The following is a 112,629-nucleotide window of genomic DNA, read 5'->3' on the forward strand; positions in this document are numbered from 1 at the left end:
ATGCGGTAGTCGGGTGGTCTGCCGCGGCTTGTCGTGAGTGGTATTTAGGGTTAGAACCCTAAATACCACTCACGACAAGCCGCCGAACAGCGCACCCGCTAGTCGACCAGGGCGCCGCAGCTGACGTTGACTGTCGCCGCCGTCATCGAGGCCGCCCGGTCCGACGCCACGAAGGCCGCCACCGCGCCCACGTCGGCCAGCGTGGCCGTGCGGCCGAGCATCGTCTTGGCCGCGATGCTCTCCTCGATGGCGTCGCGGCCCGGGAAGCCCGCCGGGAGCGTCTCCGGGATGCCGCCCGTGCGGAGCGTCACCGTGCGGATCCCGTGCGGGCCGAGCTCGGCCGCGAGCTGGCGGCGCATCGCCTCCAGGGCGTGGAACGCCACCTGCAGCCCACCCACCGCGAACTCGCGCACCGGCTCGCCCGCTCCCCCGAAGAACAGGATCGCCCCGGACCGCCGCCCGATCATGTGGCGGGCCGCCGCGCGGGCGGTCAGGAACTGGGTGCGCACGGCCGTCACCACCGGGCGTTCGTAGTCCGCGAGCGCCATGTCCACCAGCGGCGTGCCCTGGACGTCGCCGTGGCCGATCAGGTTGAACGAGACGTCGATCCCGCCCTCGGCGGCCACCGCGGCGGCGTGCTCGTCCACCGCTCGCTCGTCGAGGGCGTCGACCTCGGCCGTGTCGGCCCGGCCGCCGGCCTCGCGGATGCGGGCCGCCACCTCGTCGAGCCGGGCGCCGGTCCGGCCGGCGAGGAACACCCGCGCGCCTTCCTCGGCGAAAGCGGTGGCGACGGCCGTGCCGATCCGGCCCGCGGCGCCGTAGACGATCGCGTTCTTGCCGGCGAGCAACGTCATGAAATCCTCCGATGTCCGGGTGCGTTCACCGGTGCGTCGAACGGCCGCACCCGGAATCGACACCTCACGGACGCGGGACGCCCACCGGGTTCGGCATGGTGACCAGCCCGCGGTCGATCACCGCCCGGCTCAGCGGCACCGCCAGCTCCAGCAGCCGCTCGACGTCGGCGCCCAGTGCCTCGGCCGGCGCCGCCGCCAGGCGGTCCGTGTCGTCTTCGATCCCGCGGCGCAGCTCGCGGCCCGCGTCGGTCAGGACGCCGTCCGCGTCGAGGATGCCGCGGGCCCGCAACCGGTCCACCGCCGCGTCCCACTGGGCGTCCGACCAGCCGCGGTGGGGCTGGATGTCCGCGCGGGCGAGCACCCCGTCACCGATGTGGGTGAGCGTCGTCTCCAAGCCGCTCAACCCCGCGTGGACGGCCGCCAGGACGTGGCCGTCGCCGCGGTGCTCACGCAGGATCGTCGCCGCCAGCCACAGCCGCGACAGCGGGTCCGCCGGCTCCGGCACCGCCGCCCACGCCGCCGCGAGCGGACGCCCGCCGAACTCGCACGCGTCCACCGCCCGCCACAGCAGCGCGCTCAGCTCCGAGACGTCGGCCGCGACCGGGCGCAAGGCCGACGCGACCGCCTCGATCCGCGAGCCGACGACGGCCTCGGGCGCGGCGAACGACCACGCATCCGGCAACGCCCGGGCCACCATCGACGGCGCGAAGCCGAACAGCATCGCCGTCGCCGGCACGGGGCCGATCGGGCCCAAGGGCGCCAGGCGCCCCGCGAAGTAGCCCATCCAGTAGCCGCGCAGGCCGGCCGCCTTCGCCGCTTCGGCCGTCTGGGGTGCGAAGTAGACGACGGCGTGCAGCGGTTCCACGGCCGCCCACAGGCGACGAGCGGTCACGAGCCCTCCTCACGGGGTCAGCCGGTGCAGGTCGCGCGGGAACAGCGTGACCTCCCGGACGTTCGCGGCGCCGAGCAGCCGCGCCGTCCAGCGTTCCAGACCGATCGCGAAACCGCCGTGGGGTGGCATGCCGTGCGCGAACGCCTGCAGGTAGCCGGCGTACTCGGGCGCGGCTTCGCCCAGCACCGCGAGGTAGTCGGCGTGCCGGTGCAGGCGCTGGCCGCCGGTCACCAGCTCCACGCCGCGGAAGAGCAGGTCGAAGCTGTTCGAGTAGCCGGGCCGCGCCGGGTCCGGGTGCGTGTAGAACGGCCGTTTCGCCATCGGGTAGCCGGTCACGAACAGGAAGTCCGACCCGTGCTCGCGCCGCGCCCACTCCGACAGCACCCGCTCGTGCGCGGGGGCAAGGTCCGGCTCGTCCGCCGGGGCGCCCACCAGGTCCAGCGCCGCCGCGAAGTGGATCTCCGGGATCTCGGCGGGGACGGTGACCAGCGCCGGGTCCGCCATCCCGGCCAGGACGTCGCGCAGCACGGCCATGACGTCGTGGTGGTCGCGGATGAACCCGAGCTCGACGTCGAGGCTGGTGTACTGCGCGAGGTGCCGGGCGGTGTCGTGCGGCTCGGCGCGGAAGACCGGGCCGACCTCGTAGACGCGTTCGAACACGCCGACGAGCGCCTGCTTGAAGAGCTGCGGCGACTGCGCGAGGTAGGCGGGGCGGCCGAAGTAGTCGATACCGAAAACGTTCGCGCCGGACTCGGTCGCCGACGCCACGATCTTGGGCGTGTGCACCTCGGTGAAGCCGAGTGCGTCCAAAGTGGACCGGAAGCCGCGCACGGCGGCCGCGGCCACGGCGAAGCGCTCCTTCAGCGCGGGATGCCGCAGGGCGACCGGCGCATGGTCGAGGATCGTGGGCAGCGAAGCCGTGACGGCCGGGCGGTGCAGGTCGAACGGCGGTTTCGCCGCTTCCGCCAGTACCTCCACCACGGGTTCGATCAGCTCGACACCGCCGGGCGCGCGCGGGTTCGCCGACACGGTGGCCAGCACCTCGACGACGGTTTCCTCCGGTGGCCCGGCACCGCGCAGCACGACCTGCGCGAGCCCGGAGCGGTCCCGGACCACGACGAACGTGACGGACTTGAGGCGGCGCCGGCGGTGCACCCAGCCGGCGACGCGGACGCGGTCGCCGGCGTACCGGGGCAGGTCGGCGGCCAGAACACGAGAACTCATCACCCTCCCAACGCAATCCCTCGGGAGTGCGGGCGATCAGGGAAATCGCGGTGCCACCGCACTTTCACCGCCCGGAGGCGGCCTCTTCGCGGCCCGGTGACGGGGGCCGGCCGGCGGGGCATCGGGCGCGGACGCCGTTCCTCCCCGCACTCCGGAGGGTCTTCGCCGCCCGGGCACGGGACCGCCTTCCCAGCTACCGGCGGCTCTCTGGACCCGTGCGATCCGGGGACTACTCGTCTCCATCAGCGCGTTGCCGACCACGGTAACCGGCGGGCCGCGAAGAAGCCTCCGCATTTTGGGCTCGCGCGCTCAGCCCCAGGCGACCGGCAGCTCCCGGACCCCGTACACGAGCGTGTTGTGCTTGTACGCCAGCTCCTCGCGCGGCACCGCCAGCCGCAGATCGGGCACCCGCCGGAACAACCCGGTCACCGCCTCCTGCAGTTCCACCCGCGCGAGCTGCTGGCCGACACACTGGTGCGCCCCGAACCCGAAGGCCACGTGCGTCCGCGGCGACTCGCGGTCGAAGTCGAGCTTGTCCGCGCCCGGGAACACCGACTCGTCTCGGTTGGCCGAGTTCACCGCGGCCACCAGCCACTCGCCCGCGCGAACCGGATGGGAGCCGACCCGGGCGTCCGCCGTCGCGTACCGCAGCACGCCCCACTGCACGACCGACAGGTACCGCAGCAGTTCCTCCACCGCCCGCTCCGGCGCGGCGAGCACCACGTCACGCTGCCCGGGGTGCTCCAGCAGGACCAGCGTGCTCAACGCGATCATGTTGGCCGTCGTCTCGTGGCCGGCCACCAGGAGGCTCAGCCCGAGCACGACCAGCTCCTCCATCGTCAGCGGGTCATCGCCGCCGGCCACCGAAAGCCTGCTGAACAGATCGTCCTGCGGATTCCGCTGCTTTTCGGTGAACAACTCCGCCAGATAACCCGAAAGCGCGTCGTACGCCTGCTCGCCGTCCTCGCGCGTCGCGTCCGTGCTGACCAGCGTCGTGCTCTGCCGCTGGAAGTGCGACCGGTCGGCGTACGGGACGCCGAGCAGCTCGCAGATCACCAGCGACGGGATCGGCAACGCGAAGTCCTGCACCAGATCCGCGTGGCCCGGCTTCGCGAGCATCGCGTCGAGGTGGCTCGCCACCAGCTCCTTCACGTACTCGCGCAGCGCCTCCACGCGCCGCACGGTGAACTCCGCGATCACCTTCTTGCGCAGCCGCGCATGCGCCGCGCCGTCGAGCTGGATGATCGAACCGGGGCTGACCTCGAAGTCGAGGTCGGCGTTCGGGTTCGCGTGCACCGAGGACGCGCCGCGCGAGCTCATCGTGCGGTCGGCGAGCACCGCCCGGACGTCGGCGTACCGCGTCACCAGGAGCGCGTCCATGCCCGCCGGGCACCGCACCTTCGACGTGGGCGCGGTTTCCCGGAGGGTGGCGTAAACACTGGGCGGGTCGAACGGGCAGCCGGCCGGCCGGGTCGTCGGGAGGGCCGGGGTTGCGGGTACGGCCGTCACGGCGGATCACCTCTCTCTTCCGGTGGTATCGACACTTCCACCATGGAGAGGACGGCGGCCGCCGTGGGCCGCCCGCCGCTTTTGCGACCCGGATGGCCTAGCGAGCGCCGTACGCGCCGCCGTTCACGTGCACGACCTGACCCGTGAGGTGCGCGGCTTCCGGAGCGGCCAGGAAGAACACGGTGCCGGCGATCTCCTCCGGACGGCCGGCCCGCTCGTTGAACGCCACGGAAATCCGCGAGCTCAGCCACTCTTCGGTGAGCGTGCCGTGGAAGAACTCCGTGTCGAGGACGACGCCCGGCGCGACGACGTTGGCCGTGCCCCCGGCCCCCAGCTGCCGCGCGAGATCGGTGTTCCACGCCTCGATCGCCGCCTTCGCCGCGCCGTACGAGCCTGAGCCCTGCTTCGCTGCGATGGAGCCGAGAGTCATGACACGTACGTTGTCCGCGAAGCGCGGCTTCAGCGCCGCGGTGACGAGCACGGCGGAGAGCACGTTGGCTTCGAAGTTCGCCTGCCACGCGTCGGCGAGGCCTTTCAGGTCGCCGGCGGCGGGCGCCTCCCGGACCCGGTCGGTGTTGCCGCCGGCGTTGTTGACCAGGACGTCCACCCGCGAAGGCAGGTCCGCCAGCGCGGCCTGCACCGCCGCCGGGTCGCTCGCGTCGAAGGCCACCGCCCGCGCGCCGATCCGCTCCGCCGCCGCTTCGAGGACGTCCTTGCGCCGCCCGGTGACGGTCACCCGCTCGCCCGCCGCCGCGAACCGGGCGGCGATCGCCAGCCCGATCCCGGTGCCGCCGCCGGTGACCACGATTTCCCGCTGTTCGCTCATGCCGCCATCTTCGCCGAGGAGAGCCCGTTCCCACCGGGTTTTCCCGCCGAGCGGGACACGAAACCCAGTTCGTTAGGAAACTTTACGAATAGGTCTTGACGGCGGCTCCCCGTCCGGCGAACCTGGACCCACGCCGCAGTCATCGTCCGCCCAGTCCTCTCGGAGGCAGCATGACCCGGCGCGCGCTCGTGCTCGTCGTGACCCTGTTCCTCGCACTGGCCGCCGCGCTCGCCGGCGCCCCGGCGGCGAGCGCGGCCACCACCCAGCCGACCTTCCTCACCTTCTACGGCTGGTGGGACAACACCCCGCCGGGCGGGGACATCGCCTACCCGCAGATCCACAGCACGGCCGGCGGCAAGGGCACCTACGCCGACCCGATCACCTTCGCCACCAGCAGCGACGAACTGAAGCCCGGCACCAAGGTCTGGGTCCCGCGGGTGAAGAAGTACTTCATCATGGAAGACGGCTGCGACGAGTGTTCCGACGACTGGAACAGCCAGGGCCCGAACGGCGGTCCCGGCCTGCGCCACATCGACCTCTGGCTCGGCGGCAAGGGCGGCAGCGCCTTCGACGCGATCGACTGCGAAGACGCGCTCACGCACTACAACCCCGACAACACGCCGGTGCTGGAACCGGTCGTCGTCGACCCGCCGTCGGACGAGCTCTACGACGCCACACCGATCTTCAACACCAGCACCGGTGAGTGCTGGGGCGGCGCGCAGCCGAACACCACGGTCGGCCAATACCGCAACACCTCCACCGGCACCTGCCTGGCCGCGCCGAGCAGCGGCAGCACGCTGAAAGTGGCCGCCTGCACCGGAGGCGCCGAGCAGCGGTTCACCTTCCACGGCGCGTTCCTCGTGAGCAACGACAAGTGCGCGGGCATCTCCGGCAGCTCGATCGTGCTCCAGACCTGCACCGGCGGCCCGGCCCAGCAGTGGTCGATCAACCCCGACGGCACCATCTCCGACATCCAGACGAGCAAGAAGTGCTTCCGCGCCTCGGGCACCACGCTCACCGCGGGCAGTTGCTCCGGCACCGCCGCCCGCTGGACGTTCACCGCGGCAAGCACCTCGGGCCTGAGCGTCACGCCGTCGTCGGTGTCGGTCGCGCCGGGCGCGTCGGCGACGGCCACCGCGACCTCCACCGACGCCGTCACGCTCTCCGCGAGCGGCGCTCCGGCGGGCGTGACCGTGTCCTTCTCCCCCGCGTCGGTGCCGGCCGGCGGGACCTCGACCGTCACAGTCGCCGCCGCGGCCACCGCGACCCCCGGCTCGGCGACGATCACCCTCACCGGCGGGACGAAGACGGCCTCGCTCGGCGTCACGGTCACCGGCACCGGCGGTCCGGAAACCCTGCTGTCGCAGGGCAAAGCCGCGACGGCGTCCTCGACCGAATCGTCGTCGTACCCGGCGGGCGCGGCCTTCGACGGCAACCTGACCAGCACGCGCTGGGCGTCCAAGGAAGGCAGCAACGCCGAGTGGCTGCGCGTCGACCTCGGCGCCACGAAGTCCGTCACGCACGTCAAGCTGACCTGGGAAGCCGCCTACGGGAAGGCGTACAGCATCCAGACGTCGGCCGACGGCACCACCTGGACGACGATCTACAGCACCACGACCGGCAACGGCGGCACGGACGACCTCGCCGGCCTGGCCGGCACCGGCCGGTACGTGCGGATGAACGGCGTCACGCGGGGCACTTCGTACGGCTACTCGCTGTACGAGCTGCAGGTGTACGGAACGGCCTGAGTTGCCAGATCGGCAACAGAGTTTGCCTTCTCGGGGACGTTGTCCGCATGCTCGGAGGACGTCCTTGAGGAGGAACCATGCCGCACGAGCACCCGATGACCGTCGACGCCATGCTCAAGCAGGAGTTCTGGGAAGCGCTGTACCAGCGTGACGAGCACCGGATCTGGAGCGGGAACGTCAACGTCAACCTGCGCACCGAGGCCGAGGGCCTGAAACCGGGGCACGCGCTCGACCTCGGCAGCGGCGAGGGCGGCGACGCGATCTGGCTGGCGAAGCAGGGCTGGACGGTCGACGGCGTCGACATCTCGACCACCGCGCTCGCCCGCGCGGAAGAAGCCGGCGCCGAGGCGGGCGTGACGGTGAACTGGCTGCACCGCAACATCCTCGAGTGGCGGCCGGAGGCGCAGTACGACCTGGTCTCGGCGCAGTACATGCACCTCCCGCCGGACCTCCGCCGCGACGTCTTCACGGCGGCCGCGGCGGCGATCCGGCCGGGCGGCTCGCTGCTCGTCGTCGGGCACTCGCCGAAGGCCATGCGGCAGTTCGACGGCGAGCGGCCGCCGGAGGAGCTGTTCTTCGAGCCCGAGGAGATCACCGGCTACCTCGGCGACCCCTGGACGTGGGTGGTCGAGACGTGCGAGACGCGCGGCGAGGGCCACCACACCGACGCCGTCTACCGCGCGCGCCGCCTCGCGGCCCAAAGCGGCACTTTCACGTGAAAGCTACGCTTTGCGGCCCAAAGCGGCACTTTCACGTGAAAGTGCCGCTTTGGGGTCAGGCGAGCTCGAGGCCGTAGGCCTGGAGCTCGAGGGTGAGCGGATAGAAGTAGCTGGTCACGGTGTCGCCGCCGGACAGCGTGCCGAGACCCTTGGAGCCGTCGTACGCCGGGCCGCCGGAGTCACCGTGGTCGGTGTGCGCGGTGGTGCCGAACTCGTGGTTGAGCACGCCGACGTCGAAGTTGACCGACTCGTCGACCGAGGTCACCTCACCGCTGCCGCCGCCGGTGGTCGAGCCCTGCTTCTGCATCTGCTCGCCGACGGTCGGGGTGGCCGCGCTCGTGATCTGCTGGCCGGTGTTGACCTCGCCGGGTCCGGTGCCGTTCGGGCGGGTCAGCAGGCCCGAGTCGGCTCCGGGGCAGTCGCTCTCGACGACCTGCGCGCCGGAGACGTCACCGCCGGACCAGGTGCCGCCGAGGTTGGTGCAGTGGCCCGCGGTGAGCAGGAACGGCGAGCCGCCGCGCGTCACGTTGAAGCCGAGCGAACAGCGGCCCTGGCTGTTCTGGATCGCGTCGCCGTCCTTGATGTAGAGCTCCAGCTTGCCGGTGCGGTGCTCGACGCGGACGCTGTCGCCGTACTGCGCGGCGGCCGCGGCGACCTTTCCGGCGGTCTCCTTGCTGGCCGCGTCGTAGACCTTCACCACGACCTGGTTGGTCTTGGTGTCGATCCCCCAGGCCGTCTGCGGCACGTTCTTCACCGCGTCCAGCCGGTTCTTGACGCCGGTGAGCGCGGCGAAGGTGTGCTTGACCTTCTTCGCGGTGAAGCCGGCGGCCTGCACCCGCTGCATCGCGGCGTCGTCGACGACGTTCACGACGGCCTTGCCGTTTTCCAGGTAGATGCCGCCGGACGCCGCACCGAGCGCGTTCGCCACCTGGGTGGCGCCGGTGATCGCGTGGGCCTGCAGTTCGGCGAAGGCCAGCGGGGACGCAGTGGCCGCCGAGGCGCAAACGCCGCTGGTCAGCGCGGCGGCCGACAAGACGGCGAGGGTCTTGAGGGCGGTCTTCCGGGGAGTCATCAAGTTCCTCCAGGGTGGGCGTTCGAAGCCGGTGCCGACACTTTCGTTGCCGGGCAACCAACGCACCACCGACGAAGGTTGGTTAATAACCAAGGGAACCGGACATACCACTCAGACCACCCCGAACGGCGTAACCCCGCAGCCCTTCCGGCCTACTCGCGAGGCCAGCGGACGTGGTCCTCGTACCCGGGGTGCTTCCTCAGGTACCCGGCGATGAACGGGCAGACCGGCACGATCGTCCGGCCGTGGGCGACGACGTCGTCGAGCGCGCCGGCGGCCAGCACCTTGCCCAGCCCCTGCCCGGCGAAGGCGTCGTCGATCTCGGTGTGGGTGAACACGGTGAGGTCGCCGCGGCGGTCGTACTGCGCGATGCCCGCCAGCTTTTCGCCCTGCCACAGCTCGTAGCGGTCCTCGTCCGGGTTGTCGACCACCCGGTTTTCGTCGGTCATCAGCTCTCCTCTCGGGGACACCATCGTGCGACGGCCCGCCACCGCGCGCCGATCGGGCCGGGCACGCCGCTGGGCCGGCCGGGCGATGCGCCCGTCCCGTTCGTGTGCTTCGCGGCTGTTCCCCTTGGCGGACACCGCGGCCGGCTGGTTGCCTCGCGGGGTGCCCGATCAGCCGTTCGTCCTCCCCGAGTTCTACCTGCCCTACCCGGCGCGCCTGAATCCGCACCTCGACCGGGCGCGCGAACACAGCAAGGCGTGGGCCCGCGAGCTGGACATCATCGACGTGCCGCAGCACGGCACGGTGATCTGGACCGAGCACGACCTCGACTCCCACGACTACGCGCTGCTCTGCGCGTACACCCACCCCGACGCCGGCGCCGAAGAGCTCGACCTGATCACCGACTGGTACGTCTGGGTGTTCTACTTCGACGACCACTTCCTCGAGCTGTACAAGCGCACCGGCGACATCGACAGCGCCCGCGGCTACCTCGACCGGCTCGAGCTGTTCATGCCCGCCGAAGGCGAAATCACCGCGACGCCGGAAAACCCGGTCGAACGCGGCCTCGCCGACCTGTGGAACCGGACGGTCCCGCACCGCTCGGCCGGCTGGCGGCGCCGGTTCGTCGAGAGCACGAAGGCGCTGCTGGACGAGTCGCTGTGGGAGCTCGCCAACATCAACGAAGGCCGGCTCGCGAACCCGATCGAGTACGTCGAGATGCGCCGGAAGGTCGGCGGCGCGCCGTGGTCGGCGAACCTGGTCGAGCACTCGGTGCACGCCGAAGTGCCCGACGCGATCGCCGCGTCCCGGCCGATGGAGGTCCTGCGCGACTGCTTCGCCGACAGCGTCCACCTCCGCAACGACCTGTTCTCCTACCAGCGCGAAGTGCAGGACGAAGGCGAGCTGTCCAACGGCGTGCTGGTGTTCGAGAAGTTCCTCGGCCTGGGCACCCAGCAGGCGGCCGACGCGGTCAACGACCTGATCACCTCGCGGCTGCACCAGTTCGAGCACACCGCGCTCACCGAGGTGCCCGCGCTGTTCGACGACCCGCTGTCGGAGAAGCACTGCCTGTCGGAGAAGCACTGCGTCGACCCGGCCGCGCGCGCGGCGACGTTCGCCTACGTCAAGGGCCTGCAGGACTGGCAGTCCGGCGGGCACGAATGGCACCTGCGGTCCAGCCGGTACATGAACGAAGGCGCGCTGGCCGCCCGCGGCGGCCCCGAACTCGGCGGGGCCGCCGACCTCGGGATGTCCGCGGCGCGCATCTTCGCCTCGGTGCTCGCCACCGCGCCGCAACGCCTCCGCGCCCACAGCTCGACGCCGTTCCGCGCGGTCGACGTGCCCCGGCCGTCGGTCGACGTGCCGTTCCCGCTGCGGCTCAGCCCGCACCTCGACGCGTGCCGGGTCCGCAACGTGGACTGGGCGCGGCGGACGGGCATCCTCGACGGCGTGGTGTGGGACGAGCGGAAGCTGCGGGCCGCCGACCTGCCGCTGTGCGCGGCCGGCATCCACCCGGACGCGACGGCCGACGGGCTCGACGTCACGAGCGACTGGCTGACCTGGGGCACCTACGCCGACGACTACTACCCGGCGGTGTTCGGCGCGACGCGCGACCTCGCGGGCGCGAAGGCGGCCACCCTCCGCCTGTCCGCGTTCATGCCGGTGGACGGCTCGCCGATGCCGGCACCGTCGACCGCGCTGGAGGCGGGCCTGGCCGACCTCTGGCCGCGGACCACGGCCGAGCTGGCCCCGGAAAACCGGCGGGCGGTGCGCCGGGCCGTGGAGACGATGACGTCGAGCTGGCTCTGGGAGCTGGCGAACCAGGCGCAGAACCGGATCCCGGATCCGATCGACTACCTCGAGATGCGGCGCCGGACGTTCGGTTCGGACCTGACGATGAGCCTTTCGCGGTTCTCGCATGGCCGCGCGGTGCCGCCCGCGCTGTACCGGACCCGGCCGGTGCAGGCGATCGAGCACACGGCGACCGACGTCGCCTGCCTGATCAACGACCTGTACTCCTACCGCAAGGAAATCCAGTACGAGGGCGAGCTGCACAACGCGGTGCTGGTGGTGCGCAATTTCCTGGACTGCCCGGAGGAGCGCGCGTTCCAAGTGGTGACCGACCTGGTCCACGCCCGCGCGGCGGAGTTCGAGCACGCGGCGGCGATCGAGCTGCCGACCCTGTTCCGCGACTACGCGATCGAGCCGGAGGTGCAGGAGATGCTGCTGGAGTACGTCCAGGAGTTCCGCGACTGGATGGCCGGCATCCTGAACTGGCACGAGAAGGTCGGCCGCTACACCGAGCCGGAGCTCGGCTACCACCCGACGCCGGTTCCGGTCTTCGGCGGCCCGAACGGCATCGGGACGTCGTCGCTGCGCATCTCGTCCCTGCTGCCCGCGGGGCACTGAACCGCGGTCCCGGCGACGGGTGATACTCGGTGGCGTGAGCGTGCGTTTCGTGACCCTGCTGCGGGACCTGCCCCTGGGCACGCGCGTCGTGGTGCGCCACCGGATCGAGGGCGGCTTCACCGACGCGCTCGGCACCCTCGTGGCCCGCGACGAATCGACCTGCACGGTGGAGACCCGGCGCGGCCCGGTCGTGGTCGCGTTCGACGCCGTCGCGCTCGCCAAGCCGGTGCCTCCGCCGCCGGTCCGGAAGTCGAAGTTCGACGCGCTGGTGGCCGAGGCCGAGGCGGTGTCCGTCGACGGCTGGGACTTCTCCTGGCTCGACGGCCGCGCCACCGAAGCGCGGCCGTCGTGGGGTTACCAGCGTCTGCTCGGCGAACGGCTCGAGAACGCGAAGGCGGCCCTCGATCTCGAGACGGGCGGCGGCGAAGTCCTCGACGGCTGCCCGTCCCTGCCGCCGCTGATGGCCGCGACCGAGTCGTGGCCGCCGAACGTCGCGAAGGCGGCGGCCCGGCTCCGCCCGCGCGGGGTCGTCGTCGTGGCCACCGCGGGCTTCCCCTTCGGCGACGCCGTGTTCGACCTCGTCTCCAGCCGCCACCCGGTGACGACCGACTGGGCCGAAATCGCCCGTGTCCTGCGCCCCGGCGGAACGTACTTCTCCCAGCAGGTCGGCCCGGCGAGCGTGTTCGAGCTGGTCGAGTTCTTCCTCGGTGCGCAACCTGACGAAGCCCGCAACAGCCGGCACCCGGACCACGCCGTCGAGGCGGCCGCGAAGGCCGGCCTCGAGGTCGTCGACCTGCGCTCGGAGTCGCTGCGCACCGAGTTCTCCGACATCGGCGCGGTGGTCTACTTCCTGCGCAAGGTGATCTGGATGGTCCCCGGCTTCACGGTCGGCCGGTACCGCGGCAAGCTGCGCGAGCTGCACGAGAAGATCGAGCGCGACGGCCCGTTCGCCGCCCACACGACGAGGTTCCTCATCGAGGCCCGGAAGCTTTGATGATCGCTGCCTTGACGATCGCCGCCTCGACGCCGTCCAGCAGCAGCTCCAGGCCCGCCTCGAACGACAGCCGGGCCTCCCGCTCGAGGTAGGGCTCGGCGGAGGCCGGCGCCTCGTACGCGCCCTCCTCCCCCAGGCGCGCCACCGTCGGGAACCGCGCCGCGAGGTCCGGCGTCAGCTCGCCCAGCAACGCCGACCGCGCGTACCACCAGTCCTCTTCGGACTGTCCGGTCTCGCGCGCCGCCTGGCGGGATTCCGCCGCCGTCTGCACCGACCCGCGCACGATGTTGAACAGCGCCGCCACCACCCAGCGCACCCGGGACAGCGGCAGCCCCGTCGCGGCCAGCACGCTGAGCAGCGTCTCCTGCACGTGGAACTCCCCCGGCCCGAGCACCGGGCGAGCAGGCGAGACCTGCAACAGCCACGGGTGCCGCAGGTGCAGGTCCCACAGCGCACCGGCCAGGGCCAGCGCGGCCGGGCGCCACCCGGACGACGTGGGGTACGCCGACGGCAGCTCGCTCAGCGTGCGGTCGTACATCAGGTCGACCAGCTCGGTCTTGCCCGGAACGTACGTGTACAGCGCCATCGCCGTGCGGCCGAGCCGTTCGCCGACCGACCGCATCGACAGCGCCGTCATGCCGTCGGCGTCGGCGATCTCGATGGCCGCCGCGACGATCGCCTCGACGGACAGGCCCGGCTTCGGGCCGGGGCCCGTGCGCGGCGCCACCACTCGCGGCCCCCACAGCAGCTCCATGGACCGCCGGGCGTCGCCCTGACCCGCGAAGACGACCACCTTGCCGACTCCTTACACCATAAAGTAATGTACGATGGACAATCACTTTACAGCCTAAACTATCAAGAAGGACGGTATGACCTCACCCAGGCGGGCCGCCGACACCCACGACGTGATCGAGGTCCGGGGGGCCCGGGAGAACAACCTGACCGGCATCGACCTGGACATCCCGAAGCGCCGGCTCACGGTGTTCACGGGCGTCTCCGGCTCCGGCAAGTCGTCCCTGGTCTTCGGCACCATCGCGGCGGAGTCCCAGCGGCTGATCAACGAGACCTACAGCGCCTTCCTCCAGTCGTTCATGCCGAGCCTGTCGCGCCCGGACGTCGACCTGCTGGAGAACCTGAGCGCGGCCATCGTCGTCGACCAGGAGCGGATGGGGGCCAACTCGCGCTCCACCGTCGGCACCGCGACCGACGCCTACGCGATGCTGCGGATCGCCTTCTCCCGGCTCGGCGAACCGCACGTCGGCACGTCCGGCGCGTTCAGCTTCAACCTGCCCGAGGGCATGTGCCCGGCCTGCGAGGGCCTCGGCCGGGTCTCGGACCTCGACGTCCACGCCCTGCTCGACTTCGACCGCTCGCTCAATGAGGGCGCGGTCGTCGTCCCCGGCTGGGCGCCCGACAGCTGGTACGTCCAGATCTACATCGCCTCCGGGTTCTTCGACCCGGACACGAAGATCCGCGACTTCACGCCGGAGCAGCTCGACGACCTGCTGCACAAGGGGCCGTGCAAGGTGAAGGTCGGCACCAGCAACCTCACCTACGAAGGCCTCGCGGTCAAGGTCAAGCGGCTCTACCTGCAGAAGGACACCGATTCGCTGCAGCCGCACGTCCGCGGGTTCATCGAGAAGGCCGCCACCTTCAAGACCTGCGGCGAGTGCGGCGGCGCCCGGCTCAACCAGGCCGCGCTGTCGGCGAAGATCGACGGCCGGAACATCGCCGACTGCGCCGCGATGCAGATCAGCGACCTCGCCGAGTTCGTCCGGAACCTCGACGCGCCGTCGATCCGGCCGCTGCTGGGCAACCTGCGCGACACCCTCGACTCGCTCGTCGAGATCGGCCTCGGCTACCTCTCGCTCGACCGCGAGTCCGCGACGCTCTCCGGCGGCGAGGCGCAGCGCGTGAAGATGGTGCGGCACCTGGGGTCCAGCCTCACCGACGTCACCTACGTCTTCGACGAACCGACCGTCGGGCTGCACCCGCACGACATCGAGCGGATGAACAACCTGCTGCTCTGCCTGCGGGACAAGGGGAACACGATCCTGGTCGTCGAGCACAAGCCGGAGACGATCCGGATCGCCGACCACGTCGTCGACCTCGGTCCCGGTGCGGGCGCCGCGGGCGGGCGGCTCTGCTACACCGGCAGCATCGACGGCCTGCGCGCGTCCGGGACGCTCACCGGCCGCCACCTCGACCACCGGGTGACGCTCCGCTCGGAGGTGCGCAAGCCGTCGAGTCACCTGCGGATCACCGGCGCGAAGCTGCACAACCTGCGCGACGTCAGCGTCGACGTCCCGCTCGGCGTGCTGACCGTGGTCACCGGGGTGGCCGGATCCGGGAAGTCGTCGCTGATCCACGGCTCCCTGGCCCACCGCGACGACGTCGTCGTGGTCGACCAGTCGGCGATCCGCGGGTCCCGCCGGTCCAACCCGGCGACCTACACCGGCCTGCTCGACCCGATCCGGGCGGCGTTCGCCAAGGCCAACGGCGTCAAGGCGAGCCTGTTCAGCGCCAACTCCGAAGGCGCCTGCCCGAAGTGCAAGGGCCTCGGCGTGATCTACACGGACCTGGCGATGATGGCCGGGGTCGCGTCGGTCTGCGAAGAGTGCGAGGGCAAGCGGTTCACACCCAAGGTGCTGACCTTCGAACTGCGCGGCAAGAACATCAGCGAGGTCCTGGCCATGTCCGTCGCCGAGGCCCGCGAATTCTTCGCAGGCGGCAACGCGCGGACGGTGCTCGACCGGCTCGCCGACGTCGGCTTGGGCTACCTGACGCTCGGGCAGCCGCTGACCACGCTGTCCGGCGGCGAGCGGCAGCGGCTCAAGCTGGCGATCCGGATGGCCGAGAAGGGTTCGACGTACATCCTCGACGAGCCGACGACCGGGCTGCACCTCGCCGACGTCGACCAGCTGCTGGCGTTGCTCGACCGGATCGTCGACGCGGGCAACACGGTGATCGTCATCGAGCACCACCAGGCCGTGATGGCCCACGCCGACTGGCTGATCGACCTCGGCCCCGGCGCCGGCCACGACGGCGGCCGGGTCGTCTTCGAAGGCACGCCGGCCGCGCTCGTCGCGGATGCCTCGACCTTGACTGCCCGCCACCTGCGCGAATACCTGGGGAAGCCGTGAACCCGACCGGTCTGCTCGAAGTGACGGCGGTCCGGCGCGTGACCCCGCGCACCGTGCGTGTCACCTTCACCGGCGCCGGTCTGGCCGGCCTGGAGCCGTGGCCGGACCAGCAGCTCAAGCTCCTGTTCCCGCCACCGGGCCGCCCGGTGCGGCTGCCGTCGGCCGATGGCGACGTCATGCGCTGGTACCAGGCGTACTTGGCGATCCCTTCCGAAGAACGTCCGGTGATGCGCAGCTACACGGTGCGCTCACGGGATGGCGGCACGATCGACGTCGACTTCGTGCTGCACTCCGGCTCGGCGGGGCCGGCCACCGCGTGGGCTTCCCGGGCCGCGGTGGGTGACGTCCTCGGCCGGTACGGCCCGGACCCGGCCTACCGGCGGCCACTGTCCACAACGGACATCCTGCTGTGCGCGGGCGACGACACGGCGATCCCGGCCATCGCCTCTCTTTTGTCCGAAGTGGACAACGCGGTGGCGTTCGTCGAGGTCGCGGACGCGGCGGAGGAGCAGCCGTTGCCCGGCGAGGTCCACTGGCTGCACCGGGACGGTGCCGAGCACGGCAGCCGTCTCCTGGAGGCGGTCCGTGCGGCGAAGCTGCCCGACGGCTCGGTGGCGGCGTGGCTGGCCGGGGAGGCGTCGACGGTCCGGGCGTTGCGCCGTCACCTCGTCGCCGAACGCGGCTTCGACAAGAGCGTCATCGAGTTCACCGGCTACTGGCGGCGCAGCCTGACCCAGGACGACGCCCCGACCGCGGAGGACCTGGCCGACGCGGCGGAAAAGCTGGGAGACTCGGCCGGGTGGAAGGGCAACTGACGGCATCGGGCATCGACCCGGCTTCGGTGGTGACAGCCGAGGACCTCGGCGGCGGGACGTACAACCGGGCGGTCCGGTTGCGGCTGGCGGACGGACGGCGGCTGGTGCTCAAGATCGCGCCGTCCGCACCCGGCCTGACGTACGAACACGACCTGCTGGCGACGGAGGCGGAGTACTACCGCCTGGCGTCCGGGCCACTGCCGTCGGTGGTGGGCGCGGGGCCGGGGTTCCTGCTGATGACGGAGGTGCCGGGCGAGCCGTGGAACCGGACGCCCGGCGCCGGCCCGCACCTGCGCACCGAACTGGGCGCGGTCGTGGCGCGCCTGCACGAGACGACCGGCGACGGCTTCGGCTACCTCCAGGACCCGCTGCACCCGACGTGGTTCTCGGCGTTCACGGCGATGGTGGACGCGATCCTGGCCGACGCCGTCCGATTCCGCGTGCGCCTGCCCCGACCGGCGGCGGAGATCGCCCACCTGGTGCGTCGCCACGAGCCGCTGCTGGCGCAGGTCACGACGCCGGTGCTGGTCCACTTCGACCTGTGGGCCGGCAACATCCTCCTCGACGGCGACCGGGTGTCGGGCATCATCGACGCCGAGCGCGCGTTCTGGGGCGACCCGGTGGCGGAGTTCGTTTCGCTGACGCTCTTCCACGACGTGGACGCACCCCTGCTGGAGGGGTACGGATCGGCCCCCCTCGACGCACCGGCCCGCCGGCGGCTGACGTTGTACCGGGTGTACCTGGGCTTGATCATGCTGGCGGAGATGGTGCCGCGGCAGGACACGAACGCGGAGCGGGAGCGGTTCGTTTCGGCCTGGCTGGCCGAGAACCTGGACGGGGCTCAGCGGGCACTCTGATCGGCGATACCGTGTTGACGCTCCCCAACCCAAGCGCCCCAAGGCGGCCTTCGGTGCGTCACGCGCACCGAAGGCCGCCTTCGGTGCGCTAGACGCAACCAAGGCCGCCTTGGGGCGCTACGAAACCACCTGCGTCCTCGTGCGGAAGCCGATCACGCGAACACCAGCGACACCAGCTCGTCCACGAACGGTTCCACCAGCTCCGCGCCGGTCCGGTGGAGCACGCTGTGGAACAACGCCACCCGCCCGTGGGCGCCCACGAACACCACCGCCGCCGCGCGGCCCGGCGTCACCCGCAAGGGATGGCCCGCCTCGACGCAGCGCTCGAAGCCCGCGGCCAGCCGGTCGATCACGTCCAGCAGCGGGCCCTCCGCGCGGGCGTCCGGGTCCGGCCGCGACGCGCCGTTCGCCAGCATCAGGCGGTAGTGGCCCGGATTCTCCATGGCGAACGCGCAGTAAGCGTGAATCTGCGCCCGGACGCGGCCGACGACGTCGGTTTCGCCGAGTGACTCCTCCGCTGCGCGCATCGAATCCCGCAGCCGGACGTATTCGTGATCGAGTAATCCGCGGACCAATTCCGCACGATCGGCGAAATGCTGATAGATGCTCGCCGGGGCGATGCCGACCGCGCGGGCGACGCCGCGGATCGTCAGCCCGTCCTCGCCGCCGAGCTCGGCGAGCAACCGGCCGGCCGCGGCCAGGATCTCGCCGCGCAACCGTTCCCCTTCGCCCCAGCGGTTTCTCGTTCGGCCCATTCCCGCTTCGACGCGTTCCGCCACCCGCCTATTCATACGCCCGCGGCGGGCACCGCCGTATTCCGGGGTCCGGAAAACGCCTTTCAGGAAACCAGCGCGGGGTACAGCCCGGGGAGGTCACCGGCGAGCCCGGCCCGCACGTTCCGGCTGAGGTCGTCGGCGAGCACCTCGAAGCGGCCTTCCTCGACGCCGTCCAGCGCCAGTCCCGCCACGACCGCCGGGTCGATCTTCGGGCCGTCGACGTCCTTGGCCATGTCGGTGTCCATGTACCCGACGTGCAGCGCCGTCACCTGCGTCTTCTGCGGAGCCAGTTCCAGGCGCAGCGCGTTGGTCAGTGACCAGGCCGCGGACTTCGCCGCGGAGTAGGCCGCGACCTGCGGTGCGGTGAACCAGGAAAGCACCGACAGCACGTTGAGCACCGCGCCGCCGCCGTTGCGCTCGAGGACCGGCGCGAACTCGCGCGTCACGGAGAGGGTGCCGAAGTAGTGCGTGTCCATCTCCAGCCGGATGTCCTCGATGGACCCACCGAGCAGCGACGCCCCGGTGGACGAACCGGCGTTGTTCACCAGCAGCGTGACGTCGCTCGCAACGGCAGCGGCTTCCCGGATCGACTCCGGGTCGGTCACATCCAGCCGCAGCGGGATCACGCCCGGCAGGTCGATCGACTCGGGATTCCGCGCGGCCGCATAGACCTTGGCCGCGCCGCGCTCGAGCAGCGCCGCCGCGAACCGACGGCCAAGTCCCCGGTTCGCTCCGGTGACCAGCGCCACCGCACCCGTGATGTCCATGACGAACTCCTCTCGCACCTGGCTTGCTCGTTGCAAGCTAGCTGCCACCGACCCTACGGCGTAAACTTGCTCCCAGCAAGTCAGGTCGAAGGGATCACACATGAGCCGTCGCATCACCTGGGCGGACGCCGCCTGTCCGATCGCCCGCGCCGCCGACGTCCTCGGCGAACCGTGGACGTTGCTGATCCTGCGCAACGCCACCGCGGGCACCACCCGGTTCGAGGACTTCCGCGCCCAGCTCGGCATCGCCGACAACGTGCTGACCACCCGGCTGGCCAAGCTCGTCGACCGCGGTCTGCTGACGAAGCTCCCCTACCGCGACGGCGGCCGCACCCGGCACGAGTACCGCCTCACCCAGGCCGGCTCGGACGCACTGCCGGTGCTGCACGCCCTCGGCGCCTGGGGCGACGCCCACGCGTCGTCGGAGCACCCACCCGGTCCGATGACGCTGATCCACTCCCGCTGCGGGCAGCCCACGCGGCCGGGCGCGAAGTGCGACGCCTGCGGGAAAAACCTGGCCAGAGGCGATCTGGCGTGGCGCGGCTCCTGGCTCGGCGAAGGCGAAATCCCCCTGGCCGAGCCGGTCAGCTGAGCCGAACGGCCCCAAGCCGTACGAAAGTCGGGTCACAAACGCCGGGCGATTCCGTAAGTTCTACACCCAGCGCGCGCAGACCTGGCAAATTCCCCACGGCAAGGAGTCGTCCCGATGTCCAGGAAGTACCTGCTGCCCGGAGCCGCCGTCGCTCTGGCGATGATCGCGACCCCGCTGACGGCCGGCCCGGCCTTCGCGGCCCCCGAAGCGGCCACGATCGTCTACTACGACACCTCGGACGCCCCCAGCTTCCGCGCGGTGATCAACGCGGGCGCGGCCAACTGGAACGCGGCGGTGTCGAACGTCAAGCTCCAGGAAAGCTCTTCGGGTGCGTCGCTGCACTACACCGAGGGCAACGACCCGCGCGGTTCGTACGCCCAGACCGACGGCCACGGCAGCGGCACGATCTTCATCGACTACGCCCAGGCCGGTCAGTACGACCAGACCCGCATCGCGGCCCACGAAACCGGGCACGCGCTCGGCCTGCCGGACCACTACGAAGGCCCGTGCTCGGAGCTGATGTCCGGCGGCGGCCCCGGCCCGTCCTGCACCAACGCGAACCCGAACGCCACCGAGTCGTCGAAGGTGCAGTCCCTGTGGGCCAACGGCTTCACCGGCGCCCGCAAGGCCGCAACCCGCCTCTACGAAGTGACGATGCCGGTCAAGTAACAAGGCAGCATGCCCCGAACCCCGACCGGGCAAACACCGGGCGAACCCGCGGCGGGCTAGGTTCGGGGCATGCTCACCACGCTGGCCGTCGCGAACTACCGCTCACTGCGTGACCTGGTGCTGCCACTGTCCGGGCTGACCGTCGTCACCGGACCGAACGGCAGCGGCAAGTCGAGCCTCTACCGGGCACTGCGGCTGCTGGCGGACGCGTCCCGCAACGGCGCCGTGGCGGCACTGGCCCGCGAAGGCGGGCTGCCGTCGACGCTCTGGGCCGGCCCGGAGAACGGCGTGCGACGGGGCACCACGCGGGTTCAGGGCAAGGTGCACACGAAAGCCGTCGGGCTGCGGCTCGGCTTCGCGGGCGGCGAGTTCGGCTACGCGCTCGACCTCGGGCTGCCGGTGCCGGCCGCGACGCTGTTCAACCTCGACCCGGAGTTCAAGCGGGAAGCGGTGTGGTCGGGGCCGGTCCTGCGGCCGGCGGCGCTGCTGGCGGACCGGGCGGGCCCGACGGTGCGCACCCGCGTCGCCTCCGGGGCGTGGGGTGACGAGCGGTTCAAGATCCGGTCGACGGACAGCATGCTGAGCGAGTTCGCGGATCCGCGGGCGTGCCCGGAACTGCTGGTGCTGCGCGAACGCATCCGGTCATGGCGGTTCTACGACCACTTCCGCACGGACGCCGACGCCCCGGCCCGCCAGTCCCGCATCGGCACCCGCACACCGGTGCTGTCCCACGACGGCGCCGACCTGGCGGCGGCACTGCAGACGATCATCGAGGTGGGCCGGGCTTCGGAGCTCGAGGAAGTGCTCGACGCGGCGTTCCCGGGCTCGACCTTGGAGGTGCGCTCCCAGGACAGCCTGCTCTCGGTCCAGCTGCGCCAGCACGGCCTGCTGCGGCCGCTGTCCGCGGCGGAGCTTTCGGACGGGACGCTGCGGTTCCTGCTGTGGGTGGCGGCGCTGCTGACCCCGCGCCCACCGGAGCTGCTGGTGCTGAACGAGCCGGAGACCAGCCTCCACCCCGACCTCCTCCCGGCGCTGGCGGCCCTGATCGCGACGGCGGCGAAGGAGACCCAGCTGGTGGTGGTGTCCCACGCCCGGCCCCTGGTCCGCGCCCTCGCGGAAGTGACCGAGGTGGGCACGGTGGAGCTGGAGAAGGAGCACGGCGAGACGAAGGTGGCCGGCCAGGGCCGCCTGGACCGGCCTTCCTGGCACTGGCCGTCCCGCTGACCCGTACCGAACCGGACGACACGCGTACACCGCCGGACGACACGCGTACCTGCGCGGACGACACGACGAACGCGCCCCCGGATCCCGTGTCGTCCATCCAGGTACGCGTGTCGTCCCCTGGGATACGCGTGTCGTCCGGTTCGGTCAGCGGCCGCCGGTGCTTTCGCGGATCTCCAGGCCGAACGGGGTCTGGATGTCCTGCGGCGGGGACGTCTTGTCGCCGGTGATCCGCCGGTGCACGAGGTCCACCGCCGCCTCGGCCAGCGCCGTCTTGTCCGGCGCGATCGTCGTCAGCGACGGGAGTGAGAATGCGCTCTCTTCGTTGTTGTCGAAACCCACGATCGCCACGTCTTCGGGCACCCGCAGGCCCAGCTCGGCTACCGCGCGCAGCGCGCCGATCGCCAGCAGGTCGTTGAAGCAGAACACCGCGTCCGGCGGCGAAGGCAGGGCCAGCAACGACTTCATCGCCGCCGAGCCGACCGACCGGTGCCACTTCTCCGCCGGGGCCACCAAAGTGTCCGAAAAGGACAAACCAGCCTCGGACAGTGCCGAACGGTACCCGGCCAGGCGCTGCGACGACGTCCCGCGCGCCGGGTTGCGCCCGATCGCCGCGATGCGCGTGCGGCCCAGCGAGGCCAGGTGCGACACCGCTGTGTGCGCCGCCAGGACGTTGTCGATCGCGACGTGGTCGATCGGCACGTCCACCGCGTGCTCGCCCAGCATGACCAGCGGGATCCCGCCCGGATCGGCCGGGAAGTCCGCCGCCTCCAGTGCTTCCGGGTGCACCAGGGCCCCGTCGACCAGGTGCGGCCCGAGGGACGAGAGCGTCTCCCGCTCCCGCGACCGCGTCCCCTGCGTCTGTTCGATCAGGACGCTCCAGCCGCGCTGCTGGGCCGCCGTGATGACCAGGCCGGCCAGCTCGCCGAAGTACGGGATCGACAGCTCCGGCACCATCAGCGCCAGGAAGCCGGTCCGGCCGCGGCGGAGGTTGCGGGCCCCGACGTTCGGCCGGTACCCGGTCGCCGCCAGGGCTTCCTCGACGCGCCGCCGGTTCTCCGGCTTGACGAAGGCGTAGCCGTTCACGACGTTCGACACCGTCTTCACCGACACTCCGGCGAGCATGGCGACGTCCTTGAGCGTCACGGTCACGAGCGGGTCCCTTCAGAGAGTGAGCACGAAGTGTAGCGAGCGGCTGCCGGTTTACAACGTTGTTCCAACGATGTAAAAAGTACCTCAAGGCTCCCGCGGTGACCCCGATCACCTCGGCGAGCGGGCCACCAACGACGCTGCCCGAGGAGTCGCCGTGCTCTTGTCCTCCCGTCCCCGACTGGTCCTGGTCACCGCGGCCGCCGCCGCGCTGACCCTCACCTCCTGCACCGCCCGGGAAGAAACGCCCGCCGCACCCGCCAGCGGCGGCGGGCCGGCCGCCAGCGCCCAGTCCGCCGCGCCGTCCGCCGACGGCTGCACGCTGCAGAAGACCGGTTACCCCAAGGTCGACCTGAAGACCGCCGTGGTCGGGTTCTCCCAGTCCGAAAAGGAGGCCAACCCCTTCCGGATCACCGAGACGCAGTCCATCCGCGACGAAGCCGCGAAGCTCGGCATCGCGAAGGACAAGCTGCTGGTCACCAACGCCCAGAGCGACCTGAACCGGCAGATCAGCGACATCAAGTCGATGCTCGACCGCGGCGCGCAGCTGCTGATCGTCGCACCGCTGAACTCCGACGGCCTCCAGCCCGCCCTCGACGCGGCGAAGGCCAAGAAGGTCCCGGTCGTCACCATCGACCGCAAGGTGACGTCGCAGCCCTGCAGCGACTACCTGACCTTCATCGGCTCCAACTTCGTCGAGCAGGGCAAGCGCGCCGCCCAGGAGACCGCGCGGGTCACCGGCGGCACCGGCAAGGTCGCGATCCTGCTCGGCTCGTCCGGCAACAACGTGACGACCGACCGCACCAAGGGCTTCAAGGACGAGCTCGCGAAGACACCGGGCCTGTCCGTGGTCGCCGAGCAGACCGGCGAGTTCGACCGGTCCAAGGGCCAGGCCGTGATGGAGCAGCTCATCCAGAGCCACCCCGACATCACCGCCGTCTACGCCGAGAACGACGAGATGGGCGTCGGCGCGGTCAACGCGCTCAAGACGGCAGGCAAGACACCGGGCAAGGACGTCAAGATCGTCTCCATCGACGGCACCCGCAACGCCGTCCAGCTCATCGTCGACGGCAGCTACAACGCCGTGATCGAGTCCAACCCGCGCTTCGGGCCGCTGGCGTTCCAGACGCTGCAGAAGTTCGGGAACGGCGAGCCGATCCCGGCGAGCATCGTCATCACCGACGACCAGTACGACGAGACCAACGCCGCGCAGAAGGTCGGGAACTCCTACCAATGACGGCCACCACCGAAGTGCGGACCGCACCGGTGCTCGAGGTGACCGGGGTGACCAAGCGGTTCCCCGGCACCCTCGCGCTCGACGACGTCAGCTTCGCGCTGGCGCCGGGCGAGGTGCACGCGCTGGTCGGCGAGAACGGCGCCGGCAAGTCCACCCTGATCAAGGTGCTCACCGGCGTCCACCAGCCCGACGAGGGCGAGGTGCGCCACCTCGGCGAACCGGTGACGTTCAAGCGGCCGATCGACGCGCAGCGCGCCGGGATCTCCACCATCTACCAGGAGGTCAACCTCGTTCCGCTGATGAGCATCGCCGGCAACGTCTTCCTCGGCCGCGAGCCGCGCACCCGCACGGGACTGGTCGACTGGGGAAAGATGTACGCCGACGCCCGCGAGCTGCTCAAGGGCTACGGCATCCACGACGACGTCAAGCGCCCGCTGCACACCCTCGGTGTCGGCGCGCAGCAGATGGTCGCCCTCGCCCGCGCGGTCTCGACCGACGCCAAGGTCGTCATCATGGACGAGCCGACGTCGTCACTCGAGCCGCGCGAGGTCGAGACGCTGTTCGAGGTGCTGAACCGGCTGCACGCCGAAGGCATCGCGATCGTCTACGTCAGCCACCGGATGGACGAGCTGTACCGGGTGTGCGACAGCGTCACCGTCCTGCGCGACGGCCGGGTCGTCCACAGTGGACCGCTGAAGCCGGTGCCACGCATCGAGCTCGTGTCGATGATGCTCGGCCGCGAAATCCGCCAGATCCGCGAAGAGGGCGTCACGGCGTTCGGCGAGGAGCACGACGTCGAGCGCGAGCCGCTGCTCAAGGCCGAGAACCTCAGCGGCATGCGGAAGCTGCACGACGTCTCGGTCAGCATCCGGCCCGGCGAGGTCGTCGGCCTGGCCGGGCTGCTCGGCTCCGGCCGCAGCGAGACGGCCCGGGCCATCGTCGGCGCGTTCCCCCTGGATGGTGGTGCGGTGCTGCTGGCGGGCAAACCACTCAAACGCGGCAAGATCAAGGCGGCCATGCGGGCCGGGATCGCGCTGCTGGCCGAGGACCGCAAGACCGACGGCATCATCCCGAACCTCTCGGTCCGGGAGAACATCGTGCTCGCCGCGCTGCCGACGCTGTCGCCGTTCGGCCTGGTCAGCAAGGCCAAGCAGGACCGGATCGTCAAGGTCTTCATGGAGCGCCTGCGGATCAAGGCGGCCAGTCCGGAACAGAAGGTCTCGGAGCTCTCCGGCGGCAACCAGCAGAAGGTGCTGCTCGCCCGCTGGCTCGCCACCGGCCCGAAGATCCTGCTGCTCGACGAGCCCACCCGCGGTATCGACGTCGGCGCGAAGGCCGAGGTCCAGGCGCTGATCGACGAACTCGCGCGAGAAGGGCTCGGCGTGCTGCTCATCTCGTCCGAACTGGAGGAACTGATCGACGGCTCCGACCGCGTGGTCGTCCTGCGCGACGGCTCGGTCGCCGGCGAGCTGACCGGCGACCGCATCACCGAGGAGAACGTCCTGACGGCCATCGCGGCGGAAAGCACCGGGGGTGACAACGATGTCGACCGCCACTCTTGAGCGCGCGAAGGTCACCGCGTGGCTGCAGAACTACGGCGTCTACCTGGCCGTCGTCGTGCTGCTGCTGTTCAACCTCGGGTTCACCGAGAACTTCCTGTCGGCGGCCAACTTCCGCACCCAGCTGGTGCAGGCGGCGCCGGTCTGCATCGTCGCGCTCGGCATGGCGCTGGTGATCGGCACCGAGGGCATCGACCTGTCGGTCGGCTCGGTGATGTCGATCGCCGCCGCGCTCATCCCGCTCTACCTGGGCGCGGGACCGCTGACGGCGGTCGTCGTGGCCGTCATCGCCGGGGTCGTCTCGGGTCTGTTCAGCGGCTACCTGGTGGCCTACCTGGGCATCCAGCCGATCATCGCCACCCTGGCGCTGCTGGTCGGCGGCCGCGGGCTCGCCCTGGTCATCGCGCACGGCCAGCTCGTCCAGCTGCACAACCACGACTTCCTCGCCCTCGGCACCGGTGACGTCCTCGGCGTCCCGATCATGGTGATCGTCGCGGGCGTGCTCGCGGTGCTGGCCGGGCTGGTCGTGCAGCGCACGACGTTCGGGCGGCACCTGGTCGCCATCGGCGGCAACCGCGCCGCGAGCACCCTGGCCGGGTTGCCGGTGAAACGCGTGCTCATCAGCGTCTACGTGGTCTCCGGAGCGCTGGCGGCGATCGCCGGCGTGCTGGCGACCTCGCGGCTGGGCGCCAGCGACCCCAGCGACGTCGGCCTGCTCATGGAGCTGTCCGCGATCACCGCGGTCGTCGTCGGCGGTACGCCGCTCACCGGCGGCCGGGTCCGCGTCCTCGGCACCGTGTTCGGCGCGCTGCTCATGCAGCTCGTCCAGGCCACCCTGATCAAGCACAACCTGCCGGACTCGACCGCGCAGATGGTCCAGGCGGCCATCATCGTCGTCGCGGTCTACGTCGCCCGCGAGCGGAGCAGCAAATGACCCAGACCGCGGACCGCAATGCCGCCTTCGCCGGCGTCCTGCAGCGCCAGGGCGCGGCCGTCGTGCTCGTCCTCGGCATCGCCGCGGCGTGGTTCGCGTTCCCGCACTTCGGCACCGCGGACAACCTGCGCAACCTGGTGCTGCAGGGATCGTTCCTCGCCGTGATCGCGCTCGGCATGACCTTCGTGATCATCTCCGGCGGCATCGACCTCTCGGTCGGCTCGAACTACGCGCTCGGCGGCGTCCTCGCCGCGTACGGCGCGCAGTACGGCCTGATCGTGGCGATCCTGCTGCCGCTGGCGGTGTGCTCGCTGATCGGGTTCGTCAACGGCCTGCTCATCGCCCGCACCGGGATGGCCCCGTTCATCGTCACGCTGGCGTCGCTGCTGTTCGCCAGGGGACTCCTGCTGGCCCTGACCTCCGAAGGCGCGACGACGTACAAAGTGGACCCGGGCTCGGCGTTCCTCTGGCTCGGGCAGGGCACGATCTTCGGCATCGGCGTCCCGGTCTACCTGACCTTGATCCTCTTCGCGCTCGGCGGGTTGCTGCTGCGCCGGACGCGCTTCGGCCAGTCCGTGTTCGCCATCGGCGGTGCCGAGCAGTCGGCGCTGCTGATGGGCCTGCCGGTGGCCCGCACCAAGATCGGCCTCTACACGCTCAGCGGCGCGCTCGCCGGCGTCGCGGGCATCCTCACCGCCGCCTACCTGCAGTCCGGCGTCACGGTGATCGGCGTCGGCACCGAGCTCGACGCGATCTCCGTCGTCGTCATCGGCGGCACGCTGCTCACCGGCGGCGCCGGGACGATCATCGGCACGCTCGTCGGCGTGCTGCTGCGCACGCTCATCCAGAACGTCATCAACCAGATCGGCACCCTCGACTCCAACTACCAGACCGTCGTGAGCGGGGGCTTCCTGCTCGTCGTCGTGGTGATCCAGCGCCTGCTCGCGCGCTCCCGTACCCGCTGAACCCTCATCCCCCACCCAGGAGGTTCACCGATGTTCCGCCCCGCCCGACTGGCCGCCGTACTGGCACTGGCCCTCACCGGACTCGCGGTCCCCGCCGCGCACGCCGAGCCCCCACCGCAGTGGCAACGGCTCGCCCCGCCGCTGTCCACGCCGTGGACGAACGACGTGTCCCCCACCAACGCCCTGCCCGACTACCCGAGACCGCAGCTGACCCGCTCGAAGTGGCAGAACCTCAACGGCGTCTGGGAGTTCTCCTCGGCCAAACCCGGTGAGGCCGCCCCGATCGGCCGCTCGCTGGGAGAGCGCATCCTCGTGCCGTACCCGGTCGAATCCGCGCTGTCCGGGATCATGCGCCACGAGACGAACATGTGGTACCGGCGGACGTTCCAGCTGCCGCGCGACTGGCGGGGACAGCGGATCCTGCTGCACTTCCAGGCCGTCGACTACGACACCACGGTGATCGTCAACGGCAAGACCGTCAGCCGCCACACCGGTGGCTACGACGCGTTCTCCGTCGACGTCACCGACGCCCTGACCACCGCCCGCGACCAGGAGCTGATCGTCGGCGTCGCGGACCCGAACGACGCCGGTGGGCAGCCGCTCGGCAAGCAGCGCAAACCCGGCGACGGCATCTTCTACACACCGTCGTCGGGCATCTGGCAGACCGTGTGGATGGAGCCGGTGGCGGCCGCGCGCATCGACCGCCTGGACGTCACGCCGGACCTCGGTTCCGTGACGGTGAACGCGGTCGTCGGCGGGCCGGTGAAGCAGCGCGTCGAAGCCGTCGCCTACGACCGCGGCCGTCCGGTCGGGCGGGTGTCCGGCGACGCGAACAAGCCGTTGAAGCTCAAGGTGGACCGGCCGCACCTGTGGTCGCCGGACGACCCGTTCCTCTACGACCTGCGGGTGAAGCTCGTCCCGTCGGGCGACGAGGTCGGCTCGTACTTCGGGCTGCGCACCATCGGCCTCGGCAAGACCGCCGACGGCAAGCAGCGGATGCTGCTCAACGGCAAGTTCGTGATGCAGGTCGGCCCGCTCGACCAGGGCTTCTGGCCGGACGGCATCTACACCGCGCCGACCGACGCGGCGCTGAAGTTCGACCTGGAGCAGGAGAAGGCGCTCGGCTTCAACATGGTGCGCAAGCACATCAAGGTCGAGCCGGACCGCTGGTACTACCACGCTGACAAGCTCGGGTTGCTGGTGTGGCAGGACATGCCGGCGATGAAGGACGACGTCGAGCCGTCCGCCGCCTCGCGCGTCACCTTCGAGTCCGAGATGAAGCGGATGATCGACCAGCACCGCAGCTTCCCGTCGATCGTCAGCTGGGTGCCGTTCAACGAGGGCTGGGGCGACTACGAAGTCGGCCGCATCGCCGATCTGGTCAAGTCCTGGGACCCGACGCGGTTGGTCAACGCCGAGTCCGGCGTCAACTGCTGCCGGTCCGAACCGGACAGCGGTCGCGGGGACATCTACGACGACCACACCTACACCGGGCCGGGCACGCCGATGCAGACCGGGACGCGCGCGGCGGTCGACGGCGAGTACGGCGGCCTCGGCCTCAAGGTCGCCGGCCACGAGTTCGACGCGGCGGGCAGCTTCGCCTACGAGATGGAGCCCGACAGCGCGACGCTCACCCGGCGCTACGGCGAGCTCCAGCAGCGCCTGCTGCTGGTCGCCCAGCGGTGCGGGGTGTCCGCGGGTGTCTACACGCAGACCACCGACGTCGAGAAGGAGGTCAACGGCTTCTTCACCTACGACCGGCAGGTGAAGAAGATGGACTTCGCGGCGGTCCGCGCGGCGAACCTCGCGGTGATCAAGGGTGCCACCGGCGCGCCGGTGGCCGGGCCTTCGGTGCCCGCCGGAACACCCGGGATCGACGGCATCGCCGCGTACCCGTTCGACGAGAACGTGGGCACGGTGGCCGAGGACGTCGTCGGCAGCCACGACGCCACGCTCGTCGGCGGCGCGTCCTGGACGGCGGGCAAGACCGGTTCGGCCTTGGCGGTCAACGGTTCCGGCCAGTTCGCCGACACCGGCGCGGCGCTGGTGAACACCGAAGGCAGCTACAGCGCGGCGGCGTGGGTGAAGTTCTCCGCCGTGGGTGACGGCTTCCAGACGATCGTCAGCCAGGATGGCCCGAGCAACAGCGCGTTCTTCCTGCAGTACTCCGGTCAGGACCACCGGCTGGCGATGAGCTTCGTCGGCACGCGGGCCCTGGCGCCCACGGCCCCGGAGGCGAACCGCTGGTACCACGTGGCCGGCGTCCGCGACGCGGCTTCGGGCACGCTGAAGCTGTACGTCGACGGGCAGTTGGCCGCGACGAAGAGCGTCTGCCTCGGCGACGCCTCGACGGGCAACACGGTGATCGGCCGCGGCAAGTACGGCGGCAACCCGGTCGACTACCTCAACGGCGCGGTCGACCAGGTGCACGTCTACGACCGGGCGCTGTCCGACGCGGACGTGAGCGCGTTGTATTCCAGCGGGAAGTGACGAACCCGGCGTGACGGCCACCCGCTGTGGTGGCCGTCACGCTGGACCTGGAGCGTGCTCCAGCCCCTAGCGTCGGTGGAGCAACGACGTACTGGGGAAAGGAACCCGCCATGACCGACGAGCGCTTCGAACTCGGCCTGAAGACCCTGACCGCCATCGACGGCGAGAGCGGGCAGCGCGTGCTCGACAACCTCGCCGACGTCTCCCCCGCGCTGGCGGAAGCCGTGGTGTCGTGGGGGTTCGGCGAGGTCTACGCGCGGCCGGGGCTCGCACCGCGTGACCGCCAGCTGGTGACGCTCGGCATGCTCACCGCGCTCGGCGGTTGCGAGCCGCAGCTGGAGGTGCACGTCAACGCGTCCCTCAACGTCGGGCTGACGCCCGCGGAGATCGTCGAGGCGCTCTTGCACTCGGCGGTCTACTGTGGATTCCCGAAGGCCCTGAACGCGACCTTCACGGCCAAGAAGGTCTTCGCCGAGAGGGGGCTGTTGCCGGTGACGAGCGCATGACGCTGCGCGAGGTCATCGAGGAGGACTTGGCCGCCCTCGCGCGACGAGACCGGCCAGCAGGTTCGTGAGGTTCTCCGCCACCACCGCCTCGAACCCCGGCGCACCGCCGGCCTCGGCCGTCGCGAGCGCCACCGCCTCGGTCGGATTCGCGTGGGGCCACGCCCCCGACACGACGACCACGACGGCCCGGGCGAACATCCCGGCCGCGTCCGCCGACAGTTCCGGGACGGCGGCGCGCACCAGCGACGCCAGCCGGTCGAGGTTCGCGGCCGCGCGCTGCTTGAAGCCACGGGCGAAGTCCAGGGAGATGTTGCGCTCCAGCACCGGGGCCATCGCGCTGATCAGCTCGCACAGCAGGCGCCGCTTGGCGAGCGTCGCCGCGATCGTCCCGGCGATCCGCTCCTCGCGCGCGAAGGGCCGGCCCGGCAGCTCCCCGAACGCCAGCTCGTCGAGCCACGCCGTCCACGCGCTGTCGAGGACCTCCAGGAAGATCGCCTCGCGGCTGTCGAAGTACCGGATCACGTTGGACTTCGCCAGCCCGACCCGGCAGCTGAGCTCCCGCAGGCTGATCTCGGCGACCGGACGCTCGGCGAGCAGCTCCCTCGCGGCGGCGAGGATCGCCCGCCGCCGCGCCTCGACCTGCTCGGGACGGCGGGCGCGCTGGAATCCGGCGCTCATGCCGCCGAGGCTACCGGTCGGTCGACGCCTTGGCCCCGGTCTCGCGGCGCGACTTGACCCGGTGGTAGCTCCAGCCCAGCAGCGCGAACAGGATCACCGACGACAGGATCAGGCTCGACCCGGTGCTCCAGCCGCTGAACGGCAGCGACTTCACCGTGCCCCAGACGATCCCCGCCGCCAGCAGCGCCAGCCCGGCCAGCACCGACCCGGCGATCCGCACCGGCGACGACACACTGTCCTCGGCCGCCTTCATCGCGCGGTCGCGCACCGGGTCGACGTACTTCTCCAGCGCCGGGAACTCCGACGCCAGCACCAGCAACCCGGCGAGCACGAGCAGCAGCCCCGGGCCGGGCAGGACCAGCAGCAGCACCCCGACCAGCAGCAGGATGGCTCCCGCCACCGTGATCAGGATCCGCTTCGTCTGTTTGCCGATGCCCACTGGGCGTCTCCCCTCGTCCGGTCCGATTCTTCCTGGTCGCGGCCCCGCGTGCCACTCACGAGGACCCGTGCCCTGGCCGCGGCCACGGTCAGGCCCGCCAGCGCGACCACGCCGAGCACGACCACGAGGCCCGGCCAGACGTAGAGCACCTGGGCATAGGTACCCCGCCGTCCGGCGAATACCCACCCGAGCAGCTCCGGCAGGAACACCAGCGGGACGAGCGGCAGCAGCGGCGGCCCGACCCGCCACCAGTGCCGCGTCCGCGCCCGGCGCACGCCGAGCACCGCCAGGCCCACCGCGACCAGCGCCAACGCACCCAGCACCCGGTCCGCGATCACCCCGGCGGGCAGAGCCAGCTCCGGCGCGCCACCTCCGAGCAGGCTCGCGAGGCCCTGTGCCAGCAGTTCGGCGTCGTTGTCCAGGGCCATCCCGGTGTTCGCGAGCACGGCGATGCCGTACCCGCCGGGCAGCAGCACCTGCGCCGCGGTGTGGGTGAACAGTTCGCCGGTGTGGGTCGCTCTGCCGTCCCGGACGCGCCAGCCCAGCGCGTAGTCGCGTCCGGGCGCGGCCGTGTGTGCCAGCGCGGCGCTCGCCGGTGCGACCACCCCACCGCCGTCCTGCTGCGCTCGAAGCCACTTCGCCAGGTCCTCCGCGGTGCTGAGCACGCCGTGGCTGCCGCCGGTGAACCAGTCCGGTTCGGACACCGGCACCTCGATCCCGAAGGCCCGGACGTACCCCTCGGTCCCGGCCGGCGGCGCGTCCACGGAGGTGCTGCCGGTCATCCCCAGCGGCCGGAAGACGTGCCCGGCCAGGTAGTCCGCGAAGGGCCGGCCGGCGACGACCTCGACGATCCGCGCGGCCACTTCGTAGTTCGGGTTGTGGTAGTGGAACCGCGTGCCCGGTTCGTCGGCGAGTTCCGCGTCCTGCAGCCGGGTGACGGCCTCGGCGAGGCTGTGCGGCTGCGGCAGCTTCAGGTCGGGGAAGGCGGAGTCGGCCATCCCGGACGTCTGGTCCAGCAGCATCCGCACGGTGATCTTCGCACCGCGGGGATCGGCGAGCCGGAAGTCCGGGAGGTACCGCGTCACCGGCTCGTCCAGCCCGAGCCGCCCCCTTTCGGCGAGTTGCAGGACGGCGAAGGCGGTCATGGACTTGCTCAGCGACGCGATCGGCAGCCGCGTCGAGGCGGTCAGGGGGTTGCCTGCGGCGTCGTGACCGTAGCCGGCGACGCGGACGACGTCGTTGCCGTGGGTGATCGCGATCGTCGCGCCCGGCAGTCCGGTGTGGTCGAGGTAGGTGCGGACGTAGCCGTCGACGTCCCGGGCCGCGGCGGCGCCGGCGGGGGTCGCGGTGGCCAGCAGGAGGGCCGCCAGCAGAAGCAAGAGCCTGGTCATGCCGCTGAAGTTAGGCGGCGGCCACCCCCGGCGGCGGCTGCCGGACGACGGGCACCACCCCCTACTTTCGGCACCTCTTCTTGACGAGCCGACGACCGCGTCCCTTGCATGTCGCTGGACGGGTTCGCAGCACGGCCCGACGACAGCCTCGAGCCCCTGTTCGCCTGGTACCAGGCCGGAGCCGGCGAGATGCCGATGGCCGGCTACCCGATGACGTTCCGCATCGCACCGGCCAGCACGGAGTACCTGAGCACGCTCCTGGAATCGGTGCACCACAGCGGCCGCCGCGTGTTCGAGCACACCCACGGCTGGGGCGGCCGGCGACGGAACGGTGGGCGTGTCCGGGCCGTCAGGACACGATCGCCAACCGGAGTTCCTCGCAGGTGCGCCAACGCCGGGGTACCGGCTCGACCAGGCGAGCCGTTCCCGCCGTGCCCACCAGCCACGCCGGCCCGATCCGGGCCCACTCGGCATGACTCGCCCGGATCGCGCCCACGACGCAAACTCACGACGCGCGACACCAGCTTCGAGGCAGCCTCACTCAGCCGCCAGCAGCTGTTCGAACGGAACGAAATCCGGCTCCTTCGACACAGCAACCCGCCCCTCGGCCAGCGAAGCCAGCTCGGCCCCCGCCTTCTCGATCCGCCGCTGCAGCGCCCCCGAAGCCTCGCCACCGCCCCAGTCGGACGAAGCCGCGTACACACCCGTCGCGACCGGATCCGCCTTCAGGTACCCGAACAACGGCCGCAGCTGGTAGTCCAGCACCAGGGAGTGCCGTTCCGTCCCGCCCGTGGCCGCGAGCAGGACCGGCTTGCCCACCAGCGAATCCGCGTCCAGGACGTCGAAGAACGACTTGAACAGCCCGCTGTACCCGGCCGTGAACACCGGCGTCACCGCGATCACCGCGTCCGCGCCGGTCACCGTCTCGATCGCCGACCGCAGCTGGGGGCTCGGGAAGCCCGTCAGCAGGTTCTTCGTGATGTCCAGCGCGATGTCCCGCAGCTCCACCACGGACACCGAGACCGGCGAGCCGGCCGCGGCGACCGTTGCCGCGGCCAGGCGGTCCGCCAGCAGGCGGGTCGACGAAGGAACCGACAGACCCGCCGTCACCACCGCGAGTTTCATACCGACGCCTCCACCGAAGCCACCGACGCCGCAGCCTTCAGCGACGCGTGCGTCGGCGCGTCCGGGACGTGGGCCGGGCGCATGGCGTCCAGTTCCTTGCGCAGCACCGGAACGACCTCCGAGCCCAGCAGGTCGAGCTGCTCCAGCACCGTCTTCAGCGGCAGGCCCGCGTGGTCCATCAGGAACAGCTGGCGCTGGTAGTCGCCGAAGTGCTCGCGGAACGTCAGCGTCTTGTCGATGACCTCCTGCGGGCTGCCCACCGTCAGCGGCGTCTGCTCCGTGAACTCCTCCAGGGACGGGCCGTGGCCGTACACCGGCGCGTTGTCGAAGTACGGCCGGAACTCGTTCCGCGCGTCCTGGGACTTGGGCCGGATGAACGCCTGCCCGCCGAGGCCGACGATCGCCTGGTCCGCCGATCCGTGGCCGTAGTGCTCGAAGCGCTGGCGGTAGAACGAAATCAGCTGCTGGAAGTGCTCCTTCGGCCAGAAGATGTGGTTGGCGAAGAAGCCGTCGCCGTAGTACGCCGCCTGCTCGGCGATCTCCGGGCTGCGGATGGACCCGTGCCAGACGAACGGCGGGACGCCGTCCAGGGGCCGGGGCGTCGACGTGAAGCCCTGCAGCGGGGTGCGGAACTTGCCGGACCAGTCGACGACGTCCTCGCGCCACAGCTTGCGCAGCAGCGCGTAGTTCTCGATCGCAAGCGGGATGCCCTGGCGGATGTCCTGGCCGAACCACGGGTAGACCGGGCCGGTGTTGCCGCGGCCCATCATCAGGTCGACGCGGCCGTCGGCGAGGTGCTGCAGCATCGCGAAGTCCTCGGCGATCTTCACCGGGTCGTTCGTGGTGATCAGGGTCGTCGACGTCGACAGGATCAGGTTGGACGTCTGCGCCGCGATGTGGCCCAGCATCGTCGTGGGCGACGACGGGACGAACGGCGGGTTGTGGTGCTCGCCGGTCGCGAAGACGTCGAGGCCGACCTCTTCCGCCTTGAGCGCGATGCGGACCATCGCCTTGATCCGCTCGTGCTCCGTCGGGGTGGTTCCGTTCGTGGGATCGGTCGTGACGTCGCCCACCGTGAAGATTCCGAACTGCATGACCTGCTCCCTTCGCGAGCACCATCTTACATGCGCGTTCAACTACTTCCAAGCAAGAGATATTCCGGCCGTCAGGGCCCGGAGGGGCACCGGCTAAGGTCGGGGGCATGGACGCGGAGCTCGCTCGGCTGGGTTTGGCAGAACGTTCGGTACGACTACTCGCCGGTCGCGATATCTGGGCCTCGATCACCCCCTTGCTCGCCCCGCGCCGGAACCTGGTGGCCGCCTTCGGCCACGTCGGTCCCGGCGCGGCGGCCCTGTTGCCCTTGCAACCCGGCGACACGCTGATCACGGACGCGAGCCTGGACACCGTGCTGTCCGGCGCGACCAGCCCGCACGCGCTGCTGCACTGGGTCAAGGCGGGCGTGATCGTGCACTCGCTGCGGGGGCTGAACGCCAAGCTGGTGATCGCGGAGGACGACCCGTCCTTCGTCGTGGTCGGCTCGGCCGACGTCAGCGCCGCCGGCCCGCGGCAGCTGTTCGAGGCCGTCACCCTCTCCCACGAGCGGCACACCGTCGAGGAGGCCCAGGAGGCCTGGCTCGAGTGGTGCGACCTCGCCGGCCCCTCGCTGACCGCCGGCGACCTGGAGCCACTGCTGGAGCAGTACGGCGCCGGCAAGCTGGTCACGGCCCGCCCGGCGGCGACCCGGTCCGCCGCCGCGCCCGCCCGGCCCGTGGTGACCAGCCGCCCGGTGACGCCGGTCCGGCCCGCGGCCGCGACGCCGCCGCCCTCGCCGGTGCGCCCCGCGGCTCCCGCGCCTTCGCCGGTCCGCCCGGCCACGCCGCCCGCCTCCCCGGTTCGCCCCGGTGTTCCGGAGAGCCCGGCCGGCACGCCTCCCGCCGGCCGTCCGGACGTTCCGGCCGCGGCCCCCAGCGCGCCGCTGCCCGCCTCCGCCGCCCCGTCGGGCCCCGAGCAGCCGGAGCAGCCCGAAACCCCGGACACGGCCGTTCCGGCCGCCACTGCGGAACCGGTTGCGGGCGAGACCGATACCAACGGAGCCACCGGAGCCACCGGAGCCGCCGAAGCCCCGGTGGCCACCGACGTGCCCCGGCCGTCGTGGCCGCGACCGGCCGAGCTGTACCTGGTCAGCCTCGTCGAAGGCGGCGAACCGAACGCCGAGGCCGCGTACCGGCTCGAAGAGCTGCAGCGCGAATACACCCACCCGGGCGAGAACGGCGAATCACCGTTCCGCGTCGAGCTGCTCTGGGCCGACGACGCCCAGGGCCAGGACCCGCCGCGCACGCTCCGCGCGGGCGTGCACGTGATCCCCGTCTACAGCCAGAAGCAGGGCCGGCCCCTCGTCGGGTCGCGGATCGAGGCCCCCGGTCTCGTCCTGCAGGCGTACATCGACGAATTCGCGTACCCCCGCCGTACCTACTGCTACGTCCTGACCCGGCAGTCGGCCGCCAAACCGGCCTTCGGCGACCTCCGCAAGGCCCTCGCCACGATCGGCGAGAAGCCGAACTTCCGGAACAGCTTCCAGGTCCCGCGGAAGATCGAAGCCCTGCTGGGCCTGTGGCCCGACCTGGGCTTCGACCCCCGCTAGCGGGCGGCGCTCGCCACTCCGGGAGCGGGAGCGCGCGGAAGTTGTCGGGGGTGGCGGATATCCTGCACTACGGTGCAGGCGAGTCCGCACCACCACCAGCACTTTCGCGAGCCACGATCCGGGAGAACGACCCTGTGACTGCCGAGACCTTGTACGGGGCCGACGACCTGACGCATCTCGAGGGTCTCGAAGCCGTCCGCAAACGCCCCGGGATGTACATCGGCTCCACCGACAGCCGGGGCATCAACCACCTCTTCTCGGAGGTGGTGGACAACTCCACGGACGAGGGTGTCGCCGGCCACGCGACGAAGATCGTCGTCACACTGCACGCCGACGGCAGCGTCCAGGTGGACGACGACGGCCGCGGCATCCCGACCGGCACCCACGCCAAGTCCGGTTTGTCCGGCGTCGAGCTGGTGCTGACGCGGCTGCACGCCGGCGGCAAGTTCGGCGGCTCCGGCTACAAGACCTCCGGCGGCCTGCACGGCGTCGGCGCTTCGGCGGTCAACGCGCTGTCGCACCGCTTCGACGTCACGGTGAAGCAGGACGGCAAGGTCCACCAGATGTCGTTCAAGCACGGCGTCCCGGGCACCTTCGACGCGCCGGGCCCGAAGGCGAAGTTCACCCGCCGGTCCGGGCTGAACCTCACCGGCAAGATGAAGCGCGGCGAGCGCAGCGGCACGTCGATCCGCTACTGGTACGACGCGCGCTACTTCGAGTCCGGCGCGGCGCTCGACGTCGAAGGCGTCCGGACGAAGCTGCGCAACACCGCCTTCCTCGTCCCGGGCGTCACGTACGTGCTGCGCACCGCGATCGAAGACACGATCAACGAGGAGACCTTCCATTTCCCGCACGGCCTGGTCGACATGGTCGACTTCCTCTCACCCTCGGGCGAGAAGCCGGTCTGCGGCACGCTGCTGATCACCGGCGAAGGCACGTACAAGGAGAACGCGGCCGACGCCGCCGGCGTCATGCAGTCCAATGTGGAGCGCCACGCCGAGATCGAGGTGGCGCTGCGCTGGGGCACCGGCTACGAGCGCACGGTCGAGTGCTTCACCAACACGATCCGCAACGTCCACGGCGGCACCCACCGCCGCGGCTTCGACCGCGCGATGGCGAAGGCGTTGCAGGACGCGATCTCCAAGACCCGCGGGCTGCTCAAGCCCAAGGAGGACATGCCGACGATCGAGGACGTCCTCGAGGGCATGACGGCCGTGATCCACGTCCGGCTGCCGGAGCCGCAGTTCACGTCGCAGACCAAGGACGAGCTGTCGACCGCCGGGATCACCCGCGTCCTGCAGGGCGTCGTCGACAAGCACGTCAAGGCCTGGACCGAGGATCGCAAGACGAAGTCCGAGGCCAAGGTCGTGCTGCAGAAGGTGGTCGACGCCTCCCGCGTCCGGCTCACCCAGAAGCAGCAGAAGGACGCCGCCCGGCGCAAGACCGCCCTCGAAGGCGCGGCGATGCCGCCGAAGCTGGTCGACTGCCGCACCACCGGCGTCGCCCGCAGCGAGCTGTTCCTGGTCGAGGGCGACAGCGCGCTGGGGTCGGCGCGGATGGCACGCGTGTCCGAGTACCAGGCGCTGCTGCCGCTGCGCGGCAAGATCCTGAACGTCCAGAAGGCGTCGCTGGGCGACACGCTGAAGAACGCCGAGATCGCGTCGATCGTCCAGGTGCTGGGCGCGGGCACCGGGCGCACGTTCGACCTGACGACCATGCGCTACGGCCGGGTGATCCTGATGGCCGACGCCGACGTCGACGGCTCGCACATCCGCACGCTGCTGATCACGCTGTTCGCGAAGTACATGCGCCCGGTGATCGAAGACGGCCGGCTGTACGCGGCGATGCCGCCGCTGCACAAGCTCGTCACCAAGGGCCGCAACCCGGAGACGCACTTCACCTTCACCCAGCGGGAGATGGAGCAGAAGTTCGCCGAGCTGGAGAAGGCGGGCAAGAGCATCGTCACACCCGTGCCGCGGTTCAAGGGTCTCGGCGAGATGGACGCCGACGAGCTGTGGGAGACCACGATGAACCCGGCGACGCGCTCGATGCGCCGGATCACCATGGACGACGCCGAGGCCGCCGAAGGCGCGCTGGAACTGCTGATGGGCGAGAAGGTCGAGCCCCGGCGGAACTGGCTGGTCGCCTCGTCCGACCGGGTCGACCGCGAAGCCATCGACGCTTAAATTTTCTTAGCTACCAAGGAGTTCTGCCGTGGCACGCCGCAAGGGCACCACCACCAAGGTCGATCCCAGCGCGTTCGACTCCGCCGGTGCGAACGTCTTCGACAACTCGCTGAAGACCGAGATCGAAGACTCCTACCTGGAGTACGCGTATTCGGTCATCCACTCGCGCGCCCTGCCGGACGCGCGGGACGGCCTGAAGCCGGTGCACCGCCGGATCCTGTACTCGATGCACGAGCAGGGTTACCGGCCCACGCACGCGTACGTGAAGTCGTCCCGCGTCGTCGGGGACTGCTTCGTGCGCGGCGCGCTGGTGTCGACCCCGACCGGACTGCGACCGATCGAAGAGATCGAGATCGGTGACCGGGTGCTCGACGGTCGCGGGGCAGCCGTTCCCGTCACCGAGGTCTACGAAAACCCGGCGTCCGAACTCGTGCGTATCACCTGGTCGAACGGGCACACGATGCTCGTCACGCCGGGGCAGCGGTTCCGGACCGTGTCGGACGACTCGACCCTGACCTGGACGGACGCCCGCGACCTCACGGGCCGGCTGACGGTCGCCTACGGGAGCGCACGCCGGGAAAACCGTGCGGCGGGCGGGGATCTCTACCACTACCTCCTCGGCCTGATCACCGCCGAGGGCTTCGCCGTCGACCGCAACCGCGACGCGGACGGCCGGATCCGGATCCACATGTGCGACGTCGAGCCACTCGACGCGGTGCATGAGTGGGCGATCGCCGAGGGTGTGAGCGTGTCCCGCGGACTTCGCGCTGCGGCGAAGCCGGAATATCGCGACCAGCACATCCTCACCTTCGCCCGGCATGAAGGTCTGCTCGCGGCCGGAACTCCCCGCAGCGACGCGAAGGCTGTTCCGGCGGAGGTGCTCGCGGAACGTTCCGCCTGGGCACCGTACCTCGCGGGCATTTTCGACGGCGACGGCTACATCCGCAAGAACCACCGGGAGATCGTCTACGTCAGCACGAGCGAAACGCTCGTCCGGCAGGTCTACGCGATGCTCGCGGACCTCGGTGTCCACGGTCATCACTGGACCACCCCGAAGACCGACGGCCGCAAGACCCTGCTCGGTCTGTCGGTCAGCGGATCCGACGCCGCGGCCCTGGCCGGCATCCTGTCGCCGTGGATCAAGATCGGCTACAAGAAGAACGATCTGGAAAAGCTCGCGGAAATCGCCTACGGCTACGGCGGCAAGCAGGGCAACGACCGGCTGCCTGCCAAAGCGGTCATGGCCGAGTTCTCGGCCGCCCACGTCGGCGGAGGCTGGTTCCGCGACACCGAAGGCGCCGCGTTCCGGGCGTCGTTGTCCGCGGTGAGCGGGGCCGAGGTCCGCTACGGCAAGGACAGGCACGGCACGGCACTGGCCGACCGTTCGTTCCCGCTCGCGCGGGCACACCAGGACGGCTGGATCGAGAAGCTGCGCCGCATCGGCTCTCCGCTCGCCGAGCGCCTCGACGCCCTGAACGGGTACTCGTTCCTCAAGGTCGAGTCGGTCGAACCGGTCGCACCTGACACGACGTACGACATCCAGGTCGGCACCGAAGCTCACGAGTTCGTGGCCGAAGGTTTCGTCGTCCACAACTGCATGGGCAAGTACCACCCGCACGGCGACACGGCGATCTACGACGCGATGGTTCGGCTGGCCCAGGACTTCTCGCTGAACGTCCCGCTGATCGACGGCCACGGCAACTTCGGCTCCCCCGACGACGGCCCGGCCGCCAGCCGGTACACCGAAGCGCGCATGTCACCCGAGGCGATGCAGCTGGTCGGCGAGCTCGGCGAGGACACCGTCGACTTCCGCCCGAACTACGACGGTTCGCTCGAAGAGCCGTCCGTGCTGCCGGCGGCGTTCCCGAACCTGCTGGTCAACGGCACGTCCGGGATCGCGGTCGGGATGGCGACCAACATGATCCCGCACAACCTCGGCGAGGTCATCGCCGCGGCGCGCTGGCTGATCACGCACCCGACGGCGACGCTCGACAAGCTGATGGAGTTCGTGCCCGGCCCCGACCTGCCCACCGGCGGCAAGCTGCTGGGCCTCGACGAGGTCCGCCGCGCCTACGAGACCGGCCGCGGCGTGGTCCGGATGCGCGCGAGCGTCGAGACCGGGCCCCTGGAAGGCAGCCGCGGGCGGCAGGCGATCACCGTCACCGAGCTGCCCTACGGCGTCGGCCCGGAGAAGGTGATCGAGAAGATCACCGACGAGGTCAACAAGTCCAAGCGGCTCACCGGCATCGCCGACGTCAAGGACCTCACCGACCGCGAGAACGGCACGCGGCTGGTCATCGAGTGCAAGGTCGGCGTCAACCCGCAGGCCCTGCTGGCCGACCTCTACCGGCTCACGCCGCTGGAGCAGTCGTTCGGCATCAACAACCTGGTGCTCGTCGACGGCCAGCCGCAGACGCTGGGGCTGAAGGAGCTGCTGGAGGTCTTCCTCCGGCACCGCTACGAGGTCGTCACGCGGCGCACCAAGTACCGGCGCCGCAAGCGCGAAGAGCGGCTGCACCTGGTCGACGGCCTGCTGATCGCGCTGCTGAACATCGACAAGGTGATCCGGCTCATCCGCGAGAGCGAGAACGCGCAGGCCGCGAAGGACGGCCTGATGACGCGCTTCAAGCTGTCGGAGATCCAGGCGACGTACATCCTGGACACCCCGCTGCGCCGGCTGACCAAGTACGACCGCCTCGAGCTGGAGGCCGAGCAGGAGCGGCTGCGCGAGGAGATCGCGGAGCTGACCAAGATCCTCGACGACGAGTCGGTGCTGAAGAAGCTCGTTTCGGCGGAGCTGGCGAAGATCGCGAAGGACTTCCCGACCGAGCGCCGCACCGCGCTGATCGACGGCGACCTGAAGGAGGTTCTGGCCGCGTCGAAGCCGTCCGGGCCCCTCGAAGTCGCGGACGACCCGTGCCAGGTGATCCTGTCGGCGACCGGGCTGGTGGCGCGCACCGCGGCCGAGTCCGAAGAAGCCACCGAGACGCGTCGCCGCAACGGCCGCGTGAAGCACGACGCGGTGGCGGCGCTGGTCCACACGACCGCGCGCGGGCAGGTGCTGCTGGTGACCAGCCGCGGCCGGGCGTTCAAGACCGACGTGCTGCCGCTGCCGGTGCTGCCCGAGCAGGCCGGCACGGTCTCGCTGCGCGGCGGCATGGCGGCGAAGGAACTGGTGCCGCTGGAGAAGGGCGAAACGGTCGTCGGGATCGCGCCGCTGGGCGAGCAGGCGGCGGGTTCCCCGGGCCTGGCCCTGGGCACGAAGGCCGGCGTGGTGAAGATCTGTTCGCCGGAGTGGCCGGTCCGCTCGGACGAGTTCGAGGTGATCAGCCTCAAGGACGGCGACGAGGTCGTCGGCGCGACGTGGCTGGCGGACGGCACGGAGACGCTGGCGTTCGTGTCCTCGGAGGCGTCGCTGCTGAAGTACGCGGCGTCCCTGGTCCGCCCGCAGGGCCTCAAGGGCGGCGGCATGGCGGGCATGAACGTGGGCGCGGGCTCGGTGGTGTTCTTCGGCGCGGTCCGCACGGACGACGACGAGCACGGTGAGCCGCTGGTGATCACCGCGACGGGCCAGAGCGTGAAGGTGACGCCGTTCAGCGAGTACCCGGCGAAGGGCCGCGCCACGGGCGGCGTCCGGGCACAGCGGTTCCTCAAGGGCGAGACAGAGCTGCGAGTGGCCTGGATCGGCCCGCGCCCGGCCGGTGCGGCCCGCAACGGCGACCCGGTGGAACTCCCGGAGATCGACGTCCGCCGCGACGGCTCGGGCCACGCCCACCCCGGCCCGGACGTGGTCGGCCACCTCATCGAACGTGGCTGACGGTCGTGAGTGGTAATTCGGGTCAGAACCCGAATTACCACTCACGACCTGCTAGGCGACCTTGAACGACTGAGCGGCGCTGCCATTGCAGGCCGCCTGGACCAGCTGGACGCTGTCCGCCGTGGACGAGCCCGGCACGGTCAGGCACTTGCCGCTGTGGCGGGCGACGAAGTGGTAGTAGCCGCTGCCCTCGGACACCGGCTGCCACTGCTGGTTGCCGCCGCCGCTGTAGGACCACAGCTGCAGCCCGGCGTTGTCGGCCGTGGACACGTCGGTGACGTCGATGACCTGGGCGGCGTTCGTCCGGTTGTTGATGCGGTCGTAGCCACCGCTGGTCGGGGCGAACTGGTACTGCTGGGCCGTGGTGCCGTTGCAGGTGTACTGCTGGATCACCGTGCCGTTGGCGCTGCCGGCACTACGGGCGTCGACGCACTTGCCGGACTCCTTGTTCGTCACGGCGTACCAGGCCGCGGGGTCGATCGTGCCCGGGTCGGTCGGCCCGGTCGAACCGCCGCCGAGCCACTTCAGGCCATCGAGCACGAACCGGTTCTGGTCGGCGCTCTCGAACGTCGAGGACAGCGCCGTGTTCGTGTCGTAGTTCATCGCGTTGTGGCCGAAGTTGGCGTAGAGCATCTTGTAGTTCTTGTTCGTCCACGCGATCGGGTAGTAGCCGCTGTTCCAGGTCTGGCTCGGGTCGGTGCCGATCGGGAAGGTGGACTGGTCCATCGACGCCAGGATGGTGATGTTGCCGTTCTGGCGCAGGTCGTTCTGCCAGGCGTACCACTCCGACGTCGACGACCGGATCGTCGCCGGCAGGGTGACCGTCGACGGGTGGGTGCGGTTCTCGATCTTCAGCGTCTCCGGGGTCGGGCCCCACGTGTTCGACGTGAACCGGCCGGTGCCGAGGAAGTCGTTGTGGAACCAGTTCGCGTACGACGGCGTGGTGTTGTCGTTGTAGGCGGTGACGTGGAAGCCGAAGAACCCGCCACCGGCCTGCATGTACCGCTGGAAGCCCTGGAACTGCGCCTGCGACTGCGGCTGGTCGTCGAGGAACAGCACCACCTGGTACTGGTCCGGGGTGAGGGTGGTGAGCTGGTTCCAGTTGGTCGTCGCGGTGTAGGTGAAGCCGTTGGCCGATGCCTGTTGCGGGAACCAGACGTTCGCTTCCTTCTCGAAGCTGATGTGCGCGGCGTCGTAGGTGCCGCTGTAGAAGGCCAGGACCTTGAACGGCGTGGCGGCCTGCACCGGCGGGGCACCCAGCGAAAGCCCCAGGCAGGCGGCGAAGAAGGCCAGGATTCTGAGCAGGGGACGGCGGGGCATGCGTGTTCCTTCCGGTGGGGGACGGGGGATCACCAGGGGCGGTGCGGGTACCGCAGGCCGAAGCCGTACGGGAACAGCGCGGGTTTGCCGTCGCCGGCGTTGATCGGCTGCTGGTCGGCGCTGCGCATCCAGGTCACCGGCAGCTTGCCGGTCGGGTGGTAGTCACCGAAGAGGACGTCGGCCACGCCTTGTCCCTCGCTGCCCGGCAGCCACGACTCGACGAGCCCGGCCCAGTCCGGCAGCTGCGCGGCGATGTCGAGCGGGCGCCCGGACACGAGCACGACCACCGTCGGCACGCCGGAGTCCTTCAGCTTCTGCAGGGTGGCGAGGTCGGTAGTGTCCAGCCCCATGCCCTGCGGCCGGTCGCCCTTGCCTTCGGCGTACGGCGTCTCCCCCACGACCGCGACGGCGACGTCGTAGCTCCGGTCGATCCCGGTTCCGTCTTTGGCGAACGTGACGGCCGCGGCTTTCTGCCGCATGCCCTGCAGGATGGTGGTGCCCGGGATGACCGGGCCGCTGGTGCCCTGCCAGCCGACCGTCCAGCCGCCGGACTGGTTGCCGAGGTCGTCGGCGCTCTTGCCGGCCACGAAGATCTTGCCGCGCTTCGAAAGCGGCAGGACCCGGCCCTCGTTCTTCAGCAGCACCTGGGACTCCCGCACGGCCTGGCGCGCGAGGTCGCGGTGCGGCTTGCTGCCGATGGTGGTCAGGAACCGCCGGTCGGTCAGCGGGTGCTCGAACAGGCCGAGCTCGAACTTCTTGGTGAGGATGCGGCGGTTGGCGTCGTCGATCCGGGCCATCGGCACGCGGCCCTGGTCCACCAGCGACCGCAGCGTGCCGATGAACTTCTGCCACTCGTAGGGCACCATCACCATGTCGATGCCGGCGTTGATCGAGGCTTCGACCTCATCGGGGGTGAACCCGCTCTTGCCGTCGATCTTGTCGACGCCGTTGTAGTCGGAGACGACGATGCCCGTGAAGCCGAGTTCCTTCTTCAGGACGTCGTTGATCAGGTACGAGCCGGCGTGCATCTTGACGCCGTTCCAGCTGCTGTAGCTGATCATCACCGAGCCGACCCCGCGCCGGATCGCGGCCTTGAACGGCGGGAGGTGGATCGCGCGCAGTTCCTGCTCGCCGAGCTCGGTGTTGCCTTCGTTGACCCCGCCGGTGGTGCCGCCGTCGCCGACGTAGTGCTTGGCGGTGGCCAGCACCGAGCCGGGCCGGTCGAGCCGGTTCCCCTGCAGACCGGTGATGATCGACGTCATCTGCGTGGCGAGCTCCGGAACCTCGCCGAAGGACTCGTAGGTCCGGCCCCAGCGTTCGTTGCGGGCGACGCACAGGCAGGGCGCGAAGTCCCAGTCGATCCCGGTGCCGGAGACCTCTTCCGCGGTGGCGCGGCCGATCTTCTCGACCAGCCGCGGATCGCGCGTCGCACCGAGGCCGATGTTGTGCGGGAAGACGGTGGCGCCGTAGAGGCCGTTGTGCCCGTGAACGGCGTCGACGCCGTAGATCAGCGGGATGCCGAGTGGCGTGGCGAGCGCGGCTTTCTGGAAACCGTCGTACATGTCGGCCCAGGTGACGGGCGTGTTCGGCGTCGGCTGCGAACTGCCGCCGGACAGCAGCGACCCGAGCCGCCCGCTGGTCACGTCGGCCGGCGACTTCACGCCGAGCCGTTCGGCCTGCATCATCTGGCCGAGCTTGTCGTCGAGGCTCATCCGGCCCAGCAGATCGGCCACCCGCACCTTGACCGGACGCCAGGAGTCCTTGTAGGCCGGGCCGTTTCCGGCCAGGGCGGGCGTTTCCGAAGCCGGCAGCAACGCAAGAGCCAGCGCGCCGATACCCAGCCTGCGTCCGAGGCGCATCCGGGTCCTCCTCGTCGAGAGACCAAAATTCACGCCTTGAATTAATGCATAACCTTTGCTGGCTGGTCCAGACCTCTTCACGAACTCGGTTACCGCTCAGCGGGATAGGACCTTCGGCCCGAGGCCCCGGCACCCCGAGGGACCACCGCCTTGCTGTTCTTTTGGCTACGTCCGCCGCTATCCCCGAGGCGATCGCCGAGCTCACAAGCCTGCTCGCGCCCGGAGGCCGCCGCTGAGCCGCGTTCCCTGGTCCTTCTCGGTGGCAACGGTGAAGGCGGAGAGGAGCGTCGCGGCGGCGAGGCTGCCCCAGAGGGCGGCTGAGCCGTGGGAGGCGAGAGCGGTGATGACCGCCGGGGAGACGGCGAGGCCGAAGCCCGTGGAGAGCTGGAAGCGGGCGAGGGCGCGTCCCAGGACATGGGCCGGGGCGAGGGCGGTGACGAGCGCGGTGGCGCTGCCGGCATAGCTGATCTCGCCGATCGTGCAGACCACGGACACCGCGGCGACAGCCGGGGGACCCCAGCCGTGTCCCAGGGAGGAAGCAGCGAAAAAGCCGAGGTAGGACGCGGCGAGTACCACGCCGGCGAGAGCCAGCACGGTCCGCCGGGAGAAGCGCGACAGCACGACGGTGATGGGCACTTGCAGGGTGACCACCAGCACCGTGTTCACCACGAAGATGGCGGCCGGCCACACCGGGGATGCGTGCAACTGGGTCACCAGGACCAGCGGGAGCGCGATTTCGAAGAGGTTGAGGCAGAAGACGTAGATCACGTTGGCGGCCAGCAGCGCGCGCATCCGAGGTGCCGGCCTGGCGTCGCCGGCCTTGGCCGGGGAAGCGGCCGGATCCGCTTGGAGGTGGACCGACCACGCCAAGGCCGCCGCGGCGAGATAGGCGAGTCCGGTGCCGGCTGCCAGTGCTTGCAATGCGGTGGTGCCGCCCGCCAGGCATGCGGTGGCGAGGAGCGCACCCACACCCAGGCCGGCATTGCGCAGGGCGCGCCCTGCCGCGAGAGCGGCGTCGCGTTCGCGGCCGTGGGCGACCGTGGCCACGAGAGCGGCGTGGGCGGCGGGCCATGCCTGGTTGCCGATGCCGAGGAAAAGCGCCGCCGCCGCGAACAGCCAGACGTTCCCGGCCGGGGTGGCCAGCAGCAGCGCCACGCCCAGCACTCGCACCAGCATCGACGCCGCCACGACCGTGCTGCGCGCACCCCGATCCAGCCAACGGCCGACAGCGGGCGTGCACCCCAGAGCCGCGACGACGCCGACCGTCATGGCGATGCCGGTGACCGGCGCGGACAGCCTCAGCACGGTCATCCCGAACAGCAGCAGAAAGGGCCGCAGCATGCCGGTGCCGAGCGCGTCCACGGCCACGGCCACGGCATAGCGGGGACCTCCGGAAGCCCGGACCAGGGCGCGGGGCTGGATCTTGGTGGTGGCTGCCATGACGTCAACGGTGCGTCGAGCATTCCGGCTTGCCGCGTCGATTGACGGACACCGTCAATCGACGCGGACGCCGGCCGGCCGACCAGTGATGATGGGGGGATGACGTTGAGGATCGACATCAGCGGCCTGCCGGCCGAGCGATTGCGGTTCACCGCGTCGCCGCTGGCCGAGCTGACCGCGATGCTGCACGTGCTGGCCGAACCCGGGCATCACCCGCAGCTCACCGGCTGGGCCGGGGACGTCTGGGCCGGGCTGCGGCCGGAGCTGGCCGAGCGGCTGCGGGAGGCGGAGTTCCTCTGGCGTTCCTCACGAGCCCACTTCTTGGTCCCCGCGCGTCCCCGGCCGACCCTCACCGAGGAGTTGGACGAGGTGGACCGGATCGACGATGAAACCTATGTGACCGCCGCGCTCATCACCACGTGCGGCAGCAACCGGGTCCACTTCGGCGCGCCGTCACCGCTCGCCGACGCGACGGCCCGCGAGCGGGCACTGAACCTCGCCCAGGCCCGCGGCGCGCTCCAGGAGGCCTTCGCGGAACGGTTGCTCGCAGACCCCGCAGCCGTGCGGGCGCGGGTCAGGGACACCCTCGAACAGTGCGCCGAGGCCTTCTTCGACGCCGCCTGGACGGGCGTCGCCGGGCAACTCGCCACTGACCTGCGCCGGAAGAACGACCTGCTGAAGCGCCAGGGCATCGGGGCGGCACTCGCATCGGTCTCCGGCGCCGTCACCCTGGCACCCGACGGCAACTGCATCATCGTGGACAAGCTGCAAGACGATGCGACCACCGCCCACGGCGCCGGGGTCACCTTCCTTCCCAGTGCCTTCGGCCGCCCGCATCTGGTGGCGATCCACGCGCCCGGGTGGCAGCCGGTGCTGCAGTACCCCGTCGCCGGGCCGAGTGCCTCGGAGCCAGTCTCGCTGGAGACGGTCACGCTCCGGCTGGAGGCACTCGCACACCCGGTACGGCTGCGGCTCCTGCGCACCCTGGCCCGCGGCCCGCACACCACCGGTGAGCTGGCCCACGCCTGGGAACTTTCGCCCCCGGAAGTTTCCCGCCATCTCGCTGTCCTGCGCCGCGCCGGCCTGCTCATGGCCCGGCGGCAGGGCCGTTACGTCCGGTACACCGTCAATCTGCCCGATCTGACGGCACTGGGAGCCGACCTGCTGGCGGCCGTACTGCGCTGAGTGGCTCTCGATCCTCGAAGCGGGGACAAACACAAACTGTCAGCGGTCCGAGCGCAGCGAAGCCGGGTCGAAGGACTCCCAATAGGCGTCCTCGTCCTCCACGCTCGCAGCGGGAGCCGCAGCGGGTGCCGGCGAAGACCCCAGCCGCTCGGCCCGCAGCCGCTGGAACTCCTCGACCGTCATCCCCGGGTCGTCATCCTCGGCCCGGGCCGGCGCGGGCATGCCGGTCATCTGCTCGATCATGTACGTCATGTCTTCGCCCACCAGCAAGGCCACCTTGTTGTAGCCGTCCTGGGTCGCTTCACGCATGGCCGCCTGGGCGATCTCCACCACCAGCGGCCCCAGGCGCTCACCCAGCTCCACCGCCGAGGGCGCGAGCCACAACCGCAGCAGCTTCCCCCGCGCGTCGACCGTCACCTCGACCTGGCCGTCGAGGTCGTGGGCCGTGCCGGACGCCGAGGCCAGGAGCTCCTCCACGCGGGCCATCGCCTCTTCGCGGGCGCGGGCCTGGGCGATCAGCCGGCGGGTCGTGATCACCTCGGTCCTCCTCCGTACGAGTACGTCTCGGCGTCCGGATCGTCGTCCGGGATCGGTTGGTAGCCCAAGGTTTCCAGCTGCTCGCGGTCGACGGCGGACGACAGCGCGTGGTACATCCGGTCGCCCGCCCGCCGGGTCGCGCGCTGGGCCAGCTCGAAGATCCGGTCGGCGAGCACCGCGGACCCGTGCCGCAGCGCCGAGCGGTGGATCGTGAGCCCCGTCAGCAATCCGCCGGGTGCCACCCGGACTTCGATGGTGCTGTCCGGCGACGCCGCCTTGCCCACCACCGGGCCCGAGCGCGCCAGGCGCCCGGAAACCTCCGCGCCCGCCCGCGATGCCTGCTCGGCGATCCGCGAAGAAGCCAGCTCGATGTCGAAGTCAGCCAACGCCATCACCCCGTCGGGCGGTAGAAGCCGATGAACGACTGTCCCGCGTTCGTGGTGCGGATCTTGCTGATCTGCACCGGATCGCCCGCCTCGACCATCTGACCGTCGCCGATCACCATCGCCACGTGCCCGGACCACACCACGAGGTCGCCGGGCAGCAGCTGGTCGATCGAGGGCACCTCGGCCCCGACCGTCTGCTGCGCCGCCGTGCGCGGCAGCTGCAGGCCCGCGTCCTGGTACGACGTCATGGTCAGCCCGCTGCAGTCGAGGCCGACGCCGCGGGCGGTGCCGCCCCACACGTACGGCACGCCGAGCTGCGAAAGCGCGTTGCGCACGGCCTTGGCCGCGGTTTCGTTCGGCGCCATCACCTGCTTGCCGCCGGGCAGGTTGATCGCGACGCCGCTGCCGGGCTGCGGCGGGATCGCGACCGGCAGCCGCGGCTTGTGGACGGCGCCGCCGCCCCCACCGCCGCCGCCCCCGCCGTCCGAACCGCCGGAGTACCCGCTGTTGCTGTTGAACGACGACCCGACCTTCGTCGAGGAAGAGGCCGAAGAAGACGAGGTCGTCTGCTCTTCGCCGCCGAGCCGGGTGCCGATGGCGGTCAGGTCGTTGATCGTCTGCTCGCTGAACGTCGCCGCCTGGCCGGTGAGCTGGCTGATCTTCGTCTGCAGCTTCATCAGGATGTCGCGCGACGCGGCGCCGCGGCTCTCCGGCGGCTGGATGGTCTTCACCGCTTCCAGCGCCTTCATCGACGCCGCGATCTCCTTGATGATCTGGTCGCGGACCTGGTCGTTCTTGATCTCGCCGACGTGCAGCGTCTCGGCCGCCTCCGCGACGGCCTTCTCGATTTCGGCGCTCTCGTCGAGGAGGTCCTGGACCTCCTTCTCCAGGCTCTGCGACGTCGCCGTGGCGCGGTCGGTCGTCGAGCCGGAGCTGGCCGACGCCAGCGAAACACGCTGGTCCGACGCGACGTCGCGGGTGCGGCCCACCGACGTCTGCAGGGCGACGTGCGCGTCCCGCGCGCCACCGATGGCGGCCGGGTCGTGGCGCAGCTTCTGCGCGAACTGGTTCGTCGTGTCCAGGTGGTGCCGGACGAGCTGGTCGGTGTGCTCGGTCACGAGCCCTGCCCGAGGTCGCCGCCGAGCCGCCGGACGACGTCGCCGTGTTCACCCTCGACCGCCGCGTAGTTGCGGTCGGTCTGCCGGGCCGCTTCCCCGACCTGCCCCCAGCCGCCGCCGACGCGGTGCAGCTTTTCCTGCAGCGCGCGCATCCGGCCGCTGTAGGCGCCGGAGAAGCCCGACTCGCCGCCCATCTCCGAAAAGCCGTGGCCGCCGAGCGTCACATGCGGGCCGACGTGCTTGTCGGCAGCCCCTTTGACGTCGTCGCCGAGCGGGTCGACTTCGCGCGCGTACCGCGTGTACGCGCCCTCATCGACGTGAAACCCCGAACCGTCCACTGGCCCTCCCTGTCACCAGGGATGCGACGCGCGCGCGGCACCCCCGGTTCCCCTGATGCGGGACCAGCCTAGTCCACAGTCCGTACCCGGAAGGGCGAATTGCCCGGAGTCAGCCGACGACCTTCGCGAGCCAGGACGGGTCCTGCCAGGACACGATCGAGCCGTTCGCGGTGACCGTCGGCGTGCCGAACCCGGTCTGCCCGCCGCCGAAGTCCTGCGCCAGCTTCGGGTCGTTCTCGATCTGCTGGAACGCCGTGTTCAGCTGCTGGTCGTAGGTGCCGGCGTTGACCGTCCGGGCGAACGCCGGGTCGGTGATGCCGACGTTCTTGCCGAGCTCGATCAGCTGCGCCTTGTCGTAGCCGCGCTTGCCCTCTTCGGGCTGGTTGGCGAACAGCGCGTCGTGGAACTGGAGGAACTTGCCGGCGTCGGCCGCGGCCAGCGCCGCGTTCGCCGAGTCGAGCGAGTAGCCCGGCGGGCTCGAACGCTGGTTGAGCAGCGGCACCATGTGGTAGCGCACCTGCAGCTTGCCGTCGTTGATCGCCTGCTCGACCTGGCCCTTGTACTGCTTCTCGAACTCGCCGCAGATCGGGCAGAGGAAGTCGGCGTAGACGTCGATCGAGGCCTTGGCGCCGGTCTTGCCGACGGTGACGACCACCCCGTCACGCTTCTGGGTGACATCGCCCGCCAGCGCGCTGGTGCTTTCGCCGGCGCCGATGACCTTCCCTTCGGTCTTGTTCTTGTCCGAGATCGTCCAGATCACGCCGCCGATCACGAGCGCGGCCACCACGACCACGGCCCCGATCCCGATGATCCACTTCCGCCGGTCGCCGGACGCTCCCCTGGCCTGCGCGACCACCTTCGGACCGGCCTGCGCCGCTTGACGACGCTTCCGCGCGGTCCGCTCAGCTCCACCCACTGTGTATCAGTTCCCTTCCGCGATACCCGAGTAGTCGTGTTCGGGCTCGCCCGAGTTCCCGCGACCTCGCGCCAGCCAGCCGTCGAGCGACAGCCAGGTGCGCGGACGCGCCAGCAGCCACACCGCGAGCAGCGCGAACCCCGAGTCGCGGAGGATCTCCTGCGGGTACTCGGTCTGTCCCGCCGCCACGTGGCCGCCGCCGCCGAAGCACCCGCAGTCGATGCTCAGGCCGCGCGCCCACGATTGGGCGATGCCGGCGATGAGCACGAGCAGCAGGCCCAGCGCGGCCGCGGCGGCCCACCGGGTCGCCAGGCCCGCGAGCAGCAGCAGCCCGAGCACGAGTTCCACGAGCGGCAGCGCGATGGCCACCACGTTTTCGAGTGCGTCCGGCAGCACCTCGTACGCCTGCACGGCGATCAGCGTCTGACCCGGATCGGCCAGCTTGAGCGCACCGGAAACGAGCCAGACGGCAGCCAGCCCGAGCCGGGCGAGCGTGCCGACGGTGTTCAGCACGGGTTGGGACGGTCGCACCACGCACTTAGGCTAACGGGGGGACCTGAGAACAACGTGAGGCGGAGGGAGCGGCCGGATGCGGTGGCGCACGCTCCTCGGCTCGGCGTTGCTGCTGGTCACGGTGTCGGCGTGCGGTCCGGCGAAGGTCTCGCCCACGGACTCGCTCGTCACCCGGGCGAGTGCCACGGATCACCTGACCATCGGCATCCGGTTCGACGCGCCGGGGCTCTCGGAGCACACCATCGACGGCCGGTTCGTCGGGTTCGACGTCGATGTCGCAACTTTCGTCGCGAGTGAGCTCGGCGTCTCCGCGAAGGACATCACGTGGCGCGAGACGACGTCGGCGACCCGGGAGACGGACCTCACCTCCGGCGCCGTCGACCTGGTGGTGGCGAGCTACTCGATCACCGACAAGCGCAAGGAGCTCGTCTCGTTCGCCGGCCCGTACTTCACCACCGGCCAGGACCTGCTGGTGCGGCGGACGTCGGCCGACATCGCCGGCCCGGAGACGCTCAACGGGCGGCGGCTGTGCTCGGTCACCGGGTCGACGCCGGCGCAGCAGGTGAAGGACAAGTACGCCCAGGCCGTCCAGCTGGTCGAGTACCCGCGGTACTCCGACTGCGTGACCGCGCTGCTGGCCGGGCAGATCGACGCGGTGACCACGGACGCGGTGATCCTGGCCGGTTACGTCGCGCGTGACCCGGAGCTGCTGAAGATCGTCGGGAAGCCGTTCTCGAAGGAGAACTACGGCGTCGGCCTGCGCAAGGGCGACACCCAGGGGGTGACCGCGATCGACGACGCGATCCGGAAGATGATCTCCTCCGGCGAATGGCTGCGCTCGCTCAACGCGAACATCGGCCCGTCCGGTTACCAGCTGCCCGCACCCCCCGAGGTCACGTCGAAGTGAAGCTCCCCGACCTGCCGGTCCGGTCCGTGCTGCCCGACGTCGTCGCCGCGCTGGCCGAACGCGGGGCCGCGGTGCTCGTGGCGCCGCCCGGCACGGGGAAGACGACGCTGGTCCCGCTGGCCCTGGCGGCGGCCGCCGAGGGCCGGGTGGTGGTCGCCGAGCCGCGGCGGCTGGCGGCGCGCGCGGCGGCGGGGCGGATGGCGGCGATCCTCGGTGAACCGGTCGGCGAGACGGTCGGGTACGCCGTGCGCGGCGACCGGAAGGTGTCCGCGCGGACCCGCATCGAGGTCGTGACGTCGGGGCTGCTGGTGCGGCGCGTGCAGGGCGACCCGGAGCTGCCCGGCGTCTCGACGGTGCTGCTCGACGAGTGCCACGAGCGGCACCTGGACGCCGACCTGCTGCTGGCGCTGCTCCTGGACGTCCGCGCCGGGCTGCGCGAGGACCTGCGGCTGCTCGCGACGTCGGCGACGGTCGCGTCCGGCCGGCTCGCGGCCCTGCTGGGCGACGCCCCGGTGGTGACGGCCACGGCGCGGACCTACCCGGTGGAGTTCTCGTACGTCCCACCGGCCCGCGGCGAGCGCGTCGAGGCCTGCGTCGCGCGTGCGGTGCGCACCGCACTGTCCGAAGGGGACGGTGACGTGCTGGCCTTCCTGCCTGGCGCCGGGGAGATCGCGCGGACATCGGCGCTGCTGCGATTGTCTGATGTGGACGTTCTCCCGCTGCACGGCCGCTTGTCGGCCGCACACCAGGACGACGCGCTGCGACCACGAGACCGGCGGCGGGTGGTGCTGGCGACGGCGGTGGCGGAGTCGAGCCTGACGGTGCCGGGTGTGCGCGCGGTGGTGGACTCGGGGCTGGCGCGCGTGCCGCGCGTCGACCACCGGCGCGGGCTGCCGGGCCTGGCGACGGTGCGCGTGTCGGCGGCGGTGGCCACCCAGCGGTCCGGCCGCGCGGGCCGGGAGGCGCCGGGGCGGGCGTACCGCTGCTGGGCCGAGCACGAGCAGGCGACACTGCCGGCGTACCCCGAGCCGGAGATCCACACGGCCGAGCTGGCCCGGCTGGCGCTGGAGCTGGCGTGCTGGTCGACGCCCGACGGCAGCGGGCTGGCCTGGTGGGACCCGCCGGGCGAAGGCGCGCTGGCGGCGGGCCGGGCGCTGCTGGTGACGCTGGGCGCGACGGACGCCGCGGGAACGGTGACCCCGCGTGGACGGCGGATGGCGGAGCTGGGCCTGCACCCCCGACTGGCCCGCGCGTTGCTGGACGGGGCATCGGCGGTGGGCGCGCGCAACGCGGCAGAGGTGGTGGCACTGCTGGACGCAGGCGCAACACTGACGGACGTGAACGCGGAGCTCCGCCGCCTCCGCTCGGCGGCGGACGAGGGCTCGCGGCGCTGGAAAAGGGAAGCGCGGCGGTTGGAAGGGTTGGTTCCGGCTGCCCCGGCGGGTAAGGCCGATCCCGCACTCGTCGTCGCCCTCGCCCACCCCGAGCGGCTCGCCCGGCGACGTCCCGGTGGCGCGCCCGTCTACCTCATGGCCGGCGGTACCGCCGCCGAACTCCCGCCCGGCAGCGGCCTCGACGCCGAGTGGCTGGCGATCGCCGAAGCCACCCGCGATCCCGGCCGCGTCCACGGCACCATCCGCCTCGCCGCGGCCGCCGACGAAACCCTCGCCGTCCGCGCCGGCGAAGTGTCCGAAGTGGACGAAATAACCTGGGACGGCGATGTCGTCGCCCGGCGGGTCCGCAAGCTCGGCGCCATCATCCTGTCCGAACGGCCCCTGAAGAACGCCGACGTCCACGACGCCCTCGTCGCGGGCCTCACCACCGAGGGCCTTGGTCTCCTGAAGTGGAGCCAGGACGCGACCCGCCTGCGCGAACGGCTGGCGTTCCTGCACCGCGTGCTCGGCCCGCCGTGGCCGCCGGTGGACGACGCCGCCCTGCTGTCCGATGTGGACAGCTGGCTGAACCTCGGCACCGCCCGCCGGAAGGCCGACCTCGCGAACATCAACGCGGGCACCGCCCTGAAGGCCCTCCTTCCCTGGCCGGAAGCGGCGAAACTCGACGACCTCGCCCCGGACCGCCTCGAAGTGCCGTCGGGGTCGCACATCCGCGTCGACTACCGCGGTGACCGGCCCGTCCTGGCCGTGAAGCTCCAGGAAACCTTCGGCTGGACCGAAACCCCGGCGATCGCCGGCGTCCCGGTGGTGCTGCACCTGCTCTCCCCCGCCGGACGCCCGGCCGCGATCACCGCCGATCTCGCGTCCTTCTGGACGTCCGGCTACCCGGCCGTGCGCGCCGACCTGCGCGGCCGCTACCCCAAGCACCCCTGGCCGGAGGACCCCGCCGGCGCCGTCCCGACCCGGCACACCCGCCGCCGCAGCTGAGGAAACCCTGACGAAAGTCGGGGGCGGCCCGCGACCGTCGTCCGATGCCCGCGCACCCCCACCGGCCGCAGACTTCGACGCATGATCACACTCAGGGGACTCACGAAGCGCTACGGGGAGAAAACCGTCGTCGACGCGCTCACCTGCGACGTCGCAGCGGGCCAGGTGACCGGGTTTCTCGGCCCGAACGGCGCGGGGAAGTCGACGACCATGCGGATGACCGTCGGGCTCGACCACCCGCAGGCGGGCGAAGCCCTGGTCGGCGGGCGGCGCTACGCCGAACTGCGGCACCCGCTGCGCGAGGTCGGCGCCCTGCTCGACGCCAAGGCCCTGCACCCGGGCCGCAGCGCCGGAAAGCACCTGCTGGCCATGGCACGCAGCAACGGCATCGCGGCGAGCCGCGTCGAGGAGGTGCTGGCGACCGTCGGGCTGTCCGACGTCGCCGGCAAGCGGGCCGGCCAGTTCTCGCTCGGCATGGGACAGCGGCTGGGCATCGCGGGCGCGCTGCTCGGCGACCCGGGGGTGCTGCTGTTCGACGAGCCGGTCAACGGCCTCGACCCGGACGGCGTCCGCTGGGTGCGGCAGCTGATGCGGTCACTGGCGGCCGAGGGGCGCACGGTGTTCGTCTCCAGTCACCTGATGAGCGAGATGCAGCTGACCGCCGACCACCTGGTGGTGATCGGCAGGGGCAAGCTGCTGGCCGACGCCCCGGTGGCCGAGTTCATCGCGGGCAATTCCCGCACGACGGTCTCGGTCCGCGTCCCGGCCGGCGGCGACCGCTCCGCGCTGGCCGAACGGTTGCGCGCCGAGGGCGGCCTGACCCACCCGGGCGAGCCGGGCGAGCTGGTGGTGGACGGCGTCGACGTGACCCGCGTCGGCGACCTCGTGCACGAACTGGGGATCCGCGTGCACGGGCTCGCCGAGCGGACGGCGTCGCTCGAGCAGGCGTACCTGGAACTGACGGCTTCTTCGGTGGAATACGGGGTGTCGGCATGACGGCTTCGGTGGAAGTACGCGGCGGCGGGCTCGCGGGTGCGGTGGCCGCGGAGTGGACGAAGTTCTGGTCGGTCCGGGCGACGTGGTGGTGCCTGGTGACGGGAACGGCCCTGATGCTGTGCTACGGCACGCTGTCGGCGATCGCCCAGCGCATCGGAGACGATCCGCAGGGCGCCCACACGATCGCCCTCGGCGGCGGTTTCTACCTGACCCAGTTCGCGGTGATCGCGCTGGCCACGCTGTTCGTGACGAGCGAGTACGCCGGCGGCGGCATCCGCTCGACGCTGCTGTGGACCCCGGTCCGCTCCCGGGTGGTGCTGGCGAAGGCGGCGGTGCTGGCGCCGGTCCTGTTCGCGTACGGAGTGCTGCTGTCGTGCGCGGGAATGGCACTGGCCACCGCGGTGATGAACGGCTACGGCCTGCCGACGAGCTTCGAAGCGGGCTTCACGACGGCATCGGGCATGGGCGGGTACTTCGCGCTGATCGGCCTGCTGTGCGCGGGAATCGGCTGGGCGCTACGCAGCGCGGCCGGGACGCTGGTGTCGGTGATCGTGCTGCTGGTCCCGCTGCCGCTGATCGTGGCGTCGCTGGGCCTGCCGGAGGCGATGCCGTACTTCCCGGGCATCGCGGGGGTGAACGCGATGGTCGAGGCGGGGCAACCGAATCCGATCACGATGACGGTGGCACCGTACGCGCCGTGGGTGGGGCTGCTGATCTGCGCGGCCTGGGCCGCGGTGGCGTTGCCGGCGGGCGCGGCGGTGTTGCGCCGCCGGGACGCCTGACACGAAACGCCCCCACCCTCACCGGCAGGGCCCGGCAAAGTCGCGGTGGCTCGCTCACCCGGCAGCGCAGCTCAGCCAACGTCTTGAATGACTCATTCAAGACCTCCGAAGCCCTGAATGAGTCATTCAAGACACCGCGGCCACACCAGCGCCGCCGAAACCGCCCCCTTCGGGCCCGCCCCCTCGACTTGCCGAAATCCTGGCCACCCCGCGGGGGCGCCCCCCGGGTCCAGCGTATCGAGGCGGACCGACCAAAACCGGACGTCAGCCTCGCCGACGGCCCGGTTGTCCACATCCCCGCCGGGCTGTGGACAACCGGCCCGAGGTCACTCCACCCCGATCCCCGCCAGGATCTCCCGAGCGCTCGCCACCAGCGACTCGGACGAAGGCGGCGCCAGCGATCCGGTCCCCGCCAACGCCCCGAAGATCGTCCCCTCCATCCAGTCCACCACCACCCGCGCGTGCCGCGCAGGGTCCGTCGAACCGGCCGCCTCCAGCACCGCGGCCGCGTGGTGGCGGATCTGCAGACCTCCCTCGTCGTACACCGCGCGCAACTCCGGGCGCCGCGTCGCCTCCAGTGCGAACTCGTACCGCGCCAGCATCCGGGTCCGGCCCGCGGTGATCGCCTCGAACGCGTAGCCCGCGATGAACTCGGCCAACGACCCCGACGATCGCGGTGGGGCCTGGTCGAGTACCACGATCCGGGCGATCGTCAGCTCCAGCAGCGCCGCCCGCGTGCGCGCGTAGTACGACGTCGAGCCCGTCGGCAGGCCCGCCGCGCAGTCCACCGCCCGGTGGGTCAAGCCGCGCATGCCCTCCGCCGCGATCACCTCGATCGCTGCGTCCGCAATCACATCAACGCGTTCCACGAGCACGCACTCTACAGGTGTAGAGTCCTCTACACCTGTAGAGGAGGGCGACATGCACGCGATAGTGGTCGGCGGTGGCATCGGCGGCCTGGCGGCAGCCGCGGGGCTGCACCGGGTCGGCTGGACGGTCACCGTCCTGGAGAAAGCGCCCGAGTTCGGCGACGTCGGCGCCGGCATCTCGCTCTGGCCGAACGCCCTGCGCTCGCTCGACGAACTCGGTGTCGACCTCGGGGATCGCCTGGCCACCCAGACCGACGGCGGCTTCCGCGACCGGCGCGGCCGCCGGATCACCCGCTTCGACGGCGCCGAGTTCGCCCGCCGGCACGGGCGGCCACTGGGCGCGATCCACCGGCGGGACCTCATCGCCGCCCTTCGCGACGCCGTCCCGGCCGGAAGCCTGAAGACCGGCGCCGAAGTCACCGAAGTCCGCGAAGACGGCCTGGTCCGCGTAGGCAGCGAAGAACTCCACGCCGACCTCGTCGTCGCGGCCGACGGCATCCACAGCCGGGTCCGCCACACGCTCTTCCCGGACCACCCGGAGCCCGTCTACGCGGGCAGCACGGCGTTCCGCGGCGTCGCGCACCTTCCCGGCACCGGGCTGAGCACGAGCTTCGACCGCGGCACCGAGGTCGGCGTCCTCCCGCTGACCGGCGGCGACGTCTACTGGTGGATCTCCGCCGTCGCCGAGCCGGGCGCCCGCGAAGCCGACCTCGAACCGGCCTTCGAGAACTGGCACGATCCGATCCCGGCGCTCCTCGCCGCCACGCCGCCGGAGGCCGTGCTGCACCACGACCTCTACTACCTGGACAGCCCGCTGCCGGCCTACACCCGCGGCCGGATCGCGCTGCTCGGCGACGCCGCCCACGCCATGCCGCCGTTCCTCGGCCAGGGCGGCTGCCAGGCCATCGAGGACGCCGTCGTGCTCGCCCACGCGGTGTCCACACAGGACACCGTCGGCGCCGCGCTGGAGAGCTACGACCGAACCCGGCGGCCCCGCAGCCAGCGGGTCGTCCGGGAGTCCGTCCGGATGGGCCGGCTCGGCCCGCAGCTGCGCAACCCGGTCGCGACCGCCCTGCGCACAGCCGTGCTGAAAGGCCTGCCGGCCAGGGCGACCGCCCGGGTCGGCGCCGGGATCACGGGGTGGGCGCCGCCGCGTCTCCCCCGACCAGTCCCGCCTCGTACGCAGTGATCGCCGCCTGCACCCGGTTCTTCGCGCCGAGCCGGGTCAGGATGGTGCTCACGTGCGCCTTCACCGTGCCCTCGACGACGAACATCTTCGCCGCGATGTCCGCATTGGACAGTCCGGAACCCAGCAGCGTCAGCACTTCGCGCTCGCGCGGGGTCAGCGCGGCGATCCGCTCGCGGGCCGCGGCGGCGCGCGCCAGCTGCCCGCCGGACAGCCGGGCGATCACCCGCTGCGCGACCTTCGGCGAGAGGAAGGCGGCTCCGCCGGCGACGGCGTGGATGCCGGCGAGGAGCTCGCGCGGGTCGCCCGACTTCAGCAGGAACCCGCCCGCGCCGAGGCTCAGCGCGCGCTCGATGTAGTCGTCCTCGCCGAACGTGGTCAGCATGATCACGCCGGTGGCGGGCAGCAGCCGCCGGATCTCGGCGGCCGCGCCCAAGCCGTCCAGCCCGGGCATCCGGATGTCCAGCAGCACGACGTCGGGGCGGGTGGCGAGGACCTGCGAGACGGCCGAACGGCCGTCGGCGGCTTCGGCGACGACCTCGATCCCGGCATCCGCGGCGAGGATCGCCGCCACCCCCGCCCGCATCATCGCTTCGTCGTCGGCCAGCACGACCCTGATCACGGCGCCCCCTCGGTGAACCAGTCCTTGGCCACCAGCTTCCCATCGGCGAAACACAGCCGGTAGGCGGCGTAGTCGTTGTCGAGCCACGACCGCCCGGTGCCGTAGTACTCGCACCCGGCGCCGGGCACGGCCGGGAGCGGCGGTTCGCTCCGCAGCGGCCGGGCGGCGCGCTGGTTCTCCGGCAGCTGCGGCGCCACCTCGGCGCGCGGCTGCCCGATCCGCAGCCGCTCGTAGACCGGCGTGGGCAGCTCCGAGGAGTTCCACTGGTAGAGGAACGCGATCCCGGCGACCGCGAGCAGCATCGCGAACAGGGCCAGCGGGACGGCGACCGCCTGGAACAGGCTGCGCCGCACGTCCCGCCGGGCCAGTTCGAGGGCCCTGGCCGACGTCGACGGTTCGGCATCGGCATCGGGATCGGCAGAGGTGTCGGCCTCGACCGGCGCGGCGCCGTGCGGCAGCGTCGCGGTGACGGCGAACCCGCCCGCGTCGGGGCCGGCCCGCAGCGTCCCGCCGACGAGCCGCACGCGCTCGCGCAGGCCGATCAGCCCGACGTGCCCGGACGCGGCCCCGGGCAACGGCCCGGCGGGCGGCGGCGCGTTGACCACGCTGACGTCGGTCCGCGCGCCGGTGGCCGTCACCCGGACCGTGACGGCGGCGCCGGGCGCGTGCTTCGCCACGTTCGTCAGGGCTTCCTGCACCACGCGGTAGGCGGCGCGGGCCACCATCGGCGGTGCCCCGTCCACGTCCACTGTGGACTCGATGAGCAGGCCCGACGCCCGCGCCCGGGTGATCAGCTCGCCGAGGTCGCCCTGCACCGGTTCCACCGGCGCGGCGTCCTCGCGCAGCACGCCGATGATCTCGCGCAGCCGCTCGGTCGCCGTCGCGGCACTGGTCCGCAGCTGCGTGGCGGCATCGCGCTGGGCGTCGTCGAGCCCGCCCGCGAGCTCAAGCGCGGCGGCGCGGACGGCGATCAGGCTCAGTTCGTGCCCCAAGGAGTCGTGCATGTCGCTGGCGATCCGCGCGCGCTCGCGCAGCCGGGCCTGCTCGGCGACCAGCCGCTGCCTGCTCTCCATCTCCTCGGCCCGGCGCCAGCCGGTGCGGGCGAGCTCGCCGCGGACCCGGACGTACCGGCCGAGCAGCCACGGCGACAGCCCGGCGAAGACGAGGATGGCGACCATCGCCGCCCAGTCCCCCAGGCCGTCCTGGCCGAAGAGGAGCGCGATCGGGAGCCCCAGTACCGCGCAGGCCGTCCCGGTCAGGATTCCGGGGCGGGCACGCGGCATCCGCAGCCCGGCCTGGTAGCTCATCGCGACCAGCACGAAGATCACCCACACGGGCAGGCGGTCGCCGTAGGGGAATGGCACGGCCAGCGCCCCGGCCAGCGCGATCCCGAGCGAGACGGCCGGGTACCGCCGGGCCGTCGCGACCGAGCCGAGCACGACCGCGAGACCGCCGGCCAGCTCCCAGTACGACCGGGTCTCCAGCGTGCCCACGACGACGGTGAACGCGAGGAACAGCCCGACGGCGACGTCGAGCGCCGCCCGCCACCTGCGCTTCGTCACCGTCCGCACGGGTCCGAAGCTACAAGGCGGGCCGGCGGGCAGGCCACTGCCGAAAGTCAACCTTTCAAGGTGTCCACGAACGCCAGGGTCTGCGGCCAGGACCGGGCGAACGCCTCGGCGTTGACCTCGGTGCCGTGCCGCGCGGAGTCGCTGAAGCCGTGTTCGGCGCCCGGGAAGTGCTGGGTGAACGTCGCGCCGCGCGGCCGGGACTGCAGCGCCGTCTGCAGCCGGGCGAACGTCTCGTGCGAAACGACGGCGTCCGCCTCGGGGTAGGCGACGAGCACCGGCGCGGTGATCGATGTCGACAAAGCGACCGCGTCGAGGTCGTGGTTCGGCGGCGCCGGGTCCCGGACCGTCGGGTGGTAGGCGACGACGCCGGAAAGCCGCTGGTCACGAGCGGCGAGCAGGAGTGCGAAGCGGCCGCCGAGACACCAGCCCATGACGCCCGCCGACGGGCAGCCGAGGTCGCCGAGGAGGTGGTCGAGCAACGCCGTCTGCTCGGTGAGCGCGGGTTCGTCACGCAGCTCGCCGAGCTTCGCGCCGAGGTCTTCGCGGGAGGTGTTGTCGGTGCTGGCGCCGTGGAAGACATCCCAGGCCAGCGCCGTGATCCCGCGGCCGGCGAGCTCCTCGGCCCAGGCCCGGACCTGGACCCCGATCCCGGTGATCATCGGCAGCAGCAGCATCCCGGACGCCGACCCGCCGGCCGGCCGGGCCAGGTAAGCGGAGAGGTCGCCGACACGGACGGTGGACGTCTCGATGCGCATATCCGCACGGTAGCGCCCGCGGTGTTGCATGATGATCCACCATGGCCGAGCGCACACTCGCCGACCAGTTGGGCGGCTACCTCCCCGAAGGCATCGAGGCCCTCGAAGAGCACGAGCGGCAGGACCTCGCCGACGCGCTGCGCGATGCGCGCAGACGCCAGGCGAAAGCGCTCGCCGAAGCGGGCGAAGAAGGCCTCCGGTACGTTCCCGCGCTGCTGCGCGGCGCGGTCCGGAAGGTCGTCGGCCTGTGACATCGGAAAAACCGACCGAGGACTACGCGGCGCGCGCGGAGATCCTGAAGCTGGCCCGCGTCCTCGACGTCGAGCCCGCGCGGCTCGAGTACCTCGCGCGCGTCGACGCCGACGACCTGCAGGCCTTCCGCGAGCAGGTCACCGACACGCTGTTCGACGCCAATGCCGCCGCGCTGCAGCGGATGGCGCTGGCCGCGCGGGTCGTGCCCGTCGGGGTGCTCGCCAAGATCGCCGAGACGGTGTTCGGCCCGCTGCTGTGCGCCCGGATCGCCGGGCTGGTCGACGTCGCGCGCGGCGTCGACGTCGCCAAGCGCCTGAGCCCGCAGTTCCTCGCCGAGGTGGCCGCGGAACTCGACCCGCGGCGCGCGAGCGCGATCATCACCCGGATCCCGCTGGACACCGTTCTCGCCGTGGCCGCCGAACTGGCGCGCAAGGAGGACTGGATCACCCTCGGCCGGTTCGTCGGGCACCTGCCCGACCTCACCGTGCGGCGGGCCCTGGAGCAGATCGACGACCCGGCGCTGCTGCGGATCGCCTTCGTGCTCGACGACAAGCGCCGCATCGACCACGTCGTCGGCCTGCTCCCGGCCCACCGGCTCGGCCGGCTGGTCACCGCGGCGAGCGCCGACGAAGACCTCTGGCCGCCGGCGCTCGACCTGCTGAGCCACGTGGGCGAGGCGCGGCGTGCCACGCTGAAACCGATGCTCGGCGGCCTGCCCGAGGCGTTCCGGGACCGCGTTCAGGCGACGATCAAGTAGATCCCGTAGCCCACGATCGCCGCGCAGGCGGCGAAGCAGAGGACGGCACCGGCGAGCGGCCCGGTGCCCGAAGCGCCCGCCTCGCGGGCCGAGTCGCGCTGGGACAGCCCCACCACCCCGAAGGAGAAGAGGCTGGTCAGCACCACGACCGACGCGAGGGCGACGACGAGGACGAGTCCGAGGGAACCGCAATCGATGTGCACGGTGTGCTCCTCAGACGTTGGCCGGCTGCGGCACGGCGGGCTCGGACTCGGTGATGGAGTGGGCGTTGATCGGGTTCCGCTTCGACGCGAGGTAGATGCCCAGCGCGACGACCACGCCGGCCAGGCCCACCAGCACGGTGCCCCAGGTCCCGAGGGTCGAGACCTCGGCGGCGAGCGCGCCGACGATCGCGGCGGCGGGCAGCGTCAATGCCCAGGCGAGGATCATCTTGCCCGCGACGCCCCAGCGGACTTCGGCGAGCTTGCGGCCGAGCCCGGAGCCGATGATGCCGCCCGAGCAGACGTGCGTGGTGGACAGCGCGAACCCGAGGTGCGCCGAGGTGAGGATGACCGCCGCGGCGCTGGTCTCCGCCGCGAAGCCCTGCGGCGTCTGGATCTCCGTGAGCTTCTTGCCCATCGTCTGGATGATCCGCCAGCCGCCGAGGTAGGTGCCGAGCGCGATCGCGGTGCCGGCGGTCAGGATCACCCACAGCGGCGGGCCCGAGTTCGGCGCGAGCGAGCCGGACGCGATCAGCGTCAGCGTGATGACGCCCATGGTCTTCTGCGCGTCGTTCGTGCCGTGCGCGAGCGACACCAGCGACGCGGAGGCGATCTGGCCGGCCTTGAAGGTCCGGCCCACCGTGTCCTGCTTCGCCCGGGCGGTGATCCGGTAGAAGAGGAAGGTGCCCAGCGTCGCGACGACCCCGGCGACGACCGGCGAGGCGAGCGCCGGGATCAGCACCTTCTCGACGACCTTCCCGAAGTGCACGGCGTCGGAGCCGGAGGCGATCCAGGTGGCGCCGATCAGCCCGCCGAACAGCGCGTGCGACGAGCTCGACGGCAGCCCGATCAGCCAGGTCACCAGGTTCCACACGATGGCGCCGACGAGCCCGGCGAAGATGATCACCGGCGTCACTTTCGTGTCGTCGACGATCCCGCCGGAGATCGTCTTCGCGACCTCGACCGAGAGGAACGCGCCGACGAGGTTCAGCACGGCCGAAACGGCGACCGCGACTCTCGGCTTGAGCGCGCCGGTGGCGATGGAGGTGGCCATCGCGTTGGCGGTGTCGTGGAAGCCGTTGGTGAAGTCGAAGGCCAGCGCGGCGACGATCACCACCAGCACGATCAGCGAGAAGTCCATGGGCGGCCCACTTTCGTTGCTGTCATTGACAACGCTACTGATCGACAGCGGCCGCTCCGATCCCTGTCGCGTGACGGCTTACTGAACTCTGCATGAACCGGGGTGGGGTTAACCCCACCAAAACACTGCGGTTCAGCCCAATGCGCCACGCCCGCACCACCTGGAATGCTCGAAACCGGGCGAAAGGGGCCATGATGAGCAAGCTGGGGTGGGCGGTCGTCGCGACGATCGCGTCGGCGGCGTTGTTCTTCTTCGGTACCGGGCTGGATCCGGTGCCCGAACTGGCGTGGCTGGCGCCACTGCCGATCTTCCTGCTCGCGCCACGCGTCCCCGGCGCGGCCGCGGTGGCGGCCGCGTTCGTCGCCTACCTCGCGGGCAGCGCCGGCAGCTGGAGCTACTTCTGGCACTCCCTGGCGATCCCGCGCCCCGCGGCGATCGCGATCCTCGGTGGCAGCGCGCTGCTGTTCGCCCTGTCGACGGGCCTGTTCCGGCTGCTCGTCCGCCGCGGGCACGGCCTGCCGGCGGCGCTCGCCGCACCCGCGTTGTGGACCGTGGTGCTCTACGTCATTTCGCTGCTCAACCCGACCGGCGTGATGGACACCCTGATGACGACCCAGGCGGACCGGCCGTCCGTGCTGCGGCTCGCCGCGGTGACCGGCGGCTGGGGCGTGGAGTTCCTGGTGCTGTTCGTCCCGGCCGCGGTGGCCGCCGCGCTGGCCCCGGGCGTCCGCGGCCGGACCCGGCTCGCCGGCCTGGTCGCCACCGCCGCGATGCCGGCCGCGCTCGTCTTCTGGACCACGCCGCCGCTCGCCGGGCCGTCGACGCGGGTCGCCCTGGTCGTCATGGACAAGGCGCCCTGGGCGGCCGACGTCGCCACCTTCGAGGGCCGGACCCTCGTCCAGTCCTATGTGGACGAAATCGGCCGACTGCCGGACGGCGTCCGGGCGGTCGTGCTCCCCGAAGCCGCCTTCGCGGTCGACCAGGCCAGCCGCTCGCGGCTCGTCCAGCCCTTCACGGAAGTGGCCCGGTCGCGGAACCTCGATGTCGTCACCGGCGTCATCGACACGACTCCGGAGGGCCGCTTCAACGCCGCGCTCGCGATTCCCCCGTCCGGCCCGCCGGTGGAATACCGCAAGTGGCACAACGGGGATTCGCCGAACATGGCGTCCGGCACCCAGCTCGCGCACCTCGCCGGGATCGGGCTGATGGTCTGCATGGACGTCAACTTCGCCGACCCCGCCGGCGAGTACGGCAAGGCCGGCACGGGCCTGGTCCTCATCCCGGCGTCCGACGAAGACGTCGACGGCTGGGCGCACAGCCGCACGGCGCTGATCCGCGGCGTCGAGAACGGCTTCTCGGTCGCGTGGAGCGCGGCCCGCGGGACGCCGATGCTGGCGGACGCCCAGGGACACGTGCCGGCCGAGGCCCACACCGGCGGCAGCCCGTTCACGGTGGTCGTCGGCGACGTCCCGATCGGGCCGGGGAAGACGCCGTACGCCCGCTTCGGCGACTGGTTCGCGTGGCTCTGCGGCCTGGTCGCGCTGGCCGGCCTGGTGGTCGGGGCCCGTCGGCAGTCGTTGTCACCTGTCACAACGAACGCCGGGCAACTCTGAGCGTTTTCCCAGGTCGCCTCCAGCGGTATGTGACCGATCATGAACTGCGTCACGTACTGATAAGTAACCGGAGGCAACGGAATGCGGGTCACCAACGGCGGTGTCAAGCGAACCCTGGCCGTGCTCGCCGCGGCGCTCACCCTCGGTGCGGTCGCGCCCTCGGTCGCGGAAGCGGCACCGGGCGGCGGCTGGAACGACCGGGGCTGCCGTCCGTCGGCCGCGCACCCGGAGCCCGTCGTGCTCGTGCACGGCCTCGGCGCGAACGACACCGTCAACTGGTTCTTCCACGCGCCGAAGATCGCCGCCCAGGGCTACTGCGTCTTCTCGCTGACGTACGGCACGGGCATCCTGGGGCCTGGTGTCGGCGGGCTCGCCTCGATGCGCGACAGCGCGGCGCAGCTCGGCCGGTTCGTCGACCGGGTCCGGTCCACGACGGGAGCGGCGAAGGTCGACATCGTCGGCCACTCCGAGGGCAGCACGATGCCCGCGTACTACCTGAAGTACGGCGGCGGCGCGGCGAAGGTCGCCCACTTCGCCGGCTTCGGCGCGAACTACCGCGGCACGACGCTCGGCGGCCTCGACGCGCTCGCCAAGGCCCTGCTGACGACGGTGCCCGGCCTCGGCGTGGCCCTGCGCACAGCGTGCGGGGCGTGCACGGAATACCTGGCCCCGTCGGCGTTCCTGGACGACCTCGCCCGCGGCGGCGTGCACGTCGCCGGCCCCACCTACACGAGCATCGTGAGCAGGTACGACGAGGTCGTGACGCCGTACACCAGCGGAATCCTCGGCGAGCCGGGCACGACGGACATCGTGCTGCAGGACTTCTGCCCGTCCGACACGTCGGGCCACCTGAGCCAGGCGATCGACCCGAACGTCACCGGTTTGATCCTGCACGCCTTGGACCCGTCTTACGCACCGGCGTGCACGCCGTTCACCCTGCCGTTGTGAGCGGGTTCTGCCCGAGGTACCGGCGCCCGTTTTCGGCGGACTCCCGCACCACGGCGAACCCGTAGTCCACCATCGCGGCTTCGTAGGCCGCCACGGCCTCGAGCAGCGGAGCCCCGGCCAGCGCGGACGCCAGCGCCGCACCGTCGCGCAACGCGGTGTTGGCGCCCGCGCCGGCCGCGGGACTCATCGCGTGAATGGCGTCGCCGAGAAGCGTCACCCGCGACGGTGGCCACGGCTCGACCGGGATGCTCGTCCGGATGGGCTGCGGGAACGTCGCTTCGGCGTCCCAGTGCTCCACCAGCACGCGGGCCCTCGGGTGCCAGCCGTCGATCAGACCGAACGCCAGTTTCTTCAGGTCGGCCGGCGCCGTCGCAGCGAGTTCGACGTCGGACCGGCCGAGCGTCTCCCGCCGCGCGCCGACCGCGCAGGTCATGTACGGCTCGTGGTCGCGCAGCCGCAGGTCCGGCACCAGCCGCGCGGAAGCGTCGGCGACCGGCTCGGGATAGTCGACCGGCGCGAACCCGACCATCGTCCGGTCCGGCGCGATGATCATCGAAAACACCGCGAACATCTCCGGGTCGAACAGCTTCCGCGTGGCGGGAGTCAGCGGAAGCCGGCCGTACAGCTGGACGAGCCCGCTGTCGACGACCTGGGCGTGTGGCAGGTACTGCTGCCGCACCGGCGAATTGACCCCGTCGGCGCCCACCAGCAGGCTGCCGCGCACGGAAGTCCCGTCGGCGAAATGCGCGGTCACGCCGCCATCGTCGGCTTCGTAGTGCGTGAATCGCTTGCCGTAGCGCACTTCCTGATCGCGCAGCAGGATCTGCCGCACGGTGAAGCGATTGATGTTGAGCTGGACGCCGTCGGCCTCCAAGGCCGTGACCAGCCGCATCCGCTCGTCGTAGATGTTCGTGCGCGGCAAGGCCCGGCCCGCGGTCGCCCGGAAGAGTTCGTGCGAGTTCGGCGGCAGCACTTCGCGCAGCGCCGTGTCACCGACGTCGTCGATGTGCAGCCGGTAGCCCTGCTTGCGCATCTCGGCCGACTCGTCGCGTTCGTAGACCTGGCAGGGAATTCCGGCTCGCCGCAGCCCCTGCGCGAGGCTCAAGCCACCCAGGCCGGCGCCGATGATGATCACAGACACAGCTGTCCCTTCGTCACGGATGAGGAAGGGACGCACAGGTAAGCCTGCCTGAACTGCCCGGACTAACCCATACCGGACTGTGTCTTCGCGCGTCCTCGCTTCCGACGTTAGCGCACACGCTCCCCGGCGCGCCACACCCTGTTCGTCAGCGGCACGCCGGGCCGGTAAGCCAGGTGCGTCACCGAAGGAGCGTCGAGGACGTGGACGTCCGCCCGCGCGCCCGGGCGCAGGACGCCCACGTCTTCACGCCGCAGCGCCTTCGCCCCGCCCGCTGTCGCGGCCCAGACGGCTTCCTCGATCGTCATGCGCATCTGCAGCACCGCCGTCGCGACGCAGAACGCCATCGACGTCGTGTACGAGCTGCCCGGGTTGGCGTTGCTGGCCAGCGCCACCGTCGCGCCCGCGTCGAGCAACCGGCGGGCCGGGGCCAGGGGCTGCCGCGTCGACAGGTCGCACGCGGGCAGCAAGGTCGCCACCGTCTCGGACGCCGCCAGCGCTTCGACATCGGCGTCGGAAAGGTACGTGCAGTGGTCGACGCTCGCCGCGCCGAGCTCCACCGCCAGCCGGACGCCGGGGCCTTCGCCGAGCTGGTTGCCGTGCACCCGCAGGCCCAGCCCGCGCTCGGCCGCCGCCTTCAGCACCCGTGCCGACTGGGCCTCGTCGAACGCCCCTGTCTCGCAGAACACGTCCGCCCAGCGCACGCTTTCCACCACCGCGTCGAGCATCTCGCCGCAGACGAGGTCCACATAGGACTCGGCGTCGGCACCGGGCGGCACGAGGTGGGCGCCGAGGAACGTGACCTCGTCGGCCACCTCGCCGGCGATGCGGGCGCTCCGGGCCTCGTCCGCGACGGTCAGCCCGTAGCCCGTCTTGGTCTCCAGGCAGGTCGTCCCCTGCCGGGCCGCCTCGTCGACGTGGCGGCGCAGGTTCGCCGCCAGCTGCTCGTCGGACGCCTCCCGCGTGGCACCCACCGTGGTCGCGATTCCGCCTGCGCTGTACGGCTTTCCGGCCATCCGCGCCTCGAACTCGGCGGTGCGGTCGCCGGCGAAGACGAGGTGCGTGTGGCTGTCGACCCAGCCGGGCAGCACCGCGCGGCCTTCGACGTCGACGCGTTCGTCGGCGTCCGGGGCCCGGCTCGCGGACCCCACCCAGGCGACTTCGGAGCCCTCGACGACCAGGGCGGCATCGCTGAGCCGCCCCAGCACGGGGTCGTTCGTGGTGAGCTCGCCGATGCCCGTGATCAGGATTGCCACAGTGCCTCGATCTCCTTCGCCAGAACGGTTTCCGGTCGGTCGACGAGCAGGTGCGCGCCGTCCCGCACGACCTCGCGGCCGGCGACGACGACGTGCCGGACATCCGCGCCGGACGCCGCGAACACGACCCCCGACGGCTCGATCCCGGCCGTCCGCACCGAATCCAGGGCGACCGTGACGAAGTCCGCGCCCGCTCCCTCGGCGAGCCTGCCGACCTCGTTCCACCCGATCGCCGCGTGGTCGGTGCCCGCTTCGAGGAGTTCCGCGGCGCTGAACCGGCCGCGTTCTTCGCTGGCCAGCCGGTCGTCCAGCTCCAGCGCCCGGGTCTCTTCGAACGCGTCGACGACGGCGTTGCTGTCACTGCCGATGCTCAGCCGCACCCCGGCGTCCCGCAGGGCGCGGGCCGGGCCGATGCCGTCGCCGAGGTCGCGTTCGGTGGTCGGGCAGAAGCACGCTCCGACCCGGAACTCGCCGAGCAGGAGCACGTCCCGGTCGGTGAGGTGGGTCGCGTGGACCACGGTGAGCCGCTCGTCGAGCACGCCGTGGTCCCGCAGCAGCCCGGTCGGGGTGAACCCGGTGGCCGCCTCGCACTGCTCGTTCTCCGCCCGCTGCTCGGACAGGTGGATGTGCAGCGGCCGGTACCTGGGCACCGCACTGTCCACTTCGGACAGCTGGTCCTCGGGCACCGCGCGCACCGAATGGATCGCCCCACCGACCCGGAACAGCTCGCCTTCCTTCAGCGACCCCACCCGGTCCGCCCAGGAAGCGGCCGAGCCGTCCGAGAACCGCCGCTGGACCTCGTCGGGCTCGACGCCGATGCCGCCGGCGAGGTAGCACGTGTCGAGCAGCGTCAGCCGGATCCCGGCGTCGGCCGCGGCCTGCCGCAGTGCCGCGCCCATCGCGTTGGGGTCGGCGTACGGCTTTCCGCCGGGCGCGTGATGCAGGTAGTGGAACTCCCCGACGCTCGTGTACCCGCCGAGCACCATCTCCGCGTAGACCCCGCGGGCCAGCCGGTAGTACGTGTCGGGGTCGAGCCGCGCGGCCAGGGTGTACATCCGCTCGCGCCAGGTCCAGAACGTGCCGCGCGCGTGGTGCGTCCGGCCCCGCAACGCCCGGTGGAAAGCGTGCGAGTGCCCGTTCGCGAAGCCCGGCAGAGTCAGGCCGCCGAGGATCGTGCCGGCGCGCGGCGAATCCGGCGTCACCGCGGCGATCCGGCCGTCGGCGACGTCGATCCGCACCCGGGCCGCGATCCCGTCCGGCAGCCAGGCCTGTTCGCACCAGAAAACTGTCGGTGCCGAGCGATAGGCTGGAGACGGGGGGCGCCCCCGCGGGCCGAAGGTCGGGTTGGGGGTCGGGTTGGGGGTCGGGTTGGGGGTCACTGCGCCAGCCGCTCCAGCGCCGTGGCCAGCGCCGTGGCGCCGGCTTCGACGTCGCCGGCCTCGGCGAACTCCTCCGGCGAGTGACTGATGCCGGTCGGGTTGCGCACGTAGAGCATCCCGGCCGGGACGAACCCGGCGAGGATGGCCGCGTCGTGCCCGGCACCGGTCGGCAGCTCCGGCGGGCCGCCGAGCCAGCCGCCGAGGTCGCGCCGGAGGGCGTCGTCGAACACGACGTCGCCGGAATAGGACTCGCGCGTCACCTCGACCCGGCAGCCCTCCTCCTTCGCCGCCGCCGAGGCCGCCCGGCTGATCTCGGCGACCAGCCCCGGCGTGCCTTCGCCCGGCACCCGCGCGTCCAGCCACAGGTCCACTGTGGACGCGATGACGTTGGTCCCGCCGGGGGTCGGCACGAGCCGGCCGACGGTCGCCCGCGCGTCCGGCACCTGCGCGGCCAGCCGCCGGACGGCCGTGACCGTCGCCGCGGCGGGCAGCATCGGGTCCGCGCGGTCGGCGAGCAGCGTCGCCCCGGCGTGGTTCCCCTGTCCGGTGAAGGAGAACCGCCACCGCCCGTGCGCGATCACCGTGTTGCCGACCGCCACCGGCGAGCCGAGGTCGATCAGCCCGCGGCCCTGCTCGACGTGCAGTTCGAGGAAGTGCCCGATCCGGTCGAGCCGCTCGGCGTCCGGCCCGATCCGCGCCGGGTCGATGCCCGCTTTCGCCGCGGCCTCGGCGAACGTGACGCCGTCGGCGTCCCGCAGGCTGCGGGCTTTGCCGGCGTCGATCGTGCCGGTGAGCAGCCGCGAACCCAGGCAGGGAACGCCGAAGCGGCCACCTTCCTCCTCGGTGAACACCACGACGGCGAGCGGCCTGCGCGGCCGGAACCCCTTGGCTTGCAAGGCCTCGACGGCGGCCAGCCCGCTCACGACCCCGAGCGGGCCGTCGAACGCGCCCCCACCCGGCACCGAGTCGAGGTGGCTGCCGGTGACGACGGCATTGCGCCCCGGCGGCCCCCACCACGCCCAGATGTTGCCGTTGCGGTCGGTCTCGACGTCCAGCCCGAGCCCCAGCGCGCGCTCGACGAACCACTCGCGCAGGTCGTGCTCGGGCCGGTCGAACGCGTGCCGCGAGTAGCCGCCGCGCTTCGGGTCGCGCCCGACGCCGTCGATCTCGCCGAGGAGCCCCGAGGCGGTCACTCGCCCGCCATCGGCACGCGGACGCCACGCTCGTCGGCGACGTCGGCCGCGCGGTCGTACCCGGCGTCGACGTGCCGGATGACGCCCATGCCCGGGTCGTTGGTGAGCACGCGCTCCAGCTTCTGCGCGGCCAGCGGCGTCCCGTCGGCGACGCTGACCTGGCCCGCGTGGATGGACCGGCCCATGCCGACGCCGCCGCCGTGGTGGATGGACACCCAGCTGGCGCCCGACGACGTGTTGACCAGGGCGTTCAGCAGCGGCCAGTCGGCGATCGCGTCGGAGCCGTCGGCCATGCCTTCGGTCTCCCGGTACGGCGAGGCCACGCTGCCGGAGTCGAGGTGGTCGCGGCCGATGACGACCGGCGCCTTCAGTTCGCCGCTGGCCACCATCTCGTTGAACCGCAGACCGGCCAGGTGGCGCTCGCCGTAGCCGAGCCAGCAGATCCGGGCGGGCAGCCCCTGGAAGGCCACCCGCTCGCCGGCCAGCTTGATCCAGCGGGCGAGGGATTCGTTCTCCGGGAACAGTTCCAGCATCGCGCGGTCGGTGGCCGCGATGTCCTCGGGGTCACCCGAGAGCGCCGCCCAGCGGAACGGGCCGTTGCCCTCGCAGAACAGCGGGCGGATGTAGGCGGGCACGAAACCGGGGAAGTCGAACGCGCGCTCGCAGCCGCCGAGCTTGGCCTCGCCGCGCAGGGAGTTGCCGTAGTCGAAGACCTCGGCACCCTGGTCGAGGAAGCCGAGCATGGCCTCGACGTGGTCGGCCATCGACTCGCGCGAGCGATCGGTGAACTCGTCGGGCTTCTTGGCCGCGTAGTCGTGCCAGTCCTCGACGCTGATGCCCTTGGGCAGGTACGAGAGCGGGTCGTGCGCGGACGTCTGGTCGGTGACGATGTCGACCTCGACGCCCCGCCGCAGCAGCTCCGGCAGCACCTCGGCGGCGTTGCCGACGACACCGACCGACAGCGCTTTGCCTTCCTTCTTCGCCTTGGTGACGCGGGCGATGGCGTCGTCGAGGTCGTCGGCCACCTCGTCGAGGTAGCGCGTCTCGACACGGCGGTGCGCGCGCTGCGGATCGCACTCGATGACCAGCGCGACACCGTCGTTCATGGTCACGGCGAGGGGCTGCGCGCCGCCCATGCCGCCGAGACCGGCGGTCACGGTGAGGGTGCCCTTCAGGCTTCCGCCGAACTTCTTCTTCGCCACGGCAGCGAAAGTCTCGTAGGTGCCCTGCAGGATGCCCTGGGTGCCGATGTAGATCCACGAGCCCGCGGTCATCTGCCCGTACATGGTCAGGCCCTGCTGCTCGAGACGGCGGAACTCCGGCCAGGTCGCCCAGTCGCCGACCAGGTTCGAGTTCGCGATGAGCACGCGCGGCGCCCACTCGTGCGTCCGGAACACGCCGACCGGCTTGCCCGACTGCACGAGCAGCGTCTCGTCGACGTCCAGAGTGGTCAGTTCGCGGGTGATCGCGTCGAAGCTGGCCCAGTTGCGGGCGGCCTTGCCGGTGCCGCCGTAGACGACCAGGTCCTCGGGCCGCTCGGCGACGTCGGGGTCGAGGTTGTTGTGGAACATCCGCAGCGCGGCTTCGGTCTGCCACGACTTGGCGGTGAGCTGGGTGCCACGAGCGGCACGGACGACGCGGGACATTCTCAGACCTCCAGGTAAGCGGTCGTGAGTGGTAATTCGGGTTCTAACCCGAATTACCACTCACGACAGGTGGGCGGCGTCGAGGACGGCGCCGGAGCGGACGAGTTCTTCGGCGGCCGCGATCTCGGGCGCCAGGTGCCGGTCGGGGCCGGGGCCCGCGACCTTCGTGCGGAGCAGGTCGCGCACCGCGCCGGTGACCGGCGACGGTTCCAGCGGCGCGCGGAAGTCCAGCGCCCGGGCCGCCGTCAGCAGCTCGATCGCGAGGACGGTGGTCAGGCCGTCGACGGCCTTGCGCAGCTTCCGCGCGGCCGACCAGCCCATGGAGACGTGGTCCTCCTGCATGGCGCTGCTCGGGATCGAGTCGACGGACGCCGGCACCGCGAGCCGCTTGAGCTCGCTGACCACGGCGGCCTGCGTGTACTGCGCGATCATGTGGCCGGAGTCGACGCCGGGGTCGTCGGCGAGGAACGGCGGCAGGCCGTGCGAACGCGCCTTGTCGAGCATCCGGTCGGTACGGCGCTCGGCGATGCTGGCGACGTCGGCGATCGGGATGGCCAGGAAGTCCAGCACGTACGCGACGGGCGCGCCGTGGAAGTTGCCGTTGGACTCGACGCGGCCGTCGGCGAGGACGACGGGGTTGTCCACAGCGGACATCAGCTCGCGCTCGCCGACGAGTTCGGCGTGCGCCAGGCTGTCCCGCGCGGCGCCGTGGACCTGCGGGGCGCAGCGCAGCGAGTAGGCGTCCTGGACGCGGTTGCAGTCCGGGCCGCGGTGGCTCTCGACGATCTTCGAGCCCTGCAGCGCCTGCCACATCCGGGCCGCGGACTTCGCCTGCCCGGGGTGTGGGCGCAGCGCCTGGAGGTCGGCGGCGAAGGCGCGGTCGGTGCCGAGCAGCGCCTCGACGCTCATCGCGGCGGTGAGGTCCGCGATGTCGAAGAGCCGGTGCAGGTCGGCGGCGGCGAGCACGAGCATGCCGAGCATGCCGTCGGTGCCGTTGGTGAGCGCGAGGCCTTCCTTCTCGGCGAGGACGACCGGCTCGATCCCGGCGTGCTTCAGCGCTTCGCCTGCTGCGACGATCTCGCCGCGGTACGTCACTTCGCCTTCGCCCATGAGCGCCAGCGCGACGGCGGCCAGCGGAGCCAGGTCGCCGGAGCAGCCGAGCGAGCCGTACTCGTGGACGACCGGGGTGATATCGGCGTTGAGCAGGGCCGCAAGCGTTTGCGCGGTGCCCGGCCGGACACCGGTGTAGCCGCTGGCGAGGGTTCGCAGCCGCAGCAGCATCAGCGCGCGGACGACCTCGGTCTCGACGGCGGGCCCGGCGCCGGCGGCGTGCGAGCGGATCAGGCTGCGCTGCAGCGCGGTCCGGCTCTCGACGGGGATGTGACGGGTGGCGAGGGCGCCGAAGCCGGTCGAGACGCCGTAGGTGGGCGTGACGGCGTGGGCGAGGTCCTCGATGTGCTGCCGCGTCGCGGCGAGGTTCTTCTCGGCGGCGTCCGTCAGCCCGACCGGCGCGTGGCCGCGGGCGACGTCGACGACCTGGGCGGCGGTCAGGGGCTCCGGGCCCAGGAGCACTTTTTCCGGCATGGGCCCATTGGACAACGTCCTTCTGGCTGGTGGGATGCTTCAACGGGTGGTTCTGTCTGGGATCCCAGACATCCGAGTTACCCTGCCCTCAAGCGCCCCAATGTGGCCTTCGGTGCGTCTGACGCACCGAAGGCCGCCTTGGGTGCGTCAGACGCAACCAAGGCCGCCTTGGGGCGCTTGAGCCGGGAGTGAGCGTGGGCGACAGCAGCGAGGTCCCGGCGCTGCGCCGCGGGCTGGCGGTGCTGAGCCTCCTCGCCACGCGGCCCGGCCCGGTCACCGCGGCGGCGATCGCGCGGGAGGCGGGACTCCCCCGCTCGACCACGTACCACCTGCTCAGCGAGCTCGAAGCGGCCGGTTTCGTCGTGCACCTGCCCGCGGAACGCCGCTACGGCCTGGGTATCGCCGCCTTCGAACTGGGCTCGGCCTACCTGCGCCACGACCCCCTGGAGCGCCTGGCCGGACCGTTGCTCCGCAAGCTCGTCGACCGCGTCGGGCACACGGCCCACCTCGGCGTCCTGCACGGCAACGAGTCCCTGTACCTGATCAAGGAACGCCCGGCCAGGCCGGAGACGCTGGTGACGGAGGTCGGCGTCCGGCTACCCGCGCAGCTGACGGCGTCCGGCCGGGCGATCCTGCGGCACCTGCCGGCCCCGCACGTCCGGGCCCTGTTCCCCGCGGCATCGGCGTTCGTGCTCCGCACCGGCCGCGGCCCGAGCACGCTGGCCGAGCTTCGCCGCACCCTCACCGTGGAGCGCCGGCTCGGCTGGTCGGTCGAGGACGGCCACGTCACCGCCGGCTTCGCATCGGTGGCCTGCCCGGTCTTCGACCACGGCGCCCGCCCGCTGGCCGCGATCAGCGTCACGCTTCGCCACCACTGCGCGGCGGAGCCGTGCCCGCAGACGTGGCCGGACCTCGCCGGCGAGGTGGCCACGACGGCGGCCGAGCTGACCACCCGGATCGGCGGCCACCCGGCCTGACGCTCACCTGCCGGCCGCCTCCCGGATACCCGCGCCCAGCACGAGCATCGGTTGCGGCGCCCGGACCGCCTGCGCGTCGGCCGCCAGCCGTCCCAACGCGTCCCGGTCCTCGGCGATCCGGAGCAGCACCCCTCGTCCGTCTCCGTCGAGCAGCGCAGGCATCTGCGACCCCAGCAGCCAGGCCCCGGCAAGGGCCGGGTCGTATTCGTTCGCTTCCAGCGCTTCCAGCTCGTCGTAGAGGCGGTCCAAGGAGGTGACCGACGAGTACCAGGAGATCATTTCGGCGAGGTCGACCGCGTCACGGGTGGTCGTACCGCGACGGTCCCACCAGGTCAGCAGCTTGAGCAGGGCCAACGCCGGCACCGCGGGGACGTGGATCGCCGTCCGCCCGGCAGCAGAACGGTCTCGGCTGTTCGCACCGCTTCGCTCAGCCCGCGGACGTTCATCCGGAAGTCATCCGGCCAGAGAATGGTGCGATCTTCAGGATCGTCCGCGCCGTCGCGCCGACTACGAGGTAGTCCAGATCCGCCGCGTCGACGCCCACCAGCACCCGGGCAGTGAGGGCGATCTCAGGATCGGCCGAGGCTGACAAGTCGATCATCACTGCTCCGAATCCGGTCTCCGTGTTCACGCTGACGAGGGTCTCCGGAAGCCAGCAGATCGGCATAGATCAGCGGGGAAGGAACGATCCAGGAGTCACGATCCGGCATATGCCAGAACCGTTCCCGGATGTGGACGTTTCCACTGCCCTCGGCTCGGGCCATGCGGTGCCGGCCGACGAACCGCGCCGGGAAGGTTTCCACGTAGAGGGTGAGCGACGCGGGTCGCAAGTGGGGATCCAGGAGACTGGCGCCGGCCTCTCCACCCACCTGAATCCCCATCGAACGCATCTCGGTTTCCGAATTCCGCCACCACGAGAGGTCGTCCACCGAGAATTCGCCGAGCGCGAGCGAGGCCTGCAGGGTGATCGAGTACGCCTCCGACCAGCGATCGAGCAGTTCGCCACCGCGGGCCAACCGGCGACCCTCCGCCCCGGCGTACAGGTAACCCGCCCCGGCGAGCTCGTCGATGACCGCCTTCACGGTCCCCAGCGAGGCTCCGCTCGCCTCGGCCAGGACTCGGTATGGGCGGGTAACCAGGTCCGGCCGGCTGAGGAGGACGAACACCACGCGAAGACCCGACCGGCCGAAGGCCCCGGCTGCCCGAGGGGAAGTCCTCGGACGCTGAACGACCGGATTGCGCCGCCCGCGGACGTCGACCAGGACATCGCCCCAGGCCAGATGCGCATTGCCCGCGGTGTCCAGGTAATCGATCTCCCGGGCGCGCAGCCGCTCGGCGACCGCCTCGCTGACATAGGTCGTGACCAGCAACTCCGGGAGCTGCGTAGGCAGGGTGATGCTGGTAGCCAGTTCAGGCGTCAATCGATGCTTGACCTCGGTGCCGTAGGTCCGGGTGGCCCCTGATCGCGTCGTGAGGCGCAGCACTGCGTCGAGCCGGCGCGTGTCGCCGGGCTGGGCGTACGCCACCGCGAGCACCTCACCGCGGAGGCCATACTCGCTCGCTTGGTCGAGCGCCACCTGGATGAGGTTCTTCTCGTTCAACGAGCGAGCATGTTCATTTTGATTGAACGTGCTCTCATATTTAACGCCTTGTCCCCTCTGCGCAACCGGAATCGGCGGCCACCCGGCCTGACCGCCGTCGCGGGCCGTCCGGGTGCCGGGGCTGCTGCGATCGGGGCAACTGTCACCGAACGGCTCGATTCCACTCCGCTGGGTGATTACCGTGATGGGGCTGCGGTTTCGAGGGGCACCGATGGATGACGCACGCGTGACGAGGGTCGGTTTCGGTGCGGTGCTCGCCGTCGCCGAATTCCGGGCGATGTGGACGGCCGAGCTGCTGTCCGTCTGCGGTGACCAGCTCGCCAGGGTCGCGCTCGCCGTGCTCGTCTTCCAGCGCACGTCCTCGGCCACGCTGACCGGCCTCACCTACGCGCTGACGTACGTGCCTTCCCTGCTCGGCGGCGTCCTGCTGGCCGGAGCGGGCGACAGGTGGCCGCGGCGGGACGTGATGGTCGCGGCCGATCTGGCGCGGGCCGCGCTGGTCGCGGTCGTCGCCATTCCCGGCGTCCCGCTGTGGGTGCTGTGCGTGCTGGTCGCGGTGATGACGGCGCTCGGCGGGCCGTTCAAGGCCGCGCAGCAGGCGCTGCTGCCGTCGGTGCTCGAAGGCGAGCGGTACCTCGTCGGGATGGCCCTGCGGAACGTGACGATGCAGGGCGCGCAGCTCGCCGGGTTCGCCGGGGGCGGTGCGCTGATCGCCGCGCTCACCCCGGCCGCGGCGCTGGCGTTGGACGCGGTGACGTTCCTGCTTTCGGCGTTGTTCCTGGTCACCGGCGTCCGGCGGCGGGCGGCGATCACCCAGGCGGTCCGGGCGGCCTGGCTGGCCACGACCGGCGCGGGTGTCCGGCTGATCTGGCGCGACCCGGCGTTGCGGACGCTGGTGGCGCTCAACTGGCTGGCCGGGTTCTACGTGGTGCCGGAGGCGCTGGCCGCGCCGTACGCGGCCGGGATCGGCGTGGGCGCGACGCTGGTGGGGCTGCTGATGGCCGCGGACCCGGCGGGCAGCGTGCTCGGCGGCGTCGTGTTCGGCAAGTGGATCTCCGAGCACGTCCAGCTGCGCGTCCTGGGCTGGCTGGGGATCGCGGCGGGGCTGCCGCTGGTGGCGTTCGCCTGCCGGCCGGGCCTGGTGACGTCGGTCGTGCTGCTGGCGGCGTCCGGGCTGCTGGCGACGGGCTACAACATCACCGGCACGGTCTCGTTCATGCGGCGGGTGCCGGACGAGCACCGCGCGCGGTGTGCCGGGGTGAACTCGGCGGGCCTGATCACGGTGCAGGGGGTCGGCGCGGCCGCGGCGGGCGCACTGGCCGACGTGCTGGGCCCGGCGCACACCATCGCCGCGGCCGGGGCGGCGGGTGCCGCGGTGGCCGTGCCGATCGCGAGGGCATGGCGCCGGGTCGGGGTGGAGGGTCGATGACCTCAGTTGTCGCGTCCGCACATGGTGCGCCTCCCTTCACCACCTCGGGCCGAGCCGCCTCCGTCACCGGCCGGACACCATGAGTATGCGGACCGGGGGCGGGATTCCGCGCTCCGGGCCGCGTTTTCGTGACGTCCTCGTGGCACCACGGCGCTGGGTGCTGTGGCGCCAGGGTCCGCGGGTGATCGTCTACTGCCTGGCCAGCGAGGTGGGGGCGGTGGTGCTGACGCTGCGCCCGTCGCCGATCGCGGTGGACCGCCGGACGCTGTCGATCCTGGTGGTGCTGCTGGTCCTCGGGGTGGCGCAGTCGGAGACGGGCCGGCGCGTGGAGCGGATCCGCCGTCGCGTGTCGGGGACGCCGCACATCAACATGACGTCGGTCTGGACGTTCGCCGGCGTGCTGTTGCTGCCCCCGCTCCTGCTCGCGGTCCTGGTCGGCGGCCTGTACGCACACCTGGCGATCCGCAGCTGGTACCGCCTGCAGCGGGTCCCGGCTTCCCGCACGGTCAGCAACGCGGCGATCATCGTGCTGTCGTGTTACGCGGCCCAGTCGGTCCTGCGGGTGTCGGGCTTCGCCGACGTCCGTGCGGCATTGACGCACGCCTGGCCCGGAACGCTGGCGATCGCGGCGGCGGGTGTGACGTTCTTCGCGGTGAACGCCCTCCTGGTCCTCCCAGCCCGCCGCGAAGTCGGCCGGACACCGGAGGCCCTGTTCGGCACGTGGTCGGACAACGGCCTCGAGGTGGCGACGCTCTGCCTGGGTGCGCTGAACGCCGTGGCGCTGGCGACGTTGCCGGGCCTGGTGGTGCTGGTGTTCCCGCCGTTGCTGTTGTTGCACCGCACCGTGCTGGTGAAGCAGCTGGAGGTGGCTGCCCACCGCGACGAGAAGACGGGCTTGTACAACACGAGCGGCTGGCACGCGCTGGCGGAGCGCACCTTGGCGGCGGCGGCGCGCCAGCACACGACGTTCGGTTTGCTGATGCTGGATCTGGACCACTTCAAGCAGGTGAACGACACGTACGGTCACCTGGCGGGCGACGCGGTCCTGAAGGCGGTGGCCCAGTCGATCATCTCAGCGGTCCGCGGCCGGGGGGACGCGGTGGGCCGGTTCGGGGGCGAGGAGTTCGTGGTCCTGCTGCCGGGGATCACCCAGCCGGACATCGGAGCGGTGGCGGAGCGCGTCCGCGGGGCGATCAGCGCGCTGAAGGTCCCGGCCGGCCAGTTGTCCATAACGGGCCTGACGGTCTCGATAGGCATCGCCGTGTACCCGACGGCGGGGACGTCACTACAACGCCTGCTGGACGCGGCGGACACGGCGCTGTATCACGCAAAGGCAACGGGCCGAAACAAGGTGGTCCACGTAGCAGACCTATCCTGACCAGCGCTTTCGCACCCAGCCGACCGTGCCGTCAGGCAGTCCGCTGCCGCCGCCGCCCGGCATCCAGCCCGAGCATCGCAAGCAGTTCGGCACATTCCTCCGAGTCGAGGGAGTGCCCGGCCACGGTGAGAACGGCCCGATCATTTTGTTCACCAAGCCGCACGGCCTCTTCAGCCCGGATAACACCCATCCGGCTGTCTTCATCGTTGGCAAGAGAGCTGCCACTGCGTCGGGCCCAGGTCATCTGGCCACCTACTTCCGGCTCCTACGGAGCCATGGTCGGACCCCCAGCATGACATTGACACAAATTTCACCCACAAGTGGCCCCCACCACAACCCTGTCTGGCTCCCCACCCAGCGCAACCACCGGGGGGTCCAGGGGGCGAAGCCCGCCTGGCGGGGGCTTGGGGGTTCGACCCCCAAACAAACACCCGAGAACGAGAGAAGGCCCAGCCCCGAAGGGGCGTGGGCCTTCTCGAAGTGGAGGTGCCGGGAATTGAACCCGGGTCCTCTGGCGTATCAACAGGACTTCTCCGTGCGCAGTCCGCTACGTCTCTGCTTGGCTCCCTCAATCACGCGAACAAGCTGAGGTGACGAGCCCAGCCACTGTTTGCTTCACGACTGTTCCCCGTGGCCGGGACAGTCGCTGAGCCTCCTAGCTGATGCCGGTACCCGGGCCGGAGGCGAACCCGGGCCGACAGAGTCGCACTCGCTCAGGCGGCGAGGGCGAACTCGCGCTGACTGGAGTCGGCGCTTATTTGGTTGCGATGACGCTTACGGTGGTCTCTCGCCTGCACCGGCACGCTTCTCCTGAATCAACGTCCAAAGTCGAAACCGTTCACCCCCTTGTTGGGTCGTACCCATCATAACGCCCGGCGCCACCGCTTTAGTCCGGGTGGGGTGGGGCCAGCCCTACCGGGGGGATGCCCGCTCGCACCATGTCGCCCGCAGCGGCGAGCCGCGATGCTGGGAGCCGTGGAAAGGAGCGCGGTCATGGTGAGCGAAAGGCGGGATCCGCCGTTCGGCGGTTCGGTGGTGTTCTTGCTGATGAACCTGCCGCTGGGGGTGCTGGCGTTCGGGTTTCTCACGGCGTTCGTCTCGGCCGGTGCCGGGACCGCGGTGGTGTGGGTCGGGGTGGGGTTGCTCGCTCTCGTGGTGCTCGCCGTGCGGGGGGCCGCGCGCCTGGAGCGGGCGCGGGTCTACGCGCTGCTGGACCGCTACATCGACCTGCCCTATCTGCCGCTGCCGGTCGGCAAGCAGTCGATGCGGTGGAAGGGGCGGCTGAAGGACCCGTCGACCTGGCGGGATCTGACCTACTTCGCGCTGCTCTTCCCGGTGGGCCTGGTGGAGTTCGTGCTCGTGACGACGTTCTGGTCGACGAGTCTCGCGCTGGTGGGCCTGCCGGTCTACTTCCGGTGGCTGCCGGGCGGCGAGTACCACTTCCCGGCCTGGGAGGTGCCGTGGCTGACCGTGGACTCGACCGTCGAGGCGCTACCGTGGGCGGCACTCGGGGTGTTGTTCGTCGCGTTGTCGGTGGCGCTGACCAAGGCGCTGGCGGGCATGCACGCCCGGCTGGCGCACGCGCTGCTGGGGCCGACGGTGGCGCAGCGCCGCCGGATGGAGCGCTGGTGGGAAGACGCGGAAGTGAAGAACCTGGTGGCGGGATGACCGAGGCACAGCAGCTGGAACACCCGCGGCCGCACCCGGCTCGCACGATCCTCTACATGATCGTCAGCTTCGTCTTCCGGCTCCTGCAGTTCGTGCTGATCGTGGTGGGCATCTCGGTGGGCGTCTCGACGGCGGTGATCTGGGTCGGGTTCCCGATCCTGCTGGCGACGACGACCTTCGTCCGCTGGTCCGGTGACCGCGAGCGGGGCTGGGCGGGCAAGCTGCTGAGCGTGCCGCTGCCGCCGGTGCAGCGGCGGCCGTACGAAGAGGGGCAGCCGCTGCTGCGGCGCTGGATGGTCCGGCTGAGCGACCCGACGACGTGGCGTGACCTGGCGTACCTGATGGCCGCGTTCCCGCTGGCGTGCGCGGAGTTCGCGATCGCGCTGACGTCGATCGTGCTGCTGCCGATGGCGATCTGGGTGACGCCGTGGCTGGGCTGGCTGCACGGCGAACTGGCGCTGGCCCTGCTGGGGCAGGACCGCACGAAGCGGCTGGAGCAGAAGGCCGAGCGGCTGCAGGCGTCGCGGGCACGCGGTGTCGACGCGGCCGAGGCCGAACGCCGTCGCATCGAGCGTGACCTGCACGACGGCGCGCAGCAGCGGCTGGTGGCCGTCGCGATGAGCCTGGGGCGGGCGAAGTCGAAGTTCGACCAGGACCCGCAGGCGGTACGGGACCTGATCGACGAGGCGCACACGGACGCGAAGCTCGCCGTCTCGGAGCTGCGAGACCTGGCGCGCGGCATCTACCCGGCCGTCCTCGGCGATCGGGGGCTGGACGCGGCGTTGTCGGCGCAGGCGGCGAAGTCGCCGATCCCGGTGGACGTCTCGGTCGATGTCGACCCGCGTCCGCCGGCCGCGGTGGAGACGACGGCGTACTTCATCGTCGGCGAGACGCTGACGAACATCGCGAAGCACTCCGGAGCGACCGAAGCGGTCGTGAAGGTGTGGCGGACCGACGACCACGTCGTCGTCGAGATCACCGACAACGGCCACGGCGGCGCGGAAGTGCGTCCCGGCGGTGGGCTGGCCGGTCTGGCCGACCGCGCCGCGACGATCGACGGCGTGATCACCGTGGTCAGCCCGGTGGGCGGGCCGACCGTAATCCGGGCTGACCTCCCCTGCCAGTGGTGAATAGGCTGGACCCCGTTCATCCACGAGCTTGGGGGCCGGATGCGGGTAGTCATCGCCGAGGACGCCGTGCTGCTGCGGGCCGGGGTGATCCGCCTGCTCGCCGACGAGGGCATCGAGACGGCCGCGGCCGTCGACAACGGGGACGACCTCCTCGGCGCGATCAAGGAACATCGTCCTGACCTGGCGATCGTCGACGTCCGGATGCCACCGACGTTCACCGACGAGGGTCTGCGCGCGGCGTTGGCGGCGCGCAAGGAGATCCCGGGCCTGCCGGTGCTGGTGCTGTCGCAGTACGTCGAGGAGTCGTACGCGGTGGAGTTGCTCTCGGGCGGCGCCGGCGGCGTCGGCTACCTGCTGAAGGAGCGCGTGGCGGACGTCGCGGACTTCCTGGACGCGGTCCGCCGCGTGGCGGGCGGCGGCACGGCGATCGACCCGGACGTGATCGCCCAGCTGATGGCCCGCGGCCGCCGCAACCCCCTGGACGCGCTGACGGCCCGCGAGTCCGAGGTGCTCGGCCTGATGGCCCAGGGCCTGTCGAACACGGCGATCGCGAACTCGCTGGTGGTTTCGCACGGCGCGGTGGAGAAGCACATCGGCAACATCTTCTCGAAACTCGGCCTCGAAGCGAGCGCGGAGGAACACCGTCGCGTCCGTGCGGTGCTGACCTATCTGGGCCGCTGAGCAACGGACAGTGACCGGAAATCCCGTAGGGTGGACAACGGGTCACCCGTTCCGCGGGCGGCATCCGGGTGAGCGCTCACCTACCATGAGCGGACCCGCCGTCGAGAGGAGCGCGCAGATGTCCGACGAGATCCGCTGCGTCCGCTTCTTCGGCGGGCCGCTCGACGGCCGCGTCCAGGAGCTCGGGGACGCCGAGCCGATTCCCGGCACCGTCATCCGGCACATCCACCTGCACGGCGGCCCGAAGATCGAGACCCGCTACGAACTCGGCCTCACCGACCACGGCTGGGAGTACCGCGTCGCCGCCACGCAGCACGAACCCGAGCCGGACGGCCTGCGGTAGTAGGGAGAACCCCCGTATCCACCGGGGGTGAACAGGACCCCCAAGAGGCCGGTCAGCACCGCTGTCTTCCCAGGTCGAACCGGCCAGGCTGAGCGGCATGCAGACAACGGGCCGGGACAGGTTCCTCGATGTCGTCCGGGCGGGGGCCATCCTCGCCGTCATCGCCCAGCACTGGGTCATGCCGGTGCTCTCCTACTCCGACGGGCACCTCGCCACCGGCAACGCCCTGGCCACGCCGGGCTGGTGGGTGGTGACCTGGTTGTCGCAGGTCATGCCCCTGGTCTTCTTCGCCGGCGGCGCGGCCAACCTGATCTCCTTCCGCCGCGCCGGCTCCACGCAGCAGTGGCTCGCCGGGCGCATCAAGCGCCTGATGGTGCCGGTGCTGCCGCTGATGGCGGTCTGGCTGATCGTGCCGGACTTCCTCCGCGGCCTGGGTGTCCCGCCGCAGCCGTTGCAGGTCGGCAGCGTGATCGCCGCGCAGCTGCTGTGGTTCCTCGCGGTGTACGTGCTCGTCGTGCTGCTGACGCCGCTCATGGTCGCCGCGCACCGGCGCTGGGGCCTGAAGGTGCCGCTCGTCATGGGCGCGGCGGGCCTCCTCGTCGACGTCGCCCGCTTCAACGACTTCGGTTACCTCGGTTACGCCAACGCGATCTTCGTCTGGGTCGCCGTGCACCAGCTCGGCTTCCACTACGTCGAAGGCCGGCTCGGCTCGCTGACCCGCCGCGGCGCGCTGACGCTGTCCGCCGCCGGGTTCGGCGTCACCGCGCTGATGGTCGCGTTCGGACCGTACCCGGCCAGCATGATCGGCATGCCGGGCGCGCCGGTGTCGAACATGAGCCCGCCGACCGTGCTGCTCGCCTTCCTCGCCGTCGGCCAGATCGGCCTGCTGCTCGCCTTCCGCCCGCAGCTCAACGCGCTCGCCGAACGCCCCGGCATCGGCGACGCCCTCAGCTGGCTCGGCGCGCGGTTCATGAGCGTCTACCTCTGGCACATGCCGGCCCTGATCGTGGTGGCGGGCGTGACGGTGTACGGGCTCGGCTACCAGACCCCCGCGCCGGGCACGGTGTTCTGGCTGGTGATGGCGCCCGCGTGGTTCGCGGCGTGCGGGATGGTGCTGCTCGGCCTGCTGCGGCTGTTCGCCCACTTCGAGATGCAGCGCGACACCGCGGTGGCGACGGCGAGGGTGCCGCAGCTGGTGGTGGCAGGGTTGCTGGTCTCGGGTGGCCTGCTCGGCCTGGCGGCGCACGGGTTCGCCCCGCTCTCGGACGGCATCGCGCACGGTCCGGTGCCGTGGGTCCTCCTGGCAACGGCCGGGTTCCTCCTGGCCGGCAAGCAGCTCCCGGTGGTCGACCTGCTGGGCCGCGCGGTCACCGTGAGCGAGCGAGCCACGGTCAGGCGCTGAGCAACCGCAGCGGGGTGTCGTGCAGGACCGCCCGCAGGAACGGCTCCCCCAGGCGATCGTCGGCCGCCCAGCCGGCGATCGCCTGCAGCTGCGTCGCGTAGGAGTACGGGATGTTCGGGAAGTCCGTGCCGAGCACGACGCGGCCGGCGAACTCCGCCAGCCGCGCCGTCCAGTCCGGCGGCAGCGGCGACATCGCCTCGGCGAACGGCACGCCCACCATCGTCGTGTCCAGGTGCACCCGCGGGTACTTCGTCATCAGCTCGAAGGCCGTCCCGAACTCGGGCATCGCCGCGTGCGCGAGCACGGCCGTCAGCTGCGGATGCCGGGCGAGGACCTCTTCGAAGACCGACAACCCGGTGAAGTCGCCCCGCAACGGTCCGTGTCCACAGTGGACGACGACCGGGACCCCGGCGTCGGCGAGCGCGCCCCAGACCGGCTTCAGCAGGTCGTCACGCGGGTCGTACGCGCCCACCTGCACGTGCGCCTTGAACACCCGGACACCGGCGCGCAGCGCACCGTCCACAGCGGACCCGGCGCCGGGCTCGGGGTAGAACGTCCCCGTCGGCACCGCGTCCGGGACCCGCGCCGCGAACTCGAGCGCCCACTCCGTCAGCCACTCGGCCATCCCGGGCTTGTGCGGGTAGACCAGCGGCGCGAACCGCGTGACGCCGAGCGAACGCAGCGTCTCCAGACGCTCCTCTTCGGACGTCCGGTAGAACACCGGCCACTCGGTGCCGTAGTGCGTCGAGGCCCGGTCGAAGTACGCCCAAACCTTGTCCATCACCGGCTTCGGCAGGAAGTGGACGTGCAGGTCGACCAGGCCCGGCAGGCCCAGCGACGCCGTCCAGCGCGCGACGTCCGCGTCGGAAGCCGGGCCGGACGTCACTCCGTGAACCGGCCCTTCAGCGCGCGGCCCATGGCCTTCCTGATGTCGCGGTCCGCGTCGCGCTTGGCCAGCGTCTGCCGCTTGTCGTAGGCCTTCTTGCCCTGGGCCAGCGCGATCTCGACCTTGACCTTGCCGTCCTTGAAGTACATCGACAGCGGCACCAGCGAGAGCCCGCTCTCCTTGGTCTTGCCGATGAGCTTCTCGATCTCCCGCCGGTGCAGCAGCAGCTTCCGGGTGCGCCGGGGCGTGTGGTTGGTCCACGTGCCCTGGGTGTACTCCGGGATGTGCACGTTGCGCAGCCACACTTCGCCGTCGTCGACCGTCGCGAACGCGTCCGCCAGTGACGCCTTGCCCTCGCGCAGGCTCTTCACCTCGGTACCCACGAGCACGAGACCGCACTCGTAGGTGTCGAGGATGGAGTAATCGTGTCGCGCCTTGCGGTTCGACACGATCACCTTCTGGCCACGTTCCTTGGGCATACGACCACTCTACGTGATTTCGGGGGCTGTCAGCAGCCGGTTAAGACTAGTGCCGGACGTACAGCCGCAGCGTGACGTAACCGGTGATGGCGGAGATCACCACGGACACCCCGAGCAGGATCGGCGCGACCGGGAACAGCAGTTCCAGTGTGGTGATCTTCGGGAAGACGTCGCCGGTGAACACCGCGTCGAGGAAGCTCACCTTGGTCAGGACCAGCATGATGATCCCGAGGATCGCACCGACCGCGCCGGCGACCACCGCCTCCAGGAGGAACGGCAGCTGTGTGTACCACCGCGTCGCGCCGACCAGCCGCATGATGCCGACCTCGGTGCGGCGGGTGAACGCCGACACCTGGATCGTGTTGGCGATCAGCAGCAGCGCGGCGATGGCCATGATGAGCGCGGCACCGAAGGCCATGTTGCGGACGCCGTTGAAGGCGTTGAAGACGCGGTCGAGGAACTTCTTCTGGTCGTCGACCTTCCGCACGCCCGGCTTGTTAGCGTACTCCTGCACGATCGAGTCGCTGCGGTCCGGGTCCTTCAGCTTCACGTGCAGCGAAGCGGGCAGCGACTCGGGACCGGTGAGCGCGATCAGCTCCGGCTGGCTCTCGAAGATCTTCTTGAACCGGTCGAACGCCTGGTCGCGGTTCTCGAACACGACCGACTCGACGCCGTTGTTGCTCTGCAGCGAGGTCCGCAGCGACTGGCACAGCGCCTGCGTGCAGTTCTTGTCGGTCGCGCTGATGTCGTCGGTGAGGTAGACCGAAACCTCGACGTCGGCGAGGAAGTTGGACTTCATCTTGTCGATGGTCCGCACGGCGAGGAGGCCACCGCCGAGCATGGCGAGCGACACGGCGGTGGTCAGCATCATCGCGATGGTCATCGTGACGTTCCGGCGCAGGCCGGTGACTACCTCACTGAAGACGAAACTGGCGCGCATGGCGGGTGCAGGTCCTTGGGGTCGGGGTCGTTGAGGGGCTGCGTTGCTACGGGAACGTGGTCAGCGACCGATCCCGTAGACGCCGCGGGCGTCGTCGCGGATCACCCGGCCGAGCTGGAGCTCGACGACTCGGCGCCGCATGGAGTCCACAATGCCGTGGTCGTGAGTGGCCATCAGGACGGTGGTGCCGGTGCGGTTGATCCGCTCCAGCAGCAGCATGATGTCCTGGCTGGTGTCGGGGTCCAGGTTCCCCGTCGGTTCGTCGGCGAGCAGCACCAGCGGGCGGTTCACGAACGCGCGCGCGATCGCGACGCGCTGCTGCTCACCACCGGAGAGCTCGTTGGGGAGCCGGTCGGCCTTGCCGTCGAGGCCGACGAGCTCCAGCACCTCGGGGACGACCTTCTTGATGGTCGGGCCCGGCTTGCCGATGACCTCGAGGGCGAACGCGACGTTTTCCGCGACGGTCTTGTTCGCCAGCAGGCGGAAGTCCTGGAAGACGCAGCCGATGGTCTGCCGCAGGCGGGGGACCCGGCGGCGGGCCAGCTTGGCGACGTCGAAGTTGGACACCATCACGCGGCCCTTGCTGGGCGTCTCTTCGCGCAGCAGCAGCCGGAGGAAGGTCGACTTCCCCGATCCCGAGGGACCGATGAGGAAGACGAACTCACCCTTTTCGATGTCGACGGACACCCGCTCGAGCGCGGGCCGCGTCGAGGTCTTGTAGACCTTGGAAACCTCTTCGAGCCGGATCACGATTCGGCATACTACCCACCGGTCTCGTGAAGCCCCGGTTGCCCGGTCCACCCGGGTGGAGCAGCGGGTGTTTGCGTACGGTGAGCGGTCGCGCAAACACCCCCTGCTCCGTTAGACGGCCGCGGTCTGCTTCCGCCAGCGGATGCCGGCGTCGAGGAAGCCGTCGATGTCGCCGTCGAGCACCGCCGACGGGTTGCCGACCTCGAACTCGGTCCGCAGGTCCTTGACCATCTGGTACGGGTGCAGCACGTAGGAACGCATCTGGTTGCCCCAGCTGGAGCCGCCGTCCTTGAGCGCGTCCATCTCGGCGCGCTCCTCTTCCTTCTTGCGCAGCATCAGGCGGGCCTGCAGGACCTTCAGCGCGGCGGCCTTGTTCTGCAGCTGCGACTTCTCGTTCTGGCAGGAGACGACGATGCCGGTCGGCAGGTGTGTGATGCGCACCGCGGAGTCGGTCGTGTTGACGCTCTGACCGCCGGGGCCGGACGAGCGGTAGACGTCGACCCGGATGTCCTTCTCGGCGATGTCGACGTGGTCGACCTCTTCGACCTCGGGCAGCACCTCGACGTGCGCGAACGACGTCTGACGGCGGCCCTGGTTGTCGAACGGCGAGATCCGGACGAGCCGGTGGGTGCCCTGCTCGACCGAGAGGGTGCCGTAGACGTAGGGGGCGGTCACCTTGAACGTCGCCGACTTGATGCCCGCTTCCTCGGCGTAGGAGATGTCGTAGACGTCGGTCGGGTAGCCGTGGCGCTCGGCCCAGCGCATGTACATGCGGAGCAGCATCTCGGCGAAGTCGGCCGCGTCGACGCCGCCGGCCTCGGAGCGGATGGTGACGACGGCGTTGCGGTCGTCGTACTCGCCGGAGAGCAGGGTGCGGACCTCGAGGCCGTCGATGGCCTTGCCCAGTTCGGTCAGCTCACCCTCGGCCTCGCCCATGCTGCCGGCGTCGCCCTCGTCCCCGGCGAGCTCGTACAGCACTCCGAGGTCGTCGAGCCGCTGGCGCAGCTCGCCGACCCGGCGCAGCTCGGCCTGCCGGTGGGACAGCTGGCTGGTGACCTTCTGCGCCGCCTCCGGGTCGTCCCAGAGGTTGGGGCTCGATGCCTGCTGTTCCAGGTCGGCCACCTGGGCGCGCAGGGCATCCAGATCCATCACCGACTCGATCTGCGTCAGCTTGCCGGTCAGGTCCCTCAGTGCCGCGTCGAACTCATCACTCACGTTTGTCAAGGTTACGGCAAAACCCACGACCGGTTGCGAGGACCGGTCGTGGGCGCGCGAACCTCAGGCCGCGGGGATGGCGTCGAGCAGCTTGAGAGCGGCCTTGGCCTGCGCCTGGGCGAACTCGGCGACGGCCTTCTCGTACGGCCCGTCGGCCGCCTTGGTGGCCGCCTTCGCGTCGTCGAGCTGCTGGCTGTAGCTCGTGCGGGCCGACTCGAGCAGCGACTGGCGCTGCTTCGCCGTCAGTGACCCCGCGTGCACGAGCCGCAGGATGAGCGGGCTGCGCAGGTGGTCGGGGCCGGCATCGGAGGTCAGCCAGGCCTTGAAGGCCTTCTTGCCGGCGGCGGTGATCAGGTACTGCTGGCTGGAGCGCGGGCCCTGCTTGCCGAGCCGGACGAGACCTTCTTTGGACAGCGCCGGGAGCTCCCGGTACACCTGGCTGCGGGTGACGCTGAAGAAGGCGCCGAATCGCTCACCCGCTCCCGCGACGAGCTGCCCGCCGGTGGCGGGACCGTCGTGGAGCAGACCGAGCAGGGCGGCGGCTGTTGCATTCAATTCGGACACGCCCCCTAGATTCCCACTTATCGGCCGCTGTGTCCACAGTGGTCAGCGGATCTGTCCATTGTGGCTAGTGAGATCCCCTCGTTCGGCCCAATGCGAGCGGGTCCACTGTGGACCTGAATACGCTCTGCAACCGCTCCCAGCCGATTTTGGTCCAACCAGACGCATGCGAACAGCCCCGGCACCTCCAGCCAGGTGAGTTCGACGGGCGGTACTCCCCGGCTTGGCGCACCGCGGACACACTCCGCAACCACCCGGCACCGGCACCCACATCGCGAGATTCGTAGCAAAAGGTGCCCACCGCGGGGGATCCAAGGGGGCGGAGCCCCTTTGGCGGGGGTTTGGGGGTTCGACCCCCATTACAACGCGAAAGAGGCCTGTGTTCGCGTATTCTGCGAACACAGGCCTCTGACCTCTGTAGCGGGGACAGGATTTGAACCTGCGACCTCTGGGTTATGAGCCCAGCGAGCTACCGAGCTGCTCCACCCCGCGCCGTTGTGGTACTTGAATAGATTACACGGGGTTGCGAGCGGGTTTTCACCGGGGTACCCAAACGCCCTGACCAGCCGTTACGTGGTCTGGAGCCACTGACGGGCTCCACTGAGGACCATGGCCAGCCCATCGTCGAACCGCGCGTCGGCGTCACCGAGCACCGCCTCCCCCGCCGACTCGCGGTACCGCTCATCGAACTCGCCCGGCATGGGCCGCACGGCCTGCTCCTCGATCACGTAGCCGATAACGAAGCAGTAGACGGTGAACGTCGCCCGGCTGGCCCGCCGCTCGTCGAGCCCGGCTTCGATGCTCCGGCGCAGCGGATGTTCGCCGACCAGGCTCGTATCGCCGAGGTAGGTACCGGCGAAGACCTTCCCGCCGTCGCGATAGGCGAGCATCATCCGGCGCAGCGCACGGGCACTGTGCGCGGCGCCCTCCCACTCCCCCAGCGACGCCGGCGGCCGCCGATCGTCCGCGGAGTCCCGGTACATCTGCGTCGCCATCTCGTCGAGCAGCTCCTGCTTGTTCTTCATGTGCCAGTACAGCGCGGGCGCCTTGACGCCGAGATCACCGGCGATCAGCCGCAGCGTAAGCCCGTTGAGCCCGACCTCGTTGAGCAGCTTCAGCCCGGATCGAGCAATGTTCTCCCTGGTCAGAGCCATATTCCGCACTGCTCCTCACGATCACGCTTGACACCTTAACGATGTTAAGGGCATCCTGGGGCCAGGTCAATTTAACGTTGTTAAGGAGCTGGGGATGCAAGAGCTGACAGCGCAGGTGGTGGTCGCCGGCGCGGGCCCGACGGGGCTGATGCTGGCGAACGAGCTGGCACTGGCCGGAGTGGACGTTCTGGTGCTCGAGCGGATGCACGAGCGAACGGGTCTGTCGAAGGCCCTGAACCTTCAGCCACGCACGGCGGAAGTCCTGGATCTGCGGGGTTTGCTGCCCCGCGCGCAGGACCGCTCGTTCGCGACTGTCGCGGACGGACACTTCGCGGTGATCCCGGTGCCCTACACGGGCTGGAACACTCGTCACCCCTACCAGCTGGGGATTCCCCAGGCGGAGGTCGAAGCGGCCTTGGAGGAGCGCCTGGCGGAGCAGGGTGTCCGGGTGAGGCGAGGCCACGAGCTCACGAGTTTCGTACAGGACGCGGACGGCGTCACGATCACGGCAGGCAACCTGCACATCCGGGCGGCTTACCTGGTGGGGTGCGACGGCGGCCGCAGCTCAGTGCGCAAGGCGCTGAAGATGCCGTTCGAAGGCATCGAGGGGCAGGGCCACGGCGTGGCAGCGGACGTCCTGTTCAAGAAGACGCCACCGGGCGCGCCGACGCAGTGGCGTTCGATGACCAACATGGTGACGTCGCAGAGCCCGGGCAAGTTCATCGGGGTGATCCCCTTGCCCGAGCCGAACTTGTACCGCATCACTTTCGGAGACCGCCTGAACCGCCCCAAGAACCTCCGGGAACCGGTAACCCCGGAAGAGGTCCGCGAAGCAGTAACCGAACGCTTCGGTCCCGAAGCGGAGATCACGGAGATCCGCTGGGCATCCCGCTTCTCAGACGACAGCCGCTTGGCCGCCAACTACAAGGTAGACCGAGTCCTCCTGGCAGGAGACGCAGCCCACACCCACTTCCCAGCAGGAGGCCAGGGCCTCAACCTCGGAATCCAGGACGCAATGAACCTAGGCTGGAAACTGGCCGCAACAGTCAAAAACCAAGCAACCCCAACACTCTTGGACACCTACGAGCAAGAGCGCCGCACAGTGGCGAGCCAAGTCCTGAGCAACATAGCGGCCCAGAACGCCCTGATCCCCACAACCCCAAACCAACTGGCCCTGAGAGCCCTCTTCCGAGACCTAACAGCCCTCCCCGAGGTCCAACACCACCTATCAGGCCTGACCTCAGGCCTCAACATCACGTACAAAACAGAGGACCCCCACCCAGCAACAGGAACCCGCCTCCCAGATTTCCCATTGCCGAACGGAGACCACGCAAGCACCCTATTCCACAAAGGAAAGTGGGTCCTCCTAACAAAAACCCCAACCCCAACCCCCCACACAGAGGTAGTCGTAGCCGAGGTCAAAGAACTCCCCCACCCAGACCTGAACAAAATCCTGGTCCGCCCAGACGGCTACATAGCGAACACAACGGGAGCAACAGAAGCCTGGCTCACCTGACAACAAAGGGCTGGCTCACCCACCAACGCAACCACCCACCGGGGGGTCCAGGGGCGGCGAAGCCCCCCTGGCGGGGGTCTGGGGGTTCGACCCCCAGGACAATGCGAAAGAGGCGTGGCTCGCGCATTCCGCGAGCACACGCCTCCGACCTCTGTAGCGGGGACAGGATTTGAACCTGCGACCTCTGGGTTATGAGCCCAGCGAGCTACCGAGCTGCTCCACCCCGCGTCGTGGCACCTACCTTACGCCTGCCTTTCGGGCGGGTGCAAAGCAGGTGCCGTTTCGTTGCGGACGTCACCCTCCGGGCTGGGTGCTGGGGGGTGTGGTGCTGGTGCCGGGGGCTGCGGTCTTGGCTGCTTCGTAGGCCCGGGCCGCCGCGTCGAGGGCTGCGAGCGCGGCGCCTTGGTCGGTGAAGTTGCCGGATTGCTGGGCGGCTTTGAGTTTGGCGATGGCCGACTGGATGTCGGCGACTGCCCGGTCGAGGGCCGCGTTGCCGCCGCCGCTGTTGGCGGGCGGGGTGGTGGTGGTCGGGTTCGTGGATGTCGGCGGGTTGGTCGTCGGCTGCCCGGCTTGGGGCGGTGTGGTGGTGGCTTCGCCGGTGCCGGCGCCGAAGACCTGGTCGAGTGCTTCCTGGAGGGTGGCGCCGTAGCCGACCTTGGGTCCGTAGGAGACGAGGACGCGGGCCAGCTGCGGGTAGCTGTTCTGGTTGCGCTGCCGGATGTAGACGGGTTCGACGTAGAGGAAGCCGTCGGCGACCGGGAGCGTGATCAGGTTGCCGTAGATGGGGGTGACGTTGGGGTTGTTGAAGAGGGTGCGGTCTTGGGCGACGCGGGAGTCGCTTTGGAACCGGTTCTGGACCTGGACGGGGCCGTCGACCTGGGTGGCTCCGGTGGCTGCGCTGGGTAGCTGGAGCACGCGGATCTTGCCGTAGTCGGCGGGGTCGGAGGACACCGACATCCAGGACGCCAGGTACTGGCGCTGGAGGCCGGTCAGGGAGCTGGTCAGCTGGAACGTCGGTTTGGTCTGGCCCGGGGTGTCGGCGAGGACGTAGTAGCCGGGCTGGTTGGCCGCGCCGGCCGCGGCCGGGTTGGAGCCGCCCTCGGCGGTCGGGTCCTGCGGGACGCTCCAGAAGGCCTGCTGTGAGTAGAACTCCTGCGGGTTGCTGACGTGGTAGCGCGACAGCAGTTCACGCTGGATCTTGAAGAGGTCCTCGGGGTAGCGGAAGTGGGCCCGCAGGTCCGGGGAGATCTCGGAGCTGGGCTTCACGAGCCCGGGGAAGACCTTCTCCCAGGCGTTGAGGACCGGTTCCTTGTCGTCGATCGAGTACAGCGTGACGGTGCCGTTGAAGGCGTCGACGGTGGCCTTGACCGAGTTGCGGATGTAGTTGATGGAGCTGTTGGCCTGACGGGCGACGCCGTTGAGGGAGTCGTTCGTGGCCGCGCCGAGCTGGGTCTGCTGGGCGTACGGGAAGTTGTTGAGCGTGGTGTAGCCGTCGATGATCCACTGGATCTTGCCGTCGACGACTGCCGGGTACGGGTCGCCGTCGAGGGTCAGCCACGGCGCGATCTTGCTGACGCGGTCGCGCGGGTCGCGGTTGTACATGATCTTGGAGTTGTCGCCGATGGCGTCGGAGAACAGGATGTTCCGTTCGCCGTACTCGGCGGCGAAGGCGAGGCGGTTGAACCAGTTGTCGATCGGGACGCCGCCGGTGCCCTGGTAGGTGTAGCGGTCGGTCGCGGTGTCGTACTCGCCGGGCGCGTTGCCGGAGGTGCCGCCGACGATGGCGTAGTCGGATTCCGCGGCGGACAGCTCGCCGTAGTAGATGCGGGGTTCCTTGACCTGGATGCCGGACTGGCCGGTGGCGGGCGCGCCGGCGCCGGCGGGGTTCTGCGTGTCGCTGGTGGTGGCGATCGGGTAGCCGCCGTCGGAGTTGGCGTCCTTGACCGCGCGGTCGATGGTGTTGGCGGGCGCGACGACGAAGCCGTTGCCGTGGGTGTAGACGAGGTGCTTGTTGATCCAGCTGGTCTGGTTGCCGGTGAGGCCCTCGGTCTTGATCTCCTTGGCCGCGACGATGTAGTCCTGCGTCACGCCGCCGACGGTGTAGCGGTCGATGTCCAGCTTGGCCGGGAAGCCGTAGAAGTTCTCGCGGCCGACGCGCTGGGTGAAGGTGTCGGAGAGGATGTTCGGGTCGAGCAGCCGGATGTTCGACATCGTCCCGTTGTCGCTCTTGATCTGATCCGGGGTGGCGTCCGACTTGCCGGTGTAGGGCTGGTACTGGACGTCGGTGAGGCCGTAGGCGCGGCGGGTGGCGTCCATGTTGCGCTGGATGGACGCCGCTTCCTTCTCGTTCGCGTTCGGCTTCACCGAGAACTGGTCGAGGATGGCGGGCCAGGCGACGCCGACCAGGATGCCGGAGAGGATCAGCAGCACGAGCGAAATGGCCGGCAGCTGCAGGTTGCGCAGGAAAGCACCGGCGAAGAACGCGATCGCGCAGATCGTCGAGATGCACAGCAGGATCAGCTTGGCGGGCAGCACCGCGTTGAGGTCGGTGTAGGTGGCGCCGACGAACAGCGGCATGCCGCGGTCGGACAGCAGCAGGTTGTAGCGGTCGAAGAAGTACTCGACCGCCTTCAGCAGCACGAAGAGGCCGACGGTGATGGCGAGCTGCGCGCGGGTCGGGCCGGCGAGCTGGCCGCCCTTGCCGGCCAGCCGGATGCCGCCGAAGACGTAGTGGGAGATCAGCGCGCCGAAGAAGGAGATCACGACGGTGATGAACAGCCAGCCGAGCAGCCAGTTGAAGAACGGCAGGTCGAAGGCGTAGAAGCCGACGTCCTTGCCGAACTCGGGGTCGGTCTGGCCGAACGATGTGCCGTTGAGGAACAGCTGCACGACCTGCCAGTCGCCCTGGGCGGACAGGCCGGCGATGAGGCCGGTGAGCACCGGGATGCCGACGCCGAAGAGGCGGATCCGGGCGACGATCGCCGAGCGGTAGCGCGCCAGCGGGTCGTCGGCGCCGGAGATCGGCACGAACACCGGGCGCGTCCGGTAGGCGATCATCAGGCTGATCGCCAGCGCGCCGCCGACGAGCAGCCCGACGGCGAAGAAGAGGATGATCCGGGTGATCACCTGGGTGGTGAACACGCCGCGCGCACCGACTTCGCCGAACCACAGCCAGTCGACGTACGTGTCGAGGAGACGGGCCCCGAGCAACAGCGCCAGCACGATCACCGCGGCGATGATGAGGAGGATCCGGCTCCGCCGGGACAGCTTCGGCAGGCTCACCGGGGGCCGAGTCGCCACGGCACACGCTCCTGTCTTCGTCAATACTTGAGCAGGGGCGCGTGCGCCCCCTGATTCCCTAACTCTACGGATGCCCGGTGAAGTTCCCGGGACCCGCCCAAAGCGGACTCGCGGCGTCGTGGCACCGGCCGACCTGACACGATGTGCGCATGGCAGCGAACGAAGCGCGACAGGCCGGCGTGGCCGCGCTCGCCCGTGAAATCGAGGAGTTCATGGCCGCGGGTGGCTGGGACCAGCCGCCGCAGCTGTTCGCGCTGGTGCCGACGGCGGCGCTGCTGGACGAGCAGCCGGAGCTGGCCGGGCAGCTCGACCGGGCGAACCCGCTGACCCCGGTGGCCCAGGAAGCGCTGCCCGAGGGCGACCTGGCCGAGGCGCTGGGCCGGATCGCGTGGCCGGATCTGGTCATCGGGTGCGCCTTGGCCCAGGAGATCATCGTGCTGCCCCCGGGGTCGGAGTCGGAGCTGCCGGACGTCGCCGAGGCGGACGCCGACAGCCTCCGCCGCGCGGCCGCCGACCACCCGCAGCGCACGGAGGCCCGGCTGGTCGCGGCCGTCGTGCGTGACGGGGAGGGCGCGTGCGTGATGCGGCTGCGCGGGATCGGCACGGCCGAAGGCACGGACGAGTCCATGGACGAGATCGTGGAAAGCCCCGAGCTCGCCCCGAATCTGGTCGAAGCGTTGAAGGCCACGCTGCTGCCCTAGTCACCGTCCAGGCCTGGAGTACTAGTACTGCAGGGCGAGATCTTTGCCCGGTGCGGCCGAAGACAGCCTGCCAGGACAATCCTGGACGCCGATCTGCCGCAGCTGGTCGTGAGTGGTAATTCGGGTTAGAACCCGAATTACCACTCACGACCACCAGCCACGGCAAACGGTGACCTTGTTTCCCCAGGTCACGCACACAAGTGTCCCGGTAGTACTAGCAGCCGACCGTCGGCCGTCCCGCCTTCAGGTTGGCCAGCTGGGCGAGCGCGTCGTCCAGTGTGGACACCTTGATGAGGTTCAGGCCGGCGGGCGCGGTGGTCTTGGCCTCGGCGCAGTTGTGCGCGGGCACCAGGAAGTCGGTGGCGCCGGCTTCGCGGGCGCCGACGACCTTGAAGGAGATCCCCCCGATCGGGCCGACCTCGCCGGTCTCGGTGATCTCGCCGGTGCCGGCGATGTGCCGCCCGCCCGCGATGTCGTCGCCCTTGAGCCGGTCGATGATGGCGAGGGTGAACATCAGCCCGGCCGACGGGCCGCCGACGTCCTGCAGGGAGATGTTGACGGTGAACGGCACGTCGGCGCGGTCGACCGCGGTGAGGCCGATGAAGCCTTCCTTGCGGTCGGGGCGCGCGGCGAGGGTGAGCGGCACGGTCCGCTCGGGCCGGCCGTCGGACTGGAAGGTGATCTGGACGGTCTGGCCGGGCAGGGTGCCGGCGAGCGCGGCCCGCACGTCGGCGGCCTCGACGATCTTCTTGCCGTTGACGGTGATCAGCTTGTCGCCGGGCGAGAGCACGTGGTCGGCGGGGCTGCCGGAGACGATCTGCTTCGCCACCACCTTGATCGGGTTGCCGAGCTTGCGCAGGGCGGCGACCTGGGCGTTCGTCTGCGAGTCCTGCAGCTGCTGGATGTTCTCCTGCTTGACCTGCTCGTTGGTCTCACCCGGCTTGAAGTACTCCTCGCGCGGAGCCAGCGCGAACCGGCCGCTCGCCCAGAAGCCGAGGCCCTGGAAGAGGGTGACGCCGTCGTGCAGGGAGACGGTCGTCATCCGCAGCTCGCCGGTGGTCTGGTGGGTCTCGTGCCCGGCGACCTGGATGACCGGGTTGCCCGCCGCGTCGCGACCCAGCGTGTCGTAGGTCGGGCCCGGACTGATCGCGACGAACGGCACCGGCACGACCGAGCCGAGCACGACGAAGATCAGGAACAGCGAGCCGCTGACCACCAGCGTCCAGCCCCGGCGGGTCATCCGGCGGGCCTCGCCGGCCGGCTCCGGCGCCGGTTCCGGGGCGCTCTTCGCGGGGGCGGTCTCCTCGGAGGACTTGGTCACGACCGACAGCGTACGGTGACCGCGTTCGCTTCCCGGTGAAGGCCACGGTTGACGCGCTCGACGGGCCTCGATCCGCGTACGGTGGACACATGAGTAAACCCCCGTTCGGCTTCGGACCTTCCGATCCCGACAAACGAGGTGAGAACGACCCCTCGGAAGGCGGGCAGCAGTCCGGCGCCGAGGCCTTCAACCAGCTCGGGCAGATGCTGAGCCAGCTGGGCCAGATGCTCAGCCAGGCGGGCACCTCCAGCGGGCCGGTGAACTACGACCTCGCCAAGCAGATCGCCCTGCAGACCCTCGGCAGCGAGGGCAACACCGGCGAAAGCAAGCTCGGCTTCCGAGGTGGCGACGACGCGAACGCGGCGGTCCGCGACGCGGCCCACCTGGCCGAGCTCTGGCTCGACGCGGCAACGGAGTTCCCGGCCGGCGCGACGTCGACGGTCGCCTGGTCACCGCGGTCCTGGGTGGAGAAGACGCTCCCGACGTGGCAGCGGCTGTGCGACCCGGTGGCCCAGCGGGTCTCGGGCGCCTGGATGGAGGCCCTGCCGGAGGAGGCCAAGCAGGCCGCGGGCCCGCTGCTCCAGATGATGGGGCAGATGGGCGGGATGGCCTTCGGCTCCCAGCTCGGCAACGCACTGGCCCAGCTGGCCTCGGAGATGCTGACCTCGACGGAGATCGGCCTGCCCCTGGCCCCGGCCGGTACCTCGGCCCTGCTGCCGGCGAACATCGAGAAGTTCGCCGAGGGCCTCGAGCTGCCGAACAGCGAGATCCTGGTGTTCCTGGCGGCCCGCGAGGCGGCTCACCAGCGCCTGTTCACGCACGTGCCGTGGCTGCGGCAGCGCCTGCTGGCGACGGTCGAGGAGTTCGCCCACGGCATTTCGGTGGACACGTCGGCCCTGGAGTCCCTGGCCGGCCAGATCGACCCGGCGAACCCGGCGAGCATCGAAGAGGCGATGTCCTCGGGGCTGCTGGAGCCCCAGACCACGGAGGAGCAGAAGGCGGCGCTGAGGCGCTTGGAGACGCTGCTGGCTCTGGTCGAAGGCTGGGTCGACGTGGTGGTGGCCGAAGCGGTGGGTGACCGGCTGCCGGGAGCGGACGCACTGCGCGAGACGCTGCGCCGCCGCCGCGCCACGGGCGGCCCGGCCGAGCAGACGTTCGCCACCCTGGTCGGCCTGGAGCTGCGCCCCCGCCGCATGAGGGACGCATCGAACCTGTGGAAGCTGGTGGGCGACCGTCACGGAGCCCAGAAGCGCGACGGCCTGTGGTCCCACCCGGACCTGATGCCGACGGCGGAGGACCTGGACGAGCCGATCGACTTCGCGGACCGAGTGGGCCAAGCGGGATCGATCGACGATCTGGACCCGATCGCCGAGCTGGAGCGCACGGAGCGGGCCGAGCGTTCGGAGCGCGAGAAGAACGAGCCGCCCTCGGACGAGGACGGCAAGCAGTCCTGAGCCGAGTCCCGGAAGGCCGGTGCCCCGCGGTGGCGGGTCGCCGGCCTTCCGCACGTCCGGCTTTAAGAGCACTCCCCGAAGGAGCCGGGGCGACCCATCGAAGGCGGGCCACCCCGGCCACGATCACCCGCTCAGTCCTCGGTGGAGATCCCCCACCCGGCCGCGGCGGACAATCCCTCCAGGTACCCGATCGCCCGTTCCGTCTTCGGATACCGCTGCACCAGCGCCCAGAAGGCCGCGTCGTGCCCCGGCTCCCGCAGGTGCGCCAGCTCGTGCACCAGCACGTAGTCCAGCACCCACGCAGGCACCTTCCGCAGCCGGTCGCTGACCCGGATGGTCGCGTCGACCGGTGTGCAGGACGCCCACCGCGTGCGCATCGGCGGCACCCAGCGGACGCTCGCCGGCACCGCGGTGCCGGCCAGGTACTTGCCCGACAGCAGCGCGCAGCGCGCCAGCAGGGCTTCGTCCGACGTCTTCGGGGACGCCGGCCGACGTGGTTCCGAGCGCTGCAGTTTGCGCTCCATCTCGGCAACCCAGTGTTTCTCCTCCGCCCTGGTCATCCGCGCGGGGATGAGCACGACGAGCGTGTCGTCATTCCAATACGCGGTGACCGTCCGGTGCCGGCGCTGGCTGCGCCGCACTTCGACCTTGTGTCCGGGTGTGTCCGAGGAGGGGTTCGTGTCCCCTCGGCCTCTCAGTGAGGGCATCCGTGCTTCGACCACCCGACAACGGTAAGGCCAGGCACCGACAACTCCGAGTGCGTTGAGGTCACAGACCCGAGTTGTCCACAGACGGTTCCACTTGTGGACAACTCGGCCGTTCCGGCTCCTTCCGAGGCTTCCCGGTCGCCACCGGGTGCGATCCTGCGGACATGATCCTCGACACCGCGGACATGCCACCGGTACTCCTTCCGGCCCACCCTGCCCTGCTCCCGGGCCTCACCGTGCTCGAACGCGGCCCCCGCGAGATCCAGATCGGCCTCGATCCGCGCCACGGCGTGATCGTCGAAAACCTCTCCCCGTACCTCCTCGCCAAACTGCGCGCGCTCGACGGCAGCAAGCACGTCGACCGGCTTCTGCTCGCGGAGAGCGAACACCGGGACCAGCTCCGGACGCTACTGCGGCAGCTGACCGCGCTCGGCCTGGTCACCGACGCCGGCCGGCCCGACGGCCCGGGCTTCCGCGGCGAGCCCGGCCTGTGGTCGCTGCGTGCCCGGCACCACCAAGCGGCCCTGGCCGACCGGCGCCGCGTCGCCGCGGTCTCGGTGCATGGCGACGGCCGGGTGGCGGTGGCGGCCGCCGTGCTCCTGGCCAACGCCGGCATCGGGCACGTCGAGCTGCAGCTGCCCGGCACGGTGACCGAGCACGACCTCGGCTCCGGCTTAACCGCCGCCGACCTGGGCCGGTCCCGGCGCCACGCCCTCGCCGACCTGCTCCGCCGGGTCGATCCCGAGGTCCGCGTCACCCGCTTGCACGACCGGTATCCGGACCTGGCCCTGCTCACCGACGCCGTCGTGCCGGCCCCCGAACTGGTCGCCGAGCTGATGGGCGACAGCGTCCCGCACCTGGCGGCGCGCGTCCGCGACGGCACGGGCATCGTCGGGCCGCTGGTCGTGCCGGGCCGCAGCTCCTGCCTGCGGTGCGCCGACCTGCACCGCACGGACCTCGACCCGTGCTGGCCGCGCGTCGCCGGGCAGCTCGCCGGCCGGCACCAGCGGCCCGATCTCGGCGCGGTCCAGTCCTGCGCGTCGCTGGCCGTCGCCCAGGCCATGCGGCTGCTCTCCCCCAGCGCGCCGGCCCCACCGGCGTGGAACGCGACCCTCGAAATCGATGCCTTCGACGGCCGCATCCGCCACCGGGGCTGGCCGCCGCACCCGCGGTGCCGCTGCGGCGCCCGGGAGGTGATCCTGGAGACGTAGTGGCGGTTGCCGTCGCTCGCAGGCTGCGCGCCGCCGAGGCCGCAAGGCAGAATCGCTGTTGTGACCGACTTCCGCGACCCAGCCGATCGTGACACCGCGATGCCGCGCAAGGGTGCCGCCCGTACTGCCAAGCTCGCGAGTCTCCCCCTCGGCATCGCCGGCCGGGCGGTCGGCGGGTGGGGCAAGCGGCTCGCGGGCCAGAGCGCGGAACAGGTGAACGCGACGCTGTCGGCGAAGGCCGCCGAGCAGCTGTTCGAGGTGCTCGGCACGCTCAAGGGCGGGGCGATGAAGTTCGGCCAGGCGCTGAGCGTGTTCGAGGCGGCGGTGCCGGACGACATGGCGAAGCCGTACCGCGAGGCGCTGACGAAGCTGCAGGCCGCCGCGCCGCCGATGTCGGTCCGGCAGACCCACCGGGTCCTCGCCGAGCAGCTGGGCCGCACCTGGACCAGCCGGTTCGCCTCGTTCGACGACGAGCCGGCGGCGTCCGCGAGCATCGGCCAGGTGCACCGCGCGGTCTGGCACGACGGCCGCGCGGTCGCGGTCAAGGTGCAGTACCCGGGCGCCGACGAGGCCCTGCGCAGCGACCTGCGGCAGCTGCAGCGGTTCAGCAGGCTGTTTCAGGCGTTCGTGCCCGGCACCGAGGTCAAGCCGCTGCTGGCCGAGCTCTCCGACCGGATGAACGAGGAGCTCGACTACCAGGCCGAAGCCCAGCACCAGCGCGCCTTCGCGAAGGCGTTCGACGGCGATCCCGGCATCCTGGTGCCGCGGGTGGTGGCCAGCGCGCCGAAGGTCGTCGTGACGGAATGGGCGAACGGCACACCGTTGTCGAAGGTGATCGCGGACGGCGACCGCGAGACCCGGAACCTCGCGGGCCGGCTGCTGACGGAGTTCCACTACTCGTCGCCGGAGCGCGTCCACCTGCTGCACTCGGACCCGCACCCGGGCAACTTCATGATCACCGACGACGAACGGCTGTGCGTCATCGACTTCGGCGGCGTGGCCCGGCTGCCCGAAGGCATCCCCCGCCACCTGGGCGAGATGACGCGCCTGGCTCTGGACGGCGAGTCCGCCGGGCTGATGCGCCTGCTGCGGGAGAACCGGTTCATCCGGCCGGACAGCGATCTGACCGCGGAAGAAGTGCACTCCTACCTGGCGCCGTTCACCGAGCCGCTGGCGGCGCCGACGTTCCACTTCACCCGCCGCTGGATGCAGAAGCAGGCCGGGCGGGTGGGCGACAGCCGCGGCAACGACTTCCGGGTCGGCCGTTCGCTCAACCTGCCGCCCGAGTACCTGATGATCCACCGGGTGACGGCGGGGTCGACGGGCATCCTCTGCCAGCTCGACGCGGAGATCCCGGCCCGCGGCATCGTGGAGCGCTGGCAGCCCGGGTTCGCCGCCTGAGTTGTCCACAGGCGGGGCCTCGAACGGACGGATTCGGCCGAGTTGTCCACAGTCGCGGTGGAGGGGGTTCCACCCGGTTGGCCGAGCCGCCATGCTCGGTAGATGACTGCTACTCAGTGCACCGACCCGCTCACCATTCGTAATCCCGAGGCCGGCGAGGTGATGAACCTCGAACAGTTGCGCCAGGCCGGGGTGTCCGACCGAAGAACCCGGCGGCTCTGCGGCGCGGGAGGGCCGTGGCGCCGCCTGCACCCCGGTGTCGTCCTGCTGCGCAACACCGCCCCGACGCGGCAGCAGCAGCTGCACGCCGCGCTCGTGCGCTACGGGCCCGGGGTGGTGATCACCGGCGCCGACGCCCTACAGGCCCATGGCGTGAAGTGCCGGGCGGAGAGCGAGATCCAGCTGCTGGTGCCCCACCACTGCCGGGTGGTGGCGTGCGAGGGGGTCCGCCTGGCGCGCACGGCCCGGTTACCGGACCCGGTCCAGGTCGACGGCCTTCCGTTCGCCCCGCCGGCGAGGGCGACGCTGGACCTGGCCCGGGCCGTACCCGACCCGGCCCGCATCCGGCACTTGCTGACGCTGCCGTTGTACTGGGGCCTGTGCGACCGCCGTCAGCTGCTGGCGGAGCTCGAGGTCGGCCCTCAGCGCGGCACGGCGGCGGTCCGCAAGGTGCTGCGCGAACTTGACGAGGGCCCGATCCAGGCCCATGGCCTGGCCACCCGCGTCCTGGACCGGGTGCCGCTGCCGTCGCCGAGTTGGGACCAGACGATCTGCGACCGCCGCGGCCGCCGCATCGGCGAGGCGGATGCCTGGTGGGACGAGATCGGCCTGGCCTGGCAGTACCGCTGCACCCCGGGCCCTGGAGGCGGCTTCAGCCACTTGGCCCTGGCGGCAACGGGGATCGTCCTGGTCCGTTGCACGGTCAGGCAGCTGCGTCAGGTCCCGCAGGAGGTGGCGCAAGAGCTGGCCAGGGCGTACGGCGACGCGTCCAGGTCACCCCGCCCGAAGGTCCGCGCGGTTCCGCAGGCGCCCACCGGAGATGTCGCCTGATACCCGCATCAACCCGTCAGGAGGATGGAGTGCTCACCAATACTCGTCCGGCAGCTTGCCCTCGATGTCCCGCACGTGCCGGCGCGCGCAGTCCGGGCACAGCCACCGCGGCACGCCCCGCTCGCGGGTGGACACCCACGCGAGCGCCGTAGCCGGGTCGTCGCCGGCGGCGCGAGTCCGGCCGCAGCGGGTGCACGCCGCCGGTTCCGGCGCGCTCACCGCAACCGTCCACAGTGGATCGCCTTGGCACCGAACAGGTACAGATCGTCCCGGTGGCCGAGAAAGTCCGGACTCTGCGGGTCGATCAGTGCGGCGGCTGCGGCGAGGTCGTCGGCATCGAGCCAGTCCCCGGCCGACTCCGCCAACCACCCGAGGCGCTGCACGACGTACTCACGAAGGAGGTCCGAGCCCGGCATCGGGTGGTCGATGAGGGCACCGAACGACTCGACGTCCTCGAGCCCGGCTTCGCGAAGCGCACGCGGCCAGCCGTAGGGCATGCCGACGCTGCCCGGAACCCCGGCACGCATCCGTTCGAACCACGAGCCTCGCGCGGCCAGCAGCCGCTGCTCCAGCCCGGGCCGGCCGACGCCCAGCTCCCACGGAAGGCACCGCATCTCGAGCCCACCTTCGGAGATGGCCAGCACCCCGCCCGGCCGCAGCAGCCCGGCAAGCGTCCGCAGGGTGGCCTGCTGATCACCGAGGTGGTGCACGACGCCGGAGGCCCAGACCAGGTCGGCGGCGGGCACGGCCAGCGCGGGATCGGTGAGGTCCCCGAGCAGGCTGACGACCTCGACGGAGTCGCCGGCCACCTCGGCAACGACTCGCTCGGCCTCGACCAGCAGCGCCGGCGTGGCGTCGAAGAGCACGACGGTGCCGCCGGCACCGCGGGCGAGTTCGCGCGCGAAGTGCACGCTCATCCCCCCGGCCCCGCACCCGACGTCGACGATGGTCGGCCGCTCCGCCGCGGAGCCGACAAGCCGCCGGGCAACGGGCGCGAGCGCCTCGGCATCGAGGGCGTCGGCCATGCGCAGCTGGGCCAGGCGGTCCGCCCAGTCGATGTCGCCGTGGGTGTGTCCGGACATCACCCCATTCAACACCAGCGCCCCGCCTCGGAGCGCCTCGCAACAAGACCACCCGAAGGAGACGACCAGGCCCGAACCCACACCGCCGACACGACCACGCACCCCGGCGGGCACGATCCGACCGCCCACCCCGAGCAGCGCCACTTCAGCGCACCGCCGCGGCCACGGACCAACTGCGCCCCCGAGCAGCACCACCTCAGCGCACCGCGGCGGGCACGATCCGACCGCCCACCCGAGCCAGCACCACCTCAGCGCACCACCTCAGCGCGGCCTTGCCCGCCAGACCGCGCCACTCATCGCGGCGCGCTCCCGGACCGCGCAGCGCGAGCCGCGCGGCAAAGCACGACGACCTCTGCCGCCCCTCTCGGGGCGGCAGAGGTCGTCGCTCAGTTCTGGTCCTGGTACCGCTCCGCCCGGCGAGCGGCCCAGCGGGCTACTCGCGACCAGCGGCGGGCAGCACGCGCGCCACCTCGGGCCCGCTGGGCGCGGACCCCCTCCTCCAGGTCCTGTATTCGGGCCCTGGACAGTTCTTCGTAAAGCAACATCTCGCTGATCTCCTCGATCTCGGTCTTCGTCAACTGCAGCTGCTCGCTGCGGGGGTGAGCTTCGTAATCCCTGGTAGTGACCGGTTCGACGCTCATGCGGCGGCGCTCCGGTGCTCGCTGCCGACCTTGGCGGCGGCGGGCTCGACGACGGCGTTCTTGCGCGGGCGGCCACGGGGCCGCTTGCGCGCGATCACCGCGCCGCGCTCGAAGATCTCGCCGCCCCAGACGCCCCAAGGCTCGCGACGGGCCAGGGCGCCGGCCAGGCAGGCCTCGCGGACCGGGCAGTCCGCGCACTGCGCCTTGGCGCGCTCGAGCTCGGCCGGGGACTCCGCGAACCACAGGTCCGCGTCGCCCGAACGGCAGGGCAGAGCTACGTCGGGGACGGTGATCGGGTCGAGCAGGTCGGCGAATATTGCCTCACCCGAGGTGTAGGCGATGGCCGAAGACATGGTGGTTCCTCCTTGTGCCGTACGGGATTTGGGTTGAGAGCTGGAGCTGGGCAACGCTGTTCCTCTTGGGTTGTGCAGCCAAAAAGCACGAAGGCCGCGGATCCGGGTTTCCCGGTTCCGCGGCCTTCGTGAGCCTCGTGTCCTGACTAGGTCAGGAACTTCGCTCCCGTATCGACAACGGAACACGGAACTGCTTGATGGTCGGCAGATCGGCCTGCGGGTACGCGGCGAGAACGCCCTGCGTCCCGAAGACGACGACACCGGTGGTCCAGCGACGCGAGACGCGCCGCATGCCACGGATCTCGTGAGCGCTCACGGGCGAGGTACCGGCGAACACACCGGTGCCCGGGCGCGGAGCAGCCGCAACTTCCGCGGCGCAGGACAGACGGGTGCCCGGGTTCGTGAGCGTCATGTTGATGGTCATTTCACCGGCACCTCCTTCTGCACTCTGCACACGCGGCCGCTGAGCGGCACTTCAGTAGATCCCCAGTCGAGCCCTTCGGGCTCGGTACTGGCAGGTTATTGCCCCGCACCACACGGGGGCAACTCAATTAACGGGAAAATCCTCGAAGATACGAAGATCGCCCCTGAGCAGCGGGTTCGCCGCGTCGATCATGGTCCGGACGCGGTCAAGACCCCGTCGACGCCCGGACGACGCCGAGGATCTCCGCACCGAAGCGCTCGAGCTTCGTCGCGCCGATGCCGGAGATCGACACCAGCGCCGCCTCGTCGGCCGGGCGCTGCTCGGCGATGGCCGTCAGCGTCGCGTCCGTGAAGACGACGAACGTCGGCACCTTGAGCTCGCGCGCCCGGTCGGCGCGCCACGACTTCAGCCGCTCCAGCAGGTCCTCATCCACTGAGGACGGGCACCGCCCGCAGCGGCCCAGTTTGACGTCGAGGGTCTCCAGCAGCGGTCCGCCGCAGACGCGGCAGCGCGTCTTGGCCGTCGCCGCCGGCTTCTGCTGGGAGCGTGCGGCCCTGGCGGCCGGGTGGTCCTCCGGGACCAGGCCGTAGAGGAACCGGCTGCGCCGCCGGTTGCGCCGCGCGCCCGGCGTGCGGGCCAGCGCCCAGGACAGCCACAGGTGCTCGCGGGCCCGGGTGACGCCGACGTAGAACAGCCGCCGCTCCTCCTCGATCGCCGCTTCGTCGTCGCCGGCGTGCAGGATCGGCATCGTGCCCTCGGCGAGCCCGACGAGGAACACCGCGTCCCACTCGAGGCCCTTCGCCGCGTGCAGTGACGCCAGCGTCACGCCCTCCACGGTCGGCGGGTGCTGGGCCGCCGCGCGCTGGTCCAGTTCGGCGTTGAAGCGCGGCAGGTCCGCGTCCGCGACCGCCGCAGCGAGCTCTTCGGCCAGTTCGACGATCGCCAGGAGCGCGTCCCAGCGCTCCTTCGCCGCGCCGCCGGCGGGCGGCGACTCGGTCAGGCCGACCCGCGCGAGCACCGAACGCACCGTCGTGACCAGGTCGGAACTGCCCTCACCGCTCGCCGCCCGCAGCGCGGACATCGCCTGCCGGACCTCCGTCCGGTTGAAGAACCGCTCGCCGCCGCGGACCAGGTACGGGATGCCGGCCTCGGCCAGCGCCGACTCGTAGGCCTCGGACTGGGCGTTCACCCGGTAGAGGATCGCGATCTCGCTCGCCGAGACGCCGCCGTCGAGCAGCTCACGCACCCGGCGCGCGACGGCCCCGGCCTCGACCGCCTCGTCGTCGAACTCGGCGAAGCGCGGCTCCGGCCCCGGCGGCCGCTGGCCGATCAGCTTCAGCCGCGAGCCCGCCGGCCGCCCGCGCGCCGCGCCGATCACCCGGTTGGCCAGCGAGACGACCTCGGGCGTCGACCGGTAGTCGCGCTCGAGGCGGACGACGGTGGCGTCCGGGTAGCGCCGCGTGAACTCCAGCAGCGGCCGCGGCGACGCGCCGCCGAAGGAGTAGATGGTCTGGTTGGCGTCGCCGACGACGGTCAGGTCGTCGCGGCCCCCGAGCCACGCGTCGAGCAGGCGCTGCTGCAGCGGCGTGACGTCCTGGTACTCGTCGACGACGAAGCAGCGGTAGCGGTCCCGGAACTCCTCGGCGACGGTGCCGTGCTCTTCGAGCACTGCCGTCGTGTGCAGCAGGAGGTCGTCGAAGTCGAGCACCTGCGCGGCGTTCTTCAGCTCTTCGTAGGCGCGGTAGACCTCGGCGACCTGCGCCGCCGGGGCCGGGATGTCCCGCTGGGCGCGCGCGGTGACGGCCGGGTAGTCGTCCGGGCTGATCAGCGACGCCTTCGCCCACTCGATCTCGCTCGCCAGGTCGCGCAGGACCTCGGTCTCGGTGCCGAGCTTGGCCCGGGTCGCGGCCTGGCCGACGTAGCGGAACTTGTTCTCCAGCAGGTCCCACGGCCGGTCGCCGACCACGCGCGGCCAGAAGTACCGCAGCTGGCGGCGGGCGGCGGCGTGGAACGTCAGTGCCTGCGCCGCGTCGACGCCGAGGCCGCGCAGCCGCGTCCGCATCTCCCCCGCGGCGCGCGTCGTGAAGGTGACGGCGAGGACCTGACCGGCGGAAACGTGCCCGGACCGGACGAGGTGGGCGATCCGGTGCGTGATCGTGCGGGTCTTGCCCGTGCCCGCGCCGGCGAGCACGCAGACCGGCCCCCGCGGGGCACTGGCGGCGGCGCGCTGCTCGGGGTCGAGGCCATCGAGCAGACGGTTCAGGCTCCTGGGTGAAAGTACGCCGGTCACGTCCGGCATCCTCGCAGAGGGGGACGGGGAAACGGGGCAGGGGCACGCGGCCGTATCCTGGTCAGATGGCGGGTAAGCAGGACAAGGAAGCGGCCAAGCAGGCCAAGAAGGAGAAGCGCGCGGCGAGCAAGGCACGCCGTGGCCAGCTCTTCGAGGCCTTCAAGATGCAGCGCAAGGAAGACCCCTGGCTCATCCCGTGGATGGTCGGGTCGATCGTCGTCGTCGCCGGCGTGGCGTTCGGCGTCGGGTTCTTCTTCCACGCGCAGTGGGTGCTGCTGCCGCTAGGCCTGATCCTCGGCGGCCTGCTCGCCATGATCATCTTCGGCCGGCGCGTCCAGAAGACGGTCTACTCGAAGGCCGACGGCCAGCCCGGCGCCGCGGCGTGGGCACTGGAGAACCTGCGCGGCCGCTGGAAGGTGACGCCGACCGTCGCGGCGACGACGCAGCTCGACGCGGTGCACCGGGTCCTCGGCGGCCCCGGCGTCGTGCTGGTCGCCGAAGGCGCGCCGCACCGCGTGAAGACCCTGCTCGCCCAGGAGAAGAAGCGCGTCTCCCGCCTGATCGGCGACACGCCGATCTACGACGTGACGATCGGCCACGACGAGGGCCAGCTCCCGCTGAAGAAGCTCCAGGGCTACCTGATGAAGCTGCCCCGCAACCTCAAGCCGGCCCAGGTCGACGCGCTCGAAGCGAAGCTGGCCGCGCTCGGCAACCGCGGCGCGGCACTGCCGAAGGGCCCGATGCCGGCCGGCGCGAAGATGCGCAACGTCCAGCGGACGATCCGCCGCCGCTGACCCGCACGACGACGAAGGCCCCGTCCGCTCGGACGGGGCCTTTTCTCGTGCACGCTCGGCGGGGCGGACCTGTCGCGAATGACTCATTCGGGACGCCGGACGTCCCGAATGAGTCATTCGCGACGCTCGGCCGTCGGCGTTCAGCGCATCCGGATGACAACGGTGCCGGTCAGCCGGTCGAGCCAGCTGCGGCCGTCGGCGTTGCGGACCGCCGCCGGGATGAGCACGAACGTCAGTGCGGCGCGGACCAGCGCGCGCAGTGGGCCGACCAGCGCGGAGCCGTCCAGGCGCGCCACGCGGATGCCGACGGCGGCCATCCCCGGGGTGAAGCCGAAGAACCCGGCCGAGATGACCGAGATGACCGCCCACACGCCGCCGGACCACAGGTTGAACTGCTGCATCACGGCCGGGTCCTGCAGGCTGGGGCGCAGGAAGATCGCCGTGACCAGGGCCGCGACGACCAGGTCGACGATCAGCCCGAGCAGCCGCGCGCCCCCGCTCGCCGCCGAGCCGACGCCCGATTCGGGCAAACCGAACTTCTCGCCCGGCCACCGCGAGCCGTGCTGATCAGTGTCCTGACCGCCGTCGCCGGTGCCGGGTAGCCATTCACCGGTCCATCTCGCCACCCGTCTAGGGTATGCCGGTGGCGTGGAACACATCCGACCTGGTCGGATACCCGATATCGACCACCCGTTAACACTGGCGAAACATACGGGTGACGGTCGGGCAACACCGCACTTTTAGCGTGAGCCGAAGAGAGCACTGCCGTACGAGCTCGAACGAGAAGGAGTCACCGAGGGTGCCCACTACTCCAGACGACATCCAGCGCCTCATCGCCGATGAGGACGTCGAAGTCATCGACGTCCAGTTCTGCGACCTGCCCGGCGTGATGCAGCACTTCACGGTCCCCGCGAAGGCCTTCACGGAAGAGGCCTACGAAGAGGGTCTCGCGTTCGACGGCTCCTCGGTGCGCGGCTTCCAGTCCATCCACGAGTCCGACATGCTGCTGCTGCCGGACGCGGCGACCGCGCGGATCGACCCGTTCCGCAAGGCGAAGACGCTCGCGCTCAACTTCTTCGTGCACGACCCGTTCACCCGTGAGGCGTACAGCCGCGACCCGCGCAACATCGCGCGCAAGGCCGAGCAGTACATCTCCGAGTACGGCGTCGCCGACAACGTGTACTTCGGCCCCGAAGCCGAGTTCTACATCTTCGACTCGGTCCGCTTCGACTCCGCCGAGCACGCCTCGTTCCACGAGATCGACTCGATCGAGGGCTGGTGGAACACCGGCGCCGACGAGGTCGGCGGCAACCAGGGCTACAAGACGAAGTTCAAGGGCGGCTACTTCCCCGTCCCGCCGGTCGACCACTTCGCCGACCTGCGCGACGACATCGTCCGCAACCTGCAGGGCTCCGGTTTCGAGATCGAGCGCGCGCACCACGAGGTGGGCACCGCCGGCCAGACCGAGATCAACTACAAGTTCAACACGCTGCTGCACGCGGCGGACGACCTGCAGCTGTTCAAGTACATCGTGAAGAACACGGTGTTCGCGGCGGGCAAGACGGCGACGTTCATGCCGAAGCCCCTCGCCGGCGACAACGGCTCGGGCATGCACTGCCACCAGTCGCTGTGGAAGGACGGCCAGCCGCTGTTCCACGACGAGTCGGGCTACGCCGGCCTGTCGGACACCGCGCGCCACTACATCGGCGGCCTGCTCAAGCACGCCCCGAGCCTGCTGGCCTTCACGAACCCGACGGTGAACTCCTACCACCGCCTGGTCCCGGGCTTCGAGGCCCCGGTTTCGCTGGTCTACTCGCAGCGCAACCGCTCGGCCTGCGTCCGCATCCCGATCACGGGCAACAACCCGAAGGCCAAGCGCGCCGAGTTCCGCTGCCCGGACTCCTCGGGCAACCCGTACCTGGCGTTCTCCGCGATGATGATGGCCGGCCTCGACGGCATCCGGAACAAGATCGAGCCGCCGGAGCCGATCGACAAGGACCTCTACGAGCTCCCGCCCGAGGAGGCCAAGGACGTCAAGCTCGTCCCGGGCGACCTCGGCACGGTCCTCGACACGCTCGAGGCGGACCACGACTACCTCCTCGAGGGCGGCGTGTTCACCCCCGACGTGATCGACACCTGGATCTCGTACAAGCGCGAGAACGAGATCGACCCGCTGCGGCTGCGCCCGCACCCGTACGAGTTCGCTCTGTACTACGACGTGTGATCTGACCGTCCACGAACACGGGGCGGCGGTCGGGGGGAACACCCTCGGCCGTCGCCCCGATCTTTTTCTGTGCTCGACCCATTGTTGCGGAAACCGGATGTCACACGGGAATTCGATCACGAAAAGG

103 protein-coding genes, 2 tRNA genes, 1 other RNA gene and 1 pseudogene are annotated in these 112,629 nt (G+C 70.9%); 46 read left to right on the forward strand and 61 right to left on the reverse strand.

The window, feature by feature from the left end:
• Positions 1–98: 98 nt before the first annotated feature.
• The 5 genes from ACLJQF_RS39910 to ACLJQF_RS39930 all read right to left on the reverse strand — a co-directional run bounded on the left by ACLJQF_RS39910 (position 99) and on the right by ACLJQF_RS39930 (position 5,305).
• The gene (locus tag ACLJQF_RS39910) at positions 99–854 is read right to left on the reverse strand and encodes an SDR family NAD(P)-dependent oxidoreductase (RefSeq protein WP_410615489.1); all 756 of its coding nucleotides are present in this window, start codon (positions 852–854) and stop codon (positions 99–101) included.
• A 64-nt stretch (positions 855–918) separates the two neighbouring features.
• Complete coding sequence (locus ACLJQF_RS39915; RefSeq protein ID WP_410615490.1) at positions 919–1,746, reverse strand: SCO6745 family protein; 828 nt, start codon at positions 1,744–1,746, stop codon at positions 919–921.
• 9 nt (positions 1,747–1,755) lie between these two features.
• Complete coding sequence (gene aspS, locus ACLJQF_RS39920) at positions 1,756–2,970, reverse strand: aspartate--tRNA(Asn) ligase (protein WP_410615491.1); 1,215 nt, start codon at positions 2,968–2,970, stop codon at positions 1,756–1,758.
• A 309-nt stretch (positions 2,971–3,279) separates the two neighbouring features.
• Positions 3,280–4,479 (reverse strand): cytochrome P450, encoded by a 1,200-nt coding sequence (locus ACLJQF_RS39925; RefSeq protein WP_410615492.1) that lies wholly within the window; start codon positions 4,477–4,479, stop codon positions 3,280–3,282.
• 97 nt (positions 4,480–4,576) lie between these two features.
• Entirely contained in the window at positions 4,577–5,305 is a 729-nt protein-coding gene (locus ACLJQF_RS39930; RefSeq protein WP_410615493.1) for an SDR family oxidoreductase, read from the reverse strand.
• Between the two features lie 170 nt (positions 5,306–5,475).
• Between ACLJQF_RS39930 and ACLJQF_RS39935 the strand changes: the two genes are divergently transcribed.
• Both ACLJQF_RS39935 and ACLJQF_RS39940 read left to right on the forward strand, forming a co-directional pair.
• Entirely contained in the window at positions 5,476–7,053 is a 1,578-nt protein-coding gene (locus ACLJQF_RS39935) for a discoidin domain-containing protein (protein WP_410615494.1), read from the forward strand.
• A gap of 77 nt (positions 7,054–7,130) precedes the next feature.
• A complete protein-coding gene (locus ACLJQF_RS39940; protein ID WP_410615495.1) occupies positions 7,131–7,772 on the forward strand; it encodes an SAM-dependent methyltransferase in 642 nt (213 codons plus the stop codon).
• 55 nt (positions 7,773–7,827) lie between these two features.
• Here ACLJQF_RS39940 and ACLJQF_RS39945 read toward each other — a convergent pair whose 3' ends face one another.
• Complete coding sequence (locus ACLJQF_RS39945; protein WP_410615496.1) at positions 7,828–8,844, reverse strand: S1 family peptidase; 1,017 nt, start codon at positions 8,842–8,844, stop codon at positions 7,828–7,830.
• Between the two features lie 152 nt (positions 8,845–8,996).
• On the reverse strand, positions 8,997–9,293 hold the full coding sequence (locus tag ACLJQF_RS39950) for a GNAT family N-acetyltransferase (RefSeq protein WP_410615497.1): 297 nt from the start codon (positions 9,291–9,293) through the stop codon (positions 8,997–8,999).
• A gap of 160 nt (positions 9,294–9,453) precedes the next feature.
• Between ACLJQF_RS39950 and ACLJQF_RS39955 the strand changes: the two genes are divergently transcribed.
• The 3 genes and pseudogenes from ACLJQF_RS39955 (at position 9,454) to ACLJQF_RS39965 (ending at position 12,694) form a co-directional block, all read left to right on the forward strand.
• On the forward strand, positions 9,454–11,700 hold the full coding sequence (locus tag ACLJQF_RS39955; RefSeq protein ID WP_410615589.1) for a terpene synthase family protein: 2,247 nt from the start codon (positions 9,454–9,456) through the stop codon (positions 11,698–11,700).
• A gap of 49 nt (positions 11,701–11,749) precedes the next feature.
• Positions 11,750–11,953: pseudogene (locus ACLJQF_RS39960) on the forward strand (ferrous iron transport protein A); the annotation flags it as partial.
• Complete coding sequence (locus ACLJQF_RS39965) at positions 11,927–12,694, forward strand: methyltransferase domain-containing protein (RefSeq protein WP_410615590.1); 768 nt, start codon at positions 11,927–11,929, stop codon at positions 12,692–12,694. The pseudogene ACLJQF_RS39960 and the gene ACLJQF_RS39965, both read left to right, overlap by 27 nt.
• On the opposite strand, the gene ACLJQF_RS39970 is transcribed toward ACLJQF_RS39965, so the two are convergent.
• Complete coding sequence (locus ACLJQF_RS39970; protein WP_410615498.1) at positions 12,672–13,487, reverse strand: TetR/AcrR family transcriptional regulator C-terminal domain-containing protein; 816 nt, start codon at positions 13,485–13,487, stop codon at positions 12,672–12,674. The genes ACLJQF_RS39965 and ACLJQF_RS39970 overlap by 23 nt on opposite strands.
• A gap of 76 nt (positions 13,488–13,563) precedes the next feature.
• On the opposite strand from ACLJQF_RS39970, the gene ACLJQF_RS39975 reads away from it, so the two are divergent.
• From ACLJQF_RS39975 to ACLJQF_RS39985, 3 genes are read left to right on the forward strand one after another with little or no spacing between them, the layout of a single operon-like run.
• Positions 13,564–15,837 carry an ATP-binding cassette domain-containing protein gene (locus ACLJQF_RS39975; RefSeq protein WP_410615499.1) on the forward strand — a complete coding sequence of 758 codons (2,274 nt, stop codon included), beginning with the start codon at positions 13,564–13,566 and terminating at the stop codon, positions 15,835–15,837.
• Positions 15,834–16,652: a siderophore-interacting protein gene (locus ACLJQF_RS39980; RefSeq protein ID WP_410615500.1), complete on the forward strand. Its 819-nt coding sequence runs from the start codon at positions 15,834–15,836 to the stop codon at positions 16,650–16,652. The genes ACLJQF_RS39975 and ACLJQF_RS39980 overlap by 4 nt, the downstream gene beginning before the upstream one ends.
• Positions 16,637–17,509 carry a phosphotransferase gene (locus ACLJQF_RS39985; protein ID WP_410615501.1) on the forward strand — a complete coding sequence of 291 codons (873 nt, stop codon included), beginning with the start codon at positions 16,637–16,639 and terminating at the stop codon, positions 17,507–17,509. Before ACLJQF_RS39980 ends, ACLJQF_RS39985 begins: the two co-directional genes overlap by 16 nt.
• Positions 17,510–17,661: 152 nt before the next feature.
• Here ACLJQF_RS39985 and ACLJQF_RS39990 read toward each other — a convergent pair whose 3' ends face one another.
• Both ACLJQF_RS39990 and ACLJQF_RS39995 read right to left on the reverse strand, forming a co-directional pair.
• A complete protein-coding gene (locus ACLJQF_RS39990; protein ID WP_410615502.1) occupies positions 17,662–18,264 on the reverse strand; it encodes a TetR/AcrR family transcriptional regulator in 603 nt (200 codons plus the stop codon).
• An 83-nt stretch (positions 18,265–18,347) separates the two neighbouring features.
• Positions 18,348–19,052: an SDR family oxidoreductase gene (locus tag ACLJQF_RS39995; RefSeq protein WP_410615503.1), complete on the reverse strand. Its 705-nt coding sequence runs from the start codon at positions 19,050–19,052 to the stop codon at positions 18,348–18,350.
• Between the two features lie 100 nt (positions 19,053–19,152).
• Between ACLJQF_RS39995 and ACLJQF_RS40000 the strand changes: the two genes are divergently transcribed.
• From ACLJQF_RS40000 to ACLJQF_RS40010, 3 genes are all read left to right on the forward strand, one after another.
• Positions 19,153–19,644 carry a winged helix-turn-helix transcriptional regulator gene (locus tag ACLJQF_RS40000; RefSeq protein WP_410615504.1) on the forward strand — a complete coding sequence of 164 codons (492 nt, stop codon included), beginning with the start codon at positions 19,153–19,155 and terminating at the stop codon, positions 19,642–19,644.
• Between the two features lie 114 nt (positions 19,645–19,758).
• Complete coding sequence (locus tag ACLJQF_RS40005) at positions 19,759–20,313, forward strand: snapalysin family zinc-dependent metalloprotease (protein WP_410615505.1); 555 nt, start codon at positions 19,759–19,761, stop codon at positions 20,311–20,313.
• A gap of 69 nt (positions 20,314–20,382) precedes the next feature.
• Positions 20,383–21,537, forward strand: coding sequence for an AAA family ATPase (locus ACLJQF_RS40010; RefSeq protein WP_410615506.1), 1,155 nt, complete (start codon positions 20,383–20,385; stop codon positions 21,535–21,537).
• Between the two features lie 144 nt (positions 21,538–21,681).
• Here the strand turns inward: ACLJQF_RS40010 and ACLJQF_RS40015 are convergent, their stop codons facing one another.
• The gene (locus ACLJQF_RS40015; protein ID WP_410615507.1) at positions 21,682–22,686 is read right to left on the reverse strand and encodes a LacI family DNA-binding transcriptional regulator; all 1,005 of its coding nucleotides are present in this window, start codon (positions 22,684–22,686) and stop codon (positions 21,682–21,684) included.
• A gap of 154 nt (positions 22,687–22,840) precedes the next feature.
• Between ACLJQF_RS40015 and ACLJQF_RS40020 the strand changes: the two genes are divergently transcribed.
• From ACLJQF_RS40020 to ACLJQF_RS40045, 6 genes are all read left to right on the forward strand, one after another.
• On the forward strand, positions 22,841–23,920 hold the full coding sequence (locus tag ACLJQF_RS40020; protein WP_410615508.1) for an ABC transporter substrate-binding protein: 1,080 nt from the start codon (positions 22,841–22,843) through the stop codon (positions 23,918–23,920).
• Positions 23,917–25,482 (forward strand): sugar ABC transporter ATP-binding protein, encoded by a 1,566-nt coding sequence (locus ACLJQF_RS40025; protein ID WP_410615509.1) that lies wholly within the window; start codon positions 23,917–23,919, stop codon positions 25,480–25,482. The genes ACLJQF_RS40020 and ACLJQF_RS40025 overlap by 4 nt, the downstream gene beginning before the upstream one ends.
• Positions 25,463–26,413 carry an ABC transporter permease gene (locus ACLJQF_RS40030; protein ID WP_410615510.1) on the forward strand — a complete coding sequence of 317 codons (951 nt, stop codon included), beginning with the start codon at positions 25,463–25,465 and terminating at the stop codon, positions 26,411–26,413. The genes ACLJQF_RS40025 and ACLJQF_RS40030 overlap by 20 nt, the downstream gene beginning before the upstream one ends.
• On the forward strand, positions 26,410–27,378 hold the full coding sequence (locus ACLJQF_RS40035; protein WP_410615511.1) for an ABC transporter permease: 969 nt from the start codon (positions 26,410–26,412) through the stop codon (positions 27,376–27,378). The genes ACLJQF_RS40030 and ACLJQF_RS40035 overlap by 4 nt, the downstream gene beginning before the upstream one ends.
• A 30-nt stretch (positions 27,379–27,408) precedes the next feature.
• Positions 27,409–29,868, forward strand: coding sequence for a LamG-like jellyroll fold domain-containing protein (locus ACLJQF_RS40040; protein ID WP_410615512.1), 2,460 nt, complete (start codon positions 27,409–27,411; stop codon positions 29,866–29,868).
• Between the two features lie 110 nt (positions 29,869–29,978).
• The gene (locus ACLJQF_RS40045) at positions 29,979–30,374 is read left to right on the forward strand and encodes a carboxymuconolactone decarboxylase family protein (RefSeq protein WP_410615513.1); all 396 of its coding nucleotides are present in this window, start codon (positions 29,979–29,981) and stop codon (positions 30,372–30,374) included.
• A gap of 12 nt (positions 30,375–30,386) precedes the next feature.
• Here the strand turns inward: ACLJQF_RS40045 and ACLJQF_RS40050 are convergent, their stop codons facing one another.
• The 5 genes from ACLJQF_RS40050 to ACLJQF_RS40070 form a co-directional block, all read right to left on the reverse strand.
• A complete protein-coding gene (locus ACLJQF_RS40050) occupies positions 30,387–31,052 on the reverse strand; it encodes a TetR family transcriptional regulator (RefSeq protein ID WP_410615514.1) in 666 nt (221 codons plus the stop codon).
• Positions 31,053–31,062: 10 nt separating this feature from the next.
• Positions 31,063–31,491, reverse strand: coding sequence for a PGPGW domain-containing protein (locus ACLJQF_RS40055; RefSeq protein ID WP_410615515.1), 429 nt, complete (start codon positions 31,489–31,491; stop codon positions 31,063–31,065).
• On the reverse strand, positions 31,458–32,882 hold the full coding sequence (locus ACLJQF_RS40060) for a serine hydrolase domain-containing protein (RefSeq protein WP_410615516.1): 1,425 nt from the start codon (positions 32,880–32,882) through the stop codon (positions 31,458–31,460). The genes ACLJQF_RS40055 and ACLJQF_RS40060 overlap by 34 nt, the downstream gene beginning before the upstream one ends.
• A 537-nt stretch (positions 32,883–33,419) precedes the next feature.
• Positions 33,420–34,007, reverse strand: coding sequence for an FMN reductase (locus ACLJQF_RS40065; RefSeq protein ID WP_410615517.1), 588 nt, complete (start codon positions 34,005–34,007; stop codon positions 33,420–33,422).
• Positions 34,004–35,101, reverse strand: coding sequence for an LLM class flavin-dependent oxidoreductase (locus ACLJQF_RS40070; protein ID WP_410615518.1), 1,098 nt, complete (start codon positions 35,099–35,101; stop codon positions 34,004–34,006). The genes ACLJQF_RS40065 and ACLJQF_RS40070 overlap by 4 nt, the downstream gene beginning before the upstream one ends.
• Before the next feature lie 107 nt (positions 35,102–35,208).
• Here ACLJQF_RS40070 and ACLJQF_RS40075 point away from each other — a divergent pair, with 107 nt between their 5' ends.
• From ACLJQF_RS40075 to ACLJQF_RS40085, 3 genes are all read left to right on the forward strand, one after another.
• The gene (locus tag ACLJQF_RS40075; RefSeq protein WP_410615519.1) at positions 35,209–36,648 is read left to right on the forward strand and encodes a hypothetical protein; all 1,440 of its coding nucleotides are present in this window, start codon (positions 35,209–35,211) and stop codon (positions 36,646–36,648) included.
• A gap of 134 nt (positions 36,649–36,782) precedes the next feature.
• A complete protein-coding gene (locus tag ACLJQF_RS40080) occupies positions 36,783–38,834 on the forward strand; it encodes a type IIA DNA topoisomerase subunit B (RefSeq protein WP_410615520.1) in 2,052 nt (683 codons plus the stop codon).
• Positions 38,835–38,862: 28 nt separating this feature from the next.
• Positions 38,863–42,651 (forward strand): DNA topoisomerase (ATP-hydrolyzing), encoded by a 3,789-nt coding sequence (locus ACLJQF_RS40085; RefSeq protein ID WP_410615521.1) that lies wholly within the window; start codon positions 38,863–38,865, stop codon positions 42,649–42,651.
• A gap of 51 nt (positions 42,652–42,702) precedes the next feature.
• Here ACLJQF_RS40085 and ACLJQF_RS40090 read toward each other — a convergent pair whose 3' ends face one another.
• From ACLJQF_RS40090 to ACLJQF_RS40100, 3 genes are all read right to left on the reverse strand, one after another.
• A complete protein-coding gene (locus ACLJQF_RS40090; protein ID WP_410615522.1) occupies positions 42,703–43,971 on the reverse strand; it encodes a ThuA domain-containing protein in 1,269 nt (422 codons plus the stop codon).
• A gap of 29 nt (positions 43,972–44,000) precedes the next feature.
• On the reverse strand, positions 44,001–45,830 hold the full coding sequence (locus ACLJQF_RS40095) for a glycoside hydrolase family 3 protein (protein ID WP_410615523.1): 1,830 nt from the start codon (positions 45,828–45,830) through the stop codon (positions 44,001–44,003).
• A 201-nt stretch (positions 45,831–46,031) separates the two neighbouring features.
• On the reverse strand, positions 46,032–47,270 hold the full coding sequence (locus ACLJQF_RS40100) for an MFS transporter (protein ID WP_410615524.1): 1,239 nt from the start codon (positions 47,268–47,270) through the stop codon (positions 46,032–46,034).
• Between the two features lie 99 nt (positions 47,271–47,369).
• Here ACLJQF_RS40100 and ACLJQF_RS40105 point away from each other — a divergent pair, with 99 nt between their 5' ends.
• Complete coding sequence (locus ACLJQF_RS40105) at positions 47,370–48,455, forward strand: DUF5937 family protein (protein WP_410615525.1); 1,086 nt, start codon at positions 47,370–47,372, stop codon at positions 48,453–48,455.
• A 39-nt stretch (positions 48,456–48,494) separates the two neighbouring features.
• Here ACLJQF_RS40105 and ACLJQF_RS40110 read toward each other — a convergent pair whose 3' ends face one another.
• The 6 genes from ACLJQF_RS40110 to ACLJQF_RS40135 all read right to left on the reverse strand — a co-directional run bounded on the left by ACLJQF_RS40110 (position 48,495) and on the right by ACLJQF_RS40135 (position 52,263).
• Positions 48,495–48,992: a YbaB/EbfC family nucleoid-associated protein gene (locus ACLJQF_RS40110; RefSeq protein WP_410615526.1), complete on the reverse strand. Its 498-nt coding sequence runs from the start codon at positions 48,990–48,992 to the stop codon at positions 48,495–48,497.
• Positions 48,989–49,378: a YbaB/EbfC family DNA-binding protein gene (locus ACLJQF_RS40115; RefSeq protein WP_410615527.1), complete on the reverse strand. Its 390-nt coding sequence runs from the start codon at positions 49,376–49,378 to the stop codon at positions 48,989–48,991. The genes ACLJQF_RS40110 and ACLJQF_RS40115 overlap by 4 nt, the downstream gene beginning before the upstream one ends.
• A gap of 5 nt (positions 49,379–49,383) precedes the next feature.
• Positions 49,384–50,496 (reverse strand): NlpC/P60 family protein, encoded by a 1,113-nt coding sequence (locus ACLJQF_RS40120; RefSeq protein WP_410615528.1) that lies wholly within the window; start codon positions 50,494–50,496, stop codon positions 49,384–49,386.
• Positions 50,493–50,834: a hypothetical protein gene (locus ACLJQF_RS40125; protein ID WP_410615529.1), complete on the reverse strand. Its 342-nt coding sequence runs from the start codon at positions 50,832–50,834 to the stop codon at positions 50,493–50,495. The genes ACLJQF_RS40120 and ACLJQF_RS40125 overlap by 4 nt, the downstream gene beginning before the upstream one ends.
• Before the next feature lie 109 nt (positions 50,835–50,943).
• Positions 50,944–51,690 (reverse strand): DsbA family protein, encoded by a 747-nt coding sequence (locus tag ACLJQF_RS40130; protein WP_410615591.1) that lies wholly within the window; start codon positions 51,688–51,690, stop codon positions 50,944–50,946.
• Positions 51,691–51,756: 66 nt separating this feature from the next.
• Positions 51,757–52,263, reverse strand: coding sequence for a MauE/DoxX family redox-associated membrane protein (locus ACLJQF_RS40135; RefSeq protein ID WP_410615592.1), 507 nt, complete (start codon positions 52,261–52,263; stop codon positions 51,757–51,759).
• A 76-nt stretch (positions 52,264–52,339) separates the two neighbouring features.
• On the opposite strand from ACLJQF_RS40135, the gene ACLJQF_RS40140 reads away from it, so the two are divergent.
• From ACLJQF_RS40140 to ACLJQF_RS40155, 4 genes are all read left to right on the forward strand, one after another.
• The gene (locus ACLJQF_RS40140) at positions 52,340–53,170 is read left to right on the forward strand and encodes a glutamate ABC transporter substrate-binding protein (protein ID WP_410615530.1); all 831 of its coding nucleotides are present in this window, start codon (positions 52,340–52,342) and stop codon (positions 53,168–53,170) included.
• The gene (gene hrpB / locus ACLJQF_RS40145) at positions 53,167–55,551 is read left to right on the forward strand and encodes an ATP-dependent helicase HrpB (RefSeq protein ID WP_410615531.1); all 2,385 of its coding nucleotides are present in this window, start codon (positions 53,167–53,169) and stop codon (positions 55,549–55,551) included. Before ACLJQF_RS40140 ends, hrpB begins: the two co-directional genes overlap by 4 nt.
• Positions 55,552–55,632: 81 nt before the next feature.
• Positions 55,633–56,547, forward strand: a complete 915-nt coding sequence (locus ACLJQF_RS40150; RefSeq protein WP_410615532.1) for an ATP-binding cassette domain-containing protein — start codon at positions 55,633–55,635, stop codon at positions 56,545–56,547.
• Positions 56,544–57,329: an ABC transporter permease gene (locus ACLJQF_RS40155; protein WP_410615533.1), complete on the forward strand. Its 786-nt coding sequence runs from the start codon at positions 56,544–56,546 to the stop codon at positions 57,327–57,329. The genes ACLJQF_RS40150 and ACLJQF_RS40155 overlap by 4 nt, the downstream gene beginning before the upstream one ends.
• A gap of 326 nt (positions 57,330–57,655) precedes the next feature.
• Here the strand turns inward: ACLJQF_RS40155 and ACLJQF_RS40160 are convergent, their stop codons facing one another.
• On the reverse strand, positions 57,656–58,198 hold the full coding sequence (locus ACLJQF_RS40160) for a TetR/AcrR family transcriptional regulator (protein ID WP_410615534.1): 543 nt from the start codon (positions 58,196–58,198) through the stop codon (positions 57,656–57,658).
• Positions 58,199–58,250: 52 nt separating this feature from the next.
• Here ACLJQF_RS40160 and ACLJQF_RS40165 point away from each other — a divergent pair, with 52 nt between their 5' ends.
• Positions 58,251–59,387 (forward strand): FAD-dependent monooxygenase, encoded by a 1,137-nt coding sequence (locus ACLJQF_RS40165; protein WP_410615535.1) that lies wholly within the window; start codon positions 58,251–58,253, stop codon positions 59,385–59,387.
• Here the strand turns inward: ACLJQF_RS40165 and ACLJQF_RS40170 are convergent.
• Genes ACLJQF_RS40170 through ACLJQF_RS40180 form a run of 3 tightly spaced genes read right to left on the reverse strand, consistent with a single transcriptional unit; the run spans position 59,332 to position 62,332 of the window.
• Entirely contained in the window at positions 59,332–60,006 is a 675-nt protein-coding gene (locus ACLJQF_RS40170) for a response regulator (RefSeq protein ID WP_410615536.1), read from the reverse strand. The two genes, ACLJQF_RS40165 and ACLJQF_RS40170, sit on opposite strands and share 56 nt — an antisense overlap.
• Positions 60,003–61,577 carry a sensor histidine kinase gene (locus tag ACLJQF_RS40175; protein WP_410615537.1) on the reverse strand — a complete coding sequence of 525 codons (1,575 nt, stop codon included), beginning with the start codon at positions 61,575–61,577 and terminating at the stop codon, positions 60,003–60,005. Before ACLJQF_RS40175 ends, ACLJQF_RS40170 begins: the two co-directional genes overlap by 4 nt.
• A gap of 47 nt (positions 61,578–61,624) precedes the next feature.
• Positions 61,625–62,332, reverse strand: coding sequence for a dienelactone hydrolase family protein (locus ACLJQF_RS40180; RefSeq protein ID WP_410615538.1), 708 nt, complete (start codon positions 62,330–62,332; stop codon positions 61,625–61,627).
• Positions 62,333–62,373: 41 nt separating this feature from the next.
• Between ACLJQF_RS40180 and ACLJQF_RS40185 the strand changes: the two genes are divergently transcribed.
• Together ACLJQF_RS40185 and ACLJQF_RS40190 are read left to right on the forward strand one after the other, a co-directional pair.
• Positions 62,374–62,583 (forward strand): hypothetical protein, encoded by a 210-nt coding sequence (locus ACLJQF_RS40185; protein ID WP_086850211.1) that lies wholly within the window; start codon positions 62,374–62,376, stop codon positions 62,581–62,583.
• Positions 62,580–63,341, forward strand: coding sequence for a hypothetical protein (locus tag ACLJQF_RS40190; protein ID WP_410615539.1), 762 nt, complete (start codon positions 62,580–62,582; stop codon positions 63,339–63,341). Before ACLJQF_RS40185 ends, ACLJQF_RS40190 begins: the two co-directional genes overlap by 4 nt.
• Here ACLJQF_RS40190 and ACLJQF_RS40195 read toward each other — a convergent pair.
• Both ACLJQF_RS40195 and ACLJQF_RS40200 read right to left on the reverse strand, forming a co-directional pair.
• Positions 63,323–63,544 (reverse strand): hypothetical protein, encoded by a 222-nt coding sequence (locus tag ACLJQF_RS40195; RefSeq protein ID WP_410615540.1) that lies wholly within the window; start codon positions 63,542–63,544, stop codon positions 63,323–63,325. The two genes, ACLJQF_RS40190 and ACLJQF_RS40195, sit on opposite strands and share 19 nt — an antisense overlap.
• 10 nt (positions 63,545–63,554) lie before the next feature.
• Entirely contained in the window at positions 63,555–64,682 is a 1,128-nt protein-coding gene (locus ACLJQF_RS40200) for an anion permease (protein ID WP_410615541.1), read from the reverse strand.
• Between the two features lie 194 nt (positions 64,683–64,876).
• Between ACLJQF_RS40200 and ACLJQF_RS40205 the strand changes: the two genes are divergently transcribed.
• Together ACLJQF_RS40205 and ACLJQF_RS40210 are read left to right on the forward strand one after the other, a co-directional pair.
• On the forward strand, positions 64,877–66,295 hold the full coding sequence (locus tag ACLJQF_RS40205; protein ID WP_410615542.1) for an acyltransferase: 1,419 nt from the start codon (positions 64,877–64,879) through the stop codon (positions 66,293–66,295).
• Positions 66,296–66,376: 81 nt separating this feature from the next.
• Complete coding sequence (locus ACLJQF_RS40210; protein ID WP_410615543.1) at positions 66,377–67,243, forward strand: esterase/lipase family protein; 867 nt, start codon at positions 66,377–66,379, stop codon at positions 67,241–67,243.
• On the opposite strand, the gene ACLJQF_RS40215 is transcribed toward ACLJQF_RS40210, so the two are convergent.
• The 6 genes from ACLJQF_RS40215 to hutH all read right to left on the reverse strand — a co-directional run bounded on the left by ACLJQF_RS40215 (position 67,227) and on the right by hutH (position 75,439).
• Entirely contained in the window at positions 67,227–68,384 is a 1,158-nt protein-coding gene (locus ACLJQF_RS40215) for an FAD-dependent oxidoreductase (RefSeq protein ID WP_410615544.1), read from the reverse strand. The two genes, ACLJQF_RS40210 and ACLJQF_RS40215, sit on opposite strands and share 17 nt — an antisense overlap.
• A gap of 107 nt (positions 68,385–68,491) precedes the next feature.
• A complete protein-coding gene (gene hutI / locus ACLJQF_RS40220; RefSeq protein ID WP_410615545.1) occupies positions 68,492–69,637 on the reverse strand; it encodes an imidazolonepropionase in 1,146 nt (381 codons plus the stop codon).
• Positions 69,625–70,875 (reverse strand): formimidoylglutamate deiminase, encoded by a 1,251-nt coding sequence (locus ACLJQF_RS40225; protein WP_410615546.1) that lies wholly within the window; start codon positions 70,873–70,875, stop codon positions 69,625–69,627. Before ACLJQF_RS40225 ends, hutI begins: the two co-directional genes overlap by 13 nt.
• 137 nt (positions 70,876–71,012) lie before the next feature.
• Positions 71,013–72,209 carry an allantoate amidohydrolase gene (locus ACLJQF_RS40230; RefSeq protein ID WP_410615547.1) on the reverse strand — a complete coding sequence of 399 codons (1,197 nt, stop codon included), beginning with the start codon at positions 72,207–72,209 and terminating at the stop codon, positions 71,013–71,015.
• On the reverse strand, positions 72,206–73,855 hold the full coding sequence (gene hutU, locus ACLJQF_RS40235) for a urocanate hydratase (RefSeq protein WP_410615548.1): 1,650 nt from the start codon (positions 73,853–73,855) through the stop codon (positions 72,206–72,208). The genes ACLJQF_RS40230 and hutU overlap by 4 nt, the downstream gene beginning before the upstream one ends.
• Positions 73,856–73,915: 60 nt before the next feature.
• Positions 73,916–75,439 carry a histidine ammonia-lyase gene (gene hutH, locus ACLJQF_RS40240; protein ID WP_410615549.1) on the reverse strand — a complete coding sequence of 508 codons (1,524 nt, stop codon included), beginning with the start codon at positions 75,437–75,439 and terminating at the stop codon, positions 73,916–73,918.
• A gap of 194 nt (positions 75,440–75,633) precedes the next feature.
• On the opposite strand from hutH, the gene ACLJQF_RS40245 reads away from it, so the two are divergent.
• On the forward strand, positions 75,634–76,416 hold the full coding sequence (locus ACLJQF_RS40245) for an IclR family transcriptional regulator (protein ID WP_410615550.1): 783 nt from the start codon (positions 75,634–75,636) through the stop codon (positions 76,414–76,416).
• 3 nt (positions 76,417–76,419) lie between these two features.
• Here ACLJQF_RS40245 and ACLJQF_RS40250 read toward each other — a convergent pair whose 3' ends face one another.
• The 3 genes from ACLJQF_RS40250 to ACLJQF_RS40260 form a co-directional block, all read right to left on the reverse strand.
• On the reverse strand, positions 76,420–76,779 hold the full coding sequence (locus ACLJQF_RS40250; protein WP_410615551.1) for a hypothetical protein: 360 nt from the start codon (positions 76,777–76,779) through the stop codon (positions 76,420–76,422).
• Positions 76,780–76,858: 79 nt separating this feature from the next.
• Positions 76,859–77,017 carry a hypothetical protein gene (locus ACLJQF_RS40255; RefSeq protein ID WP_410615552.1) on the reverse strand — a complete coding sequence of 53 codons (159 nt, stop codon included), beginning with the start codon at positions 77,015–77,017 and terminating at the stop codon, positions 76,859–76,861.
• On the reverse strand, positions 76,986–78,017 hold the full coding sequence (locus ACLJQF_RS40260) for a type IV toxin-antitoxin system AbiEi family antitoxin (protein ID WP_410615553.1): 1,032 nt from the start codon (positions 78,015–78,017) through the stop codon (positions 76,986–76,988). The genes ACLJQF_RS40255 and ACLJQF_RS40260 overlap by 32 nt, the downstream gene beginning before the upstream one ends.
• 211 nt (positions 78,018–78,228) lie before the next feature.
• Here ACLJQF_RS40260 and ACLJQF_RS40265 point away from each other — a divergent pair, with 211 nt between their 5' ends.
• Entirely contained in the window at positions 78,229–79,446 is a 1,218-nt protein-coding gene (locus tag ACLJQF_RS40265; RefSeq protein WP_410615554.1) for an MFS transporter, read from the forward strand.
• Positions 79,447–79,585: 139 nt separating this feature from the next.
• A complete protein-coding gene (locus ACLJQF_RS40270) occupies positions 79,586–80,824 on the forward strand; it encodes a diguanylate cyclase (RefSeq protein ID WP_410615555.1) in 1,239 nt (412 codons plus the stop codon).
• A 31-nt stretch (positions 80,825–80,855) separates the two neighbouring features.
• On the opposite strand, the gene ACLJQF_RS40275 is transcribed toward ACLJQF_RS40270, so the two are convergent.
• Positions 80,856–81,068, reverse strand: coding sequence for a hypothetical protein (locus tag ACLJQF_RS40275; protein WP_410615556.1), 213 nt, complete (start codon positions 81,066–81,068; stop codon positions 80,856–80,858).
• Positions 81,069–81,302: 234 nt separating this feature from the next.
• Positions 81,303–81,670: a transfer-messenger RNA gene (gene ssrA, locus ACLJQF_RS40280) on the reverse strand.
• Positions 81,671–81,817: 147 nt separating this feature from the next.
• Between ssrA and ACLJQF_RS40285 the strand changes: the two genes are divergently transcribed.
• From ACLJQF_RS40285 to ACLJQF_RS40305, 5 genes are all read left to right on the forward strand, one after another.
• Positions 81,818–82,492: a sensor domain-containing protein gene (locus ACLJQF_RS40285; RefSeq protein ID WP_410615557.1), complete on the forward strand. Its 675-nt coding sequence runs from the start codon at positions 81,818–81,820 to the stop codon at positions 82,490–82,492.
• Positions 82,489–83,622 carry a sensor histidine kinase gene (locus ACLJQF_RS40290; RefSeq protein WP_410615558.1) on the forward strand — a complete coding sequence of 378 codons (1,134 nt, stop codon included), beginning with the start codon at positions 82,489–82,491 and terminating at the stop codon, positions 83,620–83,622. The genes ACLJQF_RS40285 and ACLJQF_RS40290 overlap by 4 nt, the downstream gene beginning before the upstream one ends.
• A gap of 39 nt (positions 83,623–83,661) precedes the next feature.
• Positions 83,662–84,303, forward strand: coding sequence for a response regulator (locus ACLJQF_RS40295; RefSeq protein ID WP_410615559.1), 642 nt, complete (start codon positions 83,662–83,664; stop codon positions 84,301–84,303).
• 118 nt (positions 84,304–84,421) lie between these two features.
• The gene (locus ACLJQF_RS40300) at positions 84,422–84,646 is read left to right on the forward strand and encodes a hypothetical protein (RefSeq protein ID WP_410615560.1); all 225 of its coding nucleotides are present in this window, start codon (positions 84,422–84,424) and stop codon (positions 84,644–84,646) included.
• Positions 84,647–84,743: 97 nt separating this feature from the next.
• The gene (locus tag ACLJQF_RS40305; protein ID WP_410615561.1) at positions 84,744–86,048 is read left to right on the forward strand and encodes an acyltransferase family protein; all 1,305 of its coding nucleotides are present in this window, start codon (positions 84,744–84,746) and stop codon (positions 86,046–86,048) included.
• On the opposite strand, the gene ACLJQF_RS40310 is transcribed toward ACLJQF_RS40305, so the two are convergent.
• The 8 genes from ACLJQF_RS40310 to ACLJQF_RS40345 all read right to left on the reverse strand — a co-directional run bounded on the left by ACLJQF_RS40310 (position 86,038) and on the right by ACLJQF_RS40345 (position 92,033).
• Positions 86,038–86,934, reverse strand: coding sequence for an amidohydrolase family protein (locus ACLJQF_RS40310; protein ID WP_410615562.1), 897 nt, complete (start codon positions 86,932–86,934; stop codon positions 86,038–86,040). The two genes, ACLJQF_RS40305 and ACLJQF_RS40310, sit on opposite strands and share 11 nt — an antisense overlap.
• Complete coding sequence (smpB, locus tag ACLJQF_RS40315) at positions 86,931–87,413, reverse strand: SsrA-binding protein SmpB (protein ID WP_354826990.1); 483 nt, start codon at positions 87,411–87,413, stop codon at positions 86,931–86,933. Before smpB ends, ACLJQF_RS40310 begins: the two co-directional genes overlap by 4 nt.
• Before the next feature lie 46 nt (positions 87,414–87,459).
• The gene (gene ftsX / locus ACLJQF_RS40320; RefSeq protein ID WP_410615563.1) at positions 87,460–88,353 is read right to left on the reverse strand and encodes a permease-like cell division protein FtsX; all 894 of its coding nucleotides are present in this window, start codon (positions 88,351–88,353) and stop codon (positions 87,460–87,462) included.
• 60 nt (positions 88,354–88,413) lie between these two features.
• The gene (ftsE, locus tag ACLJQF_RS40325; RefSeq protein WP_155544587.1) at positions 88,414–89,103 is read right to left on the reverse strand and encodes a cell division ATP-binding protein FtsE; all 690 of its coding nucleotides are present in this window, start codon (positions 89,101–89,103) and stop codon (positions 88,414–88,416) included.
• 111 nt (positions 89,104–89,214) lie between these two features.
• A complete protein-coding gene (gene prfB, locus ACLJQF_RS40330) occupies positions 89,215–90,318 on the reverse strand; it encodes a peptide chain release factor 2 (protein WP_410615564.1) in 1,104 nt (367 codons plus the stop codon).
• Between the two features lie 63 nt (positions 90,319–90,381).
• Positions 90,382–90,882 carry a PadR family transcriptional regulator gene (locus tag ACLJQF_RS40335; RefSeq protein WP_410615565.1) on the reverse strand — a complete coding sequence of 167 codons (501 nt, stop codon included), beginning with the start codon at positions 90,880–90,882 and terminating at the stop codon, positions 90,382–90,384.
• 415 nt (positions 90,883–91,297) lie between these two features.
• Positions 91,298–91,371 (reverse strand) — tRNA-Met (locus ACLJQF_RS40340).
• A 77-nt stretch (positions 91,372–91,448) separates the two neighbouring features.
• Positions 91,449–92,033, reverse strand: coding sequence for a TetR/AcrR family transcriptional regulator C-terminal domain-containing protein (locus ACLJQF_RS40345; RefSeq protein ID WP_410615566.1), 585 nt, complete (start codon positions 92,031–92,033; stop codon positions 91,449–91,451).
• 94 nt (positions 92,034–92,127) lie between these two features.
• Here ACLJQF_RS40345 and ACLJQF_RS40350 point away from each other — a divergent pair, with 94 nt between their 5' ends.
• Positions 92,128–93,549: an FAD-dependent monooxygenase gene (locus tag ACLJQF_RS40350; protein ID WP_410615567.1), complete on the forward strand. Its 1,422-nt coding sequence runs from the start codon at positions 92,128–92,130 to the stop codon at positions 93,547–93,549.
• A gap of 154 nt (positions 93,550–93,703) precedes the next feature.
• On the opposite strand, the gene ACLJQF_RS40355 is transcribed toward ACLJQF_RS40350, so the two are convergent.
• Both ACLJQF_RS40355 and ACLJQF_RS40360 read right to left on the reverse strand, forming a co-directional pair.
• Positions 93,704–93,777 (reverse strand) — tRNA-Met (locus tag ACLJQF_RS40355).
• A gap of 66 nt (positions 93,778–93,843) precedes the next feature.
• The gene (locus ACLJQF_RS40360) at positions 93,844–96,849 is read right to left on the reverse strand and encodes a UPF0182 family protein (protein WP_410615568.1); all 3,006 of its coding nucleotides are present in this window, start codon (positions 96,847–96,849) and stop codon (positions 93,844–93,846) included.
• Between the two features lie 149 nt (positions 96,850–96,998).
• On the opposite strand from ACLJQF_RS40360, the gene ACLJQF_RS40365 reads away from it, so the two are divergent.
• Complete coding sequence (locus ACLJQF_RS40365; protein ID WP_410615569.1) at positions 96,999–97,550, forward strand: PPA1309 family protein; 552 nt, start codon at positions 96,999–97,001, stop codon at positions 97,548–97,550.
• A gap of 214 nt (positions 97,551–97,764) precedes the next feature.
• Here ACLJQF_RS40365 and ACLJQF_RS40370 read toward each other — a convergent pair whose 3' ends face one another.
• Positions 97,765–98,769, reverse strand: coding sequence for a PDZ domain-containing protein (locus ACLJQF_RS40370; RefSeq protein WP_410615593.1), 1,005 nt, complete (start codon positions 98,767–98,769; stop codon positions 97,765–97,767).
• Between the two features lie 191 nt (positions 98,770–98,960).
• On the opposite strand from ACLJQF_RS40370, the gene ACLJQF_RS40375 reads away from it, so the two are divergent.
• Positions 98,961–100,325, forward strand: coding sequence for a zinc-dependent metalloprotease (locus tag ACLJQF_RS40375; protein ID WP_410615570.1), 1,365 nt, complete (start codon positions 98,961–98,963; stop codon positions 100,323–100,325).
• A gap of 131 nt (positions 100,326–100,456) precedes the next feature.
• On the opposite strand, the gene ACLJQF_RS40380 is transcribed toward ACLJQF_RS40375, so the two are convergent.
• Positions 100,457–100,966 carry a M48 family metallopeptidase gene (locus tag ACLJQF_RS40380; protein ID WP_410615571.1) on the reverse strand — a complete coding sequence of 170 codons (510 nt, stop codon included), beginning with the start codon at positions 100,964–100,966 and terminating at the stop codon, positions 100,457–100,459.
• A 230-nt stretch (positions 100,967–101,196) separates the two neighbouring features.
• Here ACLJQF_RS40380 and ACLJQF_RS40385 point away from each other — a divergent pair, with 230 nt between their 5' ends.
• From ACLJQF_RS40385 to ACLJQF_RS40395, 3 genes are all read left to right on the forward strand, one after another.
• Positions 101,197–102,243 (forward strand): hypothetical protein, encoded by a 1,047-nt coding sequence (locus tag ACLJQF_RS40385; RefSeq protein WP_410615572.1) that lies wholly within the window; start codon positions 101,197–101,199, stop codon positions 102,241–102,243.
• A 60-nt stretch (positions 102,244–102,303) separates the two neighbouring features.
• Positions 102,304–103,644, forward strand: a complete 1,341-nt coding sequence (locus tag ACLJQF_RS40390; RefSeq protein ID WP_410615573.1) for an ABC1 kinase family protein — start codon at positions 102,304–102,306, stop codon at positions 103,642–103,644.
• Positions 103,645–103,806: 162 nt separating this feature from the next.
• Positions 103,807–104,694 (forward strand): hypothetical protein, encoded by an 888-nt coding sequence (locus tag ACLJQF_RS40395; RefSeq protein WP_410615594.1) that lies wholly within the window; start codon positions 103,807–103,809, stop codon positions 104,692–104,694.
• A gap of 33 nt (positions 104,695–104,727) precedes the next feature.
• Here the strand turns inward: ACLJQF_RS40395 and ACLJQF_RS40400 are convergent, their stop codons facing one another.
• The 6 genes from ACLJQF_RS40400 to ACLJQF_RS40425 form a co-directional block, all read right to left on the reverse strand.
• Complete coding sequence (locus ACLJQF_RS40400) at positions 104,728–104,913, reverse strand: hypothetical protein (protein ID WP_410615574.1); 186 nt, start codon at positions 104,911–104,913, stop codon at positions 104,728–104,730.
• The gene (locus ACLJQF_RS40405) at positions 104,910–105,776 is read right to left on the reverse strand and encodes a class I SAM-dependent methyltransferase (RefSeq protein WP_410615575.1); all 867 of its coding nucleotides are present in this window, start codon (positions 105,774–105,776) and stop codon (positions 104,910–104,912) included. Before ACLJQF_RS40405 ends, ACLJQF_RS40400 begins: the two co-directional genes overlap by 4 nt.
• A gap of 386 nt (positions 105,777–106,162) precedes the next feature.
• The gene (locus ACLJQF_RS40410) at positions 106,163–106,417 is read right to left on the reverse strand and encodes a hypothetical protein (protein ID WP_410615576.1); all 255 of its coding nucleotides are present in this window, start codon (positions 106,415–106,417) and stop codon (positions 106,163–106,165) included.
• Entirely contained in the window at positions 106,414–106,770 is a 357-nt protein-coding gene (locus ACLJQF_RS40415) for a WhiB family transcriptional regulator (protein WP_410615577.1), read from the reverse strand. The genes ACLJQF_RS40410 and ACLJQF_RS40415 overlap by 4 nt, the downstream gene beginning before the upstream one ends.
• A gap of 151 nt (positions 106,771–106,921) precedes the next feature.
• Positions 106,922–107,194 carry a hypothetical protein gene (locus ACLJQF_RS40420; RefSeq protein ID WP_410615578.1) on the reverse strand — a complete coding sequence of 91 codons (273 nt, stop codon included), beginning with the start codon at positions 107,192–107,194 and terminating at the stop codon, positions 106,922–106,924.
• A 205-nt stretch (positions 107,195–107,399) separates the two neighbouring features.
• Entirely contained in the window at positions 107,400–109,484 is a 2,085-nt protein-coding gene (locus ACLJQF_RS40425) for an ATP-dependent DNA helicase UvrD2 (protein ID WP_410615579.1), read from the reverse strand.
• A gap of 65 nt (positions 109,485–109,549) precedes the next feature.
• On the opposite strand from ACLJQF_RS40425, the gene ACLJQF_RS40430 reads away from it, so the two are divergent.
• Positions 109,550–110,278, forward strand: a complete 729-nt coding sequence (locus ACLJQF_RS40430; protein ID WP_410615580.1) for a DUF4191 domain-containing protein — start codon at positions 109,550–109,552, stop codon at positions 110,276–110,278.
• 140 nt (positions 110,279–110,418) lie between these two features.
• On the opposite strand, the gene ACLJQF_RS40435 is transcribed toward ACLJQF_RS40430, so the two are convergent.
• The gene (locus tag ACLJQF_RS40435; protein ID WP_410615595.1) at positions 110,419–110,808 is read right to left on the reverse strand and encodes an RDD family protein; all 390 of its coding nucleotides are present in this window, start codon (positions 110,806–110,808) and stop codon (positions 110,419–110,421) included.
• Between the two features lie 269 nt (positions 110,809–111,077).
• Between ACLJQF_RS40435 and glnA the strand changes: the two genes are divergently transcribed.
• Positions 111,078–112,502 (forward strand): type I glutamate--ammonia ligase, encoded by a 1,425-nt coding sequence (glnA, locus tag ACLJQF_RS40440; RefSeq protein ID WP_410615581.1) that lies wholly within the window; start codon positions 111,078–111,080, stop codon positions 112,500–112,502.
• The last annotated feature ends 127 nt before the right edge of the window (positions 112,503–112,629 follow it).

Origin of the sequence: Amycolatopsis sp. lyj-109 (genome assembly GCF_046548995.1) — a bacterium.
Taxonomy (GTDB): Bacteria; Actinomycetota; Actinomycetes; order Mycobacteriales; family Pseudonocardiaceae; genus Amycolatopsis.

Excerpts from the sequence above, each read along its gene's own strand:
- ACLJQF_RS39910 (WP_410615489.1), bottom strand. The coding sequence starts at position 854 with ATGACGTTGCTCGCCGGCAAGAACGCGATCGTCTACGGCGCCGCGGGC.
- aspS (WP_410615491.1), bottom strand. The coding sequence starts at position 2,970 with ATGAGTTCTCGTGTTCTGGCCGCCGACCTGCCCCGGTACGCCGGCGAC.
- ACLJQF_RS39930 (WP_410615493.1), bottom strand. The coding sequence starts at position 5,305 with ATGAGCGAACAGCGGGAAATCGTGGTCACCGGCGGCGGCACCGGGATC.
- ACLJQF_RS39935 (WP_410615494.1), top strand. The coding sequence starts at position 5,476 with ATGACCCGGCGCGCGCTCGTGCTCGTCGTGACCCTGTTCCTCGCACTG.
- ACLJQF_RS39940 (WP_410615495.1), top strand. The coding sequence starts at position 7,131 with ATGCCGCACGAGCACCCGATGACCGTCGACGCCATGCTCAAGCAGGAG.
- ACLJQF_RS39945 (WP_410615496.1), bottom strand. The coding sequence starts at position 8,844 with ATGACTCCCCGGAAGACCGCCCTCAAGACCCTCGCCGTCTTGTCGGCC.
- ACLJQF_RS39950 (WP_410615497.1), bottom strand. The coding sequence starts at position 9,293 with ATGACCGACGAAAACCGGGTGGTCGACAACCCGGACGAGGACCGCTAC.
- ACLJQF_RS39975 (WP_410615499.1), top strand. The coding sequence starts at position 13,564 with ATGACCTCACCCAGGCGGGCCGCCGACACCCACGACGTGATCGAGGTC.
- ACLJQF_RS39990 (WP_410615502.1), bottom strand. The coding sequence starts at position 18,264 with ATGGGCCGAACGAGAAACCGCTGGGGCGAAGGGGAACGGTTGCGCGGC.
- ACLJQF_RS39995 (WP_410615503.1), bottom strand. The coding sequence starts at position 19,052 with ATGGACATCACGGGTGCGGTGGCGCTGGTCACCGGAGCGAACCGGGGA.
- ACLJQF_RS40000 (WP_410615504.1), top strand. The coding sequence starts at position 19,153 with ATGAGCCGTCGCATCACCTGGGCGGACGCCGCCTGTCCGATCGCCCGC.
- ACLJQF_RS40005 (WP_410615505.1), top strand. The coding sequence starts at position 19,759 with ATGTCCAGGAAGTACCTGCTGCCCGGAGCCGCCGTCGCTCTGGCGATG.
- ACLJQF_RS40010 (WP_410615506.1), top strand. The coding sequence starts at position 20,383 with ATGCTCACCACGCTGGCCGTCGCGAACTACCGCTCACTGCGTGACCTG.
- ACLJQF_RS40025 (WP_410615509.1), top strand. The coding sequence starts at position 23,917 with ATGACGGCCACCACCGAAGTGCGGACCGCACCGGTGCTCGAGGTGACC.
- ACLJQF_RS40030 (WP_410615510.1), top strand. The coding sequence starts at position 25,463 with ATGTCGACCGCCACTCTTGAGCGCGCGAAGGTCACCGCGTGGCTGCAG.
- ACLJQF_RS40035 (WP_410615511.1), top strand. The coding sequence starts at position 26,410 with ATGACCCAGACCGCGGACCGCAATGCCGCCTTCGCCGGCGTCCTGCAG.
- ACLJQF_RS40040 (WP_410615512.1), top strand. The coding sequence starts at position 27,409 with ATGTTCCGCCCCGCCCGACTGGCCGCCGTACTGGCACTGGCCCTCACC.
- ACLJQF_RS40045 (WP_410615513.1), top strand. The coding sequence starts at position 29,979 with ATGACCGACGAGCGCTTCGAACTCGGCCTGAAGACCCTGACCGCCATC.
- ACLJQF_RS40050 (WP_410615514.1), bottom strand. The coding sequence starts at position 31,052 with ATGAGCGCCGGATTCCAGCGCGCCCGCCGTCCCGAGCAGGTCGAGGCG.
- ACLJQF_RS40060 (WP_410615516.1), bottom strand. The coding sequence starts at position 32,882 with ATGACCAGGCTCTTGCTTCTGCTGGCGGCCCTCCTGCTGGCCACCGCG.
- ACLJQF_RS40065 (WP_410615517.1), bottom strand. The coding sequence starts at position 34,007 with ATGAAACTCGCGGTGGTGACGGCGGGTCTGTCGGTTCCTTCGTCGACC.
- ACLJQF_RS40070 (WP_410615518.1), bottom strand. The coding sequence starts at position 35,101 with ATGCAGTTCGGAATCTTCACGGTGGGCGACGTCACGACCGATCCCACG.
- ACLJQF_RS40075 (WP_410615519.1), top strand. The coding sequence starts at position 35,209 with ATGGACGCGGAGCTCGCTCGGCTGGGTTTGGCAGAACGTTCGGTACGA.
- ACLJQF_RS40090 (WP_410615522.1), bottom strand. The coding sequence starts at position 43,971 with ATGCCCCGCCGTCCCCTGCTCAGAATCCTGGCCTTCTTCGCCGCCTGC.
- ACLJQF_RS40095 (WP_410615523.1), bottom strand. The coding sequence starts at position 45,830 with ATGCGCCTCGGACGCAGGCTGGGTATCGGCGCGCTGGCTCTTGCGTTG.
- ACLJQF_RS40100 (WP_410615524.1), bottom strand. The coding sequence starts at position 47,270 with ATGGCAGCCACCACCAAGATCCAGCCCCGCGCCCTGGTCCGGGCTTCC.
- ACLJQF_RS40105 (WP_410615525.1), top strand. The coding sequence starts at position 47,370 with ATGACGTTGAGGATCGACATCAGCGGCCTGCCGGCCGAGCGATTGCGG.
- ACLJQF_RS40140 (WP_410615530.1), top strand. The coding sequence starts at position 52,340 with ATGCGGTGGCGCACGCTCCTCGGCTCGGCGTTGCTGCTGGTCACGGTG.
- ACLJQF_RS40150 (WP_410615532.1), top strand. The coding sequence starts at position 55,633 with ATGATCACACTCAGGGGACTCACGAAGCGCTACGGGGAGAAAACCGTC.
- ACLJQF_RS40155 (WP_410615533.1), top strand. The coding sequence starts at position 56,544 with ATGACGGCTTCGGTGGAAGTACGCGGCGGCGGGCTCGCGGGTGCGGTG.
- ACLJQF_RS40165 (WP_410615535.1), top strand. The coding sequence starts at position 58,251 with ATGCACGCGATAGTGGTCGGCGGTGGCATCGGCGGCCTGGCGGCAGCC.
- ACLJQF_RS40180 (WP_410615538.1), bottom strand. The coding sequence starts at position 62,332 with ATGCGCATCGAGACGTCCACCGTCCGTGTCGGCGACCTCTCCGCTTAC.
- ACLJQF_RS40185 (WP_086850211.1), top strand. The coding sequence starts at position 62,374 with ATGGCCGAGCGCACACTCGCCGACCAGTTGGGCGGCTACCTCCCCGAA.
- ACLJQF_RS40200 (WP_410615541.1), bottom strand. The coding sequence starts at position 64,682 with ATGGACTTCTCGCTGATCGTGCTGGTGGTGATCGTCGCCGCGCTGGCC.
- ACLJQF_RS40205 (WP_410615542.1), top strand. The coding sequence starts at position 64,877 with ATGAGCAAGCTGGGGTGGGCGGTCGTCGCGACGATCGCGTCGGCGGCG.
- ACLJQF_RS40210 (WP_410615543.1), top strand. The coding sequence starts at position 66,377 with ATGCGGGTCACCAACGGCGGTGTCAAGCGAACCCTGGCCGTGCTCGCC.
- hutU (WP_410615548.1), bottom strand. The coding sequence starts at position 73,855 with ATGTCCCGCGTCGTCCGTGCCGCTCGTGGCACCCAGCTCACCGCCAAG.
- hutH (WP_410615549.1), bottom strand. The coding sequence starts at position 75,439 with ATGCCGGAAAAAGTGCTCCTGGGCCCGGAGCCCCTGACCGCCGCCCAG.
- ACLJQF_RS40255 (WP_410615552.1), bottom strand. The coding sequence starts at position 77,017 with ATGATCGACTTGTCAGCCTCGGCCGATCCTGAGATCGCCCTCACTGCC.
- ACLJQF_RS40265 (WP_410615554.1), top strand. The coding sequence starts at position 78,229 with ATGGATGACGCACGCGTGACGAGGGTCGGTTTCGGTGCGGTGCTCGCC.
- ACLJQF_RS40275 (WP_410615556.1), bottom strand. The coding sequence starts at position 81,068 with ATGACCTGGGCCCGACGCAGTGGCAGCTCTCTTGCCAACGATGAAGAC.
- ACLJQF_RS40285 (WP_410615557.1), top strand. The coding sequence starts at position 81,818 with ATGGTGAGCGAAAGGCGGGATCCGCCGTTCGGCGGTTCGGTGGTGTTC.
- ACLJQF_RS40290 (WP_410615558.1), top strand. The coding sequence starts at position 82,489 with ATGACCGAGGCACAGCAGCTGGAACACCCGCGGCCGCACCCGGCTCGC.
- ACLJQF_RS40295 (WP_410615559.1), top strand. The coding sequence starts at position 83,662 with ATGCGGGTAGTCATCGCCGAGGACGCCGTGCTGCTGCGGGCCGGGGTG.
- ACLJQF_RS40300 (WP_410615560.1), top strand. The coding sequence starts at position 84,422 with ATGTCCGACGAGATCCGCTGCGTCCGCTTCTTCGGCGGGCCGCTCGAC.
- ACLJQF_RS40305 (WP_410615561.1), top strand. The coding sequence starts at position 84,744 with ATGCAGACAACGGGCCGGGACAGGTTCCTCGATGTCGTCCGGGCGGGG.
- smpB (WP_354826990.1), bottom strand. The coding sequence starts at position 87,413 with ATGCCCAAGGAACGTGGCCAGAAGGTGATCGTGTCGAACCGCAAGGCG.
- ftsX (WP_410615563.1), bottom strand. The coding sequence starts at position 88,353 with ATGCGCGCCAGTTTCGTCTTCAGTGAGGTAGTCACCGGCCTGCGCCGG.
- ACLJQF_RS40345 (WP_410615566.1), bottom strand. The coding sequence starts at position 92,033 with ATGGCTCTGACCAGGGAGAACATTGCTCGATCCGGGCTGAAGCTGCTC.
- ACLJQF_RS40350 (WP_410615567.1), top strand. The coding sequence starts at position 92,128 with ATGCAAGAGCTGACAGCGCAGGTGGTGGTCGCCGGCGCGGGCCCGACG.
- ACLJQF_RS40365 (WP_410615569.1), top strand. The coding sequence starts at position 96,999 with ATGGCAGCGAACGAAGCGCGACAGGCCGGCGTGGCCGCGCTCGCCCGT.
- ACLJQF_RS40375 (WP_410615570.1), top strand. The coding sequence starts at position 98,961 with ATGAGTAAACCCCCGTTCGGCTTCGGACCTTCCGATCCCGACAAACGA.
- ACLJQF_RS40385 (WP_410615572.1), top strand. The coding sequence starts at position 101,197 with ATGATCCTCGACACCGCGGACATGCCACCGGTACTCCTTCCGGCCCAC.
- ACLJQF_RS40395 (WP_410615594.1), top strand. The coding sequence starts at position 103,807 with ATGAACCTCGAACAGTTGCGCCAGGCCGGGGTGTCCGACCGAAGAACC.
- ACLJQF_RS40405 (WP_410615575.1), bottom strand. The coding sequence starts at position 105,776 with ATGTCCGGACACACCCACGGCGACATCGACTGGGCGGACCGCCTGGCC.
- ACLJQF_RS40410 (WP_410615576.1), bottom strand. The coding sequence starts at position 106,417 with ATGAGCGTCGAACCGGTCACTACCAGGGATTACGAAGCTCACCCCCGC.
- ACLJQF_RS40415 (WP_410615577.1), bottom strand. The coding sequence starts at position 106,770 with ATGTCTTCGGCCATCGCCTACACCTCGGGTGAGGCAATATTCGCCGAC.
- ACLJQF_RS40420 (WP_410615578.1), bottom strand. The coding sequence starts at position 107,194 with ATGACCATCAACATGACGCTCACGAACCCGGGCACCCGTCTGTCCTGC.
- ACLJQF_RS40430 (WP_410615580.1), top strand. The coding sequence starts at position 109,550 with ATGGCGGGTAAGCAGGACAAGGAAGCGGCCAAGCAGGCCAAGAAGGAG.